General features: G+C 39.2%; 96 protein-coding genes (2 of these 96 only partly in view). 50 read left to right on the top strand and 46 right to left on the bottom strand.

Translation table 11 applies throughout. From position 1 onward, the window contains the following. Both SJY45_RS11880 and radA read left to right on the top strand, forming a co-directional pair. Positions 1–960, top strand: the 3' portion of a protein-coding gene (locus tag SJY45_RS11880) for an alpha/beta hydrolase (RefSeq protein WP_215437373.1). 183 nt of this gene lie to the left of the window's left edge; 960 of the gene's 1,143 nt are visible here — the last part of the coding sequence; the start codon falls outside the window, past its left edge; its stop codon occupies positions 958–960. Between the two features lie 67 nt (positions 961–1,027). Continuing rightward, entirely contained in the window at positions 1,028–2,389 is a 1,362-nt protein-coding gene (gene radA, locus SJY45_RS11885; RefSeq protein WP_400070924.1) for a DNA repair protein RadA, read from the top strand. 137 nt (positions 2,390–2,526) lie between these two features. Here radA and SJY45_RS11890 read toward each other — a convergent pair whose 3' ends face one another. Next, a complete protein-coding gene (locus SJY45_RS11890; RefSeq protein ID WP_400070926.1) occupies positions 2,527–3,567 on the bottom strand; it encodes an NADP(H)-dependent aldo-keto reductase in 1,041 nt (346 codons plus the stop codon). A gap of 146 nt (positions 3,568–3,713) precedes the next feature. After that, positions 3,714–4,481 carry an exodeoxyribonuclease III gene (locus tag SJY45_RS11895; RefSeq protein WP_400070928.1) on the bottom strand — a complete coding sequence of 256 codons (768 nt, stop codon included), beginning with the start codon at positions 4,479–4,481 and terminating at the stop codon, positions 3,714–3,716. Between the two features lie 88 nt (positions 4,482–4,569). On the opposite strand from SJY45_RS11895, the gene SJY45_RS11900 reads away from it, so the two are divergent. After that, positions 4,570–6,651: a TonB-dependent receptor family protein gene (locus tag SJY45_RS11900; protein ID WP_400070929.1), complete on the top strand. Its 2,082-nt coding sequence runs from the start codon at positions 4,570–4,572 to the stop codon at positions 6,649–6,651. Here the strand turns inward: SJY45_RS11900 and SJY45_RS11905 are convergent. After that, positions 6,648–8,198, bottom strand: coding sequence for a glycine--tRNA ligase (locus SJY45_RS11905; RefSeq protein WP_289060612.1), 1,551 nt, complete (start codon positions 8,196–8,198; stop codon positions 6,648–6,650). The two genes, SJY45_RS11900 and SJY45_RS11905, sit on opposite strands and share 4 nt — an antisense overlap. Before the next feature lie 37 nt (positions 8,199–8,235). Continuing rightward, complete coding sequence (locus SJY45_RS11910) at positions 8,236–9,132, bottom strand: hypothetical protein (RefSeq protein WP_289037397.1); 897 nt, start codon at positions 9,130–9,132, stop codon at positions 8,236–8,238. Between the two features lie 56 nt (positions 9,133–9,188). On the opposite strand from SJY45_RS11910, the gene SJY45_RS11915 reads away from it, so the two are divergent. Both SJY45_RS11915 and SJY45_RS11920 read left to right on the top strand, forming a co-directional pair. Then, positions 9,189–9,884, top strand: coding sequence for a ComF family protein (locus SJY45_RS11915; RefSeq protein WP_400070931.1), 696 nt, complete (start codon positions 9,189–9,191; stop codon positions 9,882–9,884). 87 nt (positions 9,885–9,971) lie between these two features. Then, complete coding sequence (locus tag SJY45_RS11920; protein WP_400070933.1) at positions 9,972–11,546, top strand: Ig-like domain-containing protein; 1,575 nt, start codon at positions 9,972–9,974, stop codon at positions 11,544–11,546. On the opposite strand, the gene SJY45_RS11925 is transcribed toward SJY45_RS11920, so the two are convergent. The 4 genes from SJY45_RS11925 to SJY45_RS11940 form a co-directional block, all read right to left on the bottom strand. Next, positions 11,533–12,306 carry an amidohydrolase gene (locus SJY45_RS11925; RefSeq protein ID WP_400070934.1) on the bottom strand — a complete coding sequence of 258 codons (774 nt, stop codon included), beginning with the start codon at positions 12,304–12,306 and terminating at the stop codon, positions 11,533–11,535. The genes SJY45_RS11920 and SJY45_RS11925 overlap by 14 nt on opposite strands. A gap of 8 nt (positions 12,307–12,314) precedes the next feature. Continuing rightward, positions 12,315–12,929, bottom strand: a complete 615-nt coding sequence (locus SJY45_RS11930; RefSeq protein WP_400070936.1) for an NUDIX hydrolase N-terminal domain-containing protein — start codon at positions 12,927–12,929, stop codon at positions 12,315–12,317. 13 nt (positions 12,930–12,942) lie between these two features. After that, entirely contained in the window at positions 12,943–13,416 is a 474-nt protein-coding gene (locus tag SJY45_RS11935) for an ankyrin repeat domain-containing protein (RefSeq protein ID WP_215913658.1), read from the bottom strand. Positions 13,417–13,571: 155 nt separating this feature from the next. Continuing rightward, positions 13,572–15,062 (bottom strand): catalase, encoded by a 1,491-nt coding sequence (locus SJY45_RS11940; protein ID WP_400070939.1) that lies wholly within the window; start codon positions 15,060–15,062, stop codon positions 13,572–13,574. A 352-nt stretch (positions 15,063–15,414) separates the two neighbouring features. On the opposite strand from SJY45_RS11940, the gene SJY45_RS11945 reads away from it, so the two are divergent. From SJY45_RS11945 to SJY45_RS11955, 3 genes are all read left to right on the top strand, one after another. Continuing rightward, positions 15,415–17,619, top strand: coding sequence for a PAS domain S-box protein (locus SJY45_RS11945; protein WP_400070941.1), 2,205 nt, complete (start codon positions 15,415–15,417; stop codon positions 17,617–17,619). Further along, the gene (locus SJY45_RS11950; RefSeq protein ID WP_400070943.1) at positions 17,616–18,032 is read left to right on the top strand and encodes a response regulator; all 417 of its coding nucleotides are present in this window, start codon (positions 17,616–17,618) and stop codon (positions 18,030–18,032) included. The genes SJY45_RS11945 and SJY45_RS11950 overlap by 4 nt, the downstream gene beginning before the upstream one ends. A gap of 71 nt (positions 18,033–18,103) precedes the next feature. Further along, positions 18,104–18,496, top strand: a complete 393-nt coding sequence (locus tag SJY45_RS11955) for a response regulator (protein ID WP_400070945.1) — start codon at positions 18,104–18,106, stop codon at positions 18,494–18,496. A gap of 9 nt (positions 18,497–18,505) precedes the next feature. On the opposite strand, the gene SJY45_RS11960 is transcribed toward SJY45_RS11955, so the two are convergent. After that, positions 18,506–19,894 (bottom strand): DUF5689 domain-containing protein, encoded by a 1,389-nt coding sequence (locus SJY45_RS11960; protein ID WP_400070947.1) that lies wholly within the window; start codon positions 19,892–19,894, stop codon positions 18,506–18,508. 1 nt (position 19,895) lies between these two features. After that, complete coding sequence (locus SJY45_RS11965) at positions 19,896–22,625, bottom strand: carboxypeptidase-like regulatory domain-containing protein (protein ID WP_400070948.1); 2,730 nt, start codon at positions 22,623–22,625, stop codon at positions 19,896–19,898. A gap of 120 nt (positions 22,626–22,745) precedes the next feature. Here SJY45_RS11965 and SJY45_RS11970 point away from each other — a divergent pair, with 120 nt between their 5' ends. Further along, positions 22,746–23,804, top strand: coding sequence for an endonuclease/exonuclease/phosphatase family protein (locus tag SJY45_RS11970; protein WP_400070950.1), 1,059 nt, complete (start codon positions 22,746–22,748; stop codon positions 23,802–23,804). A gap of 72 nt (positions 23,805–23,876) precedes the next feature. On the opposite strand, the gene SJY45_RS11975 is transcribed toward SJY45_RS11970, so the two are convergent. From SJY45_RS11975 to uvrC, 10 genes are all read right to left on the bottom strand, one after another. Next, positions 23,877–24,470, bottom strand: coding sequence for a DUF1080 domain-containing protein (locus SJY45_RS11975; RefSeq protein WP_215913652.1), 594 nt, complete (start codon positions 24,468–24,470; stop codon positions 23,877–23,879). 42 nt (positions 24,471–24,512) lie between these two features. Then, entirely contained in the window at positions 24,513–24,953 is a 441-nt protein-coding gene (locus tag SJY45_RS11980) for a hypothetical protein (RefSeq protein ID WP_400070952.1), read from the bottom strand. Positions 24,954–25,049: 96 nt separating this feature from the next. Continuing rightward, positions 25,050–27,845, bottom strand: a complete 2,796-nt coding sequence (locus SJY45_RS11985; RefSeq protein ID WP_400070954.1) for a TonB-dependent receptor — start codon at positions 27,843–27,845, stop codon at positions 25,050–25,052. Positions 27,846–28,016: 171 nt separating this feature from the next. Beyond that, positions 28,017–29,654, bottom strand: coding sequence for a glucose-6-phosphate isomerase (gene pgi / locus SJY45_RS11990; RefSeq protein WP_400070956.1), 1,638 nt, complete (start codon positions 29,652–29,654; stop codon positions 28,017–28,019). A gap of 78 nt (positions 29,655–29,732) precedes the next feature. Further along, positions 29,733–31,028, bottom strand: coding sequence for a peptidoglycan DD-metalloendopeptidase family protein (locus SJY45_RS11995; protein WP_215437332.1), 1,296 nt, complete (start codon positions 31,026–31,028; stop codon positions 29,733–29,735). Position 31,029: 1 nt separating this feature from the next. Continuing rightward, positions 31,030–32,001, bottom strand: a complete 972-nt coding sequence (locus SJY45_RS12000; RefSeq protein WP_215437331.1) for a tryptophan 2,3-dioxygenase family protein — start codon at positions 31,999–32,001, stop codon at positions 31,030–31,032. Positions 32,002–32,008: 7 nt separating this feature from the next. Then, a complete protein-coding gene (locus tag SJY45_RS12005) occupies positions 32,009–32,788 on the bottom strand; it encodes a DUF3108 domain-containing protein (RefSeq protein ID WP_400070959.1) in 780 nt (259 codons plus the stop codon). A 499-nt stretch (positions 32,789–33,287) separates the two neighbouring features. Continuing rightward, positions 33,288–34,430 (bottom strand): 4-hydroxyphenylpyruvate dioxygenase, encoded by a 1,143-nt coding sequence (gene hppD, locus SJY45_RS12010; protein ID WP_215437327.1) that lies wholly within the window; start codon positions 34,428–34,430, stop codon positions 33,288–33,290. A 185-nt stretch (positions 34,431–34,615) separates the two neighbouring features. Continuing rightward, positions 34,616–36,877, bottom strand: coding sequence for a patatin-like phospholipase family protein (locus tag SJY45_RS12015; RefSeq protein ID WP_400070961.1), 2,262 nt, complete (start codon positions 36,875–36,877; stop codon positions 34,616–34,618). A gap of 21 nt (positions 36,878–36,898) precedes the next feature. After that, positions 36,899–38,686, bottom strand: coding sequence for an excinuclease ABC subunit UvrC (gene uvrC, locus SJY45_RS12020; protein WP_400070963.1), 1,788 nt, complete (start codon positions 38,684–38,686; stop codon positions 36,899–36,901). A 431-nt stretch (positions 38,687–39,117) separates the two neighbouring features. On the opposite strand from uvrC, the gene SJY45_RS12025 reads away from it, so the two are divergent. Beyond that, positions 39,118–39,681 (top strand): 5-formyltetrahydrofolate cyclo-ligase, encoded by a 564-nt coding sequence (locus SJY45_RS12025; protein ID WP_400070965.1) that lies wholly within the window; start codon positions 39,118–39,120, stop codon positions 39,679–39,681. Between the two features lie 4 nt (positions 39,682–39,685). On the opposite strand, the gene SJY45_RS12030 is transcribed toward SJY45_RS12025, so the two are convergent. The 4 genes from SJY45_RS12030 to ileS form a co-directional block, all read right to left on the bottom strand. Continuing rightward, a complete protein-coding gene (locus SJY45_RS12030) occupies positions 39,686–40,336 on the bottom strand; it encodes a lipoprotein signal peptidase (RefSeq protein ID WP_215437314.1) in 651 nt (216 codons plus the stop codon). Between the two features lie 37 nt (positions 40,337–40,373). Continuing rightward, positions 40,374–40,988 carry a hypothetical protein gene (locus tag SJY45_RS12035; RefSeq protein ID WP_400070967.1) on the bottom strand — a complete coding sequence of 205 codons (615 nt, stop codon included), beginning with the start codon at positions 40,986–40,988 and terminating at the stop codon, positions 40,374–40,376. A gap of 70 nt (positions 40,989–41,058) precedes the next feature. Continuing rightward, positions 41,059–41,442, bottom strand: coding sequence for a TraR/DksA C4-type zinc finger protein (locus tag SJY45_RS12040; protein WP_013992813.1), 384 nt, complete (start codon positions 41,440–41,442; stop codon positions 41,059–41,061). Between the two features lie 4 nt (positions 41,443–41,446). Further along, positions 41,447–44,845 carry an isoleucine--tRNA ligase gene (gene ileS / locus SJY45_RS12045; RefSeq protein ID WP_400070969.1) on the bottom strand — a complete coding sequence of 1,133 codons (3,399 nt, stop codon included), beginning with the start codon at positions 44,843–44,845 and terminating at the stop codon, positions 41,447–41,449. Positions 44,846–45,035: 190 nt separating this feature from the next. On the opposite strand from ileS, the gene SJY45_RS12050 reads away from it, so the two are divergent. After that, positions 45,036–45,476: a hypothetical protein gene (locus tag SJY45_RS12050; protein ID WP_400070971.1), complete on the top strand. Its 441-nt coding sequence runs from the start codon at positions 45,036–45,038 to the stop codon at positions 45,474–45,476. An 80-nt stretch (positions 45,477–45,556) separates the two neighbouring features. Here SJY45_RS12050 and SJY45_RS12055 read toward each other — a convergent pair whose 3' ends face one another. From SJY45_RS12055 to SJY45_RS12070, 4 genes are all read right to left on the bottom strand, one after another. Further along, complete coding sequence (locus tag SJY45_RS12055; RefSeq protein ID WP_400070973.1) at positions 45,557–47,968, bottom strand: TonB-dependent receptor domain-containing protein; 2,412 nt, start codon at positions 47,966–47,968, stop codon at positions 45,557–45,559. Between the two features lies 1 nt (position 47,969). After that, a complete protein-coding gene (gene recO / locus SJY45_RS12060) occupies positions 47,970–48,689 on the bottom strand; it encodes a DNA repair protein RecO (RefSeq protein ID WP_400070974.1) in 720 nt (239 codons plus the stop codon). 128 nt (positions 48,690–48,817) lie between these two features. Then, positions 48,818–50,161: an NADP-specific glutamate dehydrogenase gene (gene gdhA / locus SJY45_RS12065; RefSeq protein ID WP_400070976.1), complete on the bottom strand. Its 1,344-nt coding sequence runs from the start codon at positions 50,159–50,161 to the stop codon at positions 48,818–48,820. Between the two features lie 89 nt (positions 50,162–50,250). Then, complete coding sequence (locus SJY45_RS12070) at positions 50,251–51,405, bottom strand: cystathionine gamma-synthase (protein ID WP_400070978.1); 1,155 nt, start codon at positions 51,403–51,405, stop codon at positions 50,251–50,253. A gap of 86 nt (positions 51,406–51,491) precedes the next feature. On the opposite strand from SJY45_RS12070, the gene SJY45_RS12075 reads away from it, so the two are divergent. Continuing rightward, positions 51,492–52,232, top strand: a complete 741-nt coding sequence (locus SJY45_RS12075; RefSeq protein WP_215913637.1) for a DUF3298 and DUF4163 domain-containing protein — start codon at positions 51,492–51,494, stop codon at positions 52,230–52,232. 3 nt (positions 52,233–52,235) lie between these two features. Here the strand turns inward: SJY45_RS12075 and SJY45_RS12080 are convergent, their stop codons facing one another. Then, positions 52,236–52,697, bottom strand: a complete 462-nt coding sequence (locus SJY45_RS12080) for a DinB family protein (RefSeq protein ID WP_215913636.1) — start codon at positions 52,695–52,697, stop codon at positions 52,236–52,238. A gap of 86 nt (positions 52,698–52,783) precedes the next feature. Here SJY45_RS12080 and SJY45_RS12085 point away from each other — a divergent pair, with 86 nt between their 5' ends. Next, positions 52,784–53,137: an arsenate reductase family protein gene (locus tag SJY45_RS12085; protein WP_400070981.1), complete on the top strand. Its 354-nt coding sequence runs from the start codon at positions 52,784–52,786 to the stop codon at positions 53,135–53,137. Beyond that, the gene (locus tag SJY45_RS12090; RefSeq protein WP_215437287.1) at positions 53,134–54,036 is read left to right on the top strand and encodes a DMT family transporter; all 903 of its coding nucleotides are present in this window, start codon (positions 53,134–53,136) and stop codon (positions 54,034–54,036) included. The genes SJY45_RS12085 and SJY45_RS12090 overlap by 4 nt, the downstream gene beginning before the upstream one ends. Here SJY45_RS12090 and SJY45_RS12095 read toward each other — a convergent pair. After that, on the bottom strand, positions 54,011–54,487 hold the full coding sequence (locus SJY45_RS12095; protein WP_215437285.1) for a thioesterase family protein: 477 nt from the start codon (positions 54,485–54,487) through the stop codon (positions 54,011–54,013). The two genes, SJY45_RS12090 and SJY45_RS12095, sit on opposite strands and share 26 nt — an antisense overlap. Before the next feature lie 124 nt (positions 54,488–54,611). On the opposite strand from SJY45_RS12095, the gene SJY45_RS12100 reads away from it, so the two are divergent. The 4 genes from SJY45_RS12100 to SJY45_RS12115 all read left to right on the top strand — a co-directional run bounded on the left by SJY45_RS12100 (position 54,612) and on the right by SJY45_RS12115 (position 58,379). Then, on the top strand, positions 54,612–55,586 hold the full coding sequence (locus SJY45_RS12100) for an NAD(P)H-dependent flavin oxidoreductase (RefSeq protein ID WP_400070983.1): 975 nt from the start codon (positions 54,612–54,614) through the stop codon (positions 55,584–55,586). Between the two features lie 47 nt (positions 55,587–55,633). Then, the gene (locus tag SJY45_RS12105; protein WP_400070985.1) at positions 55,634–56,596 is read left to right on the top strand and encodes a YheT family hydrolase; all 963 of its coding nucleotides are present in this window, start codon (positions 55,634–55,636) and stop codon (positions 56,594–56,596) included. Between the two features lie 75 nt (positions 56,597–56,671). Further along, a complete protein-coding gene (locus tag SJY45_RS12110; RefSeq protein ID WP_215437278.1) occupies positions 56,672–57,157 on the top strand; it encodes a cytochrome c family protein in 486 nt (161 codons plus the stop codon). Positions 57,158–57,263: 106 nt separating this feature from the next. Further along, positions 57,264–58,379 (top strand): glycoside hydrolase family 105 protein, encoded by a 1,116-nt coding sequence (locus tag SJY45_RS12115; protein WP_400070987.1) that lies wholly within the window; start codon positions 57,264–57,266, stop codon positions 58,377–58,379. A 27-nt stretch (positions 58,380–58,406) separates the two neighbouring features. Here the strand turns inward: SJY45_RS12115 and SJY45_RS12120 are convergent, their stop codons facing one another. Further along, on the bottom strand, positions 58,407–59,990 hold the full coding sequence (locus SJY45_RS12120) for a SulP family inorganic anion transporter (protein WP_289037437.1): 1,584 nt from the start codon (positions 59,988–59,990) through the stop codon (positions 58,407–58,409). 258 nt (positions 59,991–60,248) lie between these two features. Further along, the gene (locus SJY45_RS12125; RefSeq protein ID WP_400070989.1) at positions 60,249–61,160 is read right to left on the bottom strand and encodes a nicotinic acid mononucleotide adenyltransferase; all 912 of its coding nucleotides are present in this window, start codon (positions 61,158–61,160) and stop codon (positions 60,249–60,251) included. Positions 61,161–61,334: 174 nt separating this feature from the next. Here SJY45_RS12125 and SJY45_RS12130 point away from each other — a divergent pair, with 174 nt between their 5' ends. Further along, positions 61,335–62,330, top strand: coding sequence for an NAD(P)H-dependent glycerol-3-phosphate dehydrogenase (locus tag SJY45_RS12130; RefSeq protein ID WP_400070991.1), 996 nt, complete (start codon positions 61,335–61,337; stop codon positions 62,328–62,330). Positions 62,331–62,430: 100 nt separating this feature from the next. On the opposite strand, the gene SJY45_RS12135 is transcribed toward SJY45_RS12130, so the two are convergent. The 5 genes from SJY45_RS12135 to SJY45_RS12155 form a co-directional block, all read right to left on the bottom strand. After that, positions 62,431–64,098 carry a glycerol-3-phosphate dehydrogenase/oxidase gene (locus tag SJY45_RS12135; RefSeq protein WP_400070993.1) on the bottom strand — a complete coding sequence of 556 codons (1,668 nt, stop codon included), beginning with the start codon at positions 64,096–64,098 and terminating at the stop codon, positions 62,431–62,433. A gap of 29 nt (positions 64,099–64,127) precedes the next feature. Next, on the bottom strand, positions 64,128–65,609 hold the full coding sequence (gene glpK / locus SJY45_RS12140) for a glycerol kinase GlpK (protein ID WP_400070995.1): 1,482 nt from the start codon (positions 65,607–65,609) through the stop codon (positions 64,128–64,130). A gap of 100 nt (positions 65,610–65,709) precedes the next feature. Continuing rightward, complete coding sequence (gene pbpC, locus SJY45_RS12145; RefSeq protein ID WP_400070997.1) at positions 65,710–68,055, bottom strand: penicillin-binding protein 1C; 2,346 nt, start codon at positions 68,053–68,055, stop codon at positions 65,710–65,712. Continuing rightward, entirely contained in the window at positions 68,052–68,360 is a 309-nt protein-coding gene (locus SJY45_RS12150) for an antibiotic biosynthesis monooxygenase family protein (protein ID WP_400070999.1), read from the bottom strand. Before SJY45_RS12150 ends, pbpC begins: the two co-directional genes overlap by 4 nt. A gap of 29 nt (positions 68,361–68,389) precedes the next feature. After that, entirely contained in the window at positions 68,390–68,743 is a 354-nt protein-coding gene (locus SJY45_RS12155) for a hypothetical protein (protein WP_215437253.1), read from the bottom strand. 84 nt (positions 68,744–68,827) lie between these two features. On the opposite strand from SJY45_RS12155, the gene SJY45_RS12160 reads away from it, so the two are divergent. Together SJY45_RS12160 and SJY45_RS12165 are read left to right on the top strand one after the other, a co-directional pair. Further along, entirely contained in the window at positions 68,828–69,364 is a 537-nt protein-coding gene (locus SJY45_RS12160; RefSeq protein ID WP_215437251.1) for a CvpA family protein, read from the top strand. A gap of 175 nt (positions 69,365–69,539) precedes the next feature. Beyond that, positions 69,540–69,959: a lipocalin family protein gene (locus SJY45_RS12165; RefSeq protein WP_215437248.1), complete on the top strand. Its 420-nt coding sequence runs from the start codon at positions 69,540–69,542 to the stop codon at positions 69,957–69,959. Between the two features lie 74 nt (positions 69,960–70,033). Here the strand turns inward: SJY45_RS12165 and SJY45_RS12170 are convergent, their stop codons facing one another. Beyond that, positions 70,034–75,550: an alpha-2-macroglobulin family protein gene (locus SJY45_RS12170; RefSeq protein ID WP_400071001.1), complete on the bottom strand. Its 5,517-nt coding sequence runs from the start codon at positions 75,548–75,550 to the stop codon at positions 70,034–70,036. Between the two features lie 350 nt (positions 75,551–75,900). Between SJY45_RS12170 and SJY45_RS12175 the strand changes: the two genes are divergently transcribed. From SJY45_RS12175 to SJY45_RS12205, 7 genes are all read left to right on the top strand, one after another. Next, a complete protein-coding gene (locus SJY45_RS12175) occupies positions 75,901–76,377 on the top strand; it encodes a CAP domain-containing protein (protein ID WP_400071003.1) in 477 nt (158 codons plus the stop codon). Positions 76,378–76,518: 141 nt separating this feature from the next. Beyond that, the gene (locus tag SJY45_RS12180) at positions 76,519–77,058 is read left to right on the top strand and encodes a 3-hydroxyanthranilate 3,4-dioxygenase (RefSeq protein ID WP_215437239.1); all 540 of its coding nucleotides are present in this window, start codon (positions 76,519–76,521) and stop codon (positions 77,056–77,058) included. 93 nt (positions 77,059–77,151) lie between these two features. Then, a complete protein-coding gene (locus tag SJY45_RS12185) occupies positions 77,152–78,750 on the top strand; it encodes a CHASE domain-containing protein (RefSeq protein WP_289037451.1) in 1,599 nt (532 codons plus the stop codon). Positions 78,751–78,791: 41 nt separating this feature from the next. After that, the gene (locus tag SJY45_RS12190) at positions 78,792–79,148 is read left to right on the top strand and encodes a DUF1304 domain-containing protein (RefSeq protein WP_400071005.1); all 357 of its coding nucleotides are present in this window, start codon (positions 78,792–78,794) and stop codon (positions 79,146–79,148) included. A 130-nt stretch (positions 79,149–79,278) separates the two neighbouring features. Next, positions 79,279–80,832: an aldehyde dehydrogenase family protein gene (locus SJY45_RS12195; protein WP_400071007.1), complete on the top strand. Its 1,554-nt coding sequence runs from the start codon at positions 79,279–79,281 to the stop codon at positions 80,830–80,832. Between the two features lie 696 nt (positions 80,833–81,528). Further along, positions 81,529–82,446, top strand: a complete 918-nt coding sequence (locus tag SJY45_RS12200) for an OmpA family protein (RefSeq protein WP_400071009.1) — start codon at positions 81,529–81,531, stop codon at positions 82,444–82,446. A 23-nt stretch (positions 82,447–82,469) separates the two neighbouring features. Further along, entirely contained in the window at positions 82,470–83,051 is a 582-nt protein-coding gene (locus SJY45_RS12205) for a hypothetical protein (protein ID WP_400071011.1), read from the top strand. A 327-nt stretch (positions 83,052–83,378) separates the two neighbouring features. Here SJY45_RS12205 and SJY45_RS12210 read toward each other — a convergent pair whose 3' ends face one another. From SJY45_RS12210 to SJY45_RS12225, 4 genes are all read right to left on the bottom strand, one after another. Beyond that, positions 83,379–84,377: an acyl-ACP desaturase gene (locus SJY45_RS12210; RefSeq protein WP_215437225.1), complete on the bottom strand. Its 999-nt coding sequence runs from the start codon at positions 84,375–84,377 to the stop codon at positions 83,379–83,381. A 62-nt stretch (positions 84,378–84,439) separates the two neighbouring features. Continuing rightward, positions 84,440–85,165: a metallophosphoesterase gene (locus SJY45_RS12215; protein WP_400071013.1), complete on the bottom strand. Its 726-nt coding sequence runs from the start codon at positions 85,163–85,165 to the stop codon at positions 84,440–84,442. Further along, positions 85,162–86,247: a DNA helicase PriA gene (locus SJY45_RS12220; RefSeq protein ID WP_400071015.1), complete on the bottom strand. Its 1,086-nt coding sequence runs from the start codon at positions 86,245–86,247 to the stop codon at positions 85,162–85,164. Before SJY45_RS12220 ends, SJY45_RS12215 begins: the two co-directional genes overlap by 4 nt. A 53-nt stretch (positions 86,248–86,300) precedes the next feature. Beyond that, the gene (locus tag SJY45_RS12225) at positions 86,301–87,440 is read right to left on the bottom strand and encodes an SPFH domain-containing protein (RefSeq protein WP_289037459.1); all 1,140 of its coding nucleotides are present in this window, start codon (positions 87,438–87,440) and stop codon (positions 86,301–86,303) included. A 174-nt stretch (positions 87,441–87,614) separates the two neighbouring features. On the opposite strand from SJY45_RS12225, the gene SJY45_RS12230 reads away from it, so the two are divergent. Beyond that, positions 87,615–88,562 (top strand): carbohydrate kinase, encoded by a 948-nt coding sequence (locus SJY45_RS12230; protein ID WP_400071017.1) that lies wholly within the window; start codon positions 87,615–87,617, stop codon positions 88,560–88,562. Between the two features lie 8 nt (positions 88,563–88,570). On the opposite strand, the gene SJY45_RS12235 is transcribed toward SJY45_RS12230, so the two are convergent. From SJY45_RS12235 to SJY45_RS12245, 3 genes are read right to left on the bottom strand one after another with little or no spacing between them, the layout of a single operon-like run. Next, positions 88,571–89,707: an ATP-binding protein gene (locus SJY45_RS12235; RefSeq protein WP_400071019.1), complete on the bottom strand. Its 1,137-nt coding sequence runs from the start codon at positions 89,705–89,707 to the stop codon at positions 88,571–88,573. Then, positions 89,704–90,459: an SDR family NAD(P)-dependent oxidoreductase gene (locus SJY45_RS12240; protein WP_400071021.1), complete on the bottom strand. Its 756-nt coding sequence runs from the start codon at positions 90,457–90,459 to the stop codon at positions 89,704–89,706. Before SJY45_RS12240 ends, SJY45_RS12235 begins: the two co-directional genes overlap by 4 nt. A gap of 11 nt (positions 90,460–90,470) precedes the next feature. Then, positions 90,471–91,346, bottom strand: coding sequence for an aldo/keto reductase family oxidoreductase (locus SJY45_RS12245; protein ID WP_400071023.1), 876 nt, complete (start codon positions 91,344–91,346; stop codon positions 90,471–90,473). 157 nt (positions 91,347–91,503) lie between these two features. On the opposite strand from SJY45_RS12245, the gene SJY45_RS12250 reads away from it, so the two are divergent. The 21 genes from SJY45_RS12250 to SJY45_RS12350 all read left to right on the top strand — a co-directional run bounded on the left by SJY45_RS12250 (position 91,504) and on the right by SJY45_RS12350 (position 115,325). Beyond that, the gene (locus SJY45_RS12250) at positions 91,504–92,505 is read left to right on the top strand and encodes a MoxR family ATPase (RefSeq protein WP_215437203.1); all 1,002 of its coding nucleotides are present in this window, start codon (positions 91,504–91,506) and stop codon (positions 92,503–92,505) included. Positions 92,506–92,594: 89 nt separating this feature from the next. After that, positions 92,595–93,461: a DUF58 domain-containing protein gene (locus SJY45_RS12255; protein WP_215437200.1), complete on the top strand. Its 867-nt coding sequence runs from the start codon at positions 92,595–92,597 to the stop codon at positions 93,459–93,461. After that, positions 93,461–95,125 carry a hypothetical protein gene (locus SJY45_RS12260; protein ID WP_400071025.1) on the top strand — a complete coding sequence of 555 codons (1,665 nt, stop codon included), beginning with the start codon at positions 93,461–93,463 and terminating at the stop codon, positions 95,123–95,125. The genes SJY45_RS12255 and SJY45_RS12260 overlap by 1 nt, the downstream gene beginning before the upstream one ends. Continuing rightward, positions 95,126–96,124 (top strand): vWA domain-containing protein, encoded by a 999-nt coding sequence (locus SJY45_RS12265; protein ID WP_400071027.1) that lies wholly within the window; start codon positions 95,126–95,128, stop codon positions 96,122–96,124. Between the two features lie 60 nt (positions 96,125–96,184). Continuing rightward, positions 96,185–97,231, top strand: coding sequence for a VWA domain-containing protein (locus tag SJY45_RS12270; RefSeq protein WP_400071029.1), 1,047 nt, complete (start codon positions 96,185–96,187; stop codon positions 97,229–97,231). After that, a complete protein-coding gene (locus tag SJY45_RS12275; protein ID WP_400071031.1) occupies positions 97,232–98,089 on the top strand; it encodes a tetratricopeptide repeat protein in 858 nt (285 codons plus the stop codon). It begins immediately after the preceding gene. A gap of 41 nt (positions 98,090–98,130) precedes the next feature. Then, on the top strand, positions 98,131–99,873 hold the full coding sequence (locus SJY45_RS12280; protein WP_400074350.1) for a BatD family protein: 1,743 nt from the start codon (positions 98,131–98,133) through the stop codon (positions 99,871–99,873). Positions 99,874–99,907: 34 nt separating this feature from the next. Then, on the top strand, positions 99,908–100,666 hold the full coding sequence (locus SJY45_RS12285) for a tetratricopeptide repeat protein (protein ID WP_400071033.1): 759 nt from the start codon (positions 99,908–99,910) through the stop codon (positions 100,664–100,666). A 59-nt stretch (positions 100,667–100,725) separates the two neighbouring features. Continuing rightward, positions 100,726–101,022: a hypothetical protein gene (locus tag SJY45_RS12290; protein ID WP_215913603.1), complete on the top strand. Its 297-nt coding sequence runs from the start codon at positions 100,726–100,728 to the stop codon at positions 101,020–101,022. Between the two features lie 74 nt (positions 101,023–101,096). Then, positions 101,097–102,689 carry a SulP family inorganic anion transporter gene (locus tag SJY45_RS12295; protein WP_400071035.1) on the top strand — a complete coding sequence of 531 codons (1,593 nt, stop codon included), beginning with the start codon at positions 101,097–101,099 and terminating at the stop codon, positions 102,687–102,689. A gap of 5 nt (positions 102,690–102,694) precedes the next feature. Next, the gene (locus tag SJY45_RS12300; RefSeq protein ID WP_400071037.1) at positions 102,695–103,540 is read left to right on the top strand and encodes a universal stress protein; all 846 of its coding nucleotides are present in this window, start codon (positions 102,695–102,697) and stop codon (positions 103,538–103,540) included. A 14-nt stretch (positions 103,541–103,554) separates the two neighbouring features. Next, on the top strand, positions 103,555–104,181 hold the full coding sequence (locus SJY45_RS12305) for a carbonic anhydrase family protein (protein WP_215913600.1): 627 nt from the start codon (positions 103,555–103,557) through the stop codon (positions 104,179–104,181). A 96-nt stretch (positions 104,182–104,277) separates the two neighbouring features. Next, the gene (locus SJY45_RS12310) at positions 104,278–104,904 is read left to right on the top strand and encodes a carbonic anhydrase (protein ID WP_400071039.1); all 627 of its coding nucleotides are present in this window, start codon (positions 104,278–104,280) and stop codon (positions 104,902–104,904) included. Positions 104,905–104,958: 54 nt separating this feature from the next. Further along, positions 104,959–106,839: a SulP family inorganic anion transporter gene (locus SJY45_RS12315; RefSeq protein WP_215437179.1), complete on the top strand. Its 1,881-nt coding sequence runs from the start codon at positions 104,959–104,961 to the stop codon at positions 106,837–106,839. A 78-nt stretch (positions 106,840–106,917) separates the two neighbouring features. Then, positions 106,918–107,937, top strand: a complete 1,020-nt coding sequence (gene pheS, locus SJY45_RS12320) for a phenylalanine--tRNA ligase subunit alpha (protein ID WP_400071041.1) — start codon at positions 106,918–106,920, stop codon at positions 107,935–107,937. Positions 107,938–107,946: 9 nt separating this feature from the next. Beyond that, positions 107,947–108,342: a hypothetical protein gene (locus SJY45_RS12325; RefSeq protein ID WP_215437175.1), complete on the top strand. Its 396-nt coding sequence runs from the start codon at positions 107,947–107,949 to the stop codon at positions 108,340–108,342. Between the two features lie 104 nt (positions 108,343–108,446). Then, positions 108,447–108,929: a GbsR/MarR family transcriptional regulator gene (locus SJY45_RS12330; protein WP_400071043.1), complete on the top strand. Its 483-nt coding sequence runs from the start codon at positions 108,447–108,449 to the stop codon at positions 108,927–108,929. Positions 108,930–109,029: 100 nt separating this feature from the next. Beyond that, complete coding sequence (locus SJY45_RS12335) at positions 109,030–110,115, top strand: efflux RND transporter periplasmic adaptor subunit (RefSeq protein WP_400071045.1); 1,086 nt, start codon at positions 109,030–109,032, stop codon at positions 110,113–110,115. A gap of 37 nt (positions 110,116–110,152) precedes the next feature. Beyond that, positions 110,153–113,299, top strand: a complete 3,147-nt coding sequence (locus SJY45_RS12340) for an efflux RND transporter permease subunit (protein WP_215913595.1) — start codon at positions 110,153–110,155, stop codon at positions 113,297–113,299. A gap of 7 nt (positions 113,300–113,306) precedes the next feature. Continuing rightward, positions 113,307–114,710 (top strand): TolC family protein, encoded by a 1,404-nt coding sequence (locus tag SJY45_RS12345; RefSeq protein WP_400071047.1) that lies wholly within the window; start codon positions 113,307–113,309, stop codon positions 114,708–114,710. A gap of 15 nt (positions 114,711–114,725) precedes the next feature. Continuing rightward, entirely contained in the window at positions 114,726–115,325 is a 600-nt protein-coding gene (locus SJY45_RS12350; RefSeq protein WP_400071049.1) for a TetR/AcrR family transcriptional regulator, read from the top strand. Here the strand turns inward: SJY45_RS12350 and SJY45_RS12355 are convergent. After that, positions 115,322–115,343, bottom strand: the 3' end of a protein-coding gene (locus tag SJY45_RS12355; protein WP_215437163.1) for a CYTH domain-containing protein. The gene runs 458 nt beyond the window's last position; only the last 22 of its 480 coding nucleotides appear in the window; its start codon lies beyond the right edge, outside the window; the stop codon is at positions 115,322–115,324. The two genes, SJY45_RS12350 and SJY45_RS12355, sit on opposite strands and share 4 nt — an antisense overlap.

A 115,343-nucleotide genomic window follows, 5' to 3' on the forward strand; every position in this document is an offset into this window, starting at 1 on the left:
TTTGACCAAGTAGTGGCCAACGCCAAATTTTATCATAAGTTTCATGGTATGCCCGCTAGCATTGTAGTGGGTATAGAGCAGAGTAAAAAGAGCATCCGTTTTGACGATTGTGCTTTTGAGCCAGATTCAGGTCTTCCCTCCGAAAAAGCAAAAAAATTCTTTGAGTTTTTAGGGATGGAAATCATACCCTACCTAGACCTCAATTACAGCACCGCCCCGTTTAAAATGATTGTAGGTTATGATATTACGGCCAACTTTACCAACTATTGGCTCTTTAAAGAAAATTCACTTTTTAACGCATACATAAATATATCTCCGGATTTGGCCCCAGAAATGGAAACAAGGGTACCTACACGTCTGGCCGCGTTTGATAAGCAGATTTTCTATCAGTTAATAATGGAGTCCGAAAAAAACAAGAATACACCACGGGTTCTACAGATGGACAAAGCTATTAAGGCAATTGATAAAGAATCTCTTCATTACAATTTTTTACAATATGACGGTGCCGACCATATTTCAATAGCTACTTACGGGCTAGGAAAGGCCTTTGACAACATTTTTGGCATGTTTAAACCCATTAGCCCTAAAGAGTACAAAACACAGATATTGACATCCGAAGAACCTGCTTTTCAATATTTAGAAACCAAATACCAAAGTATAGAGGATTTGTTCGGGTTCAAAAAAACCGTAGACCTTAATGACATCATGGCTATATACGCCGCATGCCGTAAAAAGGAAGACACAGAATCTTTAAAACCCCTTGCCGAACTTTGTAAAAAAGAGTTTCCGGATACGATGATGGGCTTTTATTTTGAAGGCGAATACTATGAGCAATTGGGCGAACCCAAAAAAGCTTTTAAAACTTTTGAAAAAGCTTTTGCTATGGATGAAATAGATTTTCTTACCAAAGAGATGGCTTTAGAAAAAATTGATGCTTTGAAAGCTGATTTTGGATATTAATCCTTAAGCTACAATTCATAAAATACCAAACAAAGTTTTACCTTTAAGGTCAACTTAAAATTTAAGGATGGCCAAAACAAAAACAGCTTTTTTCTGCCAGAATTGTGGTACCCAATACGCAAAATGGGTAGGACAATGTTCCGCCTGCAAAGAATGGAACACCGTAGTTGAAGAAGTCATTCAGAAAGAAGAAAAGGCAAGTTGGAAGACAAGTAACGTTACTGTTTCAAAAATAGCAAAACCATTACGGGTCAATGAAATTAGTACGGATAAGGAGCTTCGGCTAAACACTTTTGACCTGGAATTCAACCGTGTATTGGGAGGCGGCCTGGTACCTGGCGCATTAGTTTTATTAGGAGGCGAACCGGGCGTAGGTAAAAGTACTTTGCTTTTACAAATTGCACTGAAACTTCCCTATAAAACACTCTACGTTTCGGGGGAGGAAAGCCAAAAACAAATTAAAATGCGGGCGGATAGAATTCACCCCAATAGCGAAACGTGTTTTATCCTTACAGAAACCAAGACTCAAAATATTTTTAAGCAGATAGAGGCTACAGAACCGGACATAGTCGTTATCGATTCCATACAAACCCTACATTCCGATTATATTGAATCGGCTGCTGGAAGCATATCCCAAGTACGTGAATGCACCGCCGAACTCATTAAATTTGCCAAAGAAACCAATACTCCTGTTATCCTAATTGGCCATATTACCAAAGATGGTTCTATTGCCGGTCCAAAGATTCTGGAGCACATGGTAGACACCGTTTTGCAGTTTGAAGGCGATAGAAATTACGTATACCGCATCCTTAGAGCCTTAAAAAACCGTTTTGGCTCAACAGCGGAATTGGGTATTTATGAAATGCTAGGTGGCGGACTCAGACAAGTGAACAACCCATCGGAAATATTGATTTCCAAAAATGATGAAGGACTAAGCGGAACGGCCATTGCATCTACTGTAGAAGGTATGCGGCCTTTAATGATAGAAATACAAGCGCTCGTTAGCACCGCAGTATACGGAACCCCACAACGCTCTACCACAGGCTACAATGCCAAACGCCTCAATATGCTTTTAGCTGTTTTAGAAAAAAGGGCAGGCTTTAAACTTGGGGCAAAAGATGTTTTCCTGAACATTACCGGAGGAATTTCCGTAGACGACCCAGCTATTGACCTAGCTGTTATTGCCGCCATCTTATCCAGCAATGAGGACATACCTATTGAAAAAGGGGTTTGTTTTGCTGCAGAAGTAGGACTTGCCGGGGAAATTAGGCCTGTACAGCGTGTAGACCAGCGTATTTCCGAAGCGGAGAAACTTGGTTTTACCTCTATCTATGTTTCCAAGAACAATAAAATCACTCTAAAAAATACAAAAATAGAAGTACACCTAGTTTCAAAAATAGAAGATATGGTCAGTGCGCTTTTTGGATAATGAATATATTTAAAACAAAAAGCAGCGCCCTATCGCTTATCACGAAGGATACGGGCAGTAACCAAAATTATGAGGATTACTGCCACTATTACGATCAACTGTCCAAGACCTACCTTTAGAAAAAACATACAACCCATTTATGGTGCCGGATTAGGAATTGAATTGTGTATTGCTTCAATCCCCTCAAGCACCTCATCACTTAACTTCAGGTCTATACTCTCAATATTTTCCTGTAATTGTTTCATTGAAGTTGCTCCAATAATGGTACTTGTTACAAATGGTCTTGTGTTAACAAAAGCCAATGCCATTTGCGCCATAGAAAGTCCGTGCTTTTGAGCTAGGTCATGATACTTCTCCGTAGCCTTAATTGCTGGGTCACTAATGTATCTGTTATAGTTAGGAAATAAAGTAATTCTGCCCGTTGCAGGCTTCATACCACCTAAATATTTTCCGGATAACGTTCCAAAACCCATTGGAGAATATGCCAACAGCCCTATTTTCTCACGTAACGAAATTTCAGAAAGACCAACCTCAAACTGGCGATTCAGGAGACTATACGGATTCTGAATAGTGATTGCACGGGGCAAACTAGCATGTACCTTACTTTCCGTTAGAAAACGCATGGTCCCCCAAGGTGTCTCATTGGATATGCCTACGTGTCTAATCTTTCCTTCACGAATTAGATCGCGCAAGGTTTCTAATACTTGGTGGATATTATCTTTCCAATGGTCAGATAAATCATGTTTATATCCTCTCTTCCCGAAGTAATTGGTATTTCTCTCTGGCCAATGCAACTGATAAAGGTCTATATAGTCTGTTTGAAGACGACCTAAACTGCCTTCAACGGCACTACGGATTGCTTCTGGCGAAAAACCAGTGGTACGGATAAACTTTGTAAAATCTGCTTTCCCGGCTATTTTTGTAGCTAGTACAACTTTATCACGGTTACTATTTTTCTTGAACCATGTTCCAATTATTTTTTCCGTTGCAGAATGGCGGTCCGGGTGTGCAGGAACGGGATACAACTCAGCTGTATCAAAAAAGTTAACACCTTTTTCTAGAGCATAATCCATCTGTTCATGGCCTTCCGCTTCTGTGTTCTGTTTGCCCCAGGTCATTGTACCAAGGCAAATTTTACTGACTTCAATATCAGTGTAAGGTAGGGTAGTATTTTTCATGTATTCTTTGGGGTATTTTGGGGTACTATTTTCAAAAGCCCCAAATTTAAGCATTTTGAAGGGTTAGGAAAAACCCCTTATCGAATGTTATCTAAAAATCGCCCAAAAGCTCATTTATTACGTGCCAATCAATCTCATTTACCACACTAAGGCTTGTCTACCTCAACCAAAATAGGACAATGGTCACTATGTTTTGCTTCAGAAAGAATAACAGACCTCTTTAACCGATCTCTTAAAGGTTCTGCCACCATGGCATAATCCAAACGCCATCCTTTATTATTATTTCTGGCATTAGCCCGATAACTCCACCAGGTATAGTTGTCCGGTTCTTTATTAAAATGCCTAAAACTGTCTATAAATCCACTTTCCATAAAATTGCCTATCCACTCCCGCTCAACCGGTAAAAATCCTGATACATTTTTGTTACGAACAGGGTCATGAATATCTATGGCCTCATGGCAAATGTTATAATCGCCCAAGACAATGAGGTTAGGATGTGTTTTCCTAAGTTCATCGGCATATTTCTGAAAATCTGCCATATACATTAATTTATGGTCCAACCGAGCTAAATTCGTGCCCGATGGCAAGTACATGCTCATTATAGAAATATCTCCAAAATCCGCCCTGATATTCCTTCCTTCAAAATCCATGTAATCTATACCTGTTCCCTTTTGGATGGCATCCGGTTGTTTTTTAGACAAAATAGCGGTTCCGCTATACCCTTTTTTCTGAGCACTAAACCAATAATTGTACTTATAACCGGCCTCTTCAAAAAGTGAGAGGTCTAGTTGCTCCTCCATCGCTTTTATCTCCTGAAGACAGACCACATCCGGACCAACCGTTTGCAACCACTCTTTAAAACCTTTATTCAATGCGGCACGTATGCCATTTACGTTATACGATACTATTTTCACGTCTGTTACTTTTTTACGAAAATAAGCATTGTGGACCAAGAAGCCCGTGAAGTTTCCTATTTTTACGCACTTCTAACAAAAGCCCCAAATGAAGCCTATTTTTTCAGCCCTTACCCTTTTACTTTTTATACAACTTGCAAATGCGCAAAGCCCAATTCAAAAAGATAGTATTACCGTGTTAGAAGAAGTAATTCTAACGGACACCATCCTAAAAAAACAAGCTACAGGAATTGTTCCTTCTACCATTATAGGCTCAAAAAGTTTTCAGAACTATAGTCCTGTAGATATGGTTTCTGCCATTAACCAGATTCCTGGGGTATTTGTGCTTTCGGGAGCTTTGAACACAAATAAAATTACGATTAGAGGTATCGGGGCCCGTGCCCAGTTCGGGACGGACAAGCTTCAACTTTATTATAATGATATTCCTGTAACAAATGGCACGGGCGCTTCTACCATTGAGACCTATGACCTAGAAAATCTGGACGGCATAGAAGTTATTAAAGGACCAAAAGGCACAGCCTATGGCACAGGTCTTGGCGGAGCTATCATTCTACGGTCCGACAAAAATCTGAAAGAAACCTCTAGTCTTGAAAATAGTTTTACAGCAGGTTCGTACGGGCTCTTGAAGAACAATCTTAGATTCTCGCATTCAGACAAAAAACTCTCCCTGATGCTACGGTATGGGCATATGGAAACGGATGGATATCGTGAAAACAACAAGTTTGAGCGCGATGGAATTTTGATTAATACTTCGTATAAAATCAACCCTAAAAACACCTTTTCTTTTTTATTGAACCATATTGATTATTCTGCACAAATACCAAGCTCTTTAAGTAGATCTGCTTTTGACGAAAACCCGAAACAAGCAGCTTTTACATGGAAATCTTCTCAAGGCTTTGAAGACAACAACTACACCCTTGCCGGACTCTCTTACCAACATAAATTTAGCTCACGATTAAAAAACACCACCAGTATCTTCTATACTTATCTTGATCATTATGAGCCAAGACCCTTCAACATTCTGGATGAAATTACCAATGGGTATGGTTTTAGAAGTAGATTTCTTGGCGATTTTAATTTTCTCCAAGGGAAGGCCGAATATACTTTTGGGGCCGAACTGTACAAAGACGAATACAATTGGGGCACATTTGAAAATTTATACCAAGAGAATAACGGTAATGGCAGCCTGAAGGGAATGCGCATTAGCAGAAACAAAGAATTCCGTAGAAAATTTAATAGTTTTGGATCTTTGACCCTACCCTTTACCAATAAACTAACGGCCCAAATAGGCCTTAACATTAACAAAACGCATTATGACTTTAGGGACCAGTTCAATACCGGCTCAGATAATAAAAGTGCAAAACGTAATTTTAGTGCCATTGTATTACCCAGTCTTGACGTAAGTTATCATCTGAATACGGACCATTCCATATACGTCAATGTTAGCCGAGGTTTTTCCAATCCAAGCTTAGAACGATCTCTTACCCCGGAAGGCGTAATTAATCCTGATATTGCACAAGAAACAGGCATGAATTATGAAATAGGCGGACTGTTTAATTTTTTCAATAAAAACTTTCGGGTAGACGTGGCTATCTACCGCATGGACATCAAAAACCTTCTAGTAGACCAACGCATTGGCGAGGATCAATATGTTGGAAAAAATGCAGGAAGCACCAAGCATCAAGGAATAGACCTAGAGTTAAGCTACGCCATTAAACTATCGCCACAACTGCAACTCAGACCTTTTATAAATTATACTTTAAGCGATTTTAGCTTTGTAGAATTTATTGATGAAGACAACGATTTTTCAGGAAACCCGTTAACAGGTGTTCCTAAAAACAGATTAAATTCTGGCTTACAATTACAAATGAAAAACGGTTTTTATTGGAACACAACCCACCAATATGTAGATCAAATATCATTGACAGATGCCAACACCCTCTACAGTGACGAATTTAATGTGTTTAACTCAAAAATTGGTTATAGAAAACAATTATCCGCCCGCTTCTCTATTGGGTTTGATTTTGGGGTCAACAACATTTTTGACACCAAATATGCCCAATCCGTTCTTATTAACGCCACAGGGTTTGGCGGCAGTGAACCGCGCTATTATTACCCAGGAAACGGACGTAATTGGTATGGAGGCTTAAAATTAGGAATGAAAATTTAAGCTTCTTGCATTTTCATTAACCAGCTTTTCATGTCTACCGCTTTGTGAATAATTGACCTTAAGCTAGATATGTCAACACGTTCCTGCTCCATTGAGTCACGATGACGAATAGTAACGGTATTATCCTCTACCGTTTGGTGATCAACCGTTATACAGAATGGAGTACCATTGGCATCCTGCCTTCTGTAACGACGCCCAACAGCATCTTTTTCATCATATATTACATTGAAATCCCATTTAAGGTCATCAACTATTTTATGGGCTATTTCTGGTAGACCATCTTTTTTCACCAATGGAAATATAGCCGCTTTGGTAGGAGCCAAAACAGCCGGTAATTTTAAGACCGTTCTAACCGAACCGTTTTCCAGCTGCTCTTCCCTTAACGAATTAGAGAATACGGCCAAAAACATACGATCCAAACCTATTGAAGTTTCCAATACGTAAGGCACGTAGCTTTCTCTGGTTTCCGGATCAAAATATTGTAGTTTTTTTCCGGAGAATTTCTCGTGGCTAGACAAATCAAAATCAGTTCTTGAGTGTATTCCTTCCAATTCCTTAAAGCCAAAAGGAAACCGGAATTCTATATCTGCGGCAGCATCTGCGTAGTGCGCCAATTTCTCATGGTCATGAAAACGATAATTTTCTTCACCAAGACCTAGGGAAAGGTGCCATTTTAAACGGTTCTCCTTCCATTTTTCATACCATTCCTGCTGTGTACCCGGCTTAATGAAAAATTGCATTTCCATTTGCTCAAACTCCCGCATACGGAAAATAAATTGGCGCGCCACAATTTCATTACGGAACGCTTTTCCTGTTTGGGCTATCCCAAAAGGAATTTTCATTCTTCCGGTTTTCTGAACGTTCAAGAAGTTCACGAAAATACCTTGTGCCGTTTCCGGACGTAAGTAAAGGTCCATAGCAGTCTCTGCAGTAGCCCCTAACTTAGTTCCGAACATGAGGTTAAACTGTTTTACGTCTGTCCAATTTTTAGAACCTGACATAGGGCAAGAAATATCCAACTCCTCAATAAGTTTTTTAACGTCTGCCAAATCTTCATTCTCCAAAGACCTACCTAGTCTTTTCAAAATTGAAGTTGCTTGTTCTTGGTACTCCACCACTCGTGGGTTGGTTGCCAAAAACTGTTCTTTATCAAACTTATCACCAAAGCGCTTAGCGGCTTTAGCCACTTCCTTTTCTATTTTACCCTCAATTTTTGCAACATGGTCTTCAACAAGAACATCTGCACGGTATCTCTTTTTGGAATCCTTGTTATCTATTAACGGATCACTAAAGGCATCTACATGTCCGGAGGCTTTCCAAGTAGTAGGGTGCATAAAAATCGCGGCATCAATACCTACAATATTGTCATTAAGCTGCACCATTGCTTTCCACCAGTAGTCCCGTATATTTTTCTTAAGTTCGGAACCGTTCTGTGCGTAGTCATAAACGGCACTTAATCCATCATATATTTCGCTAGATTGAAATACGTAACCGTATTCCTTTGCATGGGAAATTACCCTCTTAAAATCATCTTCTTGTTTTGCCATGCGGCAAAAATAGAATATTAGGGCAATGAGTAAAAATTTATTTTAATTCAAATTCACTTGAAGACAGAAGTTTTTGGTTTTCAAAAACATTCAACCTATAAATACCTTCCTCTAAAGATCCTTGAGGCAAAGTAATGAAGTCACAAACATTGGTTTCTTCCCCACTAAAAACAAACGCCACTCGCTTGCTATAAATATTCCCGTTTACGGATATGGTGTTTGCATTATCTTCTATAACCCGCATATTTGGGTCCAAAAATTGGAAGTAGATTACCTTTTCGGCATTTAGTTCGTGGCCGTCCGCAGCTACGGTAACACAACCACGCAATTTTTCAATAAGTGATGCTTTATTGGTTTTTATTGGTTTGCCCGAGCGTAAACGAAAACCACTGCCTTCCGTATTCTGTAAGGCCAAGTATTTTTTAGCTTTGAGTTCCTTGTTCAACTCGCTAATCTTTTTTCTTTGAAGAGCCTCAGCTTCGGCAAGGGAACTACTTTTTCCTCGTAAAACCTCTATTTGCTTCTTGGTTTCCTCATATTTATCAGAAAGAAGCATATTGTTGTACCTCAAGAAATTGTTCTTAAGCTTTAAACTATCGTTCTTGGCTTCCAACCTGCGTAACTCGGTTTTATATTCCCTAAGTTTTTCTACGGTAAAATTTAAGCGACCAACGGAATCCAACAATTGTTGCACCCTATATTTTGAACTTTCTAGCTCAATTTCATTTACCTCATTAAGTGCCGAAAGTCTATCAACATCGGTTTTCATTATGGTAAGGTCTTTTACCAGCAGCTCTTTTTCTTGTTCCAAGAAAACAATCTGACTTCTAGATTGTGCATAGCTATAGTAAAATGCTATTAAGATACCTATGATAACTGCAACTAGGGCAGTAAGTATTATCTTGTAGTTAAATTTAGTATCTTGAACGTCCATTGGGGCGTATGGGGCTTTAAGGTAGGTTGCGCTAAGGCTAAGGTTTGGTGTTTAAAATGTTAACAAATATACTAAATGATATCAATTCGGTCTTAGCACCACGGGTGTGTTTTGGATGTAATGTTCATTTAAACAGAGGAGAGAAACTCATCTGTACCATTTGCCGAAACGATTTGCCGCTTACCGATTATACTTTTAACGACGAAAACCCCGTTGACCGTATATTTTATGGCAGAATTAACATAAAAAAAGCAAGTTCCATGCTTTTTTTCTACGAAAAAGGTATCGTTCGCGAGCTTATACACCATTTAAAATATAAAAATCAGGAAGAAGTGGGTACATTTTTAGGGGACTGGTACGGGCAACTTCTAAAGGAAAACAATGAACTTACCAACGCAATAGACCTGGTAATTCCCGTTCCCCTGCACAAGAAAAAACTAAGACAACGCGGTTACAACCAAATAGCTTCTTTTGCACAGCGTTTGGCGTTTCACCTAAACGCAGACTATGTTGACCACATTTTGATAAAAACAGCAAATACAAAAACACAGACCAAAAAGGGGAGAATAGGCAGATGGCAAAATAAAAAAGACCTGTACACTCTCTCAGACTTTAACTCACTAAAAGACAAGCGTATTCTTTTGGTAGATGATGTTATCACTACCGGTGCCACCATGGAAATATGTGCTAGAACATTAGCCCAAGTACCAAATACTACAATATTTATTGCCAGTATGGCGGTTGTACCTTAAGTGTGGAATTAAAGAAAATTAGTTGTTTCTTTGTGCCATAGTTCAGTTAATATGGTCCGCCGGTTTTTCACCTTTTTATTTCTATTCATGATTGTTGCCGTTCTATGGCAATGTGCGCGCAGGGGAAGCCCAAGTGGTGGTCCTAAAGACCTTACCCCCCCTACTTTGACCAAGACCGAACCGGATAGTATGACCACCAACTTTAAGGCCAGCCGTATCCGATTGTATTTTGATGAGTTTATAAAACTAAAAGATATTCAGGAACAACTCATAGTTTCTCCTCCGTTAAAGTATCAACCGGACATAACCCCACAGGGCGGCGCAAGTAAATACCTTGAAGTGAAATTTAAGGATACGTTACGCGAAAACACAACATACACCCTTAATTTTGGGCAAAGTGTACAAGATAACAACGAGGGTAACCCCAGTAGTTTTCTAACCTATGTCTTTTCTACCGGAGACTATATTGATTCCCTTGACCTTACCGGCGCAGTTAAAGATGCTTTTAAGAAAAAAGCGGATGATTTTATTAGCATAATGCTATATGAAATTGATACGGCCTATACAGATTCTACCATCTTTAAAAGACCTCCAAACTACATTACCAACACCTTGGACAGTGCCGTTATATTCAAGCTTAAAAACCTTAAAGAAGGGCAATACAAACTTTTTGCCTTAAAAGATGAAGCCAAGAACAACATGTTCGATCAGAATGTAGATAAAATTGCCTTTCTTCAAGACACTATAAATTTACCCACAGATTCTACTTACGTACTGACCCTTTTTAAGGAAATACCCAATTACAGTATGGCCGTACCAAGTCTGGTGGCTAAAAACAGGATTATTTTTGGTTATTATGGCGATGCCAGTGATGTGGAAATAAAACCAATAACATCTATACCCGATACCGTCAAGACCAAAATACTCAAAGAAAAAGACAAAGACTCCCTCAATTTTTGGTTTACTCCCTACGAAATGGACTCTATAGTCTTTACCGCCACGAACGAAAGATTAAAAATCATAGATACCTTTACCGTTAAGGGCAGAAAAGTTGATACGGATTCGTTGAGACTGAACCCCAATCAAAACGGTTCTCTTAATTTTAGCGACCCTTATTTTATTTCGGCCAATACACCGATAAGCGCTGTTGATTCTACCCTGTTTTTTATGACGGACCAAGACTCCTTGGCTGTCAATTTTACCACAAAGTTGGATACGATAGACAACAAAGTTGATATTGATTTTACCGTAGAACCTAACCAAAGCTATCAATTAGATCTTTTACCTGGTGCCATTACGGATTTCTTTGGACAGGCAAATGACACAATCTCTTACTACCTATCTACGAGTAGCTATGCGGATTATGGAAATTTGAGATTTAACATTACTGGAGGTGACTATCCTTTAATTGTTCAGCTAACCGATGAGAACGGTGTTTTAAAAAGGGAAATTATAGCCACTGAACCCAAAGTGTTCGAATTCAACAATCTTGAACCTTCCAAATACCTTATCCGGGTTATTTTTGATGCCAATGGCAATAGCAAATGGGATACGGGTAATTTCCTAAAAAAACAGCAGCCCGAAAAAATTAGCTACTACCCTGATGTTATTGAAGTAAGGGCTAATTGGGAAATGGAACAAACTTTTATTATTCCAAACTAAAACGGTCCCTATCGTTCAGAAACCTAAGCTTGGCGCGCACGTTCTGAATATGTTTTTTTGATAATGACGCCGTTACTATTTCATCATTTTCAGAAAAAGCCAAGTCCTTGCCCAAACTATCAAACACTACGGAATGTCCCGGGTATGCATGACCTACATCATCCGAACCAATTCTGTTGACACCTATACAATAGCTCATATTTTCAATAGCACGTGCTTTTAGCAAAGTATCCCAGGCGGTAATTCTTGGTTCCGGCCAGTTGGCCACATAAACCAACACATCATAATCTACGGTATTTCTTGCCCAGACAGGGAAACGCAAATCATAACAAATCATAGGACAGATTTTGAACCCTTTATAATTTACGATGAGCCTTTCGTTGCCTGCCTTATATACTTTATCCTCGCCCGCAAGAGTAAATGTATGGTGCTTGTCATAAACCGAAGTTTTCCCGTCCGGCTCAACAAAGAACAACCTATTTTTATAAATTTTATTTTCTGAAAAAACAATACTGCCCATAACAGCTGCTTTGTTTTCTTGGGCCTTTTTTTTCATCCAGACCAATGTCTTCTGTCCCTCTTCTGTTTTGATATTTTGTGGCTCCATAGTAAATCCGGTAGTGAACATTTCCGGAAAGACTATTAAATCAACATCAGAAGGAAGAGCTCTTAGTTTTGCATCTAGCGCCACTCTATTGGTTTCAGGGTCCTCCCACTTCAACGAGGTCTGTACCAAGGCTACGTTCAATAGTTCATCCATAGAAAAAATCAATCAAAATGTACATCAATTTTATTTTCAACTGCCATGCTATGCAATTGCTTTAGCTGCGATTCCAAAATCCGGTCTATTGAAAGTTCCGGTAAATTGTCCATATCAAAAAAAGCGGCCCCTTCCATATCAAAACCATGATTAAGCTCACCACCTGTAAGCTGGCATAGAAAGCAAAGCTTATACACATAAAAGGGTTGTGGTGGGTGCGGGTGCGATTGCTTGTCATATACCGCCAACAATCTTACAACACTGGTGCTCAAACCGGTTTCCTCCTCTATTTCTTTAGTAACACAGGCAGATGGTGGGTATCCCACTTCGGCCCAACCACCAGGTATGGTCCATTTACCATCAATGCTTTCCCTAGCCATTAAAACCTGATTCTTATCGTTCAGTACAAGCCCACGAACATCAACTTTTGGCGTTGGATAATCCGTAACGGGCATATAAAATTCCTCTAAAACTAGTAATGGCTTATTCGCCAATGAAGCAATCAACTGCAGCGCGATTTGCTTAAGCTCTTCATAACGCTCTCTGTTATATTCGTCCTCTGCATAAACAAGACCCGTTTCCGCTAGGGCCTTAATTCTTTTAATCTGCTCCAGTTGCTTCATTTAAATCTCTGAATCAATCGTTAGTACCCAATAAACTTATAAGTTCTGGAACGCCTTGCATCTTGGCATGGTCAAACGCCGTATTGCCCCTGGCGTCTTTTGCCGTTGTATCCGCTCCATGTTCCAATAACAGTTTTGCTATTTCCAGTCTATTAAAAGTTGCCGCATATATCAGACAAGTTGCCCCCATTGAATTACGTTCATTAACGTTAGCTCCTTTTTCAATCAACATTTTGGCAATGCCCGCAAAACCTTTAAAACATACGCCCATTAGCGCTGTGTTTCCTGAAGCATCTACCGCATCTATTTTAGCCCCATTGTTCAAAAGCACCTCTGCCGTCTCTATCTGATCATAATATGTAGCCAAAATTAACGGAGTAGAGCCCCTTTGATCTGTAGTATTTACCAATTCTGGATTTTCCTTAAGCATTGAGACTACCTCTTGTGTATTGCCCAAGCGTATTTCATTAAAAAATTTGTCACTCATAATCTGCTAGTATCATGTAGGTCTTGAGAATGATTAATGAATAAACACACCCTATACCTTTCAATTTATAAATTTAAAAAAAAGAGCCACGGTATGTGCCGCGGCCCTATAAATAATTACTCCAATTTTACTTTCTACGAAATGGATTTTAAAAATTAAGCTCCAACCTCTTCCGGTTTTACATTGGAATTTGGATCAATCCCTCCTTTTCTATCGTTTAGTGCCTTTTCAACACCTGCTCCATAGGCCGGGTCGGCTGCATAAAAATGTTTCAACTGTCTTTGCACTATTTCTTCCGAAACTCCGTCCATGGCAGTGGCGATATTATTAAAGAGACGTTGTCTTTGACCATCATTGAACATACGGAACAAATCTCCAGGTTGCTTGTAATCCCCAAAGGTATCGTTCTCCTCATAACGTCTAACATCTCCGTTAATTCTCATTGGCGGTTCCTCTGCACTTGGCACTTCTTCTGCTCCTCCTTTTGTATTAGGTTCATAATACGCATCCGGATTTCCAAAGTCATTGCTAAAAAATCGCATAGCACCATCTTTATGATAGTGATTTACTTCATTAAGAGGTGCATTGGCGGGAAGTGCTTCATAATGTGTTCCCAAACGGTACCTATGTGCATCGGCATACGAAAAGATACGGGCCTGTAGCACCTTGTCCGGTGAGAACCCAATACCTGGCACTACGTTAGATGGGGAGTAAGCGGCATTCTCAATATACTGCCAATAATTATCTGGGTTTTTGTTCAGCTCAAGCTCTCCCACTTCTATTAACGGATAATCGCCATGTGGCCACACTTTTGTAAGATCAAACGGGTTATACGGTGTTTTTTCTGCATCGGCCTCTGGCATAATCTGCACCTTTAACGTCCATTTTGGGAAGTTTCCGGCTTCGATTGCACCAAAAAGCTCTTCTTGATATTTTTCTCTGGTTTGACCTATAACCTCAGCAGTTTCTTCATTGGTATAGTGCTTATGGCCTTGCTGTGTTTTAAAATGGAATTTTACCCAAAAACGCTCACCATCATTGTTCCAAAAACTGAAAGTATGCGATCCGTATCCGTTCATATGCATTGGTGTAATTGGAATACCGCGATCAGACATTAAAATAGTTACCTGATGAAGGCTTTCAGGAGATAGCGACCAATAGTCCCACATTGCTTCAGGAGAGCGTAAGTTAGTTCTAGGGTGTCTTTTTTGTGTATGGATAAAATCTGGGAATTTATAACCGTCCCTTAGGAAGAAAACCGGAGTATTGTTACCTACCAAATCCCAGTTACCTTCTTCCGTATAGAATTTTAAAGAAAAACCACGTACATCTCTTTCGGTATCTGCAGCGCCCAATTCTCCTGCAACTGTTGAAAAACGTGAAAGTACAGGGATCTGGTTACCTACTTTAGAGAATATTTTTGCACATGTATACTTAGAAATATCATGGGTTACCGTAAAAGTACCCATAGCACCCCATCCTTTGGCATGAACCACTCGTTCCGGTATTCTTTCACGATTTTGGTGCGCCAACTTTTCCAATAGCTTGTAGTCCTGTACTACAACGGGGCCTCTTTCTCCCGCTGTTTTTGAGCGCTGGTTGTTTGCTACCGGAGCTCCAGCCGATGTTGTCAATTTTTTCTTCATATCTAAGTATTTTTTAAACCACTCAATTTACTGAGTATCAATTATTTTCAAAATAAAGGTACCAAAAAGAGACAAATACAGTATAAAAAAATAATATTAAAATATTATTTTAAAATAGATTTTAACTATTAATAATGTCGATTGAGATAAGAATTCTAGTAAATGCATCCAATTTTCAACAAACAACCGTTTATCTTAATTGGTTTTATCAACTTAACACAAAATATGACAGATTATTCGTATATTATTGTCGTAAATTATATAGGATTGTGTTAAATATGGTCTCTTATGTTTCATAAGGAAACGTACTATTCATTGTTAAGTCCTATTTTTACAATAAAACCCCTAAACATTGCAAACTCTTTCTATAACTTCCTTAATCAAAGATTCCCCGACAGCAGTTGCTATTTTGGATACGCAACTACGCTTTGTAGGAAATTCTAGAGTGTGGCTAAACGATTTCTGCCCTGATTATGAATCAATCATAGGCGAAAATTATTTTGATATACTTTCCAATACCCCAGAAGAATTAAAATCCGTACTTCATGAATGCCTTGAAAAGGGATTAAAAAATCTTAACGAGGGAGAAAAATTCATTTTTCCTAATGGCAAAGTCCAGTGGCTAAAATGGAGAATAAGCGCTTGGACCAATAATAACAACGAAATAGGAGGTCTCATAGTTACCCTAGAAGATGTAACCGAAACAAAACGTAGTGAAGAACTTTATGCTAAGGCTGAACGCGTTGCACGAATAGGTGGCTGGGAGGTTGATATGTCTACAAATTTTGTGCATTGGACAAATATAACCAAAGATATCCATGAAGTACCTAGAGATTTTAAACCGAACCTAGAAACCGGCATAAATTTTTATAAAAAGGGAGAACATAGAGAAAAGATAACAAGCTTGGTAACCAATGCCATTACAGATGGCACTCCTTGGGATACAGAGTTGATAATCGTTACTGCAAAAGGAAATGAGGTATGGGTTAGGGCAAAAGGCGAAGTTGAGTTTCTAGACGGGAAATGCGTACGTATTTTTGGAACCTTTCAGGATATTGACGAAAAAAAGAAAACACAACTCAAGTATTACGAGGTTACCCAGAGACTTGAAGTTGCTACTAAAGGAGCCAATGTAGGTATATGGGACTATGATATCATAAACAACCAACTCGTGTGGGACGATAACATGTACCGGCTCTACGGAATTGACAAAAATGATTTTAAGGGTGAATACGAAGCTTGGCAAGCAGGCCTGCACCCTGATGATAAAGCCCGGGGAGATCAAGAGATTGCCAAGGCCATATCCGGAGAAAAAGAATTTGACACTGAGTTTAGAGTTGTTTGGCCCAATGGGGAAACTAGATACATAAAAGCCTCAGCGGTAACCCAAAGAAATTCTGATGGGAAGGCCATTAAAATGACAGGGACCAATTGGGACATTACCGAGCTTAAGAACACCCAGATGATGCTCACTAAAAGTCAAGAATCTTTTTTTGGTGCCTTCGAGAATTCGGATACAGGTATGGCCATTGTTAGTATAACTGGCAAATGGATTAAAATAAACGAAAGTCTGTGCTCTAGTTTAGGCTACACAGAAGAAGAGCTTCTTAAATTAACCTTTCAGCAAATAACCCACCCCGAAGATTTACAGAATGACATAGATTTACTGAACCAAACTATTGCCGGAGAAATACCAAGTTACCAGATGGGCAAACGTTATTTCCACAAAAACGGCAGTATTGTTCATGGTATTTTGACCGTAACCGCAGTTAAAAATATTAACGGTAAAATTTTACACTTCATTTCACAAATTACGGATATTACCCCGCAGATAGAAAACGAAAAAAAATTAAAACGTTTGGTTGATATTACCTCAGAGCAAAATGAAAGTCTCTTAAACTTTGCCCATATCGTATCACATAATCTACGCTCACATTCCAGTAATTTGGCTATGCTTACCAATTTTTTGGTCAAAGAAAAAAGTGATGAAGAACGCCAAAACCTTTTGGGTATGCTCAGAGGCGCATCGGACAGTCTCAACGAAACCATACTACATTTGAACGAGGTAGTTCAAGTAAAAGTCGGTTCTTTAGAAAAGATGAAAAGCATTAACCTATACGAGTCTATAAAAAATGTAGAAAAGAACTTGAACCTTCTTATCCAAGAAAAAGGTGCGATTTTAGAAACTAACGTTCCTGAAAATCTTACGGTTAGTGGCATCCAGGCTTACATAGACAGTATTGTGCTTAACCTAGTCTCAAATAGTCTCAAATATAGTTCTCCGGACAGAAAACCTCTAATTCAAATAAATTCAGAAATCCAAGAAGATGGCGTAGTTCTTTCTTTTAAAGACAATGGTTTAGGAATAGACCTGGAAAAACATCGTGAAAAGCTCTTTGGCATGTATAAGACTTTTCATCGCAATAAAGACGCTAAAGGTATTGGTCTTTTTATTACCAAAAACCAAATAGAAGCTATGAACGGTACAATTGAGGTGGAAAGCGCCGTTGATGCAGGAAGTACTTTTAAACTACACTTTAAAAAACCATTGACATGAATATGAATATCACTAAAATTAAGAGCGTCTGCATTATAGACGATGACCCAATCTTTATCTACGGCACCAAACGTATCATGAACGAGGTTGATTTTGCTGACGAAATTATTGTTTATAACGATGGCCTTGCTGCATTTGATGGATTAAAGGAAATGACCCAGAAGGGAGAGGAACTACCCTCTATGATTTTTCTGGACATTAATATGCCTATTATGAACGGGTGGGAGTTTTTGGATGAGTTTGTTCAGCTACCCAATAATAACGCAGAAAACATAATCATATATATAATCAGTTCGTCCGTTGACCCTCGTGATGTTGTCCGAATTCATGAATACAAAGTTGTCAACAACTACATTTTAAAACCTATTTCAATAGAAGATCTTCATAATATTCTTCAAAATGTAAGTAATTAAGGCTATTTGTTTATTTTAGGCGATTGGACAAAATCATTAAACCAAGAGCTAAGCGAATATTACTTTATTGAATGGGCAATTTTGAAAAAACATGTATTATAGACGATGATGCGATAGCCGTTTTTGGATTAAAAAGAGCAATGCAAGCTTTAAAATTCTCGCCAGAACTCATTATTTATGAAAACGGTCTTGACGCCATAGAAGGTTTTCAAACAATGATAGAAGGTGAAATGTCTCTCCCTTCCCTAATTTTAATAGATATTAATATGCCAGTGATGGACGGATGGGATTTTATTACCGAAATGCGTAAAATATGGCCCAAAGACCTAGAAGAGCCAACAATTTATATGATGACTTCTTCTTTAAGCCCTATGGATGTTGAAACCGCCAAAAGCTTTGGGTTAGAAAATAATTATCTTATAAAACCCATTTATGCAGAGGCTTTACAAAATATCCTAGTCTAAAATTTAGAATTAATCTTTCTCTTTTGGGGAAAAATCATCCGGTGCTATTTTCACCTGTTTGGTTGTACCCATGTCTCCCGAGTCGTTCCATATATACCATTCATTAAAATCAAAACTGCCGTTTCCTTTCAAAAATTCTGGTTTACGCAACGCCCGGCCATCTTCAAATTCATGATTGGTGCCACTGCCATCTTCTCCTACAACCCCAAATACATCAATTACTTTTCCAAATGGATCTACGAGTTCAAGATTATCATCTCCGTTAGAATCTGCCGGACTATTGGTTCCTATACCTAAATCAGGCGGAAATCCATAAACCGCTTCAAACTCCCCGGCGTTTGGTGAAATCACTATAAAACCATTTGCATCTATCGTTAGAGCGGACAAGTCTATTTCTGAACTGACTTCTGTGCTTGCATTTGTATACCGCTTTAGCCTCCAGCCTTTAAGACTTAAACTTTGATCTGAAGAATTATAAAGCTCAACAAACCTGGCCGAAGCATTATTGTCCGGATCGGCCAATTCTGTAATCAATATATTTTCAGAGGTAAACTCATCTACCAACTCGGCACAGCGTTCTTTATTGAAGTCTATATCCAGCACACTACGAATGCCAATCCTGTAATCTTCATTCTCCCTCAACAAAATCCCTGTTACGCTTCCTCTACCCTCCGGCAAAAAATCGGCTTGAAAATCAGAATACCCGCTGTTCAGCATAATAATTTCGTTATCGTTACAATCTACCAGAATACGTTCTGTCTCCTCTCCTGCAAGTGCAAAAGGTTGTCCTAGTTCCTCTTTCTTCAACTCTACGTCGGTAAGCGTAACGAGCGTGTTGGTCAATTCCTTTTTCACATCGGAAATTGTTATTACTGTAGGCTCAACAAATACTTGTTCGTCACAAATTCTAAAAACATGTTCATTAACTATGGCAGCCGGTAACCTCCCCACCGAAACATTACCAAAAGAGGTAAAGGTAGCTCCTAGCTTAAATACGTCCTTACTCTTTCCTAGGTATAAACCTTTTAACTTTATTCCGATTTTTGTTCCCACCGGATAAAACAAATGCGAGTCCCTAACGTCTATTTCTATTTGGAATCCCTCAGTTGGATTAACGGAACTATCCTGAAAATATAGTACACTAAAAAAGTTTCCAGCTTCATCTGAGGAAACAACATACCCCTCAATTATCAAATCATCTTGTATTTGGAAAGTATCGCCCTTATAAAGACTTTTCACATCTGCATATGTACTATTAGCTGTCAGGTTTGAAGTACAGTCGTTTGGTGGCTGTTCGTAATTACGGCTCTTTACACAACTGTTAAAACACACAGTTACAAGAACCGAAAAAACAAAAATCAACTTATTGAATCTATGCCTATCTCCCATCTGTACCATACTAAAAACTATATGCCAAGTTCAAAAAATAAGTGCGTCCATAACCGTACCAATACTTAGGAGCAAAGGATGGTGTTCCACTTAAATTATCTTGCTTGAATTGACCATAATTACCATTTCTACTTTGCTCATAACCTCCCGTCCGGAACACGGCATCAAAAAGGTTGTTGACACTTGCAAAAACACTGATGTATTTTCCGTTCTTCAACCAAGATTTCCCACCTACTAAATTCAGCAGGTAAAAATTATCCAGCGGTCTTTGAGCCAGTGCATTACTTACATTTTCTTCCGTGGCATCCGCAAACGGGATATTGGTTTCAGGATTCAAATAAAAACTTCGGGTCCTGGTAAGAGTAGATATGCCTGCATAATTATTTGCCAAGTAATTAGTAGTAGCTCCCACCCACCAATATTTGGGGTCACGATACTCTATACCTATCGCATAAGCTTGTTGGGGACCTTGCGCCAATTTATAATCTTTGATTTGAGCAACACCCAAATCTACCGTGCCCTCTAAGTTTATAAGGTCTTCTTCCCTTCCTGCCGTATCAAAATTAATGGCAACATTTGGGTCGCTCGCATATACATACTTCCCTACAGCAGCCACAGCGGTCAATTTTACTGCTGACGACAATTGATATTCCAAACCTAGTTCCGTGCCCATATGCAGCTTGTCTAGCCCTGTGAGAACCTCTTGAACGAAGTCTGACCCAACACCGGCATCAACAAAGAAGAAGTTTACATCCGTTGTATTTTGAAAACGGGTGTAAAATCCCGTAAGCCTACCAGTTAATTTAGGAAGGCGCAGAAAGTAATTAAGGTCTACGGTCGTATTTATTTCATTACTAATGTTGGGTACAACGCTATTATTCTCGCGTGGGTTAATAAACACATTTTGAAGTACCGGCGGCCTGGCCATGTAGGAACCGTGAACGGACAGCCAATGTCTTTCCGTTAATTTATAAGTAAAGCCAGATTTGCCTCCCAATGAATTGAATACCGCTGCATCACTTTCTCCCAATGAACTCTGCGGATATCTATCATTTTTAAAAAGACCTACTCGTTGGTAATTGGTAGTCGCATATTTACCGGATATAAATGCACTCCACCTTTCTTGACTATATTTAAATTGAACGAACGACTCAAACTGATCGACCTCCATTTTATAATTGTAATTGAATATGTCATCCTCTCCTTTTTCAACCGTTCCGTTACTATCGTTCAGTGTTTCGGAAAACGGGTCAATATCAGCATGAAAATCCGCTCCCAACAAATCATTAATTTTAGCATAATTTTCAGAATTCAGGGTTTTATAACTCAACCCAAAATCCATTAAAAACCTATCGGTTAAAATTAAATTCCCCACAGTATTTAAACTTACCTGTGTATCATCAGCTACATCATCATACAAAACATAAGCGGCATTTCCATTGGTGTTAGCTGTGTAAACCTGACTCCAATTAAGTTGTGGTTCGTTCAAAAAACCTTCCTTAGCCGCATTAGCACTACTAAAATTAGCCCCTAATGGGGAGTTGATATAGAAGCTGGGCAAATACCTATAGTAGGTTGGGTCCGGATTTGGCGCATTATAATACCCTAACCGGCTTCTAGAATTAGAACCGGACTGGTAGACCATTCCCGTATTTAAACTAAACCGATCGGAGCTAAAATAATGGTTGAGCATAAAAATTGGTTCCGAGATTTTTCGCTCTCGAGAGTTTCTGATTTCACCATTCTGCTCCCCCCAATAAGGATTATATTTTTTACCTGCCAAATCAAAGATCTCCTCTGTAATAGCAGAGGAACGACCTCGTCTATTTGAAGCCCAAAGTGCAGTAAGGTTTATACTGTTCTTTTCATTGAATTGATATTCTAGAGCCCCAAAAAATGAAAATGCGTCGTATAGTGTACCATCTATATACCCCTGTTTCGCCCACCTCCTTGAACCAGAAACCGAATACGCCAAACCATTTTTTTGAACGCCAGAAGTATAGGTGGCCATTAATCTGCCCGCATAGGTCCTGTTGGAATATGATGTAGATAAACGCGTACCAGGCCGCAAACCAGAAGGTCTTGTATCTATGTTGGTGTTGCCCAAAATACCCCCAAAAGTATAGTCCGATGCTTCTAGGCCATTTGTAAATTGTTGATTTCTGGTTACATCGTTCATGCCTCCCCAATTGTTCCACTGAGGACGACCATCATAAAACTTGTTCATTGAAATACCGTTCAACAACACCGTTCCGTTCTGTGAATCGTATCCACGCACCCGAAAAAATGCCTGACCAAAATCAAAAGCTGCTCTATTCAAAAATAAATCTCTGGTTGCCCTGAGCAGGCCGGAGGAATTAGAACTTACTTCATCATCCAACAATTCTGCATCACTCAACGAGATAAGGTTATCCGCCTGTTCTATCTGAATATCTTCCTCCAAGTAAAGTGTACCTAAATCCAAGTTTCCGTTTTCCACAGAAATGGGAACCCTTTTAAGAATATAATCGGTTGCTTCAATCTCTAAAATGTAATCCCCTGAATTTTGAATCGAAAGAACGAACACCCCTTCATCATTAGATACCGTATACACGTTTGTACCTTCCAAGTTAATCTTAGCATTTTCAACAGGAATTTTTGACCGGTATGAAAGAAGTGTGCCTTCTACAGAAAAGCTGGCTTGAGACCATATGGCAAAATGCCACATAAATAGAAAGGTACCACAAAGGAATAATCGCATTAACGGGGTTTAATGGTCGGGAATCCCTAACAAGATATCGAAAACACAAATTATCCTACAAGAAATACCTACAAAAATCATTGTTTTTTCGTTAATTGGTATTCGTATCTATCTAACTGTATGAATTTTAGGTTTACATTACTCTTACTATTGTTTGCTCTTGGAGGGTATTCTCAGGAAGACAAATTGTATAAAATTAGAACTGTTGCATTTTATAATTTTGAGAACTTATTTGACACAGAAAACGATACCCTTATATTTGATGACGACCGAACTCCCGAAGGAAAAGATAACTGGACACTTGAACGTTACAATAAAAAAGTTGATCACCTTTCCCGTGTTCTTTCGGAAATTGGATTGAACACTAGTAAAACTTCCCCAGACATCATAGGAATTTGTGAGGTAGAAAACCGAAAAGTTATAGAGGATGTAATTCACCATCCTAATTTAATTTCAAGAGATTATGGGATAGTACATTATGATTCTCCCGATGAACGCGGGATCGATGTTGCCCTGCTGTACAAAAAGTCCGTGTTCTTACCTACTTCATCTGCAAGTCATAGACTATTGCTTATTAATGATGATGACGAAAGAAATTACACAAGAGACCAACTTATTGTTGGCGGACTTTTAGACGATGAACAGTTCTATTTTATGGTAAACCATTGGCCTTCCAGAAGTGGTGGCGAAGCAAGAAGTAAGCCCAACCGTATGGCCGCAGCAAAACTTAGTAAACGTATTATAGACTCTGTACAACGGTTGGATGCCGATGCGAAAATCATTAGCATGGGCGATTTTAACGACGACCCCACCAATGATAGCTTTAAAAAGATTCTAAAGACAAAAGGTAAGGCCAACAAATTGGACAGCCTAGGCCTTTACAACCCAATGGAGAAACTCTATAAAAAGGGAATAGGGTCTCTTGCATACAGGGACAAATGGAATCTTTTTGACCAGATTTTCTTTACTCAAAATCTTTTACAGCCTAAAGAAAGGTTTTATAAATTTTGGAAGGCTAAAGTTTTTAACGCTCCCTATTTAATTACTAAAAAGGGGCAATACAAAGGCTACCCCAAAAGAACCTATGCCGGTGGGAGTTACACCGAAGGATATTCAGATCATTTTCCGGTTTACATCTACCTAATAAAACCTGTTATGGACAAAACCCCAACCGAATAAGAAACTAAAACGACCTAATCATTCTACAAAAATGAATAGGTCGTTCTAAGTATTTTTTTTTTATAAAAATTGTTACTTCAGTTCGGTAATTTTAATGTTTTTCCATTGCACTTTAATTCCTCCTCCATCATGAATTTGTAAAATAACCGACCCTTCGCCGGCGCCAATAATTTTGTCGGTCAGCGTAATCATTTCAGTACCGTTTAACCACGAAGTAATCTCATCTCCGTTTACACGAATTTTCATGGTATTCCACTCGCCCATTTTAAGAGCCTTATCTTTTTCGGGTGCCGGTTTTATGAGCCAGTTTCGGCCATATGATTCGTAAACTCCCCCTGTAGAATATCCTGGTGGTGCCACCTCTACTTGCCAACCACTAACCGTTGTGCCTTCTACAGTAGAACGAATAAACACACCACTATTACCGTCTGCCAGCTGTCTAAAGTCTACTGTTAGCTCAAAATTTTTATAGTGTTCATCCGTAGCCAAATATCCATATTGCTCATCCGGACCACTCTCACAAACCAAAAGACCATCTTCTACATACCACTTTTCAGTACCGTAAATTGTCCATCCGTCCAAGTTTTTACCATTAAAAAGTTCCTTTTCCTGTGCAAAGGTAGAGACCGCAAAAAATGCGAATACGAATACTAAAATGTTTTTCATGTTGGTTGGTTTGAGTTAGCAAAGTAAAATGATTCCCGGAAGTTAATTAAACCATTGCCCCCAAGGAATACGACTAAGAATAAATACTAGACCTAAACCATAGAAAATAGCAATGCTTTTGAACTTCTTGTCTCCTTCAACAAACTTCTTGTGACGAGACCACCCCACTGTTATTAAAACAATGGCGATAATATTTATGAACGGATGCTCTACCGCCAATAATCTTGATGCCGAATTAAGACCGCCCATACCCAATGCCTGAATAGCTTGAAGTCCGCTTGGCGAAACAAAATATAGTATTAAGCCTACCAATAGTTGAATGTGCGACAAAATCAACGTAAAAAGGCTTAGGCGCAAATCCTTTTCCATAGTAAACATTTTGTTACCAACCCAGCCCATAATGGCGTTGGAAACGGCCAAGAATAGCAGAGCGAGAACAACATAGGCCAAATAAGAGTGAACCACCTGAATAACTTCGTACATAATAGATATATTTTAAGCTTTAAATGTACTGATTTTTGGGCATAAAAAAACCCTGCCGATCGGCAGGGTTTTTAAAATATATCTATTTAGCCTAGACTAGAATCTGTAGCTAAGAGTAAAGTTCCAAGTTCTTCCGAAACCAAAATACACTCTATTTGAAGTATTAATACCGTCGTAGTTGTTAAGGGGGTCAGAATCCGCTTGATCGTTGGTTTCTGCTTCAGAAATATACGTTTCGTCCAAGACATTGTTTACGTTAAGTCTCAATGTAATGGATTTATCATCTTCCTTACCTACTAGCATTTTGTAAGATACACCAGCATCCACTAAATCGTAAGCAGGCAATTCAAGAAGAAAACCATCGTTATCCGCAACTCCATCTAGGTTATTATCTTGGAAAGAAACTGCATCAAAATCTGCGTAAAGATTATCTGCTCTAAACCAACTAGCATCAAATTTCAATCTTTCAACAGGTTCTATTTCAGCTCCAATTCTTGCAGTAAATTGAGCGGCATCTCCAACTTTAACTCCATCCAAGATTAAATCAGCAGTTCCAACAACATTTTGTCCGTTGTCAAAAACCGTCCCAGTAGGATTACCTGTGTATTCCCAGTTACCCACAGAGACCATACCATTGAATGTTAAGAAAGGTGTAGCTCTTGCAGTAAAATCAACCTCAAGACCTGTATGTAACTGCTCTATTCCTAAATAATTTGCAGTTCCTTGGAACAATACATTGCCATCAGGATCGGTAATAGTTACACCATCACTCTCAAATCTATCTTTCCAACTTGTTCTATATAGGTTTACATTTGCACTAAAAACGGCCGAACGGAAACCGTAACCCAATTCTACGCCAAGAATTTTTTCATTCTCAAGATTAGGATTAATATCATTTCTAAAATTCAAGAAAACAGCATCAAAAAGAGGTTGTTTAACATAGTATCCCGCATTTGCGAAGATATTGTGTTTTTCATTGATGTTATAGTTAACACCTGCTTTTACATTTCCACCTGTTTGATTTACCCAATCAGATTTTTGCTCAGGATCTGAATCCAAATAGGTAAATAAATCCTCTCTTTGGAAACCTTGATTTGAGAATGAACCTTGCATAAAAGCAGATATTTTATCATTCTTATATTCTACTTGACCAAAGGCACCTAACCAACGTACATAACCAATATTGTAGTAATCAATTTTCTCTTCATCATCAATATTACTAAATACGTTAAAGGCATTACCTGCAGTAGGTTGATATGTTTCAGTTACACGACGGAATGTATCATTGGCATTATCATTATCCACATATGCATCTGCTCCAAGTAAATCCACCAATCTTCTGTAGTGAAATCCTTTATAACTTCTAGCGTCGATACCAACATCAAAGCTCCAATTACTGTTAACTTCATTATGGAAATTCATAATTGTACCATACCAGTTATGCGAATTCACAGAAGATCTCTGTGAAATACCATTTTCCGGTCCTCTAACGTAATCGTTATCATCTTCGAATCCAAAAGAGTTATTGTTCCCGTTTACATAAAGACCCTGATTAGACAATGCTCCACCAGAAGTATATGTTTCTCTCTGTGCTCCAAAATCAGGTACATTAACTCCTCTATTCCATCTTTCGATATCATCGAAACGAATAAGACCATCAGCCGTCTTAAAAGTGGAAGAGAAAGATTGATTGCCATTTATTCTACCAATTGAACCGATTGAACCACCACGACCAAAAGAAGCATAAGCAATAGCTGAAAATGAAGAGCTCTCAGAGAGTTCCCACTCCCAGTTTAATGACACAACAGGTTTATGATAGAAGTTTCCCCCAAAAGTCTCTTCTTTACCGTTTCTGTAACCCCAATCACTATTGTACTTAATATTAGGATCGCCATTACTTCCATATGTTAAATAATTACCTAAGCTTGGAGCAAAACCCCTTTGATTGTGCTGCTGTGGCGCACCAGTCGCAATGAATTGAAGGTCATGCTTTTCATTAGGCTTATACCCAATACCAATAAAATAATTGAATCCTTCAAATTGTGTACCATCTACATAACCACTACCAGCAGTTCTACCTAATAAAACAGAAGCCGAAAGACCATTTTCCATTAAACCGGTATTGTAAGATACTGTCGTCTTGAGGTAATCCGCATTACCAACAGAACCGATAATAGCACCACCTTCTGTCTGTTCTGATGTTTTAGTCACAACATTTATTGTTCCTCCAACAGAAGAAGTTGCCAATTTTGAAGACCCTAATCCTCTTTGTACTTGAATAGCAGAAGTAACATCACTAAGTCCAGCCCAGTTACTCCAATACACTGCGCCATTTTCCATATCGTTTACTGGCACACCATTAATCATCACCGCAGAGTTATTAGTATCAAAACCCCTAATATTAACTCGAGAATCTCCAAAACCACCCCCTTGTTTTGTCACATAAATAGATGGAGTAGACTTTAAGATTTCAGGGAATTCCTGAGAACCCAATTTTTCCTGAATTTCAGCCGCCCTAATTGTTGAAACCGCCACAGGAGTCTCCCTGTCTTTTGCAATATCAATTACACCACTTACTACAACACCTTCTAATTCTTGCGCATTAGGCTCCAATACAATATTACCTATATTACCACCACTGGTATAAGCTACTTTCTTGGAAGTATATCCAATGTAGGAAACTAAAAGTGTTCCTGCATTTTCTGTGATTTCAATTTGAAACTTACCATCAAAATCTGTTGAGGTACCATTTGTGGTTCCTTGAATAACAACACTTGCGCCCGGTAACGGCTCATTAAGCTCACCATCTATTACGGTACCCGTAATAGTTCCTTGTGAAAATGCGATAGTCGTCATCAGAAATGCGACCCATGCGAAGTACATCTTTTTCATTTGTTCAGTTTTTACGTTTTCTCAATTTGCTGCAAAAGTGCTGCATTTTGCTGGTGCGAATGTTAAGAGAAGGTTAAATAACCCCTTTGCGAATATACTGAACAAAGGCGCAACTTCCACTCAAAAACAAGAAGTTGCGCCAATATTATAAAAAAATATGAAAATTCTATTTTAACCCTTAAAATAACGTAAAAGCTGCAAAGTAGAGCTGTCATGATCGGCAATTTCTGAACCTTGAATATCTTTCAAAATTGTTCCTGCCAACTGCTTTCCGAGTTCTACGCCCCACTGATCGTAGCTAAAGATGTTCCAAATAACCCCTTGCACAAAAATTTTGTGCTCATAAAGCGCTATTAAGCTACCCAAACTCTTAGGAGACAACTTATCTATAAGAATTGTATTTGTAGGCTTGTTTCCTTCAAAGACCTTGAAGGCCAATAATTTTTCGATTTCATTTTGGGCCATGCCTTTACCCTCCAATTCTTCACGCACCTGCTCGGCAGTTTTACCGTTCATTAGCGCCTCTGTCTGAGCAAAGAAATTGGCCATTAACTTGTTATGATGATCAACGTCTCCGTGCAAGGATTTTTTAAACCCGATAAAATCTACTGGAATAAGTTTTGTTCCTTGATGTATTAACTGAAAGAAAGCATGTTGTGAATTGGTTCCTGGCTCTCCCCATATAATGGTGCCAGTCTCATAACTTACACGTTTGCCGTTACGGTCAACACTTTTACCGTTACTCTCCATAATACCTTGCTGCAAATAGGCCGAAAACCTGCTCAAATATTGGGTATAAGGAATGATAGCCTCTGTCTCTGCTCCGTAAAAGTTGTTATACCATACACTTAACAATGCCAGAACAACAGGAAGGTTGTCTTTAAAATCTGCAGTTTTAAAATGCTCGTCCATTTCATTGGCTCCCATTAACAACTCATCAAAGTTATCAAACCCAACGGCTAAAGCTATTGATAGGCCAACGGCACTCCATAAAGAAAAACGGCCACCTACCCAGTCCCACATAGGAAATACGTTTTCCGCAGCAATGCCAAACTCGGCTATGGCTTCTGTATTGGTAGATACCGCAGCAAAATGCTTAGCAATATCTTCTTGTGTACCATGCTTTAAGAACCACTTTTTTATGGTAGTTGCATTACTTAATGTTTCTTGGGTGGTAAAGGTCTTTGACACTACTACAAAAAGAGTAGTTTCCGGATTAAGTTCTTTTAAAACCTCGTTAACGTGATCACCATCTACATTGCTGACGAAGTGAAGCTTCAGGTGATTTTTATAGAATTTAAGGGCTTCCGTTACCATAGCCGGTCCTAGGTCAGAACCTCCAATACCAATATTTACAACATCGGTAAAGGCTTTGCCTGTATATCCTACAGCATTCCCAGAAATGATACTTTCTGTAAATTCCTTAATATGCTCTTTAACTTGATAAACTTCTTCAACCACATTTTCACCATCCACTAAAATTGTATCGGATTTTTTGGCTCTAAGCGCTGTATGTAATACTGCACGCCCTTCCGTTTGGTTGATTTCTTTGCCTCCAAATTGTTTTTGGATGGCATCGGCCAAATTAACTTCCTCGGCTAATTGCAGAAGCAAGTTTACGGTTTCATCAGTAATTCTGTTTTTAGAGAAATCAACTAGAAAATCGTTCCATTTTAAAGTAAACTTTTCTGCCCTAGAAGCATCAGATGCAAAAAGGTTTTTTAACTGTTCTTCTTTAGTATCTTTAAAGTGCTGGGCAAGTTTTTTCCAAGCAGAAGTTTCAGTAGGGTTTGTGCTCTGTAATGACATTTTGGGTTTTTTAATGTGTTAGAAATTACTACGGCGAAAATAAGCCATATTCATTCTAAACCAAAACCTTAAGTGTCGTTATTTTTCGGCGGATGCCAAATCTTCAACTAGAATATCTTCTTCTACCGGACTTTCTGGATATACCATACAATCCAACTGATCTTTTATTGGATTGATGTAATTGAAGTAGTCTGGCTGTAAAGACTCGTCCAAAGGCTCTGCCAACGGAAGTTCTTCTTTTAAAGGATCCACTTGTCTTCCGTTCTTCCAAAAACGGTAACAAACGTGAGGACCACTGGTATTACCGGTCATTCCGATCCAACCTATTACATCTCCCTGCCTTACAAATTGCCCTCTTTTTACATTCTGATTGCTCATATGCAAGTATTGGGTAGAATAGGTTCCGTTGTGTCTGATCTTAACATATTTCCCGTTCCCGCCTCTTCTTGTTGATTCGGTTACCGTACCATCTGCGGTTGCCAAAATAGGTGTTCCTTTTGGCGCAGCATAATCCGTTCCTTTATGAGGTCTTATCTTATTTCCGTAATAACGTATTCTTCGCTTAAGGTTATATCTAGATGAAATTCTACTGAACTGAACCGGAGCTCTTAAAAACGTTCTTCTAAGGTTATTGGCTTCTTCATCAAAATAATCGACTATACTTTTTAGCGAATCGTTTTCATAAGCGAAAGCGTAAATAGGTCTTCCGTTGTGCTCAAAGTAAGCTGCTTCTATGGCACCTGCCCCTGCATAAATGGAATCATTGATGTACTTTTCCTTATAAATTACCTTGAACTTATCTCCTTTCTGAAGACGAAAGAAATCTATGGTCCATGCATACACTTCGGATAGGCTATTGGTAACGGTATAATCTATGCCTTGATCTAAAATAGCCTGAGACAAAGAAGTTTCAATAACTCCTGAAGCTTCACGCTCTACATAGGTAACTTCTTTCTTATTTCTATAAGCCTTAACCGTATCCCTAAGATCAACTACGGTATAATTAATGGGGTCGTTTTCATAAATGAATACTTGCGCTGCCTCTGTAGTATCTTTTGACTTTAAAATAAGATATGGTTTGCCCACACGAATCTTGCGAACATCAAAAGTGTCTTTAAAATCTTGGGTTATTTTGGCAATCTTGGGGTAGTCTACTTTGTTCTGAAGCATAAGCTCACCAAAACTGTCACCATTTTTCACGGTGTCTAGCTGTACGGTAAACTCATCTAAATTAAACCCGAATTGTTTCATTACAGGTTTCTCTATAGGAACTATGGCAGCCATTTGTTTGACCGGTTCTTTTAGAACTGGCTTGTCATCTTTACAGGAAAGTGATATTAAAATAACGAAAAGAAGGCCCCAATATTTATTCATTTTACTCTGCTTGTTTCTTGTCCGGGTTAAAGATATGGTCTACCCACTCTTTGCCCCAATTATTTAACTCTTGTTTTGAATAGATTTCCGGAAAGAATACAATTTTCTGAAAACTTGGAGGTAAATAGTTCTTCCAATTTGTTCCTCCTGTTGCATCTATTTCCTCTTTGTCCTTTCCTAAATACCTATGAGCAGAACCCATATGCATTAAAGGCCAGTTTACATTGGCGTTCATATCCAATGTCTTTAACGCATCTATTAGCTCTTTATTATCTTTCTTATTGGCAGGTAGTTGCTGATATTTTTGGTAAATGGTATTATGCTCTACTTGCTTCGCTATTCGTATTAGGCGCGGGGTATACCTATACTCAAACTGCTTCAACGTTAATGTCTTCTCTCCGGTAGCCAAATCAGTGGCTCCTTTTTTCCAATAAATTTCCTCATACAGTTCTTCAAGACTATTTTCCGAAGAAAAGGAATCTCTCTCCGTATGATGGACCAAATTCTCCATAGGAGTTGAATAAATCTCGATCATGCGGTATTGTGCCGACTGAAAACCACTTGCCGGGAGCAAGGCCATACGGTATTGAAGAAATTGTTCTCTCTCCATACCCTTTATCATAATACTAAAAGAAGATATCAACGCCTTAAAATAGCTATTGATTCGTCTCGCTTTTTCTATAAAGAAATCTATGTTTTGCGATTTATCATCAACCAACTGTTTTTGCTCATGAAGAATAAGCTTAAAATACAGCTCGGTAATCTGGTGGTACATGATAAATATTTCCTCGTCCGGAAAATAGGTGCGTGGTACCTGAAGACTTAAAAGGGTATCCAAATGAATATAATCCCAATACGTGAGGTAACGTTGATAAAGAAGCCCATCTAAATAAGAACTTAAATCCTGACCGGAGTCTTTATACTTCTCTTCTAGTTTTGAAATTTGTGAATCTATTCGCTCTTTATCTCTCATTAGAGTTTTAATCCATTATTATCTTGAACTGATGCTTAAGTCCGTTATACCCGTCAAGGTCAGCTTTGATGGACCCAACCGCCAAATCTGCCTGTATGCGTATAGGTATTCTGTTATCGTCTGCCGAAACCCATAAGGAAAGACTTTCTTTTTCCTTAAAAACACGACCGGACTGTACCAAAGGTCTAAATTTATAACATTCTACCTTACCGAACTTAGTTTTAAGCACTTCTGTTCCTAAATATTTAAGTTTAAAGTTAAAAACACCGTCATCATCATACAGCATTTTCAATTTTACGGCTTCGCCTTCAACTAAATCACTTGGCTCGTAGTTGTTTCTAAGATAGTAGAATGCAGATATTAAATCCTGAATACTGTCCTGTAGCTCAAAATTATACTTTTTATTGCGTTTTTTATCGTTCAGAACAGCTTTATCCTCTTCATGATCAAAGTTTATCTCAATATCCTTGGTATAACCACCTTCGTTTATTTTTCTAATGAATTTATAAGGCTTACCATCCTTTTTATCAAAATAGCTTTCATACGTATCGTCTACCTTAAAAAACACACTGGCAAAACCGGTAGTTTTTCCACGACCCACCACATGATAAACTGGCACACCATTCACCACATCAGACTTTAGGTGCAGTGTAGCGTAACTTGCATTTAAAAAACCATAATGCATTCTAAATTTTAACCATTCGCCAGGTTCAAAGGCAGAGGTACTATTCTGGGCGGAAGAAGAGAAAATAACGAGAAGAAAAAGTAAAGTAATTGCTTTTTTCATAGCTATAGTATTACGATAAAAATACAAAATGGACCTTTACCATATTAAGGGCTTACAATTACTTAAACAAAATTTATTCCAAAGTATTGTACGCATACCTTAACCCTGTTATTTTAGAACTTAAAGTATAAATTATGCTTAACCCAGGCCAGACCCGCAGCTTAGAATATAAAACTAAAGTTAGGCTTAAAAAAAAGCCCCAACATTTCATGTCAGGGCTTTTCCTAAATAACCAACCAAACTTTAAATTATGAAAAACCAATACTTAAAGTTGTAAGGGAACCACCCCTTACGCCTACAAATTTAAGGCATAGTTTCAATCCTCAATCCGTTTTAACTTACTTTAACTATTACATTAACAGTTCTTTTTGCTAACGGCTATAAAATTGGCATTTCATTAAGATATAGGGGTCGCTTTTCACTTAAAAACACCCCTTTTTAGACCAAAAACGTGGTATACTTTCACAAATAATATACCTGTGCTTTAAGATAATAACTATTACAAGGTTCCTCTGGATTCCTGCTCTCTTTCAATTGCTTCAAAAAGAGCCTTAAAATTACCTTTACCAAATGATTTAGCTCCTTTTCTTTGAATAATTTCAATGAACATGGTTGGCCTATCCAAAATAGGTTTGGTAAAAATCTGAAGCAGATAACCCTCTTCATCTCTATCAATAAGAATTCCCAATTCACTAAGAGGAGCCAAGTCCTCATCTATTTCACCCACACGGTCCAATACATCTTCATAATAACTTGAGGGTACTGTTAAAAATTCAACGCCCCGATCTCTCAATGCCGTAACCGTTTCAATAATATTATCCGTTGCCAATGCCATATGCTGCACACCCGCTCCGTTGTAAAAATCTATATATTCTTCTATTTGCGACTTTTTTCTACCGTCTGCCGGTTCGTTTATGGGAAATTTAATTCGGCCGTTACCATTGCTCATAACCTTACTCATTAGCGCCGTGTATTCTGTTGAAATGTCTTTGTCATCAAAAGAGACCAACTGGGCAAAACCCATAACCTTGGCGTAAAATTCACACCATTTGTTCATTTCGTTCCAGCCTACGTTACCCACCATATGGTCTACGTACTTTAGTCCAACATCAGAAGGTTTGTAATATGGGTTCCAAGCTCTGTAGCCCGGCATAAAAACTCCTTTGTAATCTTTTCGCTCTACAAAAACGTGAACCGTTTCTCCATAGGTGTGAATTCCCGAAAGTACAACCTCACCATCCTTATCCTTAATCGTTTTGGGCTCCAAGTAACTTTCCGCTCCTCTTTTGGTGGTTTCCTCATAACTTTTAGAAGCGTCATCTACCCATAAGGCAATAGCTTTTACCCCATCTCCGTGAGAATCTATATGCTTATTGATATCTCCTCCCGATTTTAACGGAGAGGTGAGCACCAATCTAATCTTATCTTGCTGTAAAACGTAGGAAACCCGATCTTTAAGCCCAGTTTCCAGACCTGCATAGGCCAAAGGCTGAAACCCCCATGCCGCCATATAGTAATGGGCCGCTTGCTTTGCGTTACCTACATAAAGCTCTATATAATCCGTTCCCAAAAGAGGTAGAAAATCTTCTGCTTCCGGGTTTTCCTTGGGTAAATTCAATGAAGTAGTATCTAAAGTTGACATATCTGTATGTTTTTAGTAATGTAAATTGTTAAAAGCTGAAAAATAGAACTCGTGTTCAAGCGTGGAGCAAGAACTAAAAAGTGGGTATTTACCACATGGCCCTAAGATGGGCAGTAATATCAACTCTTAATTGTAGCATATGTAACAAATATCGTAAAAAAAACACCACTTTAAACCTAAGCGCATTAAAACCAATACCCTAAACTAAAAAAGAAGTTATTGGTCTTCCCTTCCGGAGACCATGAGTAATGCATTTGCATAGGCCCCATAAAAGATTCCCACCCATAACCAACGCCGTAACCTGAATAACTTGGTAGAGTAAACCACTCTCCCGTTCTAAAAAGATCATCGTCTACATTGGCGTAGTTTGCAGTAAGCATAAAGTGGTTCTTAGGCGCAAATTCATAATCCAACCTACCGTAGGCTTTTACAAAAGCGTTACCGGGCAAAGCCAAATAATCATACCCAAAGAAAGGCGTAAAATTGTTTAAAAGATTTGTACCGAAGCCCCCTAGAATAAAATCAAAGGAGGAAACGCTTGAAGTACCCAATTTAAAACCTCCTTCTGCTTCTACGTTTACGGAGAAATTTTTAAAAAATGGCACTGCCATACCCAACCTAGCCTGCGCAATTGAGAACTCCTTAAAGTTTTCGTTAAAATCAGATGAAAAGACATAGAAATGAAAATCACCATCAAAGTACAATCCTTTTGAAGGAAAGTACTTATCATCATAGGTGTCAAAAGTTAACTGCCCAAAAGCGCTATAATAACTACTCTTTTCAAGAAACGTTCTTTGATCAGGCGTCTTACCTGTAGGACCTACCGGTGCGTTCTGCCCTAATGTCTTGGTGCTATACTTTAAAAATTTATGTTCCAACCCCGTTCTAAACGCAAACTCTTCTCGTAAAACCGTTTGCACATAGACCTGATTGGTAAAATCCGTTACATCTATGTTTATTGAATTTAAATTTGCCCCGGCCTGAACATCAAAATTGCTTCGCACTAAATCAAAGCTAACGTCCTTTTCAAATTCATTAAAGCTTGAATTAAAACCAAAACTCCAATAAAAACCCTTATCCACATAATATTGTAGTTTGTACCTGATATTATCTCCAATAATAAAGTCAAAAGAAGATACATCATCTCTGGTAATCAAACTTTTTCTTGTATAATTCAAGATGGCTGCCGTCTTGTAGAGATTATCATAGTGAGCACCTAGACGAATAAAGGATTTACTTTTATTTTCATTCAAATCTAGAATCATCTCTTGCTCGTCATTGTCTTCGTCATCCTGTATTTTATAGTGGATTGTATGAAAATTTCCAGTTGCGGCTAGATTACTGATACCTTGCTGTACTCGTGAAAAGGTGGTTGGTTTATCTGTATCAAACCTTAATTTTCCTTTAACGTAACCCCTAGAATAATTCTCACTCTCCAATATGACCAAATGACTGATACTTAACGTATCTGAAGAAACAATTCTCTCCTTGGCCTTCCTTTTTCCAATTTGTCTGGAAGCAATAGCTTTTAAAGTATCTATTTTTTTACGGGCAGCATCCTCCCCACTTTTAATAATTACATCGCCAAGATTAAAATCTATAATGGAGTAATCCGTCATTTCGGGTTTTATATAGATATCTGTCTTTTTGGACTTTTCAGCCATATCAAGAACGGTCCTATAATTATTGATTTGCAATAAAATCTCGGTGGCGGTCAATAGAGACTCCCTATTTCTGAGTCCGTGCTGTACATCTACCCCAATTATGATATCGGCCCCCATTTTTTTTACCTCGTCTATAGGATAATTGTTGACCACACCACCGTCTATCAATACTTTTCCGTTTATGCGAGCAGGTTCAAAAAGTGACGGCAACGTTCCACTGGCCATAACGGCTTCCGGTAAATACCCCTCTCTTAAAACCACTTCATCACCCGTTTCTACATCCGTTGCAATACACACAAAAGGAATGGGCAAATCATTAAAATCCTTTATGTTTCTTACCGGATACAGGAACTTAACCAACTCATTATATACGTTCTGACCACCGGAGTATGCAGGTGGCACGGATACCTTAAAATTGTCAAAAGGCAAGGTAACGGCATATTTTTCAGAATTTTCCTTTTCGTAAAATGTTTTAGCGCTTCTGGGCAGATTGTCCTGAATAAGGTTGGTGAAATCCGTAGCCCTAAAAATTGAATCTAATTGATCACCCGTATAGCCAGCAGCATATAATGATCCAACAATGGCCCCCATACTGGTCCCCCCTATATAATCTACTTTTATACCAGCTTCTTCCAATACTTTTATAGCCCCAATATGGGCCATTCCCTTAGCGCCACCTCCACTCAGCACCAGCCCCACTTTGATGTCTTTCTTCTCAGGGTCCTGAGCAAAAGAAAACAAAGTAAAAAAGAGTAACCCAATTCCTATAACGGCTTTTTTCATTGTGCTGAGTTAGTCGTAATTTTAATGGAATGCTTCATAAATTTTTTTTGCCCTGGACAAGCCCACGGTTTCCGTTAGGTTTTCCATAGAGGCTTCTTTTATTCGTTTTACGGACTTGAATTTTTTCAAAAGTTCCTGTGCCGTTTTTTCACCAATACCTTCTATACTTTCTAACTTAGAATTAATGGCCGCCTTACTTCTTTTATTTCTGTGAAAGGTGATTCCAAAGCGGTGGGCCTCATTCCGTAATTGCTGAACAATTTTTAGACTTTCGGATTTTTTATCAAGATAAAGCGGAATAGGGTCTTCGGGAAAATAGATTTCCTCCAACCGCTTAGCTATACCAATAATGGCAATTTTACCTCTTAGACCAAGAAGGTCCAAACTTTTTAACGCAGAAGATAATTGGCCTTTTCCCCCATCAATAACAATAAGTTGAGGCAATGGCTCGGCTTCGGCCAATAGGCGTTTATACCTCCTATAGACCACTTCTTCCATAGAAGCAAAATCATCCGGACCTTCCACGGTTTTTATATTAAAATGACGATATTCCTTTTTTGAAGGTTTCCCATTCCTAAAAACCACACAAGCGGCCACCGGATTACTTCCTTGAATATTACTGTTATCAAAACATTCTATATGTCTTGGCTCTTCGGAAAGATGTAAATCTTTTTTCATCTGCGCCATGATTCGGTTGGTGTGCCTATCAGGATCAATTATCTTAATCTGCTTAAACCGCTCTTGTCTATAAAATTTGGCATTGCGCTCAGAGAGTTCTAAAATCTTTCTTTTATCGCCCAATTTTGGCACGGTAACTTTAAGGTGTGCTTCTACAGGAACTTCAAAAGGGAGGTAAAGCTCTTTAGAAAGCGATTTGAACCTTTGCCGGATCTCTATAATAGAGAGCGCCAAAAGCTCGGCATCCGTCTCATCTAACTTCTTCTTTATTTCTAGGGTGTGCGACCGAATAATAGACCCATGGGACAACTGCAGGAAATTAATATAGGCATGGCTCTCATCCGAAATTATAGAGAACACATCTACATTATTGATCTTTGGATTGACAATTGTAGATTTTACTTGATAGTTTTCTAGAACCTCTATCTTTTCCTTGATTTGTTGTGCCTCCTCAAATTTCATTTCGGATGCCAGCGTTTTCATCTGTGATCTGAAATAGCTTAAAGACGACTTAAAATCTCCCTTAATTATTTTTCTGATATCCTCTATCTGTTGATCATATTCCTCCACAGACTGAAAGCCTTCACAGGGTCCTTTACAGTTTCCCAAATGATATTCCAAACAAACCTTGTATTTACCCGAATCTATTTTTTCTTTTGACAGATCATAATTACAGGTTCGCAATGGATAAACCCCTTTTACCAAGTCCAGTAACGTCCTAACCGTTTTCATATTAGTATACGGGCCAAAATATTCACTACCGTCCTTTATTAGTTTTCTAGTAGGGAAAATTCTGGGAAAACGCTCGTTTTTAATACAGATCCAAGGATATGATTTGTCATCCTTCAACAAGACATTATACCTGGGCCTATATTTCTTAATAAGATTGTTTTCCAAAAGCAGCGCATCGGACTCTGTAGGGACAACAATATGTTTGATGTTCCTAATTTTTTTTACGAGAACGCGCGTTTTTCCGTACTCATGGTTTTTCGTAAAATATGAAGAAACCCGCTTTTTAAGATTTTTGGCCTTACCTACATACAATATTTTATCATCTATATCATAAAACTGGTATACACCAGGACTCTGGGGCAACGTGCTTAATTGTACTTCTATAGGTACTTGGGGCATTACAAAAACGGTTTATCAAATTAAATGGTAGAAGGCATCTATTTCTATCATGTTAAATTACTATGTTTTATTAAAAGGGCTAAGTGTTTTACTCTTTTTTAACGAATACCGGAAAGCCCGCCCCATTTGCTAAGGCAAACGAAATGAAGTCTTATGCCGCCCTTTTTTGCACATTTTTGCACGCGAAAAAGCGCAAATTTGTTAAAAAAACACTAAAAAATGCATTTCATCGATGAAAAGTTGCAGTTAAAAGTGTTTTAATAAAATTTTTTAATTAGATTTAAGAATCAAAATCAATTACCACATGGATAAATATATTATAACCCTCGGCCTGTACCTTATCTTAATGATATCATTTAAGATATATTACGCAGTGTCTGTAAAAGAATAAGCATACTAGAGTTTCCCCAATTGTACTGAGGTCATAATCAATGCTTAAAAAAGATTTAAGATCACTATACAAAAATCGAAGAGATTTAATTGACAATGAATCCCTTTCTAATTCTAGCCTGAGTATCGCTAACGGACTGCTCAAACTACCGGTATGGTCTTACGACTTTTACCATATTTTTTTACCCATTTCCGAAAACAAGGAGATTGATACTACCTACGTTCTTTCCATACTTCAAGGAAAGGATAAAAACATAGTACTACCCAAAGTAGTTGACAAAACTACATTAGAGCATTATTTGCTAACGGATTCTACGCGCCTTGTAAAGAATGAATGGAATATACCCGAACCTGTTGATGGCATAGAAATACCCAGCACAAAAATAGATGTAGTTTTTATACCCTTATTGGCTTTTGACGAGCAAGGAAATCGTGTAGGCTATGGAAAAGGGTTTTATGACACCTTCTTATCTCAATGTCGCCCAGATGTTATTAAAATTGGCTTGTCATTATTTTCCGCTGAAGAAGAACTCATATCTGATGTGAACAACTTGGACATGCCTTTAGATTATTGCGTGACCCCCACTAAAACCTATTCTTTCTAAAAGATTACAATGAATCAGCTTCACTGGTAGTTGGCTCATCATCTACCTTACCGAACGCTTTCTTATTGAAAACCAAAAGAATTCCTACACCGGTACTGATAGCCATATCAGCAATATTAAAAACCGGTTCAAAAAACCGAAAACTAGAGCCTCCAAAATAAGGAACCCAATCTGGCCACGTTGTATCTACCATTGGAAAATAAAGCATGTCTACTACTTTCCCGTAAAAAATGCTGCCATAAGGTTCATCTGAAAATGCCGTTGCCAATTGTTGATAGCTATCACTAAATAGAACACCGTAGAATACAGAATCTATAATGTTCCCCAAGGCTCCTGCAAAAATCAAGCAAACTGCCAAAATCAGGGTTTTAGAGGATTCCTTACGAATAGTATCGTACAGCCAGTATCCAATTCCTGCTACGGCAAACAACCTAAACACGGTTAAGACCAACTTGCCTGTTGGTTCCGATATAGGCAAGAAATCACTTAACTTAGCCCCCCATGCAGCTCCTGAATTTTCAATGAACAGTATTTTGAACCAGCTAAAAACCTCAACAGAATCTCCCAGTACAAAATGGGTCTTTATATAAATTTTGCTCAATTGGTCAATCAACAGTACTGCTATGATTATGAGCAATGATTTCTTTAAATTCATAGTATATCTACAACTTGAATTGGCAAAAATAAGTATATTATTCGGTTTTCTTTATTCGTATGTTTCCCGTTAGGGAAGACAGTGTATATTGTGCGTCTCCCATGGGAATATCATCTTTGTTTACGGCCCCATATTTACTTACCGCATTTACATCCCCTTTGAGAGCTTCCACTAAAATATGCCCGCTTTGTGTACGTACATTTATATCTTCATGAACATTAAAAAGCTCGCAGTTACCGTCATTAAGAGAAACCGTAAGTTTCTTATAATCCCCTGCAACGAACACATTGCAGCTTGTACCAAAAACGGTAATAAATTTAAAACGGGGAACAATTACCTTTAGCGCAATAGACACCACTTTATGTGCGCTAAGCTTATCATTAGGATTCTTGAAATTAGGTTGAAATCCACTACTGACCATTATAGAACTACCATTCTCCTTTACGGACAACAAAAGATCTTTCTTGTACTCCCCATCAATAATAGCCTCAACGAACATTTCATCTGTATCGGCAGTTTCCAGGGTTAATCTATAGCAATTCTCAACGTCTATACCAATTGAGGTAACCGCATCATTTACCACAGATTTTTTAACCACTTTTTGCGCCGCCAAAAGATTGAAAAACAAGAAAAAAACGAGAAACTCTTTCATTTTTTTACGGTGTAAAAAAAGCCTACAAGAACCAAGTTCCTGTAGGCTTTTTTAATTTAAAATCGCAAAATTACTTTTGCATATTCTTTGCCTCTATACTTAATGTAGCATGAGGAACCAATTTAAGACGCTCTTTGGCGATCAACTTTCCTGTAACACGGCAAATACCGTAGGTTTTGTTCTCAATACGCAAAAGGGCATTTTTTAAGTCTCGTATAAATTTCTCTTGACGTATGGCCAACTGCGTATTTGCTTCTTTACTCATTGTCTCAGAACCCTCTTCAAAAGCCTTAAACGTAGGAGAAGTATCATCCGTGCCGTTATTACCATCGTTCATATAAGAACTCTTAAGCAATTCTAGATGACTTTTTGCTTTCTCAATTTTGTCTTCAATCAATTCTCTGAATTCGGCAAGATCCTTGTCCGAATATCTAACTTTTAAATCTTCTGCCATTCTATTAATGTTTTTCAATAAATAATTTAGTATTCACCTCATCAAAAGAAACCTCGGTTCCTCTATCCAATTTTTCCTCAAAAACAAGTTCGGCCGTTAACGTTTCAGCTTTAATATAGCTTAAGTTATTGGACACCGCCTTTTCTACAAAACCGTCTTTAAGAATTTTAATATCAATTCTATCCGTTACTTCAAAACCGGAATCTTTTCTTATATTCTGAATTCGGTTTACAAGCTCTCTAGCAATACCCTCTTCCCTAAGACCTTCGTTTATGGTAACATCCAGAGCCACTGTAATAGGGCCTGAACTTGCTACCAACCAACCTTCAATATCTTGCGAGGCTATCTCTACATCTTGCAGCTGTAATGTAATAATTTTATCGTCAATGTCAAGCGAAATTTCGCCATCTTGCTCAATTTTTTGGATATCATCTTGGTTCAACTTGGCAACAGCCTGAGCTATTTTTTTCATATCCTTTCCAAATTTAGGGCCTAAAACCTTAAAATTGGGCTTGATCTGTTTCACCAAAATTCCCGAAGCATCATCAAGTAACTCTATCTCTTTAACGTTTACCTCGGACTTGATAAGATCGGCTACCGCTTCTATTTCATGCTTCTGCTTATCATCCAAGATAGGTATCATGACTTTTTGCAACGGCTGACGCACTTTTATCTTTTCTTTCTGACGAATAGAAAGTACCAAAGACGAAATGGTCTGAGCTTTCTCCATCTTACTTTCCAAATCCTTATCTACTATTGCCTCATCATACTTTGGAAACTCGGATAAATGTACACTTTCAAAATCCTCCCTATGCGTTGTATTCGTTAAATCTTTATAAAGTCTATCCATAAAAAACGGAGCAACCGGCGCCGATAATTTGGCTACGGTTTCTAAACAGGTATACAATGTTTGGTAGGCCGATATTTTATCTTTCTCATAGCTACCTTTCCAGAAACGTCTTCTGCACAAACGCACATACCAGTTACTTAGATTCTCTTGCACATAGTCTGAAATTGCACGTGTTGCCTTAGTAGGCTCATAATCTGCGTAAGCTTCGTCAACCGTTTTGATCAACGAATGAAGTTCAGATAAAATCCACCTATCAATTTCCGGTCTTTCATTTAGCGGAATCTCTTCTTCAGAATAGTCAAAAGTATCTATGTTCGCATATAGACAAAAGAAAGAGTACGTATTATAAAGTGTCCCGAAGAATTTACGCTTCACCTCAACAATACCTTCAGTATCAAATTTTAGATTATCCCATGGGTTGGCATTGGAAATCATGTACCAACGCGTGGCATCTGCCCCATGCTCGTTCATGGTATCAAAAGGGTCTACCGCATTGCCCAAACGTTTGGACATTTTCTTTCCCTCCTTATCAAGCACCAGTCCGTTGGAAACCACGTTTTTATACGCTACGGAATCAAAAACCATAGTAGCAATAGCATGCAAGGTATAGAACCAACCTCTGGTCTGATCTACACCTTCTGCGATAAAATCGGCCGGGTAGGTCTTGCCCTCATCGATCAATTCTTTGTTTTCAAATGGGTAGTGCCATTGTGCGTACGGCATAGAACCACTATCAAACCAAACATCAATAAGGTCACTCTCACGCTTCATGGGTTTACCCGAAGCGGAAACCAAAATAATATCATCTACAATATTCTTGTGCAGGTCTATTTTATCATAATTTTCTTCGGATAGGTCACCCACAACAAAATCATCAAAAATATCTTTCTCCATTACTCCGGAAGCCACGGCTTTTGCCATTTCCGCCTTTAACTCGGCAACCGAACCTATGATTATTTCTTCCTTACCATCTTCCGTTCTCCAAATAGGAAGTGGAATACCCCAATACCTAGATCGCGAAAGGTTCCAGTCATTAGCATTGGCCAACCAGTTACCAAAACGGCCTTCGCCAGTAGATTTTGGCTTCCAGTTGATAGTCTGGTTAAGCGCGAACATACGATCTTTAACATCACTGATCTTTATGAACCAGGAATCTAATGGGTAATATAGGATAGGCTTATCCGTTCGCCAGCAATTAGGGTAGCTGTGTACATACTTTTCTACTTTAAAAGCCTTGTTCTCTTCTTTAAGTTTAATGGCCAGCTCCACGTCTATTGACCTTTCCGGTGCCTCACCGGCATCATAATATTCGTTCTTGACATATTTTCCGCCAAATTCTTTCATTTCAGGGCGGAACTTTCCTTGCAAATCCACTAAAGGAACCGGGTTGTTATTTTCATCCAATACCAATAACGGCGGTATTTCCGGCGATGCCTGTTTGGCCACCAAGGCATCGTCCGCACCAAAAGTGGGTGCCGTATGCACTATACCGGTACCATCTTCTATAGTAACGAAATCTCCTGAAATTACACGAAATGCATTTTCAGGATTTTGGTACGGCTGGGCATATGCCAACAATTGCTCATATTTTATACCCACTAAATCTTTACCAACAAACTCCTTTACTACGTAAAAAGGAATTTTCTTATCACCGGATGTATATTCCAACAATTCCGGCTTGGTTTCAACTTGTTTGAATTTTCCTGAAAACTGTTTGCTTACCAAATTTTTGGCAAGCACTACATTCATTGGTTTAAACGTATACTGATTGTAGGTTTCTACCAGCACATACTCAATCTTTGGCCCTACCGTCAATGCCGTGTTAGAAGGAAGCGTCCACGGTGTGGTCGTCCACGCCAAGAAATAAATATCACCCTCATTCTTAAGAAAGTCCGGCAAAGATTCATCTACAGCCTTAAACTGTGCCACTACCGTTGTATCCGTAACATCTTGATATGTGCCCGGTTGGTTCAATTCGTGAGAACTTAGACCAGTACCCGCTTTTGGGGAGTATGGCTGAATCGTATATCCTTTATAAATTAAACCTTTATCATAAATCTGTTTCAACAACCACCAAACAGACTCCATATATTTTGGCTTGTAAGTAATGTACGGGTCGTTCATATCTACCCAGTACCCTACTTGCTCCGTCATACGGTTCCAAACATCCGTATAGCGCATAACCGCCTTTTTACAGGCCGCATTATATTCCTCAACAGAAATTTTCTTACCAATATCCTCTTTGGTAATGCCCAACTCTTTCTCAACACCCAACTCAATAGGTAGTCCGTGGGTATCCCAACCTGCTTTTCTCTTTACCTGAAAACCCTTCATGGTCTTGTACCTAGGAAAAATATCCTTTATGGTACGTGCCATAACGTGGTGTATACCTGGCATACCGTTTGCCGATGGTGGACCCTCGTAAAATACATAACTAGGTTTACCCTCTTTAGAGGAAACACTTTTCTCAAATATTTGGTTTTGCTTCCAGTAATCAAGTATATCCTCGGCTACTTTGGGCAAGTCCAATCCTTTATATTCCGCAAACTTCATAATAAGTGGCTCTACTGCATTAATTTAAGGCTGCAAAATTAAGGATTTTTAGTCGAATTAAGTCGATTTGAAAGAATTGAGATACAGCAAAATAAACAAGCTTGTAAGAAAATGTTAAAATATAGCGTCCAAAAAGCCGTTTCATACGTATATCACAAAAACAATTAAACAAAACTTTAAACACAAAATCATGAAAAAAGTAATTTTAGGTTCCGTTTTAATGCTTGCCTTGAGTATCTCTTTTGTTTCTTGTAGAGAAGCTGCGGATAAAGCAAAGAGTGCTACGGACGAAGCTGGTGCTGCTATGGAGCAGGCTGGTGAAGACGCTAAAGAAATGGGATCTGATGCCATGGATAAAGCTAAAGAAGCCGGTAACGAAGCTATGGAAAAAGCTGAAGAAGCTGGTGAAGAAATCAAAGCTGGTGCCGAAGATGCCGCTAACGATTTAAAAGCTAAAGCTGAAGAAGCTGGCGATGATATTAAGGCTAAAGCTAACGAAGCTGCTAGCGATGTTAAAGCTAAAGCCGGTGAAGCTGCAGATAAAGCAAAAGATGCTGCCAACAAAGCTGGTGACGATGCTAAAGGTGCCGCTAACAGTGCAGTTGACAAAGCTAAAGCTGCTGTAAACTAGTTTACAAGTTTATTATTTCTTACAACAGAGAGATCCCGGCCAATGGCCGGGATTTTTCATTTTAATCCTTCAGAGAGAAACTAAAGCTGGTACGCCAAGCCCATAATTAAATTGATGCCCGGTGCGGATATTCCCGAAGAATAGGAACGGTAACGTTGATCCGTAAAGTTTTCAAGATTCAAGGAAACTTCAAAAGCGCTTGAAATTTTATATTGCGAACGAAAATTTAAAGTATACCAAGAAGGAGAATACGGATTTCCTTCCGAGTCGGAAGCATAGATATACGCTTTACTGCGCTCGGAAGCGGCCAAATCATAAAAAGGAATCTCGCCATTATAATTCATGAACAAATCCGTCTTTAGTCTTTGGTTTTTATAAATCAAATGTAAATCTCCAAAGGTGGGAGAAACGTGCCTACCGGGAGATTCTGTACCATCATCCTCTTCTTCAACACCCTCGGTAATGGTTAAATTGGACACCACGGAAATATTATCCGTAAGAAAGGCTTCTACACCAAACTCAAAACCGTAGACAAAGGCCTTAGCTGCATTCTGTATAGCCTGCACACTACTCATCTCACCATTGTATATAATTTCTTCTTCTCCATTGAAAAGGTAATCACGGCGTACCAAAGCATCTACCAAATAGGTATAAAACGCAGTGCTTTTAAATACTACTTTATCATTAAAATTCTTCTGCACACCCAGCTCTACATTATAAGCATACTCAGGCTCCAAGTCCGGATTGGGAACGACCACCGCTCCCGGTTCCGAATCAAAAATTTTACCCACATCATCTATATTAGGTGCCCTAAAACCGCTAGAACCATTAAAAGTGACCTGCAAATCTGCCTTAGGAAACCAACTAAAACCCAAACTACCCGTAAGCGCCCCATTATTAAGATTGGCATCATCAAAAGGAAATGGATAATAGGTCTTGTCAAATACGGCATCAATCCACACATGACTGTAACGCAAACCGGACAGTACCGTAAAATTGGGCTTGGCCTTGTATTCCCCATGAACATAACCTGCTAAGGTTTCCCAAGTTGAACCATCTGGATATCTTGATGCAGATGCCAAAATTTCATTGGTCTCTATATTTTCTTGACTACCCAAGGAACCTATCTTATTAAATATATATTCACCTCCATAGTACAAGCGGAGGTTACCAATTTTTTTATTTTCAAAGTCGATATTAGTGGAAAGGACATCTACTTTTTCTTCCGTACTATAGCGTATAACATCCTGAAAACCCCTATCATTTCTACTTTCCTCAAAATGCTGATAGGCCGTGGTAATCTTTAATCCATCGTAAAAAATACCTTTTCCTCTTTTGTTCATCTGCAAGTTGCCCATGAACCATTTTTGAGGACCATAATACCATTCCGCAGAACGAAGTCCGTCTCCCGCGCTATTGGGCCGGATCAGACGATCGTATCTGGCGTAATCCGAAGTCTCCGAATAATGCAAACCTAAATCATATTGCCACGTATGACTTGGTTTATAGGCTATTTTCTGCATTAGGCTAAACTGATTATAGCCCGTTGGGCTCTGTTCCTTTACAGTTTTGTTAGACATAAGCACATCAGCTCCGTTTATGGTAGTCACGTATTCTTTTCTCAGGTAAGAATCTGGACCATGGGAACCCATTTTTAAATCATCAAAACTGTTATAAGAAGCACTTGTTAAAAAGGCCCATTTCTTTTTCCCCAGATTAACATCTACATGAAACGTATTTTCCAGGTTGGCCGAAGCGAAGCGATAACTGGCATTTCCCGAAAACGAAAGACTATCCGAATTTGAGAACTCCCCTTTTTTAGTATAAAAATTCATAACCCCTCCAATAGCATCACTACCATAAATAACGGAACCAGGACCAAAAATGATTTCTGTATTTTTTACTGAATAGGGATCTATAGAAATAACATTCTGAAGGTTACCTCCCCTAAAAATGGCATTGTTCATACGCACCCCGTCTACGGACAAGAGCAAACGGTTGGTTGCAAACCCCCTGATCATGGGACTACCGCCACCCAGCTGACTTTTCTGAACGAATACCTTACCGCTATTCTGCAACAAGTCCGCTGAAGTTTGTGGACTTGTAAAAGCGATTTCCTTAGCATCTATAATGGCTATTTTGTTGGGAATATCCTTTTTTTGCTGCTCCCATTTAGAAACGGACATGACCACCTCATCAAGCTCTTCGGCCTTCATCTCCAAAAACAAATACCCTCCGTGTCGGCTAATCTGGGCTCTTGTGCTCTTTCTTATTTGATAACTAAGATGGCGAAAAGTAATACGTTCTTCAGCCTTAAAAACGGATAGATCCACCTTACCATCAAAATCCGTAAGTGTCGTTTTAGAGTGGTCATAATTGTAAATGGCCACATTTACTATGGGCTCTCGCGTATCTACATCCAAAACTGTAACCTGTTGCGCAAGTACGGTTTGGATACACAAAAAAATAAGTAAAAACAGAACTTTGTTCATACTAGTTAAATACTTCGTTAAGGATGGCAAGGGATTTTGGTTTCCTAAACCCCTGTAAATGCAACTCATAGAACAGCACTAACGATTGCAAAAGTTCTTGACGGTTGCTTTTATTCATTTTGATATGATGTATCTCATCAAAATTTATGCCCAAGAAGGTTTTAAAATAGGTAAGATTATCTCCGTTTAAAATAGGATTCAATGAAGGCGTATCCGTAAACTCGCCTTCCAGTAAGTCAAAATAGCTTAATTCTATCTCGTTCGTATCCGGGTGAAAGCCCAAATAGCGTGTTAACCGAATTAAAAAATAAATATGAAAATTGGAAATTCCGCTCTGGTTGTCCAGCCACTGCAATGAAGCCTCTATAAATTCAAAAAGTGCATCATTGGCCTCCTCTTCATGAATGCTGTTCGCCAACATTTCGGCCAGAAATAAAGTCATGGCGTTTTTTGAAATATCGGAATGTAAGGTCTGGTACGGATAATTGACCTTTGCTTCGCGAATACTCTCTAAAGCCCCTTTATTCTTATGGCTGGCCACTATCTCCAATTGCGTTAAAGGTTGAAAATAAGCCGTTTTTAATTTTCCTTTCTTAGAGGCCAAAACTCCCCTGAGGAGATAGGATTTAACACCCCCAGATTCCGTAAATGCCTTTACAATTAAACTGGTATCTCCATATTTAATGGATGTAAGAACTATGGCTTTGGTAGTTACCTGCATTTACATGGATGGCTTTGCACAAAGATAACTTTAAAAAATATGATGTTAGAATTAGGCTGAAGGGCAAAAATAAAAAGACCTGTAACTTTAGAATTACAGGTCTTTTCTTATTTATATGATACTATTCTCTAAATCACACCTTGTGCCAACATAGCATCGGCCACTTTAACAAAACCGGCAATATTAGCTCCTTTTACGTAGTTGCAATAGCCGTCTTCTTCTTTTCCGTACTCAATACAGGAATCATGAATATCTTCCATAATATCCTTAAGCCTTTCGTCTACTTCCTCCCTTGTCCAGCTTATACGTAATGAATTTTGAGACATTTCAAGTCCTGATGTAGCAACACCACCAGCATTGGAGGCTTTACCTGGAGCAAAAAGAATTTTGGCATCATGAAACGTATGTACAGCATCCGTATCGCAAGGCATATTGGCTCCTTCGGCAACACACATACAACCGTTATCTATCAACGTCTTGGCATCTGCAGCCAATAGTTCGTTTTGAGTGGCACATGGTAGGGCTATATCACATTTTACGTCCCATGGTGTCTTTCCTTTATGGTATTCGGCACTTTTATACTTTTCAGTATATTCCGAAATTCTACCTCGCTTTTCGTTCTTTAGCTCCATGACAAAGGCAAGTTTCCCTGCATCAATTCCTTCTGCGTCATAAATATATCCACCAGAATCGGACAACGTAACTATTTTGCCTCCTAACTGAAGTACCTTTTCCGCAGCGTATTGTGCCACATTACCGGAGCCTGAAATAACCACGGTTTTACCCTCAAAACTCTCGTTCTTGGTTTTAAGCATACTCTGCGCAAAATATACCGTTCCGTATCCTGTTGCTTCCGGACGAATTTTTGAACCACCCCAAGAAAGACCTTTTCCTGTTAGTACTCCCGTAAACTCGTTCCTTATTTTCTTGTACATACCAAACAAGAAGCCAATTTCGCGGGCGCCCACACCAATATCACCGGCAGGCACATCTGTATTTGGGCCTATATGGCGACAAAGTTCCAACATAAAGGCATGACAAAAACGCATTACCTCATCATCTGACTTCCCTTTTGGGTCAAAATCGGACCCACCTTTTCCACCGCCCATAGGTAAGGTGGTCAAACTATTTTTGAAAACCTGTTCAAAAGCAAGAAATTTAAGGATACTTGCATTAACCGATGGATGAAACCGTAAGCCTCCTTTATATGGCCCAATAGCCGAATTCATTTGAATTCGGTACCCTCTGTTAACGTGAATCTCTCCTTCATCATCTACCCAAGCCACTCTAAACGAGACCAACCTCTCGGGCTCCACCATGCGAAGTAAAATATTTTTGCCGTTATATATTTTATGTTTGGCGATATATGGAATTACCGTTTCGGCAACTTCCTGCACCGCTTGAATGAACTCGGGTTCATGCCCGTTTCTTGTTTTGACCTCATCCATGAAGTCTTTAATCTTTGCGTCCATAACGAGTATTTTGTTGAATTTTGATTATAACGGCAAAATTATGTTATTTATATAACTAACCCACCCTTTTTTTAAAAATACACTAAAAACTAGCTTATCGCCTGTTCCAAGTCGGCTATCAAATCATCTATATCTTCAATCCCTACGCTTAACCTGATCAAAGCATCTACCACTCCACTTTTTTCTCGTTCCTCTTTTGGAATACTGGCATGTGTCATACTAGCCGGATGCCCCGCTAGGCTCTCTACACCTCCTAGGGATTCCGCCAGTGTAAACACCTTCAACTTTTCCACGATCTTAATAGCATCTTCATAATTACTACCCTTGGTAACAAAAGAAATCATACCCCCAAAACCGGTCATTTGGCTCTTAGCGATTTCATGGTTGGGGTGGCTATCAAAACCAGGCCAGTACACTTTCTCTATTTTTGAATGGCCAGCCAGATAATTGGCAATGGCAGCACCGTTCTCGCAATGCCGTTGCATACGCACATGCAAGGTCTTTATTCCCCTTAACACCAAAAAACTATCCATAGGACCACAAACAGCACCGCTTGCATTTTGAATAAAATAAAGTTCATCTGCTATTTTTTTATCCTTGACGACCAAAGCACCGGCAACCACATCACTATGACCACCCAAGTATTTAGTTGCAGAGTGCATTACAATATCCGCCCCTAAATCCAAAGGTGTTTGGAGGTAGGGAGTGGCAAACGTATTGTCTACGGCTAAAAGAACACCATGCTTTTTAGCCAATAGACTCACTCCTTTAATGTCAATAATATTCATCATCGGGTTCGTAGGGGTCTCTACCCAAATAAGTTTGGTGTTACTAGTAATTGCCGACTCAATAGCGTTGGTATCTTGCATACCCACAAAATTGAATTTGATTCCATACTTCTCAAAAACCTTTTTGAACAATCGGTAACTACCGCCATACAAATCGTTGGTTGAAACCACCTCATCACCGGGACTAAGCAGTTTAATGACCGCATCCATAGCGGCAAGGCCACTGGCAAAGGCCAAGCCGTATGTTCCGTTCTCAATACTGGCCAACGAATTTTCCAAAGCGGTACGTGTTGGATTTGCACTTCTAGAGTACTCATACCCCTTATGCCCACCAGGGGTGGTCTGCGCATAAGTAGAGGTCTGATATATAGGAGGCATGACCGCACCGTAAGCCGCATCTGGCTCTTGCCCTCCATGAATTGTTTTACTATTGAATTTTAACGTTTTTTCACCCATTTTTTATAATTATTGGTTCAAATGTATCGTTATCTTTGATGTAGGATAATCCAGATTTTTTCCGCTTACCCCAATGAAATTCCTTTATGAGAACCCAAGTTACCTATATCATTTTATTTTTAGCCCTTGTTGGATGTCAAAATGAGAACAAACTAACGTTTGAAACCTTAAAACTTGATGAGACACGTTGTTCCGAATGTCCGAGTGTGGAAATCAACATTCCCAAAGCAATCGAAAACTCCAAAATAGCTACCAACATTAACAACGCTATTAATGAAGAAATCATAGAAACCCTAAACTATGATGACGAATTAGAGGCCACCACCATTAAAGATGCCGTAGAGTCCTTTAGTAACGGGTACTGGGAACTTAAAAAACTGTATCCGGAAGAAGCTACAAGTTGGGAAGCAAAAATAGAAGGTAGCGTTTCATATGAAGACGCCGATTTTCTGACCGTTGAACTCAACTCTTATATTTTTACCGGGGGAGCTCATGGTTATAGCTCACAACATTTTCTGAATTTTGATAAAAACAAAGGGAAAGAGCTTGAAAATTGGGAGATTTTTAAAGACCGTGAGGATTTTGAAAAATTTGCCGAGGAAAAATTCAGGAACCAGGAACACATACCTCTAGATGGCCCTATTAACAGCACAGGCTTTATGTTTGAAAGAGATATGTTTTACCTCCCCGAAAATATTGGATTTACCGAGGAGGGTATAAAGCTACTTTACAACCCTTATGAGGTTGCCTCATATGCAGATGGTCCGATCGTTCTGACCCTATCATTTGCGGACGCGAAGCCCTACTTGGCCAAAAGCAAGTCCTAATCCTTATTTTCCTACTACTTTAAGCAGGGCAATAATGGCTCCCATATGCAATCCTTCATGATACAGGTTAAAGGTTAGCGCATCTTCAGCAGATGCCAATGTTACTCCTGCACTGGTAGTATACTCATTATACTCCTGAAAAAGACCTGCTTCATAATCCTCTATAATCCATTCCAAGGTAGATATTAGAAAATCTCCAATTATCATTATTTCCTCCTCAGTTGCCGTTCCATCTGGTTTTGTTCCTTTCATGAACTTTTGAACAAGTTCATCCGAAACCCGCATTTGAAGATTACTGAATTTATACACTAAAACTTGGGTAGTAATCACGGTATGCGCAATATTCCACCAGATATTGTTATTAAAACCCTCTGGAATTTCCAGCAATTGTTCCCTTGGGGTTTCGGTCAATATAGTATACAAGCGTTTTCTATTCTGTAAAATAACATTAAAGAGTTTTTCCAAAGCATTCTTATTTTAAAGTGGACGTTAAAAATAGTACAATTGAACTGAATTGGGTTTCTTTGCAAAGTGATTTTATGTTAAGAAAGATGAAAAAGATTTACTACCTCAGCACCTGTGATACCTGCAAACGCATCCTTAAGGAATTGGAACCTCTAGACGGGGTTGTACTTCAGGACATTAAAACGGAAGCCATGACCGCCGAGCAAGTAGAAGAGATGCAAAAACTTGCCGGAAGCTACGAGGCGCTTTTCAGTAAAAGAGCCCGTCTTTACAGACAAATGGGGCTACATGAAAAACAGCCTTCGGAAAATGAATTGAAAGGTTTGATTCTAGAGCACTATACGTTCCTCAAGCGACCTATAATTCTAATTGATGATCAAATCTTTGTGGGCAACAGCAAAAAAGTAGTGGAAGCGGCAAAAAAAGCCCTTCACCAGTGAGCAAACGTACCCTTGCCATATTAGCCGCAATTGGTGCAACAATTATCTATGCCTTAAACCATACCATTGCCAAAGGTGTAATGCCCAACCACGTACAACCTTTTGGGTTTATTATGTTGCGTGTTATAGGAGCCTCAATACTATTCTGGAGTGTTTCCGTTTTTGGTCCAAAGGAGAAAATAGAAAAAAAAGACTACCCTAGAATGTTCATTTGTGCACTCTTGGGTATGGGCTTTAACATGCTCGTTTTTTTTAAAGGACTGGACTTGTCCACACCTATTAACAGTGCTGTTTTAATAACCACCACACCAATTATTGTGGTATTGCTCTCCGCTGTTCTAATCAAAGAAAAAATCATTCCCAAAAAAATGGTGGGCATTCTTATTGGTCTTTTAGGTGCCTTGGGCCTTATTTTCTTTGGTAGCGAAGTTAGACAGGATGCACCTAACATACCGTTAGGGAATTTTCTGATTTTTATGAACTCGGTATTTTATGGGTCTTACCTTATTGGAGCAAAAACCCTGATAGCAAAATACCATCCGTTTACCTTTATGAAATGGTTATTTACGCTTGGTATATTCATATGTCTCCCTTTTGGCTACCAGGAGCTTATAGACATAGACTGGCCCAATCTGCCGTTTGAGGCCCTATGGAAAATTGCTTTTGTTGTCCTGGGAACTACATTTTGCACGTACCTGTTCAACATATTCGCATTAACCCAACTTAAAGCTTCTACATTAAGTGCGTTCGTTTATATTCAGCCCTTAATAGGCATTCTCTTTGCGGTTGCCACGGGTCAGGACAAACTTACTACACTTAAGATAATAGCCGGTTGCCTAGTGTTTTTGGGAGTATATTTAGCAAGCAAAAAGCCTAAACCAGATCCTTTGGAGCCCTAGCGAACTTTCTAGTATCTTCTTTGGTAAGGATTCTAAAGCCTTCGCCCTTTTCAACATCACTAAATTTTTGCATGAGATCGTTTGGTAAACCAGTGAGTTTTCTGGTCTTTAAATCCATCCAAGCACCCATCATCTCGCAATGCGCAAAATTTCGACCTTTATAATCATAGAAATTATGATGGAATTCAAAAAACTGTCCGTCTTCGCTCATCCCCATAATTTCCATAGAAACCTTTACGGGCCTACCGGGAAAGGCCTCTTTAAAATAATACATATGCTCATAAAAAACCACCGGTCCTATCTCTTTTTCCAGCAATGCCTTATGACCAAAACCAATTTCGGTTAAATAAGTCATTCGAACGTGACTCATAAAATTCAAATAGGCAGAATTGGCCAAATGGCGGTTTGCATCAACATCGCTCCAGCGTATTTCAAAGTCTTTTAGGTACATATTTTTACGAATTATTTTATTATGCATGCATAAGAATAACAAAAATACCATAGTTTTGAAAAACAGAGGAATATATATCCTTAATTTTTTTTAGCTAATTTCAATTCTTTCTAAAACCAATGATATGAGCGCAAAACCTTCTTTTATAAACGAATTGGCATTACCTGCCATTGCTGCCCCTATGTTTTTAATATCTGGCCCCAAGCTGGTTATTGAATGTTGTAAAAACGGTATTGTTGGAACTTTTCCGGCATTGAACCAACGTACAAGTGAAGGTTTTGAAGAATGGCTCATAGAAATCAAAACAGAATTGGACGCCTTTGAAAAAGAGACCGGTAAAAAACCCGCACCTTTTGGCGTAAACCTTATAGTTCACCCTACCAACCCAAGACTTGAAGCAGATGTTAAGCTCTGCATAAAACACAAAGTGCCTATTGTAATTACCTCTTTAGGGGCCGTGTCTATGGTTGTAGATGCCATTCACAGTTATGGCGGACTCGTCTTTCACGATATCATAAAAAAACGTCATGCCGAAAAGGCCCAAGAAGCTGGAGTAGACGGATTGATACTTGTTGCCGCTGGAGCCGGAGGCCATGCAGGTACGGTAAACCCTATGACTTTGGTAGCGGAAATAAAGAAGTTCTTCCACAAGACCATAATTCTTTCCGGATGCATCAGTACAGGGCGCGATATTGCTTCTGCATTACAAATGGGGGCAGATTTGGCCTATATGGGCACACGCTTTATCAATACCGAAGAAAGCAAAGCCACACCGGAATACAAAAAAATGATTATTGATTCAGGTGCAAACGATGTGGTATATACTGCATCCATTTCGGGCGTGCATGCCAATTTCTTGGGAGCAAGTCTAAAAGCTGCTGGCATAACCGAGGAAGACCTGAAAAAAGACACAAAAATAGATTTTGGAAAAGAGCTCAATACCGAGGCAAAAGCATGGAAAACCATTTGGTCTGCAGGTCAGGGATCTGCTTCAATTGAGAATGTGCTTCCCGTAGCCGAATTAATTGCTGATCTAAAAACCGAATTTAAATCGGCCATACAGCAGCAGATTATGATTTTGGAAAAGTATCCAAAGTAAGAAAGTTGATTGGGGAAATTTGTGTCGAAATAAAAATGAATAGTTAAATGCCGCTACTCCACTCCGATTATAATCCCACTTTACTTTTTAAGAATGGACATCTATCTACCGTCTATTCGGGTTTGTTTAGACGAATAGAAGGATTGGAACAGCAGCGGGAACGTTTAGAACTTGCGGATGGCGATTTTATTGATGTAGACTGGAGTTACTCCAAAACTCCTTCGGAGAAGGTGGTAATACTTTTACATGGCTTGGAAGGCAACGCGCAACGGCCGTACATTACGGGAAGTGCAAAAACATTTAATACGGTGGGCATTGATGCTTGCGCCGTTAATTTTAGGGGTTGTAGTGGTGAGACCAATCGCCTTTTTCGTTCCTACCATTCCGGCGCTACCGAAGATTTAGATGCCGTTGTTCAATATATTCTGAAGAAACAAAAGTATGATCATATCTATATAAAAGGGGTAAGTTTAGGTGGAAACATGGCTATGAAATATGCCGGTGAGGACCGTACGCTCCCAAAGGAAATAAAGGCGGTAATAGGTGTTTCCGTGCCCTGCAACCTTCATAGTTCCTTAAAAGAACTCATGTCCACGAAAAACTACCTCTACTCCAAGCGTTTTAAAAAACACTTGGTTGAAAAATTATGGCACAAAGTAGATTTGTTTCCCCATAAAATTTCAAAAAAAGATGTGCGCGCTATTAAAACCCTAAAAGATTTTGATGATATCTACACCAGCCGGGCTCATGGTTTTAAAAATGCCATTGACTATTACACAAAATGTAGTTGTAGGCAATTTTTGCCCCATATTAAAATTCCCGCTTTGATCATCAATGCTAAAAACGATTCTTTTTTAGGCGATGAATGCTACCCGTACACCGAAGCAGAAAACAATCCAAACCTTTATTTAAAGACACCCAATTTTGGCGGTCACGTGGGGTTTGTAGCGCCATCAAACATCTATTACTCAGAAAAAACAGCAATTAAATTTGTGCAAGACATGGTTTAATTTTAGTGAATCGTTATATTAGCATCGCGAACAAAAAGCCCTTAACTCGGCTCGAATATTGAAATAAAGCACAAGATGAAAAAATTATTAAGCGTATTGGCACTTGGTGCCCTGCTTGCCAGCTGTGGCGAAGAGAAAAAGGAAGAAAAAAAGGGTGGTTTTGAAATGAACAGAACCAAAACAGAAACTAAAGCAGTAGAAGCCAAGTCTGAAGGCGTTCCTGTTGATATGGATAACCAAGGAGTAGGCCCATACAAGGATATTTCTTTTGATGCTGATATTGATGCTGAAATGGCTGCGGCCGGTGAGGCAAAGTTCAAAGCGGTATGTACGGCCTGTCACATGGTAGACAAACGTTTAATTGGCCCTGCATTAAAAGGTGTCTATGAAAGAAGAAGTCCATCATGGGTTATGAACATGATTGCGAACCCAGATAAAATGTTGAAAGAGGATCCAATTGCACAAGCCCTTCTTAAAGAATATAACAACGCTATTATGCTAAATCAGAATCTTTCTGAAGAAGACACAAGAGCGGTTGCAGAATACCTGCGTACACTTTAAGAGCAAAAATTTTATGTTCCTATGCCGTTATCCTAATATTTTAGGGTAACGGCATATTTTTTTTGAATATATTAGTAGCTCTCAATCAACTTAAAAACACTTTACATTGAAAACGTTACGTCATTTTCTTATCGTCATCACTATTTTTTCGTGCACGAACACGATAACCGCTCAAAAAATAAAGCCAAAGAAAGTAAAGGAAAATATGCAGCGCGTTGCCGATTGGCAAATTGCCAATTTTGAAGGGTTGTACAGTGGACACAAAAAACCCCACCACCCTTTAGATTGGACCAATGCAGCACTTTACGTAGGTATGGTAAAATGGGCAGCGATGGCAGAGGATGACCGCTATTATTCTTGGTTAAAGAATATTGGTGAAACGAACGAATGGCAACTATACAAAAGAAAATACCATGCAGATGACCATGCTGTTGGCCAGATGTATATAGATTTATTTAGAAAATACAAAGACGAAAAAATGATTGCTCCCACCAAAGAGCAATTTAACTTCTTAATGTTCCATCCTTCCAAAAGTGCCCTAAACTGGGGTACTCCGTATCATCAAGACCGCTGGAATTGGTGCGATGCCCTTTTTATGTCTCCCCCGGTCTGGGCCAAATTGTATAAAATTACAGGCGAGAAAAAATATCTGGATTTCATGATGGCAGAATTTAAGGCTTCAACTGATTTTCTGTTTGACAAAGAAGAGAACCTATATTATCGTGACGAAAGGTATTTTGATAAGTTGGATAACGGCACTAAGGTATTTTGGTCCAGGGGAAATGGCTGGGTATTTGCCGGACTTGTCAATATCATGAACGAACTTGAGCCAAACAGTGAAGAATACATGTATTTCTTGAACATCTATAAAAAAATGGCCGAAAAACTTATTACCATCCAGACACCCAAAGGCCATTGGGCCATGAGTCTTCTGGGCCAAGAATTCTATCCTACCCCAGAAACCAGTGGTTCATCTTTTTACGTATACGGTCTTGCGTGGGGCATTAACAATGGTATTCTGGACAAAGAAACCTATGAACCGGCAGTTAAAAAAGGCTGGAACGCCATGGTAAGTCATATAACAAAAGACGGCATGTTAGGTTACGTACAACCTATTGGAGCAGCACCCGGAAAGGCCTGGCCCGATAAAACCGAAGTTTACGGAACCGGGGCATTTTTAAGTGCCGGATCGGAAGTCTATAAGCTTTATGGTGGCGAGTAAAAGCAAGTTTACCATGCCAAAAATATACTAAGCCTTTGTCTTGTCTACCGCTATCTTGTACGTAGGGTCTTCAAGCACATTAACATCTATAATGTCCTTAGCATTCTTTAAGAGGCCAAAGCTGTCCTTACTTAAGTGTCGCAAGTGAATTTTTTTACCGGCTTTGGCATAGCGCTCCGTAATTTTATTTAGGGCTTCTATACCGGACATATCGGCAACACGGCTCTCTTTAAAGTCAATGATAACCTCATTGGGATCGTTCTGAATATCAAACTTCTCTGCAAACAGTGTGGTAGAACCAAAAAATAACGGTCCGTATATTTCGTAATGCTTTACACCATTATCATCAATATATTTCCTTGCTCGAATTCGTTTCGCATTTTCCCAAGAATAAGCCAATGCAGAAATTATAACACCTAACAATACCGCAACAGCCAAATTGTGGGTTATAGCGGTAATCAAGGTCACCAAAACCATAACAATTACATCGGATTTTGGCATTTTACCAAAAGTCTTGAAGCTGGCCCATTCAAATGTTCCAATGGCTACCATAAACATTAACCCAACCAGAGCGGCCATAGGCAATTGCTCAATAAGACCAGAACCGAACATAATGAACACCAAAAGCATAACAGCCGCAGTAATACCGGATAATCTTGCCCGTGCTCCTGAAGAGGTATTGATCAAACTTTGTCCGATCATAGCACAACCGCCCATTCCAGATAAAAATCCGGATAGGATATTGGCAGTACCTTGAGCTACACATTCTTTATTGCCGCTACCACGGGTATCCGTAATCTCGTCTATAATGTTCAAGGTCAACAAACTTTCTATGAGCCCTACACCCGCAACAATAGCGGCATAAGGAAAGATAATCCCAAGCGTCTGTAACGTCATTGGCAATTGTGGAATGGATAATGGTGGAAAACCACCTTTGATGGATTCTCCCGGCCCCATAGTATCTGCAACGGTTAACGTATCTACCCCAAATCCAATAACTATGGCGGAAACCACAACAATGGCCAATAATGAAGAAGGAATAGCCTTTGTTAATTTAGGAAAGCCCCAAATAATCAACATAGTGAGCAAAGTAAGCCCCAGCATTATGTACATAGGCGAACCGGATAACAATTCTCCCGTTCCCTTCTGATAGAAATTAGGAAACTGCGCCATAAAAATAATTATGGCCAATCCGTTTACAAAACCGAACATTACCGGGTGTGGTACCAAACGGATGAATTTACCCAATCTTAGCACACCGGCCAAAATCTGTAGCACACCAGCAATAATTACGGTGGCAAAGACGTAATTCAATATGGTTTCCGGTTCAATTCCCGGAAAATTGCGTTTTAATTCTAGAATCAATCCCACAAAAATAACGGCAACTGCCCCTGTAGCACCGGAAATCATGCCAGGCCTACCTCCAAAAATAGAGGTTACCAAACAAAGAATAAACGCCGCATATAATCCTGTGAGGGGAGAAAAACCCGGAATAAGGGCAAATGCAATAGCTTCAGGAACCAAGGCCAGGGCAACGGTAAGACCGGAAAGAATCTCGGTTTTGTAATCTACCTTTTGTTTAAAATCGAACAAATTCAAATACTTCTTCACGACATTGGGATTTTAAGCGGGCAAAAATACATCAAAATACCCTATAAGCCATAGACTTATGACACCAAATGCTTCTAGGACCGTTTAACCAACACCTCAGAGACCTAGCTGCCTAGGTGTACAGAAACTATTTTATATGCGTGTACGGCATGCAAAAATTAACTTATAACACCTTAACGAAGGTACTTCATACAAAAAAACCGCCCCAAGCATTGCAGCCCAGGGCGATTTCTAACTAAATAACCAACCAAAAAACGTTTATATATCTCTACTTCTTTTCACCTTCATTATGGGATTAGAAGTCTTTTTTCTCTTTTTTTCTACTGCGCCTTTTCCGGCTTTTAAGTACTCTTGATATCCTTTTCCCCTAAACTCATATACTGTTTTACTACTAGGGTGATAAAGTTCAATTGTACTCTCATTAATAACGTACAATTCAAAGTAATCATTGCTCGATGAACGGTAAGCCAGTGTTAAAGTTTTAAGCGTTTCATCGTGTTCTATGTCATACACCGAGTAATCTCCCTCTAAATCCCATTGAAGGTTTACCAAGGGTGTTCCAACCGGGTCTACAGACGACCTAAAAAAGGTAGGATTGAATTGCAAAAAGTTCTCATTATCGAACTCATTTAATGCTCCTTCAAGACTTGTATATGTTTTTTCCCAAGCATGGTACTCTTGTAAAAAATAGTTGATATTCTCGTAAAACAACATATCATAATCAAAATTACCAACTTGGTATCCCTTTAAATAATAAGATGTATCCGAACGCCCGTCATAGAGCTCTATAGTACTCCCGTTTACGGCAAAAACATCTAAAAGCCACGGGCCATCTACATCATGATCAATTTCTACCGCTCCACGAATAGTGCTGTAATAACCTACGTCTATTCCTAAACCATTGCCGGTTCTACCAATGCCTACTATATTATTGTTGGCATACATTGTACCTCTATCAAAAGAAACGGTAAAAGCACGTTGTAAAAAAGGAACTTCGCCATTTCCTCTTGTAGCGTTTATATCTACGTACCACAAGTCATATGATTGTAATACTTGATCTGTGTTATAAACCGGTTCTTCTATAAATTCATCTTCTACAATAACTTCGGTATAACACGAAGTCATTAAAAAAGCCGTAAAAATGGATGTTAAAAGTAGTTTTGTCTTCATAATCTTGGTATTACTATTCCCTCTATACAAAACAAGCACCGTGCCATTATTGTTAACAGTCTATTAATCAGTACTTAAGGTTTCAATTTTTAATTTCCCTAGCTTTGTACAAGAGAAAAAACCAATACTTGTAACCAACCATTTAACAGGAACTAAGCCATATAATATAGAACGATGAATCAAAAATTTACAGTGTTAGGCGGTGGAAGTTGGGCTACGGCCATTGTTAAGATGCTCTGTGTAAACCAAAAAAAGGTAGGTTGGTACATGCGCAATTCGGATGCCGTAGGTTTTATCAATATTCAAAAGCACAACCCTAACTATTTAACCTCGGTTACTTTTGACACCAATCAGTTAGAACTTACTGACGATATCAATAAAGCGGTTGACAATTCCGATATTTTAATATTTGCCATACCTTCTGCCTTTGTTGAAGGAGAGCTTAAAAAAATAAACACCTCATTAAAAGATAAAATTGTTTTTTCTGCTATAAAGGGTATTGTTCCCGAATCCGGGTTAATAGTTGGCAATCATTTTCATGAGAAATATGATATTCCTTTTGAAAATATTGGGGTTATTACCGGTCCATGTCATGCCGAAGAGGTGGCCCTAGAACGCTTATCTTATTTGACCATTGCTTGTGCCGATACCGAGAAAGCACAATACATAGCCCAAAACCTGAGCAGTCATTACATTAAGACCAAAGTTACCAATGACATAATTGGAACGGAGTATGCGGCCATGCTCAAGAATATTTATGCAATTGCAGCCGGTATTGCACACGGTTTAGGCTATGGAGATAATTTTCAGAGTGTGCTTATGAGCAATGCTATTCGTGAAATGAAACGTTACACGAAACGTATTCATAAAATAGACCGTAATATTAACGAGTCTGCCTATTTAGGCGATTTATTGGTTACCGGATATTCTACTTTTAGCCGTAACCGTATGTTCGGGAATATGATAGGAAAGGGCTATACCGTTAAAAGTGCACAAATGGAAATGCGTATGGTAGCCGAAGGGTACTATGCCGCTAAGAGCGCTTACGAGATAAAATCCAAGTTTAAGAAGAAAGTAAAAGTGCCTATAATAGATGCCGTTTATGCTGTACTTTATGAAAACAAAAGCGCTAAAAAAGTATTTAATACCCTGACGGACAAGTTAGATTGATAAAAAACCATTTGGTATATGAAAAGGCCGGCTCGTTTCTTTGGAAAACGGAACCGGCCTTTTACTCAACTTAACTTGATTAACTTCTTACTGTATGGTTCTACACTCTATCTAATGTAAAATTAGAATGATCATCCAGTTCTTTTAGTAGAATTTCTCTCCACTCAGAAATCTGATTGTCATCTACAGCGTAAATAGATTTAAATTCTTCCAAAATAGGTTCCATTAGAGTTCGAACGCTTTCAATATCAAAATACAACCTGCCGGTTCTTCTAATGAAGAAATCCATTGGGTTTTGTACCATTTCATAATCAATACCAAAACGAAGCTCGGCCTTGGCCATGCGTACGTATATGTCGGTACCCTTTACGCCAGCATAATTCTCCAGAATCATTTCTGTCTGTTTTCCGTAGTTGGTTACCAAGAACCATGCATCATGCTTTGAGAAACCATCAGGTTTGATTCTGCCGTAAACTTCATCAATGTATTTCTCTACATGTTTGAATTTTTTGAAATCAACATTACCGCACAGGAAAATCTTCTCGGTAAAACATTCCTTTAACTCCGTACCATCTTCCTCTTCCATCTTCTTGGCAATACGATCCACGACACGCTCGGCCATTTTACGGTACCCGGTAAGTTTTCCACCTGCAATACTGATAAGACCCGTATCCGAAGTAAAAATCTCATCTTTTCTGGATAATTCCGAAGCCGATTTTCCTTCTTCATGAATTAACGGTCGTAAACCTGCCCATGAAGAAATGATATCTTCCATTTCCAAGTTTATGCTCGGGAACATATTGTTTACCGCAGATATGAGATAAATAGCATCTGCCAAATCTGTACGTACGTTATCCTTGTCTTTGTTAAAATTAGTATCCGTAGTACCTACGTAGGTAATTTTTCCGCGCGGAATAGCGAACATCATCCTACCATCTGGAACATCAAAATATACCGATTGTTTTATTGGTAATTTCTCCTTTGGAAATACAAGGTGCACACCTTTGGTTAGGTGCAACTGTTTTCCCTTTTTAGAATTATTGGTACCTCTAAGCTCATCTACCCATGGGCCAGCTGCGCTGATTACATATTTAGACTTGATACTGAAGGTTGCGCCGCTAACACCATCTTTTACTTTAACACCGGCCACTTTATCATCAACATAAACAAAGTCTTCTACAGATGCATAGTTTAAGGCTTGGGCCCCGAACAATAAACTGGATTTAATATTCTCAATGGTCAAACGCGCATCATCCGTACGGTACTCCGCATAATACCCTGCACCCTTTACTATTTTCTTTGGAAGTAAAGGCTCTAGTTTCATTGCCTCTTTCTTCTCTAGCATCTTACGTTTGTCCTCGCCGGTAACCTGAGCTAAAATGTCATAGACTTTTAATCCAATAGAGGTAAGCCATTTGCCGTACGAACCGTTTTCAATAAGTGGCAATAACATTTTTTCCGGTAGTACTAAATGCGGCGCCAGTTTGTGAACGATAGCTCGCTCCGACCCTACTTCCTTTACCAACCAAAAGTCAAATTGTTTCAAATACCGTAATCCACCGTGAATTAACTTGGTAGATTTACTACTGGTTCCCGATGCAAAATCGCCCTTTTCTACCAAAGCAACTTTTAAACCTCTTGAAGCTGCATCCAGTGCAATTCCACCACCTGTAATACCTCCACCAATAACCACCAGGTCATAGGTGTCATTGGTTAACTCCTGTATTGTTTTTGCTCTATCTAAATTAGAGAACCTTATATTTTTCATAGCTTTTTTTGTACAGTTGTAACTATCGTTTATTTGTCATCCCACCCTTTGGTGCGCTCAACGGCTTGTTTCCATTTTTTGTACAGGCGTTTCCGTTTAACACGGTCAAAGGTAGGCTTAAAGATTCTGTTCATAGGCCTATTTTGATCAACATCTTCCTGTTTCCACAGACCCACTTGAATACCTGCCAAGAACGCAGCCCCCATAGCCGTAGATTCTATTACTTCAGGCCGGTGAACCTCCGAATCCAAAATATCCGCCTGAAATTGCATTAAGTGATTATTGGCACATGCACCGCCATCTACCCGAAGGTTTTTTAATTGAATTCCTGAATCATCTTCCATTGCCTTAAGAATATCTTTGGTCTGATATGCCAATGATTCCAACGTAGCCTTGGCCAAATGGGCTTTACCTGTATCTCTGGTCAATCCAAAAACTGCGCCTCTGGCATACATATCCCAATACGGAGCGCCCAAACCTGCAAAAGCAGGCACCACATATACTGGGTTTTCTCCTTCAACTGAATCTGCCAACGCCTCGGTTTCCTTAGCGTCTTTTATCAACTCCAGCCCGTCACGAAGCCATTGGATCGCCGCACCCGCAATAAAAATACTGCCTTCTAGTGCGTAGTTCACTTTTCCGTCTAACCCATATGCAATGGTAGTAAGCAGTCCGTTTTTAGAAAATTGTGGCGTTTCACCCGTATTCATCAGCATAAAACAACCTGTCCCGTAGGTGTTCTTTGCCGTACCCTTATTAAAACATGCTTGTCCAAAAAGTGCTGCCTGTTGATCTCCCGCAATACCGGCAATTGGTATTTTCTTTCCGTCTATCTCATAATCCCCAAAATGATAGGCAGATGGCTTTACCTCAGGTAGCATTAATTTAGGGATACCCAATGCTTTTAACATCTTATCGTCCCATTTTAAATTCACGATATCATAAATCATGGTTCTAGATGCATTGGTATAGTCCGTTACATGGTTTGCTCCGCCAGTCATGTTCCACACCAACCATGTATCTACAGTACCCATAAGCAAATCGCCGTTTTCAGCCTTCGCTCTAGCACCTTCAACATTATCCAATATCCATTTTACCTTGGTACCTGAAAAATAAGAATCAATAACAAGGCCGGTCGTTTGCCGTACATGCTCCGTTAAGCCACTCTTTTTTAAATGCTCACAAATATCCGCCGTGCGCTTATCTTGCCAAACAATGGCATTGTAGACAGGCTCTCCTGTGGTTTTGTCCCAAACCATTGTAGTTTCCCTTTGGTTGGTAATACCAATTGCTTCAATATCCTTAACATCTACCTTTTCTTTCTTCAGCAAGTCTGCCAAAACCCCCATCTGAGTCTCTAAAATCTCTTTAGGGTCATGTTCTACCCATCCTGATTTTGGGAAAATCTGCTTAAATTCCTTTTGAACCATTCCTTGGATTTGACCCTCTTGGTCCACAAGTAATGCACGCGAACTGGTAGTGCCCTGGTCTAACGATATTATATATTTCATATGAAAAAAGTTTAAGGCCGAAACTACACAAAGTAGCATAGAGTAGCACAGCAAATGTAAATAAATATACGCAATATTCTATAGAGGAAAGAAGCAAATTTTATTCAATGGATATTATAATGACAACCTCATTGCCCGAAGCGTCTAGAACCATTACTTTATGCTCACCTTCTTTGGGCATTATGGCCATTTCATGAAAGTTCTTGGTCTGCCCCACAAACGTTTCATCTACGTACCAATACACCTCGGTTTCCGGCTTGGCATGGGCCACTTTTAGAATAACCTCATTTGTTTTTCCATCAAAACCCTTTGTTAAGTTGATACGACTTCCGTTCTTGGGATAAATAAACTCCATAGGCGAAAGACTGGTATTATTACAATCACTACGATAGGGCGGTAGCACTTTATAGGCCGGGTGTTTGGGTCGATAATAAAATTGCATTAACGGAGGCAATACAAACCAAGATTCGGGCATTGCCGAAGCCAATTGGGCACAAGAAGAATTTACCCTAAACTGTTTTGCGCTATCCAAATACACCATCTGATGGAATTTACATTCCGTAACGTAATTCTGTTTGTTAGGTATAGATATAGTCTTTACCGGACAAATGTCAGTTGCTAAATACCCACTTTGGGCACACACCTTAACCTCTACAAATTCATCCCATGGTTTTTGAAACCATTCGCTCCTAGGAAGCACATTAAATACATCAAATAACAAAGGTGCTGCAGAGGATACTCCGGTTACATTTGGTCTTCCCTCACCATCTGCGTTCCCAACCCAGGTTCCGACCACGTAGTCTGCAGTTACACCAATAGCCCAAGCATCTTTGTTTCCAAAACTGGTTCCGGTCTTCCAAGCAATTTCTTTACTGCTATCGAAGAACTGCCAAGATTCATCGCCCTCGGGTCTATTTACCTCCTTCATAGCCTCAAAAGTGAGGTAAATGCTTCCTGCATCAAAAACGGTTTTCTCTAGCGATTTTTCTCCAAAATGGACCGTCTGGTCTATTTTCAGAACCAAATCAGTGAACTCGTTGGTAAAATATTCACTAGAATTTTCATTAAAATGGTTAAGGGTAGAGGCCAAATTCGCGTAGGTTTTACAAAGGTCCCATAAGTTGCTTTCCGCACCGCCCAAGATTAAGGTTAACCCATAGTGGTCTGCAGATTTAGTTATCCCACCCAGCTTAAAAACATCCAGTTGATCTCTAAATTTTTCCAATCCGTATTGTTGTAACAAACGAACTGCCGGAATATTCAATGAACGAGCTAAGGCTTTTTTTGCCTCAACGGCACCACTGTAGTTCTCATTAAAATTTTCGGGCGTATAGCCAGCTATTTGGGTAGGTACATCTGCTACGAGCATATCCGGCAATAATTCGCCTGCATCTAACATGGCCGCATAAAGTATAGGCTTTATAACGCTGCCCGTACTTCTATTGGCCTGAACCATGTCTACATCTTTTTGATGCTCTTTGGTAGTATTCGTATTTCCCACATAAGACAATACTTCTCTCGTATGAACATCAAGCACTAAAACAGCGGCATTGTGCACTTGGTTTTGCTTAAGGTTCTGATGATGTTTTTGTACAATAGCATTTACGTTACGTTGTAAATTTTCATCTATGGTGCTTTTAATGCGTTTTCCCTTATTTTCCTTAGCTAAGTACTGTACTAAATGTGGAGTTGCTTTTGGAAGCGGAAAGGGTTTCTCTGGAAGTGACTCCAACAAGGAAAGCTCATAAGTTGTCTGATCGATTATTTGCTTTTCAAAAAGCTTTTTTAACAGACGGTTACGCTTCTTAAGAAGCTTTGTCTGGTTCTTGCCCGGATAAATTAGGCTTGGTGCATTGGGCAATACCGCCAATGTAGCAGATTCTGCCCACGACAATTGATACGGTCGTAACCCAAAATAACGCCATGAGGCCACGTCTATACCCACAACATTCCCTCCAAAAGGAGCATGGCTGGCGTAAAGCCTAAGTATGTCTTCTTTGGATTTTTTCATTTCAAGCCGAGTGGCCCATATCAACTCCACAAACTTTTCTAAGTAAGAACGCTTTTTTCCATTTCTGGCCAACCGGATTACTTGTTGGGTGAGCGTACTACCACCACGAACCGTTCTTCCTGCGGCTATGTTATTCCCAATAGCCTTGCATATGGCTACGGGGTTGAAACCGGGATGACTGTAGAAATATGCGTCCTCAAACTGAAGAATACAGGTCTCAAATTTATACGGAACACTGTCCACTTCCGAAAATCGCCACTGGCCGTCATCCGCAATCCTTGCGCCCAACAAAGTGCCATTTTCACTTTCTACTACCGTTGCCGTTGGGGAATTAAATAATTTTTGTGGAAGACAGAAATAATAGGCAATCAAAACGATTGCCAATGCAATCAGTTTCTTGGAATGTCTCCTACAAAATGGGCCAATTTGTTTCATTTCGTAAAATCATACTCTCGCTCTACCAAACAAATGCGCACCTTATACCATGAATACCAATCCTCAATTCCCTTTTGCTGGGCAAAAAGATGATCCGTATTGGCTTTCCAATTGGCTATAGCATCCAAACTTTCCCAATAACTAACCGTTATTCCCAACTGCTCCCGAGCACTCTCTATACCTAGATAACCGGGCTGCTCTTTGGCCAACTTCTCCATTTCTTGGGCCATATGGGCATACCCATTGACATCTTCTGTAAGGAGAGAGGTAAAGATGACCGCATAATATGGGGGCTTGCTTTTCATTCGATAGAAAAAAATAGATTTTACATACGTTATATATACTCTCGTTCCACAAAATACCCAACAATGGCTTCTTTCATTAAAACCGATTGCTCTCCGGCTTTTAATGTTGGTAATTCTTCTTTAACAATGTAGTGGGGCCAGCCCTCTTCATCAAAAAATTCAAATTCATAATACCCGTAGGGTTCCAATAAACGACAAATAGCAATGTGCATTAAATCTAACTTGTCATCTTTTTTATATTTTTTGTGGTACTGTCCTAATTCTTGGATTCCTACCAGATATATAATTGCGTCTAGCTCCAAGGTATCCCCGCTAGCAAATTGGGCGGATAGCTTTTCTACCAACGCGTTCCATTTTTCTTTTAACTCTTCGTCTCTTGCCATTAATCTCTTTGCGTTTTTCCGCCGATTGAATATAAGTAGCAAAGGTACAAATCAAAATACTACTTTTGTGTAAAGACATTCGCCATGAGCTTCTTGGACATTATTTTAGGATTACTGCTTTTATACGGACTTTGGAAAGGTTTAAAAAACGGACTTTTCGTAGAGCTTGCCTCTCTTATTGCTCTGATTGCAGGTATTTACGGCGCTATTCATTTTTCATACTACGCAGGTGATTACCTTTCCCAAAACATGGAATGGAACGAACGGTATATTAATATTGCAGCCTTTGTAATCACATTCATTGTTATAGTTTTTGCCGTGCAATTGGCCGGACGATTTTTAACCAAAATAGCCAATTTTGCTATGCTTGGCTTACTGAACAAGATTGCAGGCGGTATTTTTGGTGTTGTGAAAGTTGCCGTAATTTTGGGCGCTTTACTTATATTCTTTGAACGCGTTAACAATTCTGCAGGTGTCGTAAAGGATGAAACCATGAAAGACTCCGTTCTTTACGAACCTATAAAGGAAATTGGCGCATTTATTTTCAACAAAGTGCTTAAGGAAGAAAAAACAAACCCAAAAGGCGAAATACAAAAAGAAACCCTCCAAGCTAGTATCTAACACCTAATCTCTTTTGTTTCAAGCAAAAGGAAATATACTCGCCGTTTTTTACCGAATAAAACGCTTGTTAAGCTATAAACTTCACCCTTAAAAGTGGTAGTTGCTCTAAAACATGTACCAACATGTAATTTCTAAAATGTACCAGCGTTTTAGTACTTCACCAAATCTGATTCAAATGAAAAAACCAATTTTACTATTATTTTTGGCTGCAGGTTGCATTTTCACCTCATGTAAAAAAGACAGCTCAAGTGATGATGGTGACCTAGCAGGAACTTGGTCTCTTATTGCATATATAGATGATGAAGGCGAAGAACCCACTAACGAATGCGAAAGCATGGATTTATTGCGCTTTAAAGACGGAAACGTTTTTGATTATGAGTTTCATAGTACGGATAGTAGCAGTGGCGACTGTATAGAAGGCGTTCATGACTCCGGAACCTGGTCCTATTTATTCAACTCAAAAGTTCAACTGGATTACGGTACTGAAGGAAATTCAGATGTAACTGTTGCAAAATATAAGGTTTCCGGTGATATTCTGACTCTTACTTTTGATGAAGGTAACGGCGAATATCAAGAAAAATATAAAAAGAAATAAAAAACACTACTTACTTTTAAGACGAAAAAGACCCTGTTAACAGGGTCTTTTTTATTTAATAAATAGAATGTTTTCTACTGAACCACCTCTACCCATCTTCCGGGTGTACGCACTACATAATCATTATTATACATAGCTTCCGCTTGGATACCGGGCAAATAGTATCGCCCTAAATACGAAGCATTCAACAATACCCTGAATGTTTTTTCTTCGTTCTTCTTCATATCAAAATAAAAGTTGCTTCGGTCATCACGAATATCGGTGTATGTCACTTGGTTATCCGCAAATTCCCCAAAATCGGTAAATCGGGTGTTCACTATCTCCCATCCACTCGGGAAAATCTCTGTTAAAGCCACATTCTTAATTGCCTTGTCCGTAGTATTCGTTAAAGTTACCTCGGCAACAAAATCCGTTCCTTGCTGCATTTGTGCTACATTAAGTATGGAGCCATCTCTGCCCTTAAACTTTAGGTTTGCCACCAGATTTTGCTGTATGGTTTTCTCTTTACCTACGGGTAAAATTCCCTGATTAACAATGGTAACGAACAATGCATTGGCCTCTGTATTTTTCAATTCTAATATATTTGTCGCGTTTTTAATGGCGAGCTCATGAGTAGCCAAAGTCTTTGCTGTTTCTACATTTTTGCCCTTACCATTTACCGTTAACGCTGCTTTTATACCCTTACCCCCAACAAGATCAGCGAATTTGGCCATGGCAATAAGACTATAGGCCGTAGTCTGTGTGCTTAACCATCTAGGTTCGGAAATACGCCCAGCTATAGTTTTGGCCAAGTCTTGGGCTTTGTTTTTATCTTTTACCAAGATATAGGACTCCAAGGCCATGGCTCTATCCCTATCCGAAGAACCATAGGTATATTCATTAGTAGAGCTTTCAAAATTCAATGAAGCCTTACTCAAAATAGATTTGGCCACATTATCTTGACCAATTAGAGCATAACTAGCGGCCAACCTAAATTTAGCATCATTGGACAAGCCACTTGTTTCCCTCAACCGGTTCATACTGGATACGTCTGCATTGCCCGATAATGCTAAGGTGAACAAACGGTAAGCTTGCGCCAAATCCGAACTATTACTTCCCGAACGCCATTGTTTTGAACTGTTTTGCTGATATTTTATCCAACTAGATTTAAAACCAATGGGCAGGACATATCCTTTCTTTTCGGCCTCCAGCAAAAAGTGTCCGGCGTATGAAGTACCCCAATCATTAGAATAGTTCTGACCGGGCCAATACGAGAACCCTCCAGTAGCATTTTGATAACCTCCCAAAAGTTTAATGGCACGTACTAAATTCTGCTGTATGTTCTTTTTTCTATTTCCATCTAAATCAAAAATATCCGAGAGATACAATTGCGGAAATGCGGCAGAGGTGGTCTGTTCCAAGCAACCATGAGGGTACCTACTGAGGTTCTGCATACGACCGTTAAAGTTCATTGCAGGTAAAGTAGAAAACTCAATTTCTACCTTATTGCTTCCCGTAACACCAAAAGTCTCCAAGTTTATGGTCTGTGCAGAATTAGGCTCCAAGATTATTTTTTGCACTTCTGATGTAACCGGATTAGGATTCACCACATCAATAGGAATTTCAAAAGAAGCGGTCTCCCCGTTACCAGAGGCTTCAACCACAACTTTTCCTATGCCTTTAAAATCGGCCACTTGTAATTCAAAATAGGCCATTTTCTCATCAGGCTGACTAAAAGTGACTGTTTGAGTGGCATCACCGGAAATGGTGAAAGATGGGTCCGACTTTAATTTCAAGGTTACATTTTTCACCTTCTTTTCCATGGCAAAGACCGTAATAGGAAGGGTTACCGTTTCTCCCGGTGTAATTTTTCTAGGCAACGAAGCCAATACCATTAGCGGTTTGCGCACGGGCGTGGTTTCTTCTGCCATACCATAAGCTCCTGTTTCTGCATTACCCGCCACGACCATAGTACGGACGGAACCAACATATTTTGGAATCTTGATTTCATGGCTCTTGGTCTCCCCTTCTTTCAAGTTAAAAGGACCTAGGTGAACTACCATGGGTTCAAAACGATTGGCTTTTTTGTTCTTTGCACCTGCTAGTTCGCCATCACCGCCAATAGCGAATACTTGATTTACCTTACCTCCAAATGCTCCAATAACCTCATCAAAAACATCCCAAGTTTTAACGCCAAGTGCTTCGTGGGCGTAAAAGGTATCCCAAGGATTTGGGGTTTTAAAACGTGTTAAATCCAACAACCCTTCATCTACAATGGCAATACTGTACGTCATTGCCTTTTTATTTTTTTCACCCACTTTAACCGTTATGGTCTCTTCTGGCCGTAATACGTTAGGCATGGCAATAACAGGTGAAATTTTAGTCTGCGGATTTTCTACAGAAACAGGAACAATACCGTATAACCGTATAGGATTATCATTCAAAGTTGTGGCATGGGGTTGCAATAAAGAAATATGGACAAATACATTGGGTGCATACAGTTCTTTCATGGAAAGCTCAAATTTTGTCTCGCCCTTGGCCGTATCTACCCAAAGAGTTTCCAAAACTTCCGTACCGTTCTCTACCGTGACCAAAGCACGACTTCCCAAAGAACTAGGAAATGTAACCGTAGCGGTTTCGCCTACCTTATAGGTTTCCTTATCTGTAGAGAACACCAACATAGTTGCCGCAGAAGGATCCGTTTTTCGGCATTTTCCGGCCCATCCTGGCCAATCTATATACATTGTTTTGGCTGAGGAGTGCCCTCCATTCGGGTCTTCTACACGCACCAAATACCTACCCCACTCAGGATACTTTAATTCAAATTCAAAATTAGCTTTACCACTCGCATTGGTACTTATTATTTTTTCAAAAACCTTTTCATGGTACTGACTACTGCTATAATTAGACAAATTATCCGCAGAAGTATCCCACCACCACCTCCAGCTGACTTTATGAATGGTTACGTTTAAATTTTTAATAGCCTTTGGGTTCCCTTTTTCGTCCACAGTAACCACATCAAAAGTATGTGGGGTATCGGTCAAAAGCATTCCCCTGTTCTTGTCACCTTTAGGAATTGTTAGCCCAACATAGGTATTATAGGGCGAATACGTTTTTGTAAAAACATCCGTACTAAAATCACCTCCGTTTTCGTAAACCTTAGTGATAAAAGCAGCTTTTAACATGCCCGGTGCCTTACTTGTAAGTTGAGGGTTCATTCTAAAATGCGCCTTTCCCTCGGCATCTATTTTTCCATCAAAAACCACTTGGTCTTCCGCCGAAAAATTACGGGTGGGGTCATCAAAAATATAACCCGGAAATTTATCGAACTTCGTAATTGATGCATTGAATTTTGCCGTAATATCCGCTTTTAAGTTTTTTGCGATAGCACCATGCAACCACTTTACCTCCATATCCCCAGAAATGGGTTGGGTGGCATTTAGAATTTCCTCATCAAACTCCGTTTTAATTTTTAACCTATTGGGTTTGATAGTTTCAATCTTAAGAGATTTAGTAAACGTAGCCCCACCAACGGAGACTTTTGCCAACCAATTTCCGGTAGGCGCGTTTTCATCCGTACCTATATTAAATTGATAAAAATTGTTGAGTCCGTTTGTTCTTATCTCACGGTGCACCACTTTATTGTAAGGGTCTAACAGTTCTAATTTTACAGGATGGTTCTCCGGTAATTCATGTGCATTGTCATTCAACATAAAAGAAAGGAAAATCTTGTCTCCCGGGCGCCAAACACCTCGCTCCCCAAAAATAAATCCTTTAAGCCCTTTTTGAAGTTGCACACCGGACACCTTAAACTTACTGACGGAAAGCGCATTACCGTCATTTAATTTTACATACGTTTTTTGACCGTTGCTTTCAACAACCGCAAAATAGGCTTGGTTTTCAGCATCAAAAACGGACATACCCTCAGCATCCGTAACCACATGCCCCAAAATTTGCTGTTGGTAATTGTAAAACGTAACCTTAGCTCCGGCTACTGGCTTGGTATTTAAAATATCGGTTACGGCAACGAAGTAACTTTTATTGATTCCCTTCTTTATGGTTACGCCCAAATCGGAAGCCAAAATATTCATCCCTACTTTTTTATCGTAATAGTAGGATTGGTCACAAGGGTTTTCCCTTTCGTTCCAATTATAGTTATAATAGTAATCGTCGTAATAATAGTTCTCTACATTGTCCCAAGAACTATTCTCATTTTCCTCATCAAAATTAGCTTCGTCCTCTATTAAAGACCCAAAATTGGAATCCTCACACTTATAAGCACTGTCTTCTGGACCAAAATCCAGTTCTACCCTATACATAGCACCGGCATCTGGTGTAATTAAACTCTTAAGATCAAGTGCATGTGCAGACCATTTTCCACTAGAATTGGAAACATTATCCAATGTAATTTTCTTCCGGGCAATAGGTCTTGCAACGGCCAGTAAATTTCCCTGTCCGCTAAGATTGTTGTTTTGCAAAAATTGCAGGATATTGTTTTCATAAATCTTGAATACCGAAACCCTTACCGACGCCAAGCTTACTGCTTCAAAATTGATTTTTAGATTACTGGAGGAGGGCAAAATTGCCCCGTTGGAAAGTAACCTTACCTGTGGTTTTAACCTTTCAAAAGCAACCCGCTCCGTAAATTTGGTTTTCAACTTATTGCCGTCCGTACTTTGTATGCCCTCGTAGACTTGTAATATAACCGTACCTTCTATATCTTTTGAAGGATATACCTTTAACGTATTCCCATCTACGGTATATTTAAGATTATCATCTTGTTCCAGCACCACCAAACCCTTAAAATTCTGTCCTTTCTTAATAGGGTCCGAAAAATTAACGGATACCAGTGCGTTTTCGCCCGTTTCTACTGTAGCATCCAAAACCGTAAAATTATTTTTGCCAGGAATAATTATATCCTCGGTGCCGTTACTTTCTATCTTAAACGGGCTTCCGTTCCATGATACTTCTAATTTAGAGTCTTCCGCAGACCTCTGGATACTATCTATTCTAAAAGAAAATTGGGTCCCCTTTTCCGTTCCGGCATCAAAATTAATTTGAACTGTCTTGCCATTGTGCGTGGCTGAAACCAATTGTTTTGCCTTCTCTAGAGGAAAAACATCGGCCATTCGTAACTGTCCCGTTATGTATTGTAACTCTTTGGAATAGGATTGAAGGGCGTTGGTGTATATGTTAAACTGCTGCTCCAGCGTTTTTACACTAAAAGTTAAGGTGTGCAGATCATTGGGCAGTTCACTTATAATATCATCTAAATGAAGGGTGAAACGGTACTCCTTATTCTGGTCAAAACCGTTTTGGGGAACAAATGCGATTGTACGATTATCTAGAGCTACTACCTTGCCTTTTACTTTGGGCGATACTTTAAAAAGATTCTCGGCTAGCTCATCTCCTGCATTCCACCCTTCTACCGGTGCGTTCAAAACTACTCTTACACTGCTCTGTGCAGAGATAATTCCGTGCGAAACCTGACCTACGTAATCCTGAAAACGATTTAAGTTATCCGCTTGCTTGGCCGCACTCTCTTTTTTAGAATTACATGCCGATAAAAAAGCAAAAAGCAACAGAATACGAAAAAATGAACTGACCTTCATAGAAAGATTGTTTTACACAAAAATAGCGGTTAAAAAACAGAATACATCACGGTTTTCATTGAATCACGGTATTCTTAAAAACCCTGTTTACAGTAGAAACGAAATAGATTTGTTATTGTTGGATGCCAGCACTAAAATAGATACGCAAGGCCAACGTGCGGTTTGACTTACAATAACTTATTAGAAAGGTGTATTTCATCGAAAAGTGAAAATTATAGAGGAAACTAATCATATTATTTTAGATATTCGCCTCAGAACATATCCCCCTTATCGTTCTATAGAACACGAGAACACCCCACTCTTCTCTCCTACTTTTTAAAGAACGCGCCTACTTACAAATAGAACTTTGTATGAAAATGAGAATGCACTATGTGGCCCTCGTTTTATTTGTATGTACTTTGGCCTCTTGCAGTAAAGAGTCCGTGGAATCCACAAATATTATCGAGACCGAGAACGCCGAAACTGTAGAAAAAGAACTTCTTGAAGCCGTTAACGGACACCGGCTTTCTATTGGAAGAAACTCACTGGAATTTAGCTCTGTGGCATACGAACATGCCAATAAACACACAGACTATATGATTGCCAAAGGAGGCCTGAACCATGACAATTTTAGTTCACGTGCCTCTGAGATATCTTCAGAAGAGGCTGCGCAATACGTTGCCGAGAACGTTGCCAAAGATTACACCACGGCCTCCGAAGCGCTAAAAGGGTGGTTAAACAGTTCTAGCCATAAAAAAACTATGGAGGATGAATTTACGCACACCGCAGTGAGCGTTAAGAAGGATGCCAATGGAAAATTATATTTTACCCAAATATTTTTCCGTTAATTTTTTAAACGTTAAAGTCCACTATCTACATCTACGTACTAGTAATACAGCATACTTTTTCATAAATTTGAGATGAAATGGCCGCTCCTTTTGCGCGTGTAAAAACACGGGCAAAAGGATTTGGCTGTAAATGTCAAAAAAATGTCCGTAAAAGCTCCTTTTAATCTAAACCGTTGGATAGAAGAAAATAGGCACACCCTTAAACCTCCCGTAGGTAACAAAAACCTCTACAAAGATGCCGGAGACTACATAGTTATGGTGGTTGCAGGCCCAAACGCCAGAAAAGATTACCATTACAATGAAACCGAAGAACTTTTCTATCAACTAGAAGGGAATATAGAAGTTCATATACAAGAGGAGGGGAAAAAGAAAACAATGACGCTAGGACCGGGCGATATGTATCTGCATCCTGCCAAAATACCACACTCCCCTGTTAGACATGAAGGCAGTATAGGACTGGTTATTGAACGAAAAAGGGCCGACATGAACGTTGATGACGGCTTACTATGGTTTTGCGACAATTGCAATCATAAACTTTACGAAGCTTACTTTACCTTAAATGATATTGAAATAGATTTTTTAAAGCATTTCAAACATTTTTATGGTTCGGAAGATTTACGTACATGCGACAATTGCGGTACGGTTATGCCTGTTGATGCCAGATTTGTTAGCAACAGTTAAAAAATAATTCCTATATAAAACGAAAAATTACCGTTCTTTGGAAGTATCACCGGCATAGCCAGTTTTTTTTAGGAGTCCCCACACCAACCTCTTATGACCAAATCACAGATTCTAAAATACTTGGCAATACTGCTAACAGGAATTAGTTTATCCCTGTTCATTTTCTTTTCCATTAACAACAGGTACCTGCTAAGAAACAAAGCAGCTATAGATAACGCAGTCACCAAATCAGTAATAAAATTAGAGGACGAACTTAATAAGGTCAACTTAGTCGTTGAGTCAATGGCCTTTTTCTATGAGAACAAAAGTTTTATACCCCAGCATCTTTTTGAACGTTTTACAAATCCGTTTTTAAAAGAACTCAATGGGATAAAAGCACTTGCTTGGTCCCCTAAAATTACAGACTCCGAGAAGAGCAAGTTTGAGAAATTCACTAAAATAAATGAGGTTGACCTGGAAAGCAACTTAGTTCCTTCCAAGACGCGAGACGTCTATTACCCCGTTAGAGTACTCAATCCCTTAGCCCCATTTAAAAAAGTACTGGGTTACAATCTTTATGCGGACAGCACTAAACGAGATGCCGTTTTAAGATCCATCAAGAGCAATAAACCTGCAATCTCAGGCCCTATAACCCTAATTGCAGATAGTGATTACGACAAGGGTATCCTAGCATTAAAAGCGGTTAATGACCGTAAAACGGGAGAAAACAAAGGCGTTGTCCTTGGAGCCTACCGTATGGACAAGCTTATTTCGGAAACCCTAAAATCCGAAGTTAAGGTATTGAACATGTGCATTCATGAGTATACGGGCAATGCACTTTTATTCAATAATGTAGATGAAAGTGACTTTAACTACAAAACTGCCATTGAAAAAACCATAAGGGCCGTAGATAGCAAATGGCGAGTACATTTTGTACCAAAAGAAGAGTATCTATCCTTTCCCCATATTTTTGAATCCTATGTGGTATTGCTTTTAGGGTTGGCCACCACATTTTTGTTAACTCACCTAGCCCGCAGAAGAGACAATCATAATGACCGTTTAGAGGCCCGTGTTCTTTTACGAACGGCAGAACTAGAGGAATCTAACAAACAGAAGGAAAATTTGCTCAGGGAAATCCATCACCGGGTAAAGAATAACCTTCAAATTACGTCTAGCCTCATCAACATGCAAAAGCGAAAATTGGTCAGTAAAGAAGCTATTACTGCATTGCAGGATAGCCAGGCCAGAATATCCGCCATTGCCCTTACCCATCAAAAAATCTATCAGGACAAAGACTCAAAAGCAGTAAACCTACATGAATATCTAAAGGATTTAATGGAGTATCAGAACAAGATATCCCCAACTTTCACCTATAAAATAAACTGCCCGGAAATATCCATAGATCTTGATAGGGCGGTACCACTTGCCCTAATTATATCGGAATTGGTAACCAACGCAGTAAAGCATGCCTATCCGGATACGACTAAATACAATGAGCTTATCATAGATGTAGATATATTGGATAACGGCATGGCCGCATTCTCAATTAAAGACAATGGCAAAGGGCTTCCCGAGGATTTTTCCGTTGAAAATGCAGAAGGGATAGGTTTTGATATCATAAAGGCCCTATGCCGCCAAATTTCCGCGGAATTTAGTTATGATTCCAGCGACAGCGGAACCCATTTTACCGTAACTTTCGGTAATCAAGTGTAGTTTCTCCAATTGAGGAGGCTACAAACATTAATAGTACTCCTATGGCACAAAAAATAATAATTGGTTTTATTGCTCTTCTCCATTTGTACTTTCTTTATTTTGAAATGTTCGCTTGGACTACAAAAGGTAGAAAAGTATTCAGGAAATTTCCTGCCGAACTGTTTGAGCCAACAAAACCCATGGCCGCTAACCAAGGATTGTACAATGGCTTCTTAGCGGCAGGCCTTATTTGGTCACTCCTCATTACAGATACTACATGGCAAACAAACATTTCACTGTTCTTTCTTGGCTGTGTTTCTATTGCAGGACTATATGGCGCCTTCTCGGTAGAAAAGAAAATTTTCTACATCCAGGCTTTGCCGGCATTAACTGCAATAGCTCTTATTTTATTTGGCTAAGCTTGTTTGACCCAAGTTTACAAAGAAGCTAAAAAACTACCCTTAAAGCATTTTGATAAAATTTATTTTTCTGACTTAGAAAAAGTATCTTTATCAAAAATATAACAATACATACTTAAAAAGTTATAAAATGTCAAAAATAGCATCGCAATTCGGTATAGATAAAGCCCTTAAAGAATTAGGCATTCAGGATATAAATAATGGAACCTCTACAGGATCTTCAAGTTTTGGTTCGGGCGAAATTATTTCATCATACTCACCTGTTGATGGGGCATTAATTGCGAAAGTAAATACGACTACAAAAGAAGATTATGAAAAGGTAATGGAAGCTGCCACGGCATCTTTCAAAACTTGGCGAACCAAGCCCGCACCGTTACGTGGTGAAATTGTTCGTCAATTTGGAGAAAAGTTACGTGAGAAAAAGGAAGCTCTAGGAAAGCTTGTATCCTATGAAATGGGCAAAAGCTATCAAGAAGGATTAGGCGAGGTCCAAGAAATGATAGATATCTGTGATTTTGCCGTTGGTCTCTCCAGACAATTGCACGGCCTTACGATGCACTCGGAAAGACCAGGGCACCGCATGTACGAACAATATCACTCTTTAGGGGTGGTGGGTATCATATCCGCATTTAACTTCCCTGTTGCCGTTTGGGCATGGAATACGGCCTTAGCTTGGATTTGTGGTGATGTATGTGTTTGGAAACCATCAGAAAAAACACCGCTCTGTGGTGTTGCCTGCCAAAACATTGCTGCTGAAGTTTTTAAAGCCAATAATTTACCCGAAGGCATTTCTTGCCTGATCAATGGCGATTATAAAGTTGGAGAAATGATGACCAATGATACCCGAATTCCTTTGGTATCTGCCACTGGCTCTACACGAATGGGAAAAAATGTAGCACAGACGGTAGCTGCCAGATTGGGCAAATCCTTGTTGGAACTTGGGGGTAACAACGCCATTATCGTAACACCGGATGCAGATATAAAAATGACGGTTATAGGTGCTGTTTTTGGCGCTGTTGGAACAGCCGGGCAACGTTGTACTTCCACACGAAGATTAATCATTCATGCTAGCATTTATGATAAAGTTAAAACCGCTATCATTGATGCCTACAAGCAACTAAGAATTGGCAATCCTTTGGACGAGAAAAACCATGTAGGCCCATTAATAGACACGGATGCCGTGGCCTTGTACAACGCAGCACTTGAAAAAGTGGTAGACGAAGGTGGAAAAATTATTATTGAAGGTGGTGTACTGGAAGGTGACGGCTACGAAAGCGGTTGCTATGTAAAGCCGGCCATAGCGGAAGCAAAACCTGATTTTAAAATTGTACAGCACGAAACTTTTGCCCCAGTGCTTTACCTTTTAAAATATTCTGGATCTATAGAAAATGCTATAGAGACACAAAATGGTGTAGCACAAGGGTTGTCATCTGCTATAATGACCAATAACCTAAGAGAAGCGGAACATTTTCTATCCGTGGCGGGTAGTGATTGCGGTATTGCCAATGTAAACATAGGAACTTCAGGAGCAGAAATTGGCGGGGCTTTTGGCGGTGAAAAAGAAACTGGCGGTGGTCGCGAATCCGGTTCCGATGCTTGGAAAGTTTATATGAGAAGACAGACCAATACTATTAATTACACCACTGAGCTTCCCTTGGCCCAGGGAATAAAATTTGACCTTTAAGATTTAAGTGTTTTTTAAATGTGAAAACCCGCCGTTAATCATTTGCCCTTCCCCCGAATAGACAAACGAAAAATTAGCGGGTTTTTAAAACACTAACTCAAATAACTATTTAAATAAATTATTAAAATTTTCTCTGGACCGCTATATCTTATTTCGGTCATTTCTTAACGTGTCAATCTCTTGTACCTTCCAACTTCCATGCAGGAGTGCTTGTAACCCCAAGACCACGAACATGCAAATAAAGGTTGCTGCCTTTACTATTTCATCTTTCATAACTAGTGTCATTTAGTGTCCCTGTTTCTTCGCCCTATAAATGTATCTATCTTAGGTCAACTCAAAAAACGATTATGTGTGAGCCTATGGAATACCCCTATAACTTGTTCGTTTTCTTGTATAATCGGTACGGCTAAAAAAAATATCCTGAATCCAATATCAGAAAACATCCATAGTATTGGATGGCAGCTTCACTTTCTCCACCAACCTAATCAATTTACAAACCGCTTATTTACAGTGATTTATATCCTTTCTAGTTTTTTGGGATAAAACGACAAATAGAGCATCAAATATGATAGAGTTTGTTACCAATATAATGCATATTGAAATTTTTGTAGTACTTTACCTATTAATTTAATAGATTTAGAAATAGTTCTATTTTTTTTAATACATTGTACACTAAACACTTATAACCCATTAACTATGAAAAACACCACTCTTTACCTACTTGGTATTATCATTACCATTATAGTAGGTACCTATTTCTATTTTTCGTGTTGCAGCTATTGCGGAGCAATTGCCTCACAAAAAGAAGAACCTGAAAAACAAGTGACTCCAGCTCCAGTTGCCCCAAAAGCAACTTCCTACCCCTTTGCTTTAAGCGATGGCGATTTTGCCTATTCTACGGAAGACAATTTCAATTTTAACACATCTTCGCCTAACTATTTGGAACCTGTTTCAGAAAATGTGAGAAACGGAATCTTACCTGGGCTTAAAAACTTTATGACCGATAATGACACTAAAATTTTAAACATTACCGGCTACTATACTAGTGACGAAAAAAATAACTCAGCTTTTCCAAATCTAGGTCTCGCCCGAGCAAATTCTGTAAAAAACTACTTTGTTTCTCAGGAAATTCCATCTTCACAAATTAACACCAACGGCAAATTAATGGATGAAATGGTTGCGGACAATGATATCTACCGCGGACCAATAGGCTACGTTATTGAAGAGGTCTCAGCAGATGCGGAAGACGAAATAAAAGCCCTGTATGATAAAATCACGGCCAACCCACTAATCCTGTATTTCGATACTGCCGAAGCCTCTATCAATCCATCGGAAGAGCAACGGCAGAAAATAGCGGACATTACACACTATCTTGATAAGGTTGAAAATGCCAAGTGCCAGATTATTGGTTATACGGATAGTCAAGGTAGTCGTAAAACAAATATGAAACTTGGCCAAGATAGAGCGGATTTTGCCAAAGCTTATCTTATGAAGAACGGAATTTTGGATAACAGAATACAGACCGATTCAAAAGGCCCTAAAGACCCAATTGCCAGCAACGACACTGAAGAGGGTAGGGCAAAAAACAGACGAACCGTAATTACTATTAAATAATCAACAACTAAAATTGAACTAAAATGGAATCAGGAAATATAAATATTTGGTGCTGGCTAATCCCTCTTCTTGTAGGTGTAATTTGTGGTATTCTAGGATATCTGATCGGCAAAGGAAATACCAAAGTAATAGACAATTCTGAAGAGCTAAAACGCTGCCATGATAAGAATGCGAAATTAAAGGCCGATCTTGAAGCGTGCAACCAAAAATTGTTGACCATGCCGGACAAACCTGATGTTTCCTCTTCCTTGGGAGCAACGGCGGCAGTGGCCCCTGCTGCCATGGCGCCACAACCCGTACTTATACCTTTTGACGCTGCTGCTGCAAAAGCCGCCATTGGCAAGACCGTTAAGGAAAATGATTTAAAGGTGGTTGAAGGAATAGGCCCCAAAATTGAAGGGCTATTTCAGGCCGAGGGCATTAAAACTTGGAAAGCCTTATCCGAAACTTCAGTGGCCAGATGCCAAGAGGTTCTTAAAGGTGGCGGAGACCGTTATAAAATTCATGACCCCGCATCATGGCCTATGCAAGCCAAAATGTGCTATGAAGGCAAATGGGCGGAATTGGCCAGATGGCAAGACGAGCATGACCACGGAAAATTATAATCTCAATTTTTACTAGTATTTCAACCCTCCCTCAACGGAGGGTTTTTTATTGGAAATAGGCCGTTCATCGGTAAAACTGTACTCCTTGTATTTTTCACAACACTATACCCAACGTTTACAACAATAATTTATACAGCAAAGAAAACTGCCTTAGTTTTACAGTGTAATTAAGTGATAGTATTGACCCCAAATCTACTCTAGAACTTAACCGAAACAAGTAACAATCCCAAATTGGAACTTGACCTACAAAACAAAATATACCTACTTAAGCAAAAAAAATCCGGTTCAATAATGAACCGGATTTTTTTATCCCCAAAGAAGGCTTTGCTAAATCATACCATTAGCATCTACCCACTTAAACTTATACTGGTCTTCAGGAAATTTCATTCTTTCGGCTATACGCTCCAATCTTGCTGGTAATTTGATTAAATAGTCTCGGGCCTTTTCCGCTTCGTCAGAAAGACTTCTAACATTATCAAGCTCCCAATATGCATTTAACTTTCTAAGGATATCTACATAGTCTTGCGCCGTATATACCCCTAAACGTTGTGCGCAGTTAGAAAAGTTCTCGAACGCCGTACCTACCGTACCACCGGACTCCCGTAAAAAATGGGCCGGCATAACAATTTTCTTCTTCATCATATCTGCAAAAGCCAGCATCATACCTGATGGGTCTTCCCCAAAAATGGTTTTCACGAATTCTCTATATGCTAAATGGTGGCGCATTTCATCTCCTGCAATAATGGTACACATCTTGCCCAAAAGTGCATTGCCCTTTTTCTTGGCCATTTGACCTACCCTTTTGTGAGAAATATTGGTAGCCAATTCTTGAAAAGATGTATAAACAAAGTTCTTATATGGATCTCTATCCGTACCAATATCAAAACCATCGGAAATTAAATGTTGTGTGGTAATCTCTATTTCTCGCATATTGACCCTTCCTGACAAGTACAAATACTTATTAAGAACATCTCCATGACGATTTTCTTCGGCCGTCCAGGCCCTAACCCACTTAGACCAACCATTTTTCTTATTTGGCCCATGTTGATCTATACCTTCAACATCCATAAGCCAAGACTCGTAAGTTGGCAGGGCTTCTTCCGTAATGGTATCTGCTACCATGGTTACCCAAAAATCATAACCTAACTCTTTAGATTCACCCCTAAGTTCTTTAACTGCCTCTAAAAAACCGTCATTTTCTGAATCGGGCAAAAAATCACTCGGTTGCCAAATGTCCTCTGGCTTTATGAGAAAAGACTCCATAAATCCATCCACCTGCGGCTCAATGGCCTGCATTACCTCTAATCTTATGTTCTTTTCGGACATATTCCTGTTTTTTGTAAAGATCGTTAATTATCTAGTGAAATTATAAAAATTACCCAGCTATTTTAATTTCTACCCGGTTCGTTGGGATATAAGGTGTGCAAAGGTTCACTTTGCCAAACTTCCTTGGTATCAACATCTAACATTGATAGTGCCCCTTTAAATGCCGCTCCGGTATCTACATTCCATATATTGGCTGCCTGTCTTGGTTCCGCAGTTCCAGTCTTGGAAATAGGTGTATGCCCAATAAAAACCTCCTTGTACTGCGCCAATCGTTTTGGGTAATGTGCATCGGTTTTTTCTAGATTTGGGTTCAATGATCTTGCCAACTCCCACAGCGTTCGGTCCCAGTAAAAAGTTTGTTTAAAATACTCATGCTCAACCCCTTTTAAGTTAGTGAATCCAGCATGTAAAAACAACCTGTTCTTAGCATCCAAATAGTAATTTTCAAGGCTCTGGTAGAAAAGAATATGGCTTTCTTTGGTTGCTTTATCCGCCTTTCCATAAGAAGCCAATGTAGCCCCTCCTCCGTGCTGCAACCAAAGGGGGTTGTCCTTACCATCTCTCAACCACTCCAGACAAAGCTCATCATGATTGCCCCGTATAAATGTGCAATTATGTGTATTACGTAAACCGATCAGAAAATTAACCGTATCTACGGCCTGGCTCCAACCATCTACATAATCGCCTAAAAAAATAAGTTTATCCTTTGGGGTTACCTTTCCCCTCTCGAGTAATTGTTTCAACCCTTTTAAGCCAGAGTGAATATCACCTATTACCAATGTTCTCATTGTGCAAAAATCGTAATTATCATAATTATGGCAAGGACAAAAAGTATCAAAAAGAATATTTTCCAAAAAGAGTAGGGTCTTGTACCACTTAATTCCCCGGTTTGCCCGTTGATATAAAAATTGTATTCTTTATTGTTATAGCGATAAGAGCTAATATAGACGGGGAGTAAAACGTGTTTAAACGTTTCATTGGCCAGCTTTATATCTGCATGAGAAATTCTTTGGGTATCGCCCCCAATATCTTTACGAATCCATGTATTGGCTATTTGTTTTGCTTTTTGAAAGGATGAGTGATGGCCTTCTTTTAAGGAAACGGTATATTTTTCCGTTACAAAGCCTGATAAATATTTTGAATTGAACGGCACCAATTCCTTTACATTCCAAAATGCAATCTTAGCGGGGATATCCCTTCTTTTCTTTTCCGATGCATTAATGAGTATATCATCAACAAAACCCTGTACTACACCCGATGCAGACGACCACCTTGTTTTTCTAACTTGACGGGTTTGCGTTCCATTTTTGGTCTTCACCCGCTGTGTTTCGTAATAATAATCACCTCTTTGCCCTTGGTATTTGGCATGTAGATCGGCATCAAAAGTCCAATATGGTAAATACAGGCCGTGCAACCCTTCCGGATCAAGTGCGGCCCGTTTTAACTTATTGGGTGCAAACCAAATTTTACCCACCCAAGTCTTAAAGATAGATTTGGCTCTTTTTGCATCAATCTGAAAAGGAACAAGCGCACCGGGTACGATCCACCCCTCTTTTTCAATGTCCTCAAGAATCAAAGGTTCACTACAATAGATACATTTAAGAGACTTGTAGTTTTCTTCAACATGTTGGTTGGCCCCGCAATTCTTACAATGTAAAACATCAATAGTTTCTGTATACGCATTTTCGCCTACCACTTTAAGATAGTGCTCTAGCTCTAGCTCTTCAAAACTGCTTTTGGCCCGTTCTATGAACTCCTCATACCCACAATATTCACATTTTAATTGATGCGAACCTGGTTTAAACTTCAATTCGGCACCACAATTGGCACATGGCTTTTTATGTTCCGATTGTTTTATTTCTTCTTCCATTAATCAGTTCCTCTATTTTGGAAAGATGGCATCCAACAGGAGACAAAAATCATTTAACTATTAGTTGGTAGCGGTGGAGGCGTATTCCCCCCTAAAAACGATTTTAATTCTTCCACCTCTTTTAGGGCTGTCCAGTTTTGCATGCCCTGCTTCCACACCAATGAATCCCTATTTATGGTCCTACTGGCAAAAAGCTCCTTTAACTTGTCAAAAGGAACAGGTCCGTTCTGCTGGCCGTTGGCGGCATAATAATATTGAACCTGAACCGGCATTGGCGGTGGAACCGAAGCGGATGGTGCCGAACCTCCAAAAGGTTGCTGGGTAGCTTGCGGGTTCATCATATTGCCCATTTGTTGCGCAAGCACAAAACCCATTCCCATTCCCATGCCTGCCCCAGCGGTACCGCCCTCATTCTTGGCCGCTGCCTCCATTGCTTTGGCCGCTTTAAATTGTGAAAGCTTTACCATATCCAACTTATCCAGTCTGCTGTACTCAAAAATCTCCTTTTTAAGCTCTTCCGGCATTGACACGTTTTCAATATAGAAACGCTCCAATTCTATACCTACTCTTCCAAATTCCGGTTGCATTACCTCTTGGCAGGTTTCCGAAAGTTCAGTAGTATTAGCGGCATAAAGCTCTATAGGTAAATTGGCTTCCCCTACCGTATCCGTAAAACGGGTAACGATTAAACTTTTAAGATGTTCATTTACTTCGTAATTGGTAAAATTACCATCGGTTCCTACTACATCTACTACAAATTTACCTGGGTCACTGATCCTAAAACTATACGTTCCAAAAGCCCGTATTTCAACCAGACCGAAGCGTTCGTCACTTAACATTACCGGGTTCTTGGTGCCCCATTTTTCATCGGTAAACAAATGGGTGTTCACAAAATAAACCTCAGCTTTAAACGGACTATCAAAACCATATTTCCATCCTTTCAACGTGGTTAGAATGGGTAAGTTTTGCGTATTAAGTGTATATGTCCCTGGCTTAAAAACATCGGCCAACTGACCTTCGTTAATAAAAACAGCGGTCTGCCCCTCCCGTACTATAAGTTTAGCGTTGTTCTTAATTTCATTTTGATAACGTTCAAAACGATGAACAATGGTGTCATTAGTATTGTCTAGCCACTCTATAATGTCTATAAACTCGTGACTAAGCTTCTTTTTTATTTCGTTGAACAAATCCATTTCTCTAGTTATTAAAAATTTGTAATAAGGTAGTGGATTTCTTTAAAAGGGACAAAGAAGGGGTAGGCAATTATAAACGAACAAGTTAAATACCATACCTGACATATCTCTAAATACTATTGTAAAGAATTATATTTTGATTACTTTAGAACTAACGAATTCAACACAGACATTTTGAAAACCATATACTGCATAGGAGAGTTACTTATAGATTTTGTAGCCATAAAGCAAGGTAATGACCTTTCCAAAGCGAAAGAATTCACCAAAAAAGCTGGAGGTGCACCTGCGAACGTAGCCTGCGCCATTTCTAAACTAGGAGGTAAAGGTCAATTTATAGGTGCAGTGGGCAATGATCCTTTTGGAACATTCCTCTTGAATGTGCTCAAAGAAAATAGGGTTGACATTTCGCTCGCGCAACGCTCCAAAACTTTTACGACTATGGCTTTTGTTTCATTAGCCGAAGATGGTGAACGCGACTTTGTTTTTAGCCGGGGCGCGGACAAAAAGCTAAAGTATGACTCCTCCTTAAAAAAACAGCTAAAAGGTAATATTGCTCACTTTGGTGCGGCAACAGGGTTCTTAGGCGGTGGTCTTGAGGAATCCTATGACCGCTATTTATTTGATGCCATAACGCAAAATGCATTTATCAGTTTTGACCCTAATTTTAGGGAAGACCTTTGGAAAGGGGAAGAAGAAGCCTTTATTAAAAAATGTACGAGGTTCATTGAAAAATCCCATCTGTGTAAATTCAGTGAGGAAGAGGCTCAATTAATTTCAGGGGAATCGGACTTGGAACGTGCCTGCAACGCTATACATGAAATAGGATGCCCTACCATATGTGTTACCTTGGGCGGAAAAGGCACTTTAGTAAGTTCAGTAGACAAAAAAACTACGGTAGAAAGCATAAGTGTGTCGCCTGTTGACACTACCGGGGCCGGCGATGCTTTTATTGGTTGTCTCTTATACCAAATTGCCAATATAGGGGACCCTCACCTTATCCTATCGGATTACGATCAACTGGTAGAGATGGTATCAATTGCCAACAGGGCGGGTGCAATTACTACAACAGGTTATGGTGCTATTCCTTCTTTACCTGATTATGACACAGTATTCAAGAATTGAACATTATTTTAATTATACCTAACCTTTCTTAAGATTCTAAGAGCCTCTTTTATACCAAGGTAGACCTTAGGGTAATTCTTTTTCAATAGTCTACGGGCCACCTCCATTTGTTCTTTGGCTTCTTCAAAACCGTTTAAATAACAAATGAGATAGCTATCTGGCAGATGTTTTAAATCTATTTTTTCAGAAGGTTTTAGCTCTATATTTTTCTGAATTTTACTCAGAAGGGCGTGATTGGCGTTCCAGATGTGGAATAGGTTTTTCTTATTGTACTTTGGAGGTTCAAAAATTAGGTCACTTTCAATCTTATAGGTCCCATTATCAAAAAAATGGATCACTACTTTTTCCAATTGAAAATACCTCTGTTTGGCACCCAACCCAAGCTGAACATACTCTATCATAGTAAACGAGTCATCGTCATAGGCAATACTAATTTCATCTAATGCCGAATAAAAAAGTTTTACCTGCTCGTTGATCAATTCAATATCTACTCGAGAAAAATAGACGTTATTTTTGACCGTTTTCTTATTTCCCGCCCAGCAGACTACAAATTGCTCTTTAAAAACTTTATAGTCACTATTCAGGTTTTTATGGCGGTTGTTTATAAAATCTATTACCCCGTCTAGCGTCAATTCAATATTGTTCCTTGCATGCTGCTCTATCGTTGCAACCGTGCTAGAATTAATATCTTGGAGTACTACACCATACGCTTTTGGCATACTAATACTCCCTTCACGAAAGAAAACCATTCCGCCGTAGTATTTCCAAATATTCTTGCGCAGGGCACACACCTTTCCGTTAGAACGTATGGTAACCAGACCTACAACTTTACCTTCTCGCAAATTTGGAAAAGGAATATTCTCATAGGAAATTAACGGTGGGTTATCCAGATAAGCATTTACAAGGTTCTGAATCTTACTATCATCAAAAAAATCTACTCCAACAATTTTATTATCCTCGTCCTCTACTCCAATAACTATAAACGAATTGTTTTTAGGGTTGCTGTTCGCCAAGGCACAAACATGCTTTAAGAATTTTGCCTTACCCTCTTTCTCCCCAATAGAGATAAAACGCTTCTTGTCATAAAAACTGTTCTCGTCATTATGAGCCAGCAGATTTTTTACAAGGAGGCGTTTATTGATCATAACGACCTGTTCAATATAGTAGCCGATGCCTGCGCAGTGGGCATTACAATTAAATCTGCAATATTTACGTGATAAGGTCTAGTAATTACAAAGTGAATAATTTCGGCAATATCCGCTGCTTTTAGTGGATCAAACCCATCGTAGACCGAATCTGCCTTAGCATCATCTCCTTTAAAGCGCACATTACTGAATTCCGTTTCTACGGCTCCCGGATTAACAGCCCCAACCTTAATCCCGTATGGATTAAGATCCATTCTCATTCCCTTAGTGAGCGCATCTACAGCATGTTTACTTGCACAATACACATTGCCTTTAGGATATACTTCCTTACCCGCAGTTGACCCGATATTTATAATGTGGCCAGACCTCTTATTTACCATTTGGGGAATGACAGCTTTGGAGACGTACAACAACCCCTTAACATTAATATCAAGCATAGCATCCCAGTCCTCAATATTTCCTTCATCAATAGGATCTAGACCATGCGCATTGCCCGCATTATTAATTAACACATCAATATTGGAAAATTTTTCCGGCAACGAAGCTATACGTTCAAGTACGGTGTCTTTATCGCGTACATCAAAATTAAGTGTTGCCACTTCACAGTTTTTACTCAACTCAAATTCAAGAGCATCCAAACGTTCCTGTCTTCTTCCACAAAGCACCAACTTAAACCCCTGAACGGCAAGAAGAATTGCCGTAGCACGGCCAATACCACTAGTGGCTCCTGTTATTAATACGGTCTTTTTCATAACATCTATTTTTAAGGAACTTCATAACCATTGGCGGCTTCCAAAAGAATAAACCAATCGGTTTTATCCATTTCAATCTTTGTTGCTTCTAAAGCTGCTGATAGTCTAGATTTGGTGGCTGTACCCACAACCGGGAATACGTTAGAAGGGTGCCTCATTATCCAGGCCAAAAGCAATTGGTCTTCTGTAGCTTCATACTTCTCCAACATAGGAATCATGGCCTTTTTTATCCGTTTAGAAACCTCATCATCTTTTCTAAAATAAGAACCCAAAGGACTGTAGGACATAGCCATTCTCTTATTGGCCAAAGCATCATCCAAAGTACCGTCATACATTACTTTGTTCTCTGTTAAGGAAAACTCTACTTGATTACCTTCTATAGGAATGACAGATTCTATGAGTGCAATTTGGGAAGGAAAGAAATTAGAAACCCCAAAACTTTTTACCTTACCTTGTTCCTTAAGTTTAGAAATTGCTTTGGCTATGGCCTCAGGATGCATTAACGGGCTAGGTCTGTGCACCAAAAGCATATCTAGATATTCGGTATTTAGTTTATTAAGTGATTGTTCTGCGGACCAAATGATGTATTCCGTATCGTAATTGTAATGTTTTACATGGTTTTTTCGGGCCTCGGCATCCAATTGAATTCCACATTTAGAAATAAATTGCACCTTTTCTCGGTCAATACCAGCCTCTTTGAATGCATTTCCAAAATCCTCTTCGGTAGTGTAACCCCCATATATATCGGCATGGTCAAAGGTTGTTATCCCATTTTCAACGCAGTGTGTCATTACATCGATCATACTGGATTTGGAAAAACCTTTGCCCCAACTGCCCCAAGTCATAGTTCCTGCTATAACTTTGGAATAAAAATTGTTCTTTTGCATAGAGCGGTTAAATTAAAAAGAAATCCCTTAAAAACTTCATAAAAATAGGGCTTCTCTATTTTTTTTAACCAATCGTTAACAGCCTAGCAGCTAATTAATTTTCAATTTGCATGCCTGTTTAATAACAACCGGCCCGAACCAAAATTTGTAACGAAATATGGAAGAAAATACTACGGTAGATATTAATGCGGTAAACGAAAAAATTGCACAGGAGAGTGCATTTATCGACCTATTAATATTAGAAATGAACAAAGTAATCGTTGGCCAAAAACACATGGTCGAAAGATTGCTTATTGGTTTACTAGGCAAAGGCCACATCTTGTTGGAAGGTGTTCCCGGTCTAGCAAAAACCTTGGCTATTAATACGCTTTCCAAAGCCGTTAAAGGTAGTTTTAGCAGAATTCAGTTTACACCGGACCTTTTACCTGCTGATGTAACGGGTACGCTTATCTATAACATGAAAGAGAACGATTTTTCCATTAAGAAAGGTCCGATTTTCGCAAATTTTGTCCTCGCGGATGAAATTAACCGTGCTCCCGCCAAAGTGCAATCCGCGCTTTTGGAGGCCATGCAGGAAAAACAAGTTACCATTGGGGATGAGACTTTTACTCTAGACAAACCGTTTTTGGTTATGGCAACGCAAAACCCGGTAGAACAAGAAGGAACTTACCCTTTACCGGAAGCGCAGGTTGACCGTTTTATGCTAAAGACCGTTATTGACTACCCCAAACTGAACGAGGAGCAGATGATTATGCGCCAAAATCTACTGGGGGCTTATGATAAAGTAAACCCTGTAGTAAGCATAGAACAAATTCTAAGTGCCCAAAATGCCGTTCGTGAGGTGTATATGGACGAAAAAATAGAGAAATATATCCTTGATATAGTTTTTGCCACCAGGTACCCTGAAAAATATAACCTTGAAGATTTAAAACCATTAATTAGTTTTGGTGCTTCACCAAGGGGTAGTATAAATTTGGGCACCGCAGCAAAATGTTACGCGTTCATTAAAAGAAGGGGCTATGTAGTTCCTGAAGACGTTAGAGCTGTTGTTCACGATGTATTGCGCCACAGAATAGGTATTACTTATGAGGCGGAGGCAGAGAATATTACTTCCGAGGAAATCATCAACAAGATTGTTAACGAGATCGAAGTACCTTAAAAGGTGGGCGGTTGGCAGATGTTGTCGGTAGTAATTGACGTCTTGTCGCTACCACTGAAAACTGCTTGCTGAAAACTGTTTGCTGAGAAATGGATACTAAAGAATTACTAAAAAAAGTACGGAAGATCGAGATCAAGACACGCCGTCTGTCCGATCATATATTTGGCGGGGAATACCACTCTACGTTTAAAGGGCGCGGTATGACCTTTAGTGAGGTACGCCAGTACCAATTTGGCGATGATGTCCGTAATATTGACTGGAACGTTACCGCTCGCTACAATGAACCTTACATTAAAGTTTTTGAGGAAGAACGGGAGCTCACCATGATGCTCATGGTAGATGTAAGTGGGTCCGAACTTTTTGGAACAAGCAACCAATTCAAGAAAGACGTCATTACAGAAATATCGGCTACCTTGGCGTTTTCTGCAATGCAGAACAATGACAAGGCGGGTCTCATTCTTTTTTCCGATCAGATAGAACTTTACATTCCACCTAAAAAAGGAAAGAGTCATGTACTACGTATTATACGGGAGCTATTAGAGTTCAAGCCCAAAAGCAATAAGACCAATGTTGCCGAAGCCCTTAAGTTTCTCAGTAGCGTAATGAAGAAAAAGGCCATAGTTTTTGTACTATCGGATTTTATAGCGGAGGATTATGAGAAGACCCTGAAAATATCGGGCAATAAGCATGATCTTACAGGTATACGGGTCTACGACGAGCACGAAGAAAGCATCCCCAATCTAGGTATGGTGCAGATGCAAGATGCGGAAACGGGAAAAATAAGCCTCGTGAACACACAGTCTAAAAGTGTACGAAGGGCTTATGGGGCTTACTACCAGCAACGGGTAGATTATTTTCAGGAAACGTTCACCAAATCTGGCTGTGGTGTCCTAAGCTGTAGGGTAGATGAAAGTTATGTGAAAAAATTATTGGGTTATTTTAAGCGAAGAGGTTAATGCTAAAAAAATACTTTATAAACTCTAAAAACAATACTACATCGCTTTTAAAACGATGCTTTTTACTATGCGTTCTATGCATAGGTTTTTCTGCTTTTTCACAAACTAAACCAAAGGTTCACACCGCTGTTGATACCACCTCTATAAAAATTGGTGAGCAGATAAAATTTACGGTTACGGTTGAAGCGGATACCACTGCACAGGTCATCTTTCCGGAAGGGCAAACCTTTTCCCCTTTAGAAACGGTAGAGGCGTTTGCCACGGATACCACACGTAAGAACGACCGTATGACCCTGCAGAAAATCTACGCTCTTACTCAGTTTGATTCCGGCTCGTACAAAGTACCTGCACAGCGCATAGAAATTAACGGAGAAGGTTTCTTGACCGATTCTACCCAAGTGATAAACGTAGCCAACGTAGCCGTAGACACCTTAGCGCAAAAAATGTACGACATTAAACCTCTAATGGAGGTTGAAAAAAGAAACTCGCACCTGTGGAAAATCTTTTTAAGCATACTTCTTGTTCTATTGGTTATAGGAGCTTTGGTCTATTGGTTTTTCTTTAGAAAAAAACCGTTAACGGAGGAAGAAAAAGTAGCACTTCTACCCCCTTACGATCGGGCCATATTAGAGCTTAAAAACTTAGAAAAGTCCAAGTACCTCATTCAAGATGAGTATAAGGCCTATTACTCCGAACTAACCGATATTGTCCGCTCCTACCTAGAAGAAGATGTACATGTTTCTGCCTTGGAGAGTACTACGGACGAACTTATTACCAAACTGGAACTGTTAAGGGACGCTGGAGAGCTAAAAATAGACAACGATACACTTCAACAGTTCAAGCGTATTCTTCAGACTGCTGATTTAGTAAAGTTTGCAAAATCAAAACCGGATACCTCAGTAGCGGAACAACACCGCCAATCCATTGAGCAAATAGTTCATAAAACACACGAGGCCCTTCCCGAACCTACGGTTGAAGAATTAATGGAGCAGGAAGAATACAAAGAAGAACTCGAAAAGAAAAAGCAAAAGAAAAAGATTGTCTACGCCAGTTTAGCTATTGTTGGGGCACTTTTAATTGCAGGGATAGCAGCTTCTGCCTATTATGGATTCACATATGTAAAAGACACCGTTTTGGGCCATCCTACAAAAGAATTACTGGAAGGGGATTGGGTATCCAGTTCCTACGGTTATCCTCCCATTAGCCTAGAAACACCCCAAGTTCTTAAAAGACAGGAGACAAAGCTTACACCAGATATGAAGGCCAACATAAAAGACCTTCAAATGTTCATGTATAGAAATGATGAAGGATTTTTTACAGTGGGTACCACATCTACAACACTAACACAGGAAGTGGAACCTGAATTCAACAAATCCATTGAAGCTTTTATTCAGAACTTAGAAAAACAAGGGGCAAAAAACATCATAACCAAGCAAGAAGAATTTACCACGGTTACAGGTGTAAAGGGCATAAAAGTTTTTGGTAGCGGCAAGTTTCCTGTTCCGGAATCCAAGGAGTTGGTAGACGGAGAGTATAGCATTTTGCTTTTTGGGGGCAAAGGTTTTCAACAGCAAATTATTATAAACTGGCTAGAAGGCGACACCTACGCCCAAGAAATAGTAGATAGAATTTTAGGCTCGGTAGAAGTAAAAACAGAATTATAGATGTTGGATAATATATCATTCGCAAATCCGGAATTTTTTTGGTTGCTATTACTGCTTCCACTGGCCGTGCTATGGTATTTTTACAAGCGTAAGGAACAGGTAGCCTCATTAAAAATACCTACGATAAAGGGCTTTGCGAATACCGGTTTTCTCCCAAAATTAAAGCCTTTGTTGTTTTTACTTCGGTTATTGGCCCTAACGGCTATAATCGTAGCGATTGCGAGACCACAAACCGAGGATATATCAACGCGAACAAAAACTACCAAGGGTATAGATATTGTTATGGCCATAGATGTCTCTTCCAGTATGTTGGCAAGGGACCTTAAGCCCAATCGCTTGGCCGCCCTAAAGGATGTTGCTGCAGAATTTATTAAGGAACGGCCCAATGACCGTATTGGTTTGGTTGCCTACGCAGGAGAAGGTTACACCAAAACACCCATAACAAGCGACAAATCTATTGTTCTAAGAGCACTGCGTGAAATCACGTACGGCCAACTAAACGATGGTACCGCTATAGGTATGGGTCTGGCCACCTCGGTAAATCGCCTAAAAGAAAGCAAAGCATCCAGTAAGATTATTATTTTATTGACGGATGGGGTAAACAATTCCGGTTTTATAGAACCGCAGACCGCTGCAGACCTTGCTATTGAATTTGGCATTAAAACCTACACCATTGGTTTGGGCACAAACGGCAATGCCCTTTCTCCTGTAGCTTATAACAGTGACGGTTCCTTTAGATATGGCATGCGGCAGGTTGAAATTGACGAAGACCTCTTAAAAGATATTGCAAAAGTAACCGGAGGAAAGTATTTTAGAGCCACCGATAACGAAAAACTGGAGGCTATTTACGACGAAATAAACAAACTTGAAAAAACAGAAATAGAGGAGTTTAAATATTACAAATACGAAGAAAAATTTAGACCGTGGGTGCTTTTGGCAGGCGCGTTACTTCTATTGGAATGGCTCCTAAGAAATACGCTTTTCAGAAGTTTTATTTAAGAAATTTTTAGCGCAGTATTTCATAAACTTGTATTAGCTTCAAACCAGGAACAAAGCAGAATGATTCAATTAGACGAAAAAATATATTTCTATTCATTGGCCATAATACCGGTCATCATCGTCTTGTTTGTGCTTTTGCAACTTTGGAAAAAGCGCACGCAAAAGAAATTTGCCGAAACCCAACTGTTAAAACGCTTATCTCCGGACAAGTCCAATTTTAAATCCGGCTTAAAACTCTTGTTCTTTTTGTTAGGCCTGGCCTTTCTTACTTTAGGATTGGTGAATCCTAAAATTGGCACGAAATTAGAAACCGTAAAAAGAGAAGGGGTAGATGTGGTATTTGCGGTAGATGTCTCTAAAAGTATGCTGGCCGAGGATATTGCGCCTAACCGTTTGGGAAAAGCAAAACGTTTGGTTTCGGAAATCATCAATCAATTGGCAAGTGACCGTATAGGTATTATAGCCTATGCTGGGCAAGCGTTTCCGCAATTGCCGATTACAACGGATTATGGCGCTGCTAAAATGTTCCTCCAGAGCATGAATACAGATATGCTTACCTCGCAAGGAACCGCTATCAACGAAGCTATTAATCTGGCCACAACGTATTATAATGATGAAGAACAGACCAACCGAGTGCTTTTTATACTATCGGATGGTGAAGACCACTCGGAAGGCGATGCAAAAGATGCCGTAGAAAAAGCGGTGGAAGAGGGTATTCGTATTTTCACGATTGGAGTGGGCAAGACCAAGGGCGCTCCCATTCCCATAAAGAGAAACGGGGTTGTAGAAAGTTTGAAAAAGGATTCGCAGGGCGAGGTGGTAATTACAAAATTGAACGAAGACGTTCTCATAGACATTGCGGAAGAAGGCAATGGTGAATATATTAACGGTGCCAATACAGATGAAGCGGTAGAATACATAAAGGACCAGCTTCTTCAAATGGACAAGAAAGAGTTTGAAGCCAAGCAGTTTGCTGAATTTAAAGACCAATTCCAATGGTTTTTGGGTATTGGGCTGTTGTTTTTGTTATTGGATATATTTGTTCTGGATAAGCGCACTAAGTGGTTTAAAAAACTAAATCTATTCAACGAAAAAGAAATAGAATAAATGAGAAATATAGTTTTCATATTGTTTTTTATCGGTTTCGTTTCTTTTGCGCAGGAAGAAGAAAAAGAACGCGAAAAGGCCCTTAATGAATCTAGGAATTTAACCTGGGAGGCAAACAAAGAGCTTTCCGAGGATAATTTTATAGATGCCGAAATAGATTACAGAAAGGCAATTGCCAAAAGTGACGAAAACTCAGCTGCTCCATACAATTTGGCTAATGCCTACTATAAAAAAGAGACGTATAGTGAAGCATTTGGCCGCTATAAACAAGCAGGCGAACTGGCAAACAATAAGGCAGATAAACACCGTGCTTATCACAACATGGGCAATGTGTTCATGAAAAGAAAAGAATATCAAAAAGCGGTAGAAGCGTATAAAGAAGCCCTTCGCAACGACCCTAAAGATGAAGAAACGCGCTACAATCTAGCTTTGGCAAAAAAGATGCTCGAAAAGGAACAAGAGCAGAATGACCAAAACCAAGATAACAAAGACGACCAGGACAAGAACGAAGACCAAAAAGACGAAAACGAGGACAAGAAGGACGGCGACAATAAAGAAGAGAACCAAGACCAAGATAAAAAGGACGAAGGCGACCAAGGAGACGAAGGCGATAAGAACGAGGAAGAAAAAGACGAAAACAAAGAGGGCGAAGGCGATGAAAAGGAAGAAGAGAAAAAACAGCCTGACCAAGGCGATAAACCTCAAGAACAGCAACAACAACCTCGTCCTAACCAATTAAGCAAACAGCAAATCCAGAATCTTCTGGAAGCCATGCAGAACGAAGAGAAAAAAGTACAAGAAAAAATAGACGCCCAGAAAGTAAAAGGCGTTAAGGTTAAAAACGAAAAAGATTGGTAAAGACCAGTATACATAAAATCCTTTTGGCATTATTCTCTATAATGCTTGTTGTTTTTTCGGTAAGCGCGCAGGATGATGCGGCCATAACCTTTGAGATGAAACTTAGCAAAGAGAAGCTGGGTATAAATGAAAGGTTACGGGTAGATTTTACCATGAACAAAGATGGTGATAACTTTAATCCGCCGGATTTTCAAGGTTTCAGGGTGTTGATGGGGCCATCTCAATCTATAAGCTCCTCTTGGATCAATGGTGTTCGTAGCTATTCCAAAACCTATTCTTACACCTTGGCACCAACGACCAGAGGCACTATGACCATTAAGCAGGCTACCATCGTTATTGATGGTAAAACTTATAAATCCTTACCAAAGGATGTTGAAGTTACGGCTGCCGTAGATAAGCCTAGCGATCAAATGACGGTAGATGACGTAGCAGACGAAAGCCTTCACTTAGTGGCAGAGGTTTCCAAAACGGACCCTTACCTAAACGAAGGTTTGAGCGTGGTTTACAAACTCTATGTGAGTCCGTCTATAAGTGTTTCCAATTACCAACCGCTAGACAACCCCAAGTACAATAACTTTTGGAGTCAAGATATTCCCGTTTCCAGACCGGTAGCCGAAAACGGCACCTATAAAGGAAAACCATATAGATACGTCATACTAAAACGTGTGGTGCTCTATCCTCAGAAATCGGGCAAACTAGAAATAGAACCCCTGTCTCTAGATGTTACGGTAGATGTACCTTCCAACAAAAGAGATTTCTTTGGAGGCCGGATCTATTCACAGACCAACAAAACGGTTTCGGCCGGTAAACGCACCATTAACGTAAAGCCATTACCGGAGAAAGGAAAACCTGTAAACTTTAGTGGAGCCGTTGGTAATTTTGATTTTTCGGTAAGCACAAGCAAAACAGTTTTAAACGCTTCCGAATCTTTGCAGGCAAAAGTTGAGGTTAGCGGTAAGGGAAACCTAAAACTCTTTCAATTGCCGGAGCCAAATCTACCAGGCTCACTTGAGGTGTACGAGCCGGAATTTAATGAGAACGTACGCACTACCCTATCGGGTTCACAAGGTAAGGTAAGCAACAGTTATACGATTGTACCTTCATTTAAAGGTAAATACCCTATTCCCGGTATATCCTTCACTTATTTTGACCCAAATGCAAAGTCCTATAAAACAATTACATCGGACGAGATCGTAATCAATGTAAAAGAAGGTCCTACAAATTCTAGTATTGGTAGCACACCTACGAACGGAACCAGTAACAAACAGGCAGTAGCCGTAGGAAATCAATTTAACTTCTTAAAACTGAGTCCTAATTTAACTCCTATTGGTTCTAGCACCTTTTTTGGCACAAGAAATTACTATCTGTGGTTGTTATTACCATTATTACTCATACCCTTAGCCATACTACTTGGCAAAAAACGGGACGCAATTGCGAGTGATGTGGTGGGCAATAAAGTGAGAAAGGCAAATAGATTAGCAAGAAAGTATCTTTCTAAAGCCAAAAAGGAACTGGGTAACAAAGAAGGATTTTATATTGCCTTGGAAAAAGCGTTGCACAATTATTTAAAAGCAAAACTAAAAATAGAAACTTCGGAATTCAGCAAGGATAAAATAGCATCCCTTTTGAATGACAAACAGGTTGATAGTACTACCAACGAAGGATTTATTTCTTTACTTAAAAATTGTGAAATGGCACGTTACAGTCCTTTTTCGGAAGTACAAATGCAACAGGATTATGACAAAGCCAGTGAAGTAATATCATATTTGGACAAGCAACTTTAAGAAAATATAACTAATTCAATTTGAAAATCACGAAGTGAAAAATATACTCTTCATACTTGTTTCCTTTATTACCCTAACGGTTTCCAGCCAGAACAACGCTTTGTTCGATAAGGCCACGGAAGCTTATAATGTAGGGGAATACCAAAAGGCAGTAGACAGCTATTTAGAGATTTTGGAAAACGGTGAACATTCCGCAGAGCTATATTACAACTTGGGCAATGCTTACTACAAGCTTAACCAAGTTGCCCCAAGTATCTATTATTATGAAAAGGCACTTTTGCTGAAACCGAACGACAGCGAAATAAAGAACAATTTGGGGTATGCCCAAAACATGACTTTAGATGCCATTGATGAAATGCCTACAACGGGACTTTCTAAAATTTACGAGAGTATTATTGGCACCTTAAGCTATGACCAATGGGCCTATGTATCCATTGTGTTCATGATTCTTTTTGTGCTGTTGTATATTGCCTTCTATTATTATAACTATTCATCCAAAAAGCGACTTGCATTTATTTTTAGTATAATCTCGCTTTTGGTTATGGTAACTTCCGCAATCTTTGCTTTTCTTCAGCATAACAAATTTAAAGCAGACCAACCTGCTATAGTTTTTGCCAAAGAAGCTAGTGTTAAAGCGGAACCCAACAAAAGAGGACTTGAAACTTTTGCCCTCCACGAAGGCACAAAAGTTAATGTTTTAGAAGAACTGAACGATTGGAAAAAAATTCGCATTTCCGATGGCACTACAGGGTGGATTTCTGCAGATGACATAAAAATTCTCAAAGATTTTTAATATTTTCTTAACGAGGATTTAAATGGTTGGTGTTATATTTGCATTTGTTACAAACTTTTATGAAAATTTTCGCTCGTTTTCTGTTACTTTCTTTATGGCTATTTGCCATAATGGCTCCGAGTGTCATAACTTTAATGGATGTTGATAACCCCATTATTATAACAAACCTTAATGAAGAGGAGCAACAAGAAACGGTCAAAAAATCTCCCTTAGAGGAAAAATTCGTAAACGACAGTCACTTTGACTTCTCATTAATAGCGCTGTCAGAACAAGCTACTATGGGCCATTATTATACGATGGGCTATATAGATTTCACACTTGAAATCCTACTCCCTCCACCTGAACATATAGGATAATATTTTTCAGACATTGTATTCTATTATCTAAAACTTGTCCTTAATTCATATTGGGGACTAAACTATTTTATTGTATGTTCAAAACTTTAAAAAGCGATCTTCCTGCAAGTATCGTAGTATTTTTTGTAGCCTTACCTCTATGTTTGGGTATTGCCCTTGCCAGTGGAGCTCCGTTGTTTTCAGGCTTAATAGCTGGTATAATTGGAGGTGTAGTAGTTGGTGCCCTTAGTGGTTCCAATATTGGAGTAAGTGGCCCCGCAGCAGGATTGGCGGCCATAGTTTTAACCGCTATTGGAACATTGGGCGGTTTTGAAAATTTCTTAGTTGCCGTGGTTCTTGGAGGAATCATCCAAGTAGTATTTGGTGTTTTAAAGGCAGGTATTATTGGGTATTACTTTCCGTCCTCTGTAATAAAAGGCATGCTTACCGGTATTGGTATCATCATTATACTAAAACAGATTCCTCATTTCTTTGGATACGACCCAGATCCAGAAGGAGATTGGGCCTTTTTTCAAGTAGATGGTGAGAACACCTTCTCCGAGATTTTCAACACCGTTAACAATATTAGTCCAGGTGCAACGCTTGTTGCCATAATTGGTCTTTCAATTTTACTTCTATGGGATAAAGTACTTTCAAAAAAAGGGAAAATATTTCAGTTGGTACAAGGGCCTTTGGTTGCCGTTGCAATAGGGATAATTTTCTTTATCGTAACTCAGAATAGTGAAGTTTTGGCTATTTCTTCGGACCACTTGGTAAGCGTACCAATTCCAGAAGATGCCGCCTCGTTCTTGGGCCAATTCAGCTTTCCTAATTTTGCTGCCATTACAAATCCTCAAGTTTGGATTACCGCATTTACCATTGCATTGGTAGCCAGTCTAGAAACCTTGTTGTGCGTTGAAGCTACGGATAAGTTGGACCCGCAGAAAAATGTAACCCCTACAAACAGAGAGTTGCTTGCACAAGGTACGGGTAACATTCTTTCCGGATTGATCGGTGGTCTTCCTATTACCCAGGTAATTGTTCGTAGTTCTGCCAATATCCAATCTGGAGGGAAATCAAAACTATCTGCAATTATACATGGTTTCCTTTTATTGATTTCCGTAATTCTTATACCAAGACTATTGAACATGATTCCTTTGTCCGTTTTGGCAGCCATCCTCTTTATCGTAGGTTACAAGCTGGCAAAGCCGGCCTTATTTGCCAAAATGTACAAATTGGGTTGGAAACAATTTGTTCCCTTTACGGTTACGGTAGCAGGAATTGTTTTTACAGATTTACTTGTAGGTATTAGTTTAGGTTTGGCTGTTGGAATTGTAGTTATTTTGATTAAGAGCTACCAAAACTCGCATTTTCTTCACATTGAAGATGTAAGCAACGGAAAACACAAAATAAAAATGACGCTTGCCGAAGAAGTTACCTTTTTTAACAAAGGTGCCATTCTAAAAGAATTGGATAGTTTACCTAGAGACACCTATTTGGAACTAAACTTACTCCAAACAAGATATCTAGATTTGGATATCATTGAAATTTTGGATGATTTTTCCATAAAGGCCAAAGAGCGTAACATAGACATTCAACTCGTTTCAAAACGAGGTGTAGTAGAAAACCCGGATAGTTTTACTGAGTTTTTTAAGACAAGACCTAAATCAAAATTGAGTCTAAGCTAAATGTCATGGAAAAGGACAAAAACAGGATAGTACTATTTTCCTCTTTGGGAAATAGTCTGCATAATCTTTTGAAGAGCTCCGTTAGCCTAGCAAAAATGGTTGATGGAGAGCTAGAGGTTTTCCATGTAAGGAAACCTATTGATATTATTAGAAAGGATAATCAATTATCGGCAATGCGGACCATAAACCGCGAATATATTTTAACCGATAAGCGAATGAAACGTATAGTATCACCTATTTCAGAGGATTATGGAGTTCCTATCAGTTATTCCAGTGCCTTTGGTAACGTTAAGACTGAAATTGCCCGGTATTTAGCAAACAACAATCCGGACATTATTGTCCTTGGCAGGAGAAAAGCAAGGCTTTTTAGAGCTGTTGATGATAGAATAGCTAATTTTGTTCTAACTATTTTTAAAGGGTCCGTAATGATTGTCTCCGAAGAAAATGGTCTAGAACCAGACATGAAAATTGGCATTGGAACATTAAACTGTTCCTCAGAATCATCTAGCTCTTCTTTTCTAGAAACGCTGTTTGCTTTTACGGATAGACCGTTAAAGTCTTTTAATATTGTAGAAGGCCCCAACATTAGACCAAAACCACAGGAGTTTTTAGGACAAAAAACCGTAGAGTACGTATTTGACTATAATGAAAATACGCTGAAACAACTTCCAACTTACTTATCCAATAGTAACATAAACCTGTTATTTGTTGAGAGAAAAAAGAAGGAATCAAAAGCTACAGCTTCAGCATTGAACATGTACAATAAGGTAAAGAAACTAGGAATTACCCTTATGATTGCCGGTGAGAAACGCCTGCATATCAAACATCAAAGTAATTTAAGAATAGCATAATTAAAATATAAAATATGAAAGCACATACTAAGGAAACACAAGCAACAATGACCCCGCAAAAAGCAGTACAGTTCCTTAAAGAAGGTAACCAACGCTTCCAAAATAATTTAAAGGCCAATAGAAACCTTTTGGAGCAAGTAAATGATACTAGCGAAGGACAATTTCCGTTTGCAACCATTTTGAGCTGTATAGATTCTAGGGTATCGGCAGAATTGGTTTTTGATCAAGGTCTTGGCGATATCTTTAGTATTCGTATAGCAGGTAACTTCTCCAATGAAGACATTCTTGGAAGTATGGAATTTGCTTGTAAACTAGCCGGCACCAAATTAATTGTTGTATTGGGCCATACTAGTTGTGGCGCCATCAAAGGTGCTTGCGATCATGCTAGATTGGGCAACCTAACCAAACTGATCAATAAGATAGAACCAGCTGTAGACGCGGTTAAAGAACCGGCAGATGAAAGCCAGAGAAACTCTAAAAACCTTGAATTTGTTGATAAGGTTTCAGAAAAAAATGTGCTTTTAACTATTGAAAATATACGTAAAGAAAGTCCTGTTCTTGCAGAGATGGAAGACAAAGGAGAAATTAAGATAGTTGGGGCCATGTACGACATATCCAACGGCGAAGTAACTTTCTACTAGTATATTGAATTTTATATAAGTTAAAAAGGCCAATAACGGTGTTGGCCTTTTTACTATATTTCTGTAGAATTCTCCTTACTTTGCCAAAAAAATAGAATGGATTTAGACACTGTTTTTGAGAATAACGAAAAGTGGATTGCTGAGAAACTAGAGACTAATTCAGATTATTTTAAAGAACTGGCCGTAGGGCAAAATCCAGAACTGCTTTATATAGGCTGTTCGGACAGTAGGGTTACCGCAGAAGAAGTTATGGGTGCCAAACCTGGAGAGGTTTTCGTACATCGTAACATTGCGAACATGGTAATCAGTATTGATTTAAATGTTCTATCTGTAGTAAAATATGCCGTAGACTATTTAAAAGTAAAACACATTATAGTCTGTGGGCATTATGCATGTGGAGGGGTAAAAGCCGCCATGCAATCCGCAGATTTAGGGGTTTTAAACCCATGGTTGCGTAATATACGCAACGTATATCGTCTTTATAAGGAAGAACTTAACGCAATTGAGGACGAAACAAAGAAATATGACAGGTTAGTTGAACTTAATGTAAAGGAACAATGTGTAAACCTGATTAAAACCGCGGTGGTGCAAAAAGCATATCGCGACCACGGATTGAAAGTTCACGGATGGATATTTGATGTCCACACCGGAAAGCTAATAGACCTTAAGATAGATTTTGAAGGCTATCTTAAAAACATAATGGAAATTTATCATTTAGATTGATAAAAACCATTCTGTTACTCCTTAAACTAACGTATCACCATTAATCTTAACTCTATGAAAAATCTTTTCTCAAACTTTAAAGGAGATTTATTTGGAGGGATAACAGCAGGTATTGTTGCTCTTCCCTTGGCATTAGCTTTTGGTGTTAGCTCAGGCCTTGGGCCAAGCGCCGGTCTTTATGGAGCTATATTCATCAGTTTTTTCGCGGCTCTTTTTGGTGGTACCAACACCCAGATTTCCGGCCCAACAGCACCAATGACCGCGGTAAGTATGGTTGTTATAGCAGGTATAATAGCAATCAATGATGGAAGTTTGGAAAAAGCGCTACCTGCAATCTTGGTTGTTTTTCTATTGGCCGGTCTTATGCAAATAGGCTTGGGGTTATTGGGTATTGGTAAATACATCCGCTATATTCCATATCCCGTTGTTTCCGGATTTATGACCGCAATCGGAGTTATTATTTTGGTAACCCAAATACTTCCCGCAATTGGCTATTACCCTAAAGAAGACGAGGCTTTTGTAGAGCAATACAAACCTATGGCCGAAGAAATTATCTTGGACAATATTTTAAAGGAAGAAGCCGGAGAAGGCATTCTTGTTCTGGAAAACTTTGAGGAGACCATTAAACGAGCGGAAGGAATTACCGAGGAAGATATGCTAAAAGAAGCACGTACTTTGGCAAAATCCGAAGCTTCTGGAGTATTGGGAGCCATTAAGGTAATGCCAAGAGCACTTCAAAATATTAACTGGCTAGAGTTTATTCTGGCACTAACCACCATTGCCATTATCTATGGTTTTAAAAGAATAACTACGGCTATCCCAAGTGCATTGGTGGCCTTGGTTGTGGTATCGGGCGTGGCTTATGGTTTTGGTTTAGATTACAGGCCTATTGAGGAAATTCCAAGCGGATTTCCGGTTCCAAACTTGGGTATATTTACCAGTTTTGAGCTAAGTTCCGTAACGCCATACATTTTTACTGCATTAACATTGGCGTTGTTAGGAGCTATTGACTCCCTATTGACCTCTGTAGTTGCGGATAATATGACAAAAACAAAACATCAACCTAACAAAGAATTGGTGGGCCAAGGAATAGGAAATAGTATTGCCGCCATTTTTGGTGGAATTCCAGGCGCAGGTGCCACCATCCGTACTGTGGTAAATATTAATGCCGGTGGAAAAACCAAATTGTCCGGTATGGTTGCCGGAGTTCTGCTGCTCGTTGTTCTCTTAGCTCTTGGACCGGTTGCTTCTCAGATTCCCGCTGCCGTATTGGCCGGAATTTTAGTAACGGTAGGTATAGGTGTTATGGATTACAAAGGATTAAAAGCTATACCCAGTCTTCCTAAAGACATGAGTTTAGGACCTATAAAATTTAGCTCGGAAGTTATTATAATGCTCGTTGTACTGGTACTTTCTTCTGTTTGGAACTTGGTCTATGCAGTTGGTGTTGGTCTGGTAATTGCCTCCTTAATGTTCATGAAAAAGATGGGCGACCTTACTGCGGAGCGGTCTGATGTAAAGTCTTTGGAAAAAGAACAAGGATGGGCAGATGAGAAAAGTTTCCCCAAAAACTTAAAAGAAACGGTCTTTATCAAACACCTTAAAGGACCTTTGTTCTTTGGTTCTACCAGTGAATTTCAGATTTTAGCGGACCAAATTCCTAGATCGGCATCTACGGTAATCATTAGAATGGACCGCATGCAATATATGGATCAATCCGGTCTTTATACCTTGGAAGACGTGCTTATAGATTTACACAACTCCAACATAGAGGTTCTGTTCGTAGATGTACTTCCACAACCACGTTACATGATGGAGCGTGTAGAACTCATTCCTGATTTAATTCCTGCAGAACATATTTTTGACACCTTTAATGAATGCCTGCAGTACTTGACACACAAGACATCCGAGCAAAATATTGAGGCCTCAGCATAGAATTTAGACCAATTTATGATGAATTATGTATTCGGTAATGCCGCAAATGTCCTAAATTTGCGGCTTTAGCCGAACATCATGATCGATACCATAAAAAAGCACATTACTGAGGTAGAAAAGTTTACCGCTACCACTAAAGAGGAACTGGAAAGCTTCCGTATAAAATACTTAGGTAAAAAGGGACTTTTGAACGATTTCTTCGCTGAATTCAAAAATGTACCCAATGAGCAAAAAAAGGAATTCGGCCAAACCATAAATCAGCTTAAGCAGACCGCAAACGAAAAGCTGAATACCTTACGGAATGCCCTTGAAAGCAAAACCGAAGAAAAAGGCGTATATGGCGATTTAACCCGCCCAGGGGAACCTTTAGAACTTGGTGCCAGACACCCCATCTCTATTGTAAAGAACCAAATTATAGATATTTTTTCTAGAATAGGTTTTAATGTTTCCGAAGGACCGGAAATTGAAGATGACTGGCACAACTTTACCGCCTTGAACCTACCGGAATATCACCCTGCAAGAGATATGCAGGACACTTTTTTCGTTCAAACAGATCCGGATATCCTATTGCGTACGCACACTTCGTCCGTACAGGTTAGATATATGGAAAACAATAAACCACCAATACGTACCATTTCTCCGGGAAGAGTATATCGTAACGAAGCTATTTCGGCCCGTTCACATTGCTTTTTCCATCAAGTAGAAGGTCTTTATATTGATAAGGACGTTTCTTTTGCAGATTTAAAGCAAACCCTTCAGTTCTTTACAACGGAACTTTTTGGTAAGTCAAAAATTAGACTTCGCCCTTCATATTTCCCTTTTACCGAGCCTAGTGCCGAAGTAGATGTGTATTGGGGACTTGAAACCGAAACCGATTACAAAATGACAAAAGGTACCGGATGGCTAGAGATTATGGGCTGTGGTATGGTAGACCCTAATGTACTGGACAACTGTGGTATTGACTCCAAGGAGTACTCTGGTTTTGCATTTGGTATGGGAATAGACAGAATTGCCCTGTTGCTTCACCAAATCTCCGATATTCGCTTATTAAGCGAAAATGATGTGCGTTTCTTAGAACAATTTAAAAGCGCACTTTAACCCAGCGTTGTGAAGAAAGATATTGAAATACCTATTGCCAAAGATGTTCACGTGGCCATAATCCGTGAGTGGAACGACGATTTTCTTTCAAAAGACTGGAACGCGTACATTATAAATAATAGAACGGACCAGATTGAATTAACAATTGTGGTCTCCAAAGGATTTGATGCAGAGCGAAAAACATCTACTATGCGCCATGGCATTGGTACCATTCTACCCAAATCTTTTAAAAAAGTAGAAATGCTCCTTGAAGATGTGCTAGCATTGGACAATGAGTTTTTTGTTACTTTCTTCGCCGAGGGCAAACTTTTTGAAAAACGCTTCTTATTTCCCAAGAATACTATCTCCGAGAAAGACCTAGGCCCCATCCCCATCATTGAAAAGGAAGGCATATTAGCCCCATAAATTCTTTCGCTAACAAAATTTTAACGCCTTTTAGGAACATTTAAGTTCTTTTGGTTTGTTTGTTTCCGAACTAATACTACCTTTGCCCCTTCAATATTTTGATTATGAACAGAGAAGAAAGCAAAAAGTTATTAATTGAGGACCTAGGGATTCATTTTGAGAATGAATATTCCCTTCCTCCATTAGCTGCAAGAATTTTTGCTAACCTCGTTATTACAGAGGAAGACGGACTCACTTTTGAGGATTGTCTTACTAAACGTGGTGCCAGTAAAAGTTCTATCTCTACATCGCTAAACCTCCTTTTACAAATGGACTTTGTAAAGTACTTTACAAAGTCAGGAGACAGAAAACGATACTTTAAAGTTGCTGAAAAAGACGCCTTTTTTATAAACAAACTCAATACAGTCCTTAAAAAACTTGAAAACGAGTCTGAAATGATTGAAAAAGTTGCAGCTTATAACGAGGCATATAATCCAGAGAAACATGAAGCTAATAAAGCAAGAAAGGATATCTATCTCAAATGTGTAGAAGAAGCTAAAGAAATTTACAGAAAGACAATTATAGACCTGAAAAAATCTAACAACTAATTTTTTTGAACAAATGGTTCGTTTTTTACCGAACATTCAGAATTAACAAAACCTTAACAACATTCAATCAACAATTCAATACAAGTAAAACTCCATCTAAATGAAAAAGTTATCAATTATAGGATTATTAAGCGCCGCACTCCTTTTGAGTTCGTGTTTTGGAACAACTCCAACTTCTCCCGCTGGTGCCGCTGCTCCACCTCCACCAAGTTTAAAGGTTGGTGAACTAAAACCACAGGACATTACTGTTTATAATGAATTTTCTACTACTCTAGAGGGAAAGCAAAATGTAGAAATATGGCCAAAAGTATCTGGTTTTGTTCAGGAGGTTTATGTAGAAGAAGGTCAGAAAATAAAAAAGGGCCAACTGCTTTTTAAATTGGAAACACAAACCTTGAACCAAGATGCAAATGCTGCCAAAGCATCAGTAAACGTTGCACAGGTAGAAGTAAACAAGCTAAAACCTTTGGTAGAAAAAGGTATTATTAGCGAGGTTCAATTAGAAACTGCAAAAGCACAACTTGCTCAAGCTCAAGCTAATTACCAAAGCGTTGCCTCAAACATAGGCTACTCGCGTATTACGAGCCCTGTTGATGGTTACATTGGTGAAATTCCCTTTAAAATAGGCGCTCTTGTAAGTTCAAACATGAGCAAACCATTAACTACGGTTTCAGATGTTAGCCAAGTACGGGCTTATTTTTCAATGAACGAAAAAGAGTTGCTCAAGTTAAAAGAGTCTATGCCTAAAAATGATAAGAACCTTATGGATGTTGAAAAAGCACCAGAAGTTACACTTGTCATGATAAACGGAGAAGAATATCCTGAGCCCGGTAAAATTGCCATGATCAACAGTATTATAAACGGTACTACCGGTAGTGTTACCGCACGTGCAGATTTTGACAATAAAAATAACTTGCTAAGTAGTGGTAGTACTGGGAAAATTAAAATTCCAACAGTTTATAAGGACGCTTATGAAATTCCACAAACGGCTACTATTGACCTTCAAGGGAAAAAGCTGGTCTATGTAGTAAAAGAAGATAACACTGTAACCACAATGCCTTTGGATATCGTAACCACCACTCAAAAAGGTTTTGTTGTGGAAAACGGCATAGATAAAGGAACTACCATTGTTCTAGAAGGTGTAACTAAAATAAAAGACGGTATGGCCATTAGTCCGGTCAAATAAGAAACCGCAATTCAACAAAACACATAAATAGAGAACAATGTTTCAGAAATTTATAGATCGTCCCGTACTGTCTACGGTTATATCGATTATTATAGTTATTCTAGGTATACTAGGTTTAACGACCCTACCTATTGAAGAGTATCCGGAAATTGCGCCACCTACCGTGCAAGTAACAAGTACCTACACCGGAGCAAATGCAGAAACGGTACTTAAGAGTGTTGTTATACCGTTAGAGGAGCAAATAAACGGTGTAGAGGATATGTTGTACATGACCTCTAGTGCCAGTAACGACGGTGCCGCTACCATTAACGTCTTTTTTAAGTTAGGTACGGATCCGGATATTGCCGCGGTAAACGTTCAGAACAGAGTGGCTAGGGCCAATAGTGTTTTACCACAGGCCGTAGTACAGACGGGTGTTATTACTCAAAAGTCGCAAACCAGTGCATTGTTGTTCTTTTCTTTATTCTCGGATAACGATGATTATGACGCAACCTTTGTAGAAAACTACGCCAGAATTAACATTGTACCCAAATTACAACGTATAGAAGGTGTTGGTAACGTGACCGTTTTTGGTTCTAAGGATTACTCTATGCGTATCTGGTTAAACCCAGAAAAGATGGCGGCCTACAAGCTTATGCCTTCGGATATTCAAAATGCCCTTAGAGAGCAGAACCTTGAGGCTGCAACTGGTAAAATTGGTGAAAATGCTGATGGAGTTTACGAGTACGTTTTAAAGTATAAAGGACGTCTTTCTGAAGAAGCCGAGTATGAGAATATCATTATAAAAGCACAAGAAAACGGACAGTTCTTAAGACTTAAAGATGTTGCCGAAGTAGAATTGGGTGCCTTTAACTATGGAACAAAAAACGAAGGTATGGGCAAGCCCGGTACTGCCGTTGGTATTTTTCAAACATCGGGCTCTAACGCGAACGCTATTATTGATGAGATTCAAACCATATTGGATGAAAGCAGCCAAGATTTCCCTAAAGGTCTGGATTACGTAATTCCTTATAACACTAAAGATTTCTTAAGCGCATCTATAGAACACGTGGTACAGACTTTAATAGAAGCCTTTCTATTAGTGTTCTTAGTGGTTTTCATATTCCTACAAGATTTTAGATCTACGTTAATACCTGCTATTGCCGTTCCGGTTGCGATTATTGGTACGTTTTTCTTTCTATCGCTCTTTGGGTTCTCAATTAACATGTTAACCTTATTTGCAATGATTCTGGCCATTGGTATTGTGGTGGATGATGCCATTGTGGTAGTCGAAGCCGTCCATGCCAAAATGGAGGAAGGCGCAACCAATGCCAAAACGGCTACAAAATCTGCAATGTCCGAGATTTCAGGTGCAATTATCTCTATAACCTTGGTTATGTCCGCCGTGTTTATTCCGGTATCGTTCATTAGTGGATCATCGGGTGTGTTCTATCAGCAATTTGGTATAACATTGGCCATTGCCATTCTAATTTCGGCAGTAAACGCCTTAACGTTGAGTCCTGCATTGGCCGCGTTGCTGTTAAAACCGCACAATCCGTCCGAGGAACATAAAAAAGGAATTTCAAAACGTTTCTTTTCGGCCTTTAACACCGGTTTTAATGCGATTACCGATAAATATGTTGGTTCCGTAAAATTCATTGCCAAAAGAAAATGGGCCACTTGGGGGTCTATTGCAGTGTTTGGGGTTATAGCGTATATGCTATTCCAATCTACACCTACAGGGTTTATTCCAAATGAAGATAAAGCTATTGTTTTTGCCGATGTTACTATGCCTCCGGGAACAACATTGGAACAAACACAGAAAACCGTTAAGAAATTAGATTCTATTTATGCTTCAATGGACTTGATCAAGGCCAGAATGAACATTACAGGATTTAGTATCCTTAACAGTGTTAACGGTGGTTCTTACGGTTTCTCCGTACTTAGACTAAAAGATTGGGGAGAACGAGAAAGTGATAATGAATCCGTACAAGCGGTCGTAGGGCAATTGTTCGCAAAAACGGCGGGCATCAAAGACGCCAAAATATTCTTCTTTACGCCACCTAGTGTACGTGGTTTTGGTAACTCTACCGGTTTTGAGATGAACTTACAGAGTAAAGATGCGGACGATTGGCAAACCGTAAACAAAGTTACCAATGAATTTTTGGCAGCTATAAATGCAAGACCGGAAGTTCAATACGCCATTACCAACTTCAATGCTAATTTCCCTCAATACGAGTTGGAGGTAGATGTTGAGAAGACTAAAATGGCCGGTTTGGCCGTAACGGATGTATTTAGCGCTATGCAAGGCTACTATGGTGGGCTTTATACCACGGACTTTAACAAATTTGGTAAGCAGTACCGTGTTATGATCCAAGCCAAACCGGAAGATAGGGCAGATGAAAATTCATTGAACCACATTTTCGTTACGAACGCCAATGGAGAGTCGGTTGCCGTATCTCAATTTGTATCGTTAAAGAAAATTTACGGTCCTGAGGTGGTGAGCAGGTTTAACCTATTGAGTTCGGTTAAGATTAACGGAGCCATGAATCCTGGGTATTCTACTGGTGATGCTATTAAGGCTATTGAAGAGGTTACGGCACAAGTATTGCCAAATAACTACACCTACGAATACTCTGGACTTACCAAGGAAGAGAATAGCGCGGGTAGCCAAACGGTTCTAATCTTTATTTTGAGCTTGGTTTTCGTATACTTCTTGTTAAGTGCTCAATACGAATCCTATATCCTTCCATTATCCATATTACTGTCCTTACCAATTGGTATTGCAGGAGCAATAGGTTTTGTGAGCGTAGCTGGTTTGGAGAACAATATCTATTTCCAAATTGCCCTGATCATGTTAATTGGTCTTCTCTCTAAAAATGCCATTCTTATCGTAGAATTCGCATTGCAGCGTAGAAAACACGGTATGTCTATTATTGATTCTGCCATAGATGGTGCCAAAGCACGTTTAAGGCCAATTTTAATGACATCCTTCGCCTTTATCCTTGGTTTAATGCCATTGGCGTTGTCATCAGGTATAGGTGCCGTAGGTAACCGATCCATTGGTATGAGTGCAGTTGGAGGTATGTTGATAGGTACCATATTTGGTGTGTTTGTAATACCGGCGCTATATGTCATTTTCCAGACCATCCAAGAGCGTATTACCGGTGCGCCACAAGAAACTATTGAAGAAATAAAGAACTAGAGAAATCATGAAGAAATTAATAATGAATAAATTCTTATTGGTGGCCATGCTCCCGCTCTTGCTACAATCTTGTTTTGTAGCCAAAAACTATGAGCAACCAGAGGTGCAAACAGAAAACCTATATAGAACGGATAACCTGCCACAGGACAGTGTATCCTTCGCATCGGTTTCTTATAAAGACCTTTTTACGGACCCTTATTTAAAGACCTATATTCAAAAGGGACTTGACAATAATTTGGACATTCGAATAGCCCTGCAGAATATTGCAGCGGCTGAGGCTTACGTAAAACAAGGAAAAGCCGGTTATTTGCCTACCTTAAACGGTGCTGCAAGTGCCACTAGAACGGCAAGAACAAGTGAGAACGGACAATTTGGAAGTTTCTTTACGCAACCTTTTAATCAATATGAAACTTCGGGTACGGTTTCTTGGGAGGCCGATATTTGGGGTAAAATTAGAAGCACAAAGCGAGCTAGTGATGCCAGTTACTTGCAGACTGTTGCCGCTCATCAAGCGGTAAAAACAAGCTTAGTGGCGCAGATAGCAACAACGTACTATCAAATGTTGGCGTTGGACGAACAAATTTCCGTTACAGAGGAGACCATTGAAAACCGTGTAAAAAGTTTGGAAACCATTACGGCTCTTAAAGAAGCCGGGCAAACCAATCAAGTGGGTGTGGACCAAACCGCAGCACAACTTTACAGTGCTCAAAGTCAATTGTTAGACCTTAAGAACTCACTATTCAAAACGGAAACAACATTAAGCATTTTAATGGGCGAGCAACCTCAAACATACGAACGAGGTACACTTGCCGAGCAAACAATAACTGGCGATATGTCTTTAGGTGTTCCTGCATTGTTGCTTAGAAATAGGCCGGATATCATGCAAGCCGAATATAGCTTGGTAAATAACTTTGAATTGACCAACGTAGCAAGAAGCAACTTCTACCCGTCCATTACGTTATCGGCACAAGGTGGTTTTCAAAGTTTGGAGTTGGACAATTGGATAGATAGCAGTTCTATCTTTGCCAATCTTATTGGAGGTCTTACCCAACCTATTTTTAACGGAAGAAAAGTAAGAACGGCCTATGAGGTGGCACAAGCGCAACAAGAGCAAGCCTTATTAACCTTTAAAAAGGCTTTGCTTACTGCTGGAAAAGAAGTTTCGGATGCGCTGTACGATTATAACACAGCCGTAGAAAAAGAAGCTTATGTTACCAAGCAAGTGGTTGCTTTAAAACGCGCAGAGACCAATTCAGAAGAATTATTGAACAGTGGTTACTTAACCTATTTAGACCTATTGACCGCCAGGGAGAACTGGCTGAATGCAGAACTAAGCTTGATAAATAACAAGTTTGGTCAGTTATCTGCAACAGTAGACCTGTACCGTTCCCTTGGTGGCGGATGGCATTAATCACTTGTTAGGCACATGATCAACAAAGACCTGTTTTTAGAATTTGCCCTTTCTAAATTTGTCCAGTTCGGTAGTAAACGATTTACTTTGGATGAGCTTGCGAATGAAATGGGTATGTCAAAAAAAACGATATACGAGAATTTCGCCAGCAAAGAAGTTATAATCCAAGAAAGTCTTGATTTATTTCTGAACAAGACCAGGTCTAAAATGGATCAATGTGTCAAAAGAGAAAAATCCAATCCTATTTTAGCTGTAATAGCAGTGTACAAAATAGGACTGGATTCTCTTAAAAATTTTAGTCCGGCTTTTCTATATGGACTACGAAAATATTATCCTAAGGTTGATAGCTATTTCAATCACTTTAGGGCAGACTATATTCACACTACGGTACGTGATCTTCTATTGCGAGCACAAGAACTGGGTCATATTAAAAAAGACATTAATGTAAATACAATTTGCCTTCTTTACTTAGAGCGGTTGCCCCTCCTGATTTTTACGGAAGAGAATTTGTTTGAAAAATTTTCGGTCGAAGAAATTCTAAAAACCTTTATAGTCAACAACATAAGGGGAATAGCCACCCTAAGTTACTTGGAAAAGAACGACCACCTACTCTAATCCTTTATTTCCCAATCT

Source organism: Zobellia russellii, assembly GCF_044597075.1.
GTDB classification, from domain to species: domain Bacteria; phylum Bacteroidota; class Bacteroidia; order Flavobacteriales; family Flavobacteriaceae; genus Zobellia; species Zobellia russellii.

Excerpts from the sequence above, each read along its gene's own strand:
- SJY45_RS12110 (WP_215437278.1), top strand. The coding sequence starts at position 56,672 with ATGAAAAAATTATTAAGCGTATTGGCACTTGGTGCCCTGCTTGCCAGC.
- SJY45_RS12225 (WP_289037459.1), bottom strand. The coding sequence starts at position 87,440 with ATGGATTTGTTCAACGAAATAAAAAAGAAGCTTAGTCACGAGTTTATA.
- pbpC (WP_400070997.1), bottom strand. The coding sequence starts at position 68,055 with ATGAAACAAATTGGCCCATTTTGTAGGAGACATTCCAAGAAACTGATT.
- SJY45_RS12295 (WP_400071035.1), top strand. The coding sequence starts at position 101,097 with ATGTTCAAAACTTTAAAAAGCGATCTTCCTGCAAGTATCGTAGTATTT.
- SJY45_RS11995 (WP_215437332.1), bottom strand. The coding sequence starts at position 31,028 with ATGAATAAATATTGGGGCCTTCTTTTCGTTATTTTAATATCACTTTCC.
- SJY45_RS12185 (WP_289037451.1), top strand. The coding sequence starts at position 77,152 with ATGACCAAATCACAGATTCTAAAATACTTGGCAATACTGCTAACAGGA.
- SJY45_RS12290 (WP_215913603.1), top strand. The coding sequence starts at position 100,726 with ATGAAAATTTTCGCTCGTTTTCTGTTACTTTCTTTATGGCTATTTGCC.
- SJY45_RS11900 (WP_400070929.1), top strand. The coding sequence starts at position 4,570 with ATGAAGCCTATTTTTTCAGCCCTTACCCTTTTACTTTTTATACAACTT.
- SJY45_RS11935 (WP_215913658.1), bottom strand. The coding sequence starts at position 13,416 with ATGAGTGACAAATTTTTTAATGAAATACGCTTGGGCAATACACAAGAG.
- SJY45_RS12135 (WP_400070993.1), bottom strand. The coding sequence starts at position 64,098 with ATGAAAAATATAAGGTTCTCTAATTTAGATAGAGCAAAAACAATACAG.
- SJY45_RS12335 (WP_400071045.1), top strand. The coding sequence starts at position 109,030 with ATGAAAAAGTTATCAATTATAGGATTATTAAGCGCCGCACTCCTTTTG.
- SJY45_RS11940 (WP_400070939.1), bottom strand. The coding sequence starts at position 15,062 with ATGAAGAAAAAATTGACAACATCGGCTGGAGCTCCGGTAGCAAACAAC.
- SJY45_RS12055 (WP_400070973.1), bottom strand. The coding sequence starts at position 47,968 with ATGAACAAAGTTCTGTTTTTACTTATTTTTTTGTGTATCCAAACCGTA.
- SJY45_RS12260 (WP_400071025.1), top strand. The coding sequence starts at position 93,461 with ATGCTAAAAAAATACTTTATAAACTCTAAAAACAATACTACATCGCTT.
- SJY45_RS12270 (WP_400071029.1), top strand. The coding sequence starts at position 96,185 with ATGATTCAATTAGACGAAAAAATATATTTCTATTCATTGGCCATAATA.
- SJY45_RS11955 (WP_400070945.1), top strand. The coding sequence starts at position 18,104 with ATGGGCAATTTTGAAAAAACATGTATTATAGACGATGATGCGATAGCC.
- SJY45_RS12340 (WP_215913595.1), top strand. The coding sequence starts at position 110,153 with ATGTTTCAGAAATTTATAGATCGTCCCGTACTGTCTACGGTTATATCG.
- SJY45_RS12125 (WP_400070989.1), bottom strand. The coding sequence starts at position 61,160 with ATGAAGACAAAACTACTTTTAACATCCATTTTTACGGCTTTTTTAATG.
- SJY45_RS12350 (WP_400071049.1), top strand. The coding sequence starts at position 114,726 with ATGATCAACAAAGACCTGTTTTTAGAATTTGCCCTTTCTAAATTTGTC.
- SJY45_RS12040 (WP_013992813.1), bottom strand. The coding sequence starts at position 41,442 with ATGGCAGAAGATTTAAAAGTTAGATATTCGGACAAGGATCTTGCCGAA.
- SJY45_RS12190 (WP_400071005.1), top strand. The coding sequence starts at position 78,792 with ATGGCACAAAAAATAATAATTGGTTTTATTGCTCTTCTCCATTTGTAC.
- SJY45_RS12015 (WP_400070961.1), bottom strand. The coding sequence starts at position 36,877 with ATGAAAAAAGCCGTTATAGGAATTGGGTTACTCTTTTTTACTTTGTTT.
- radA (WP_400070924.1), top strand. The coding sequence starts at position 1,028 with ATGGCCAAAACAAAAACAGCTTTTTTCTGCCAGAATTGTGGTACCCAA.
- SJY45_RS12165 (WP_215437248.1), top strand. The coding sequence starts at position 69,540 with ATGAAAAAACCAATTTTACTATTATTTTTGGCTGCAGGTTGCATTTTC.
- SJY45_RS12240 (WP_400071021.1), bottom strand. The coding sequence starts at position 90,459 with ATGAAAAAGACCGTATTAATAACAGGAGCCACTAGTGGTATTGGCCGT.
- SJY45_RS12170 (WP_400071001.1), bottom strand. The coding sequence starts at position 75,550 with ATGAAGGTCAGTTCATTTTTTCGTATTCTGTTGCTTTTTGCTTTTTTA.
- glpK (WP_400070995.1), bottom strand. The coding sequence starts at position 65,609 with ATGAAATATATAATATCGTTAGACCAGGGCACTACCAGTTCGCGTGCA.
- SJY45_RS12315 (WP_215437179.1), top strand. The coding sequence starts at position 104,959 with ATGAAAAATCTTTTCTCAAACTTTAAAGGAGATTTATTTGGAGGGATA.
- SJY45_RS12160 (WP_215437251.1), top strand. The coding sequence starts at position 68,828 with ATGAGCTTCTTGGACATTATTTTAGGATTACTGCTTTTATACGGACTT.
- SJY45_RS12105 (WP_400070985.1), top strand. The coding sequence starts at position 55,634 with ATGCCGCTACTCCACTCCGATTATAATCCCACTTTACTTTTTAAGAAT.
- SJY45_RS12195 (WP_400071007.1), top strand. The coding sequence starts at position 79,279 with ATGTCAAAAATAGCATCGCAATTCGGTATAGATAAAGCCCTTAAAGAA.
- SJY45_RS11985 (WP_400070954.1), bottom strand. The coding sequence starts at position 27,845 with ATGAAAAAGATGTACTTCGCATGGGTCGCATTTCTGATGACGACTATC.
- SJY45_RS12075 (WP_215913637.1), top strand. The coding sequence starts at position 51,492 with ATGAGAACCCAAGTTACCTATATCATTTTATTTTTAGCCCTTGTTGGA.
- SJY45_RS12280 (WP_400074350.1), top strand. The coding sequence starts at position 98,131 with ATGCTTGTTGTTTTTTCGGTAAGCGCGCAGGATGATGCGGCCATAACC.
- SJY45_RS11920 (WP_400070933.1), top strand. The coding sequence starts at position 9,972 with ATGATTGTTGCCGTTCTATGGCAATGTGCGCGCAGGGGAAGCCCAAGT.
- SJY45_RS12130 (WP_400070991.1), top strand. The coding sequence starts at position 61,335 with ATGAATCAAAAATTTACAGTGTTAGGCGGTGGAAGTTGGGCTACGGCC.
- SJY45_RS12035 (WP_400070967.1), bottom strand. The coding sequence starts at position 40,988 with ATGAAAGAGTTTCTCGTTTTTTTCTTGTTTTTCAATCTTTTGGCGGCG.
- SJY45_RS11965 (WP_400070948.1), bottom strand. The coding sequence starts at position 22,625 with ATGCGATTATTCCTTTGTGGTACCTTTCTATTTATGTGGCATTTTGCC.
- SJY45_RS12310 (WP_400071039.1), top strand. The coding sequence starts at position 104,278 with ATGGATTTAGACACTGTTTTTGAGAATAACGAAAAGTGGATTGCTGAG.
- SJY45_RS11890 (WP_400070926.1), bottom strand. The coding sequence starts at position 3,567 with ATGAAAAATACTACCCTACCTTACACTGATATTGAAGTCAGTAAAATT.
- SJY45_RS12250 (WP_215437203.1), top strand. The coding sequence starts at position 91,504 with ATGGAAGAAAATACTACGGTAGATATTAATGCGGTAAACGAAAAAATT.
- SJY45_RS12265 (WP_400071027.1), top strand. The coding sequence starts at position 95,126 with ATGTTGGATAATATATCATTCGCAAATCCGGAATTTTTTTGGTTGCTA.
- SJY45_RS11980 (WP_400070952.1), bottom strand. The coding sequence starts at position 24,953 with ATGTACGAAGTTATTCAGGTGGTTCACTCTTATTTGGCCTATGTTGTT.
- pgi (WP_400070956.1), bottom strand. The coding sequence starts at position 29,654 with ATGTCATTACAGAGCACAAACCCTACTGAAACTTCTGCTTGGAAAAAA.
- SJY45_RS12200 (WP_400071009.1), top strand. The coding sequence starts at position 81,529 with ATGAAAAACACCACTCTTTACCTACTTGGTATTATCATTACCATTATA.
- SJY45_RS11950 (WP_400070943.1), top strand. The coding sequence starts at position 17,616 with ATGAATATGAATATCACTAAAATTAAGAGCGTCTGCATTATAGACGAT.
- SJY45_RS12245 (WP_400071023.1), bottom strand. The coding sequence starts at position 91,346 with ATGCAAAAGAACAATTTTTATTCCAAAGTTATAGCAGGAACTATGACT.
- SJY45_RS12085 (WP_400070981.1), top strand. The coding sequence starts at position 52,784 with ATGAAAAAGATTTACTACCTCAGCACCTGTGATACCTGCAAACGCATC.
- SJY45_RS12220 (WP_400071015.1), bottom strand. The coding sequence starts at position 86,247 with ATGGAAGAAGAAATAAAACAATCGGAACATAAAAAGCCATGTGCCAAT.
- SJY45_RS12210 (WP_215437225.1), bottom strand. The coding sequence starts at position 84,377 with ATGTCCGAAAAGAACATAAGATTAGAGGTAATGCAGGCCATTGAGCCG.
- SJY45_RS12095 (WP_215437285.1), bottom strand. The coding sequence starts at position 54,487 with ATGTACCTAAAAGACTTTGAAATACGCTGGAGCGATGTTGATGCAAAC.
- SJY45_RS12330 (WP_400071043.1), top strand. The coding sequence starts at position 108,447 with ATGAACAGAGAAGAAAGCAAAAAGTTATTAATTGAGGACCTAGGGATT.
- SJY45_RS12070 (WP_400070978.1), bottom strand. The coding sequence starts at position 51,405 with ATGGGTGAAAAAACGTTAAAATTCAATAGTAAAACAATTCATGGAGGG.
- SJY45_RS12205 (WP_400071011.1), top strand. The coding sequence starts at position 82,470 with ATGGAATCAGGAAATATAAATATTTGGTGCTGGCTAATCCCTCTTCTT.
- SJY45_RS12155 (WP_215437253.1), bottom strand. The coding sequence starts at position 68,743 with ATGGCAAGAGACGAAGAGTTAAAAGAAAAATGGAACGCGTTGGTAGAA.
- SJY45_RS12305 (WP_215913600.1), top strand. The coding sequence starts at position 103,555 with ATGAAAGCACATACTAAGGAAACACAAGCAACAATGACCCCGCAAAAA.
- SJY45_RS11960 (WP_400070947.1), bottom strand. The coding sequence starts at position 19,894 with ATGGTACAGATGGGAGATAGGCATAGATTCAATAAGTTGATTTTTGTT.
- SJY45_RS12215 (WP_400071013.1), bottom strand. The coding sequence starts at position 85,165 with ATGAGAACATTGGTAATAGGTGATATTCACTCTGGCTTAAAAGGGTTG.
- SJY45_RS12180 (WP_215437239.1), top strand. The coding sequence starts at position 76,519 with ATGTCCGTAAAAGCTCCTTTTAATCTAAACCGTTGGATAGAAGAAAAT.
- SJY45_RS12300 (WP_400071037.1), top strand. The coding sequence starts at position 102,695 with ATGGAAAAGGACAAAAACAGGATAGTACTATTTTCCTCTTTGGGAAAT.
- SJY45_RS12050 (WP_400070971.1), top strand. The coding sequence starts at position 45,036 with ATGAAAAAAGTAATTTTAGGTTCCGTTTTAATGCTTGCCTTGAGTATC.
- SJY45_RS11930 (WP_400070936.1), bottom strand. The coding sequence starts at position 12,929 with ATGAAGCAACTGGAGCAGATTAAAAGAATTAAGGCCCTAGCGGAAACG.
- SJY45_RS12100 (WP_400070983.1), top strand. The coding sequence starts at position 54,612 with ATGAGCGCAAAACCTTCTTTTATAAACGAATTGGCATTACCTGCCATT.
- SJY45_RS12000 (WP_215437331.1), bottom strand. The coding sequence starts at position 32,001 with ATGAGAGATAAAGAGCGAATAGATTCACAAATTTCAAAACTAGAAGAG.
- ileS (WP_400070969.1), bottom strand. The coding sequence starts at position 44,845 with ATGAAGTTTGCGGAATATAAAGGATTGGACTTGCCCAAAGTAGCCGAG.
- SJY45_RS11925 (WP_400070934.1), bottom strand. The coding sequence starts at position 12,306 with ATGGATGAACTATTGAACGTAGCCTTGGTACAGACCTCGTTGAAGTGG.
- SJY45_RS11905 (WP_289060612.1), bottom strand. The coding sequence starts at position 8,198 with ATGGCAAAACAAGAAGATGATTTTAAGAGGGTAATTTCCCATGCAAAG.
- gdhA (WP_400070976.1), bottom strand. The coding sequence starts at position 50,161 with ATGGACGCAAAGATTAAAGACTTCATGGATGAGGTCAAAACAAGAAAC.
- SJY45_RS11910 (WP_289037397.1), bottom strand. The coding sequence starts at position 9,132 with ATGGACGTTCAAGATACTAAATTTAACTACAAGATAATACTTACTGCC.
- SJY45_RS11970 (WP_400070950.1), top strand. The coding sequence starts at position 22,746 with ATGAATTTTAGGTTTACATTACTCTTACTATTGTTTGCTCTTGGAGGG.
- recO (WP_400070974.1), bottom strand. The coding sequence starts at position 48,689 with ATGCAGGTAACTACCAAAGCCATAGTTCTTACATCCATTAAATATGGA.
- SJY45_RS12255 (WP_215437200.1), top strand. The coding sequence starts at position 92,595 with ATGGATACTAAAGAATTACTAAAAAAAGTACGGAAGATCGAGATCAAG.
- SJY45_RS12030 (WP_215437314.1), bottom strand. The coding sequence starts at position 40,336 with ATGAATTTAAAGAAATCATTGCTCATAATCATAGCAGTACTGTTGATT.
- SJY45_RS12275 (WP_400071031.1), top strand. The coding sequence starts at position 97,232 with ATGAGAAATATAGTTTTCATATTGTTTTTTATCGGTTTCGTTTCTTTT.
- hppD (WP_215437327.1), bottom strand. The coding sequence starts at position 34,430 with ATGTCAACTTTAGATACTACTTCATTGAATTTACCCAAGGAAAACCCG.
- SJY45_RS12025 (WP_400070965.1), top strand. The coding sequence starts at position 39,118 with ATGCTTAAAAAAGATTTAAGATCACTATACAAAAATCGAAGAGATTTA.
- uvrC (WP_400070963.1), bottom strand. The coding sequence starts at position 38,686 with ATGCCCCAAGTACCTATAGAAGTACAATTAAGCACGTTGCCCCAGAGT.
- pheS (WP_400071041.1), top strand. The coding sequence starts at position 106,918 with ATGATCGATACCATAAAAAAGCACATTACTGAGGTAGAAAAGTTTACC.
- SJY45_RS12235 (WP_400071019.1), bottom strand. The coding sequence starts at position 89,707 with ATGATCAATAAACGCCTCCTTGTAAAAAATCTGCTGGCTCATAATGAC.
- SJY45_RS12175 (WP_400071003.1), top strand. The coding sequence starts at position 75,901 with ATGAAAATGAGAATGCACTATGTGGCCCTCGTTTTATTTGTATGTACT.
- SJY45_RS12005 (WP_400070959.1), bottom strand. The coding sequence starts at position 32,788 with ATGAAAAAAGCAATTACTTTACTTTTTCTTCTCGTTATTTTCTCTTCT.
- SJY45_RS11975 (WP_215913652.1), bottom strand. The coding sequence starts at position 24,470 with ATGAAAAACATTTTAGTATTCGTATTCGCATTTTTTGCGGTCTCTACC.
- SJY45_RS12150 (WP_400070999.1), bottom strand. The coding sequence starts at position 68,360 with ATGAAAAGCAAGCCCCCATATTATGCGGTCATCTTTACCTCTCTCCTT.
- SJY45_RS11915 (WP_400070931.1), top strand. The coding sequence starts at position 9,189 with ATGTTAACAAATATACTAAATGATATCAATTCGGTCTTAGCACCACGG.
- SJY45_RS12345 (WP_400071047.1), top strand. The coding sequence starts at position 113,307 with ATGAAGAAATTAATAATGAATAAATTCTTATTGGTGGCCATGCTCCCG.